The 113,048-nt window shown below is 60.5% G+C and carries 106 protein-coding genes and 1 pseudogene (2 of these 107 only partly in view); 68 read left to right on the top strand and 39 right to left on the bottom strand.

Annotation, left to right across the window (positions count from 1 at the left end; translation table 11 throughout):
• Together TM1040_RS07645 and hrpB are read right to left on the bottom strand one after the other, a co-directional pair.
• Positions 1-423: the 5' portion of an NUDIX hydrolase gene (locus TM1040_RS07645; RefSeq protein WP_011538013.1), read on the bottom strand. Its footprint begins 45 nt before the window's first position; the window shows 423 of its 468 coding nt (coding positions 1-423); it begins with the start codon at positions 421-423; its stop codon lies off the left edge, out of view.
• 179 nt (positions 424-602) lie between these two features.
• Complete coding sequence (hrpB, locus tag TM1040_RS07650; RefSeq protein WP_011538014.1) at positions 603-3,128, bottom strand: ATP-dependent helicase HrpB; 2,526 nt, start codon at positions 3,126-3,128, stop codon at positions 603-605.
• Between the two features lie 246 nt (positions 3,129-3,374).
• On the opposite strand from hrpB, the gene meaB reads away from it, so the two are divergent.
• The 4 genes from meaB to TM1040_RS07670 all read left to right on the top strand — a co-directional run bounded on the left by meaB (position 3,375) and on the right by TM1040_RS07670 (position 6,042).
• Entirely contained in the window at positions 3,375-4,376 is a 1,002-nt protein-coding gene (meaB, locus tag TM1040_RS07655; protein WP_011538015.1) for a methylmalonyl Co-A mutase-associated GTPase MeaB, read from the top strand.
• Positions 4,377-4,677: 301 nt separating this feature from the next.
• Complete coding sequence (gene rpmB / locus TM1040_RS07660; protein ID WP_011538016.1) at positions 4,678-4,968, top strand: 50S ribosomal protein L28; 291 nt, start codon at positions 4,678-4,680, stop codon at positions 4,966-4,968.
• 170 nt (positions 4,969-5,138) lie between these two features.
• Positions 5,139-5,474, top strand: a complete 336-nt coding sequence (locus TM1040_RS07665) for a hypothetical protein (RefSeq protein WP_254658859.1) — start codon at positions 5,139-5,141, stop codon at positions 5,472-5,474.
• Between the two features lie 76 nt (positions 5,475-5,550).
• Positions 5,551-6,042 carry a copper chaperone PCu(A)C gene (locus TM1040_RS07670; protein ID WP_011538018.1) on the top strand — a complete coding sequence of 164 codons (492 nt, stop codon included), beginning with the start codon at positions 5,551-5,553 and terminating at the stop codon, positions 6,040-6,042.
• Positions 6,043-6,100: 58 nt separating this feature from the next.
• Here TM1040_RS07670 and TM1040_RS07675 read toward each other — a convergent pair whose 3' ends face one another.
• Positions 6,101-6,799: an NAD-dependent deacylase gene (locus TM1040_RS07675; protein ID WP_011538019.1), complete on the bottom strand. Its 699-nt coding sequence runs from the start codon at positions 6,797-6,799 to the stop codon at positions 6,101-6,103.
• Positions 6,800-6,913: 114 nt separating this feature from the next.
• On the opposite strand from TM1040_RS07675, the gene TM1040_RS07680 reads away from it, so the two are divergent.
• The gene (locus TM1040_RS07680) at positions 6,914-7,363 is read left to right on the top strand and encodes a low molecular weight protein-tyrosine-phosphatase (protein ID WP_011538020.1); all 450 of its coding nucleotides are present in this window, start codon (positions 6,914-6,916) and stop codon (positions 7,361-7,363) included.
• A gap of 107 nt (positions 7,364-7,470) precedes the next feature.
• Here the strand turns inward: TM1040_RS07680 and TM1040_RS07685 are convergent, their stop codons facing one another.
• Together TM1040_RS07685 and TM1040_RS07690 are read right to left on the bottom strand one after the other, a co-directional pair.
• On the bottom strand, positions 7,471-8,436 hold the full coding sequence (locus TM1040_RS07685; protein WP_011538021.1) for a LysR family transcriptional regulator: 966 nt from the start codon (positions 8,434-8,436) through the stop codon (positions 7,471-7,473).
• A 266-nt stretch (positions 8,437-8,702) separates the two neighbouring features.
• The gene (locus TM1040_RS07690) at positions 8,703-9,014 is read right to left on the bottom strand and encodes a hypothetical protein (protein WP_011538022.1); all 312 of its coding nucleotides are present in this window, start codon (positions 9,012-9,014) and stop codon (positions 8,703-8,705) included.
• A 210-nt stretch (positions 9,015-9,224) separates the two neighbouring features.
• Here TM1040_RS07690 and lepA point away from each other — a divergent pair, with 210 nt between their 5' ends.
• Both lepA and murD read left to right on the top strand, forming a co-directional pair.
• Positions 9,225-11,024 carry a translation elongation factor 4 gene (gene lepA, locus TM1040_RS07695; protein ID WP_011538023.1) on the top strand — a complete coding sequence of 600 codons (1,800 nt, stop codon included), beginning with the start codon at positions 9,225-9,227 and terminating at the stop codon, positions 11,022-11,024.
• Between the two features lie 142 nt (positions 11,025-11,166).
• The gene (gene murD, locus TM1040_RS07700) at positions 11,167-12,570 is read left to right on the top strand and encodes a UDP-N-acetylmuramoyl-L-alanine--D-glutamate ligase (RefSeq protein ID WP_011538024.1); all 1,404 of its coding nucleotides are present in this window, start codon (positions 11,167-11,169) and stop codon (positions 12,568-12,570) included.
• Between the two features lie 5 nt (positions 12,571-12,575).
• Here murD and TM1040_RS07705 read toward each other — a convergent pair whose 3' ends face one another.
• Positions 12,576-13,751: an NAD(P)/FAD-dependent oxidoreductase gene (locus TM1040_RS07705; RefSeq protein WP_044027029.1), complete on the bottom strand. Its 1,176-nt coding sequence runs from the start codon at positions 13,749-13,751 to the stop codon at positions 12,576-12,578.
• 223 nt (positions 13,752-13,974) lie between these two features.
• Here TM1040_RS07705 and ftsW point away from each other — a divergent pair, with 223 nt between their 5' ends.
• From ftsW to TM1040_RS07770, 13 genes are all read left to right on the top strand, one after another.
• Positions 13,975-15,144 carry a putative lipid II flippase FtsW gene (ftsW, locus tag TM1040_RS07710; protein WP_011538026.1) on the top strand — a complete coding sequence of 390 codons (1,170 nt, stop codon included), beginning with the start codon at positions 13,975-13,977 and terminating at the stop codon, positions 15,142-15,144.
• Positions 15,145-15,190: 46 nt separating this feature from the next.
• Complete coding sequence (locus TM1040_RS07715) at positions 15,191-16,288, top strand: UDP-N-acetylglucosamine--N-acetylmuramyl-(pentapeptide) pyrophosphoryl-undecaprenol N-acetylglucosamine transferase (protein ID WP_011538027.1); 1,098 nt, start codon at positions 15,191-15,193, stop codon at positions 16,286-16,288.
• Positions 16,285-17,694, top strand: coding sequence for a UDP-N-acetylmuramate--L-alanine ligase (gene murC / locus TM1040_RS07720; RefSeq protein WP_011538028.1), 1,410 nt, complete (start codon positions 16,285-16,287; stop codon positions 17,692-17,694). Before TM1040_RS07715 ends, murC begins: the two co-directional genes overlap by 4 nt.
• A 166-nt stretch (positions 17,695-17,860) precedes the next feature.
• On the top strand, positions 17,861-18,100 hold the full coding sequence (locus TM1040_RS07725; RefSeq protein ID WP_044026678.1) for a DUF2484 family protein: 240 nt from the start codon (positions 17,861-17,863) through the stop codon (positions 18,098-18,100).
• Between the two features lie 141 nt (positions 18,101-18,241).
• Positions 18,242-19,168: a UDP-N-acetylmuramate dehydrogenase gene (gene murB / locus TM1040_RS07730; protein WP_011538030.1), complete on the top strand. Its 927-nt coding sequence runs from the start codon at positions 18,242-18,244 to the stop codon at positions 19,166-19,168.
• 358 nt (positions 19,169-19,526) lie between these two features.
• Positions 19,527-20,411: a D-alanine--D-alanine ligase gene (locus TM1040_RS07735; protein ID WP_049763232.1), complete on the top strand. Its 885-nt coding sequence runs from the start codon at positions 19,527-19,529 to the stop codon at positions 20,409-20,411.
• Positions 20,399-21,298, top strand: a complete 900-nt coding sequence (locus TM1040_RS07740) for a cell division protein FtsQ/DivIB (protein ID WP_011538032.1) — start codon at positions 20,399-20,401, stop codon at positions 21,296-21,298. The genes TM1040_RS07735 and TM1040_RS07740 overlap by 13 nt, the downstream gene beginning before the upstream one ends.
• Position 21,299: 1 nt before the next feature.
• Positions 21,300-22,634 carry a cell division protein FtsA gene (ftsA, locus tag TM1040_RS07745; protein ID WP_044026679.1) on the top strand — a complete coding sequence of 445 codons (1,335 nt, stop codon included), beginning with the start codon at positions 21,300-21,302 and terminating at the stop codon, positions 22,632-22,634.
• A gap of 424 nt (positions 22,635-23,058) precedes the next feature.
• Positions 23,059-24,732: a cell division protein FtsZ gene (gene ftsZ, locus TM1040_RS07750; protein WP_011538034.1), complete on the top strand. Its 1,674-nt coding sequence runs from the start codon at positions 23,059-23,061 to the stop codon at positions 24,730-24,732.
• Positions 24,733-24,930: 198 nt separating this feature from the next.
• A complete protein-coding gene (gene lpxC / locus TM1040_RS07755) occupies positions 24,931-25,878 on the top strand; it encodes a UDP-3-O-acyl-N-acetylglucosamine deacetylase (RefSeq protein WP_011538035.1) in 948 nt (315 codons plus the stop codon).
• Between the two features lie 345 nt (positions 25,879-26,223).
• Positions 26,224-27,075 (top strand): outer membrane protein assembly factor BamD, encoded by an 852-nt coding sequence (locus TM1040_RS07760; protein WP_011538036.1) that lies wholly within the window; start codon positions 26,224-26,226, stop codon positions 27,073-27,075.
• 76 nt (positions 27,076-27,151) lie between these two features.
• Positions 27,152-28,801 carry a DNA repair protein RecN gene (recN, locus tag TM1040_RS07765; RefSeq protein ID WP_011538037.1) on the top strand — a complete coding sequence of 550 codons (1,650 nt, stop codon included), beginning with the start codon at positions 27,152-27,154 and terminating at the stop codon, positions 28,799-28,801.
• An 86-nt stretch (positions 28,802-28,887) separates the two neighbouring features.
• The gene (locus TM1040_RS07770; protein ID WP_011538038.1) at positions 28,888-30,582 is read left to right on the top strand and encodes a chloride channel protein; all 1,695 of its coding nucleotides are present in this window, start codon (positions 28,888-28,890) and stop codon (positions 30,580-30,582) included.
• Positions 30,583-30,700: 118 nt separating this feature from the next.
• Here the strand turns inward: TM1040_RS07770 and TM1040_RS07775 are convergent, their stop codons facing one another.
• Entirely contained in the window at positions 30,701-31,393 is a 693-nt protein-coding gene (locus TM1040_RS07775) for an EI24 domain-containing protein (protein ID WP_011538039.1), read from the bottom strand.
• The gene (locus TM1040_RS07780) at positions 31,390-31,968 is read right to left on the bottom strand and encodes a nitroreductase family protein (protein WP_011538040.1); all 579 of its coding nucleotides are present in this window, start codon (positions 31,966-31,968) and stop codon (positions 31,390-31,392) included. The genes TM1040_RS07775 and TM1040_RS07780 overlap by 4 nt, the downstream gene beginning before the upstream one ends.
• 267 nt (positions 31,969-32,235) lie before the next feature.
• Here TM1040_RS07780 and TM1040_RS07785 point away from each other — a divergent pair, with 267 nt between their 5' ends.
• Complete coding sequence (locus TM1040_RS07785) at positions 32,236-32,514, top strand: DUF167 domain-containing protein (RefSeq protein ID WP_011538041.1); 279 nt, start codon at positions 32,236-32,238, stop codon at positions 32,512-32,514.
• 107 nt (positions 32,515-32,621) lie between these two features.
• On the opposite strand, the gene TM1040_RS07790 is transcribed toward TM1040_RS07785, so the two are convergent.
• On the bottom strand, positions 32,622-32,864 hold the full coding sequence (locus TM1040_RS07790) for a hypothetical protein (protein ID WP_011538042.1): 243 nt from the start codon (positions 32,862-32,864) through the stop codon (positions 32,622-32,624).
• Between the two features lie 128 nt (positions 32,865-32,992).
• Between TM1040_RS07790 and TM1040_RS07795 the strand changes: the two genes are divergently transcribed.
• From TM1040_RS07795 to TM1040_RS07805, 3 genes are all read left to right on the top strand, one after another.
• Positions 32,993-33,652: a M48 family metalloprotease gene (locus tag TM1040_RS07795; protein WP_011538043.1), complete on the top strand. Its 660-nt coding sequence runs from the start codon at positions 32,993-32,995 to the stop codon at positions 33,650-33,652.
• Positions 33,653-33,662: 10 nt separating this feature from the next.
• Entirely contained in the window at positions 33,663-34,043 is a 381-nt protein-coding gene (locus TM1040_RS07800) for a YigZ family protein (protein ID WP_011538044.1), read from the top strand.
• A 95-nt stretch (positions 34,044-34,138) separates the two neighbouring features.
• Entirely contained in the window at positions 34,139-34,414 is a 276-nt protein-coding gene (locus TM1040_RS07805) for a DUF6455 family protein (protein ID WP_011538045.1), read from the top strand.
• A 75-nt stretch (positions 34,415-34,489) separates the two neighbouring features.
• Here TM1040_RS07805 and gatB read toward each other — a convergent pair whose 3' ends face one another.
• The gene (gene gatB, locus TM1040_RS07810; protein ID WP_011538046.1) at positions 34,490-35,998 is read right to left on the bottom strand and encodes an Asp-tRNA(Asn)/Glu-tRNA(Gln) amidotransferase subunit GatB; all 1,509 of its coding nucleotides are present in this window, start codon (positions 35,996-35,998) and stop codon (positions 34,490-34,492) included.
• Positions 35,999-36,157: 159 nt separating this feature from the next.
• Positions 36,158-36,892: a substrate-binding periplasmic protein gene (locus TM1040_RS07815; RefSeq protein WP_011538047.1), complete on the bottom strand. Its 735-nt coding sequence runs from the start codon at positions 36,890-36,892 to the stop codon at positions 36,158-36,160.
• A gap of 254 nt (positions 36,893-37,146) precedes the next feature.
• Between TM1040_RS07815 and TM1040_RS07820 the strand changes: the two genes are divergently transcribed.
• Complete coding sequence (locus TM1040_RS07820) at positions 37,147-39,507, top strand: Tex family protein (RefSeq protein ID WP_044027032.1); 2,361 nt, start codon at positions 37,147-37,149, stop codon at positions 39,505-39,507.
• Positions 39,508-39,629: 122 nt separating this feature from the next.
• Here the strand turns inward: TM1040_RS07820 and TM1040_RS07825 are convergent, their stop codons facing one another.
• The 3 genes from TM1040_RS07825 to pepN all read right to left on the bottom strand — a co-directional run bounded on the left by TM1040_RS07825 (position 39,630) and on the right by pepN (position 44,171).
• Positions 39,630-40,976, bottom strand: coding sequence for a hypothetical protein (locus TM1040_RS07825; protein WP_011538049.1), 1,347 nt, complete (start codon positions 40,974-40,976; stop codon positions 39,630-39,632).
• 185 nt (positions 40,977-41,161) lie between these two features.
• Positions 41,162-41,617: a hypothetical protein gene (locus tag TM1040_RS07830; protein WP_011538050.1), complete on the bottom strand. Its 456-nt coding sequence runs from the start codon at positions 41,615-41,617 to the stop codon at positions 41,162-41,164.
• Complete coding sequence (gene pepN, locus TM1040_RS07835; protein ID WP_011538051.1) at positions 41,607-44,171, bottom strand: aminopeptidase N; 2,565 nt, start codon at positions 44,169-44,171, stop codon at positions 41,607-41,609. Before pepN ends, TM1040_RS07830 begins: the two co-directional genes overlap by 11 nt.
• Before the next feature lie 121 nt (positions 44,172-44,292).
• Here pepN and TM1040_RS07840 point away from each other — a divergent pair, with 121 nt between their 5' ends.
• On the top strand, positions 44,293-44,499 hold the full coding sequence (locus TM1040_RS07840) for a hypothetical protein (RefSeq protein WP_044026681.1): 207 nt from the start codon (positions 44,293-44,295) through the stop codon (positions 44,497-44,499).
• A gap of 103 nt (positions 44,500-44,602) precedes the next feature.
• Here TM1040_RS07840 and TM1040_RS07845 read toward each other — a convergent pair whose 3' ends face one another.
• A complete protein-coding gene (locus TM1040_RS07845; RefSeq protein WP_011538052.1) occupies positions 44,603-46,036 on the bottom strand; it encodes an NAD(P)(+) transhydrogenase (Re/Si-specific) subunit beta in 1,434 nt (477 codons plus the stop codon).
• 13 nt (positions 46,037-46,049) lie between these two features.
• Positions 46,050-47,624 carry a Re/Si-specific NAD(P)(+) transhydrogenase subunit alpha gene (locus TM1040_RS07850; RefSeq protein ID WP_011538053.1) on the bottom strand — a complete coding sequence of 525 codons (1,575 nt, stop codon included), beginning with the start codon at positions 47,622-47,624 and terminating at the stop codon, positions 46,050-46,052.
• Between the two features lie 37 nt (positions 47,625-47,661).
• On the opposite strand from TM1040_RS07850, the gene TM1040_RS07855 reads away from it, so the two are divergent.
• Positions 47,662-47,946: a hypothetical protein gene (locus tag TM1040_RS07855; RefSeq protein WP_166485530.1), complete on the top strand. Its 285-nt coding sequence runs from the start codon at positions 47,662-47,664 to the stop codon at positions 47,944-47,946.
• Between the two features lie 15 nt (positions 47,947-47,961).
• Here TM1040_RS07855 and TM1040_RS07860 read toward each other — a convergent pair whose 3' ends face one another.
• On the bottom strand, positions 47,962-48,753 hold the full coding sequence (locus tag TM1040_RS07860) for a gamma-glutamyl-gamma-aminobutyrate hydrolase family protein (RefSeq protein ID WP_011538055.1): 792 nt from the start codon (positions 48,751-48,753) through the stop codon (positions 47,962-47,964).
• A 143-nt stretch (positions 48,754-48,896) separates the two neighbouring features.
• Positions 48,897-51,026, bottom strand: coding sequence for a malate synthase G (locus TM1040_RS07865; RefSeq protein WP_011538056.1), 2,130 nt, complete (start codon positions 51,024-51,026; stop codon positions 48,897-48,899).
• A gap of 319 nt (positions 51,027-51,345) precedes the next feature.
• Here TM1040_RS07865 and TM1040_RS07870 point away from each other — a divergent pair, with 319 nt between their 5' ends.
• Positions 51,346-52,626 (top strand): DUF3422 family protein, encoded by a 1,281-nt coding sequence (locus TM1040_RS07870; protein WP_011538057.1) that lies wholly within the window; start codon positions 51,346-51,348, stop codon positions 52,624-52,626.
• Between the two features lie 89 nt (positions 52,627-52,715).
• On the opposite strand, the gene TM1040_RS07875 is transcribed toward TM1040_RS07870, so the two are convergent.
• From TM1040_RS07875 to TM1040_RS07885, 3 genes are all read right to left on the bottom strand, one after another.
• A complete protein-coding gene (locus tag TM1040_RS07875) occupies positions 52,716-53,708 on the bottom strand; it encodes an ABC transporter permease (protein WP_011538058.1) in 993 nt (330 codons plus the stop codon).
• Positions 53,701-54,708: an ABC transporter permease gene (locus tag TM1040_RS07880; protein ID WP_011538059.1), complete on the bottom strand. Its 1,008-nt coding sequence runs from the start codon at positions 54,706-54,708 to the stop codon at positions 53,701-53,703. The genes TM1040_RS07875 and TM1040_RS07880 overlap by 8 nt, the downstream gene beginning before the upstream one ends.
• 196 nt (positions 54,709-54,904) lie before the next feature.
• Positions 54,905-56,602: a peptide ABC transporter substrate-binding protein gene (locus tag TM1040_RS07885; protein WP_011538060.1), complete on the bottom strand. Its 1,698-nt coding sequence runs from the start codon at positions 56,600-56,602 to the stop codon at positions 54,905-54,907.
• Positions 56,603-56,962: 360 nt separating this feature from the next.
• Here TM1040_RS07885 and TM1040_RS07890 point away from each other — a divergent pair, with 360 nt between their 5' ends.
• The 4 genes from TM1040_RS07890 (at position 56,963) to TM1040_RS07905 (ending at position 62,572) form a co-directional block, all read left to right on the top strand.
• A complete protein-coding gene (locus tag TM1040_RS07890) occupies positions 56,963-58,783 on the top strand; it encodes an ABC transporter ATP-binding protein (protein ID WP_011538061.1) in 1,821 nt (606 codons plus the stop codon).
• A gap of 3 nt (positions 58,784-58,786) precedes the next feature.
• Positions 58,787-59,953, top strand: coding sequence for an acetylornithine deacetylase (gene argE, locus TM1040_RS07895; protein WP_011538062.1), 1,167 nt, complete (start codon positions 58,787-58,789; stop codon positions 59,951-59,953).
• 202 nt (positions 59,954-60,155) lie between these two features.
• Positions 60,156-61,328 (top strand): M20 aminoacylase family protein, encoded by a 1,173-nt coding sequence (locus TM1040_RS07900; protein WP_011538063.1) that lies wholly within the window; start codon positions 60,156-60,158, stop codon positions 61,326-61,328.
• Between the two features lie 80 nt (positions 61,329-61,408).
• Positions 61,409-62,572, top strand: a complete 1,164-nt coding sequence (locus TM1040_RS07905; RefSeq protein ID WP_011538064.1) for a M20 aminoacylase family protein — start codon at positions 61,409-61,411, stop codon at positions 62,570-62,572.
• 107 nt (positions 62,573-62,679) lie between these two features.
• Here TM1040_RS07905 and TM1040_RS07910 read toward each other — a convergent pair whose 3' ends face one another.
• The 5 genes from TM1040_RS07910 to moaA form a co-directional block, all read right to left on the bottom strand.
• Positions 62,680-63,063: a hypothetical protein gene (locus tag TM1040_RS07910; protein WP_011538065.1), complete on the bottom strand. Its 384-nt coding sequence runs from the start codon at positions 63,061-63,063 to the stop codon at positions 62,680-62,682.
• 284 nt (positions 63,064-63,347) lie between these two features.
• A complete protein-coding gene (locus TM1040_RS07915; RefSeq protein ID WP_011538066.1) occupies positions 63,348-63,740 on the bottom strand; it encodes a hypothetical protein in 393 nt (130 codons plus the stop codon).
• A gap of 253 nt (positions 63,741-63,993) precedes the next feature.
• Positions 63,994-65,067 (bottom strand): glycosyltransferase family 4 protein, encoded by a 1,074-nt coding sequence (locus TM1040_RS07920; protein ID WP_011538067.1) that lies wholly within the window; start codon positions 65,065-65,067, stop codon positions 63,994-63,996.
• A 10-nt stretch (positions 65,068-65,077) separates the two neighbouring features.
• Complete coding sequence (locus TM1040_RS07925) at positions 65,078-66,382, bottom strand: 3-deoxy-D-manno-octulosonic acid transferase (RefSeq protein WP_011538068.1); 1,305 nt, start codon at positions 66,380-66,382, stop codon at positions 65,078-65,080.
• An 11-nt stretch (positions 66,383-66,393) separates the two neighbouring features.
• Positions 66,394-67,401: a GTP 3',8-cyclase MoaA gene (moaA, locus tag TM1040_RS07930; protein WP_011538069.1), complete on the bottom strand. Its 1,008-nt coding sequence runs from the start codon at positions 67,399-67,401 to the stop codon at positions 66,394-66,396.
• A gap of 104 nt (positions 67,402-67,505) precedes the next feature.
• Between moaA and TM1040_RS07935 the strand changes: the two genes are divergently transcribed.
• Positions 67,506-68,096 carry a hypothetical protein gene (locus tag TM1040_RS07935; protein ID WP_044026684.1) on the top strand — a complete coding sequence of 197 codons (591 nt, stop codon included), beginning with the start codon at positions 67,506-67,508 and terminating at the stop codon, positions 68,094-68,096.
• 26 nt (positions 68,097-68,122) lie between these two features.
• Here the strand turns inward: TM1040_RS07935 and TM1040_RS07940 are convergent, their stop codons facing one another.
• The 3 genes from TM1040_RS07940 to glmU are packed head-to-tail and all read right to left on the bottom strand — an operon-like array spanning position 68,123 to position 71,959.
• Positions 68,123-68,800 (bottom strand): DNA alkylation repair protein, encoded by a 678-nt coding sequence (locus tag TM1040_RS07940; protein ID WP_011538071.1) that lies wholly within the window; start codon positions 68,798-68,800, stop codon positions 68,123-68,125.
• Positions 68,797-70,605: a glutamine--fructose-6-phosphate transaminase (isomerizing) gene (gene glmS, locus TM1040_RS07945; RefSeq protein WP_011538072.1), complete on the bottom strand. Its 1,809-nt coding sequence runs from the start codon at positions 70,603-70,605 to the stop codon at positions 68,797-68,799. Before glmS ends, TM1040_RS07940 begins: the two co-directional genes overlap by 4 nt.
• Positions 70,606-70,609: 4 nt before the next feature.
• Positions 70,610-71,959, bottom strand: a complete 1,350-nt coding sequence (gene glmU / locus TM1040_RS07950) for a bifunctional UDP-N-acetylglucosamine diphosphorylase/glucosamine-1-phosphate N-acetyltransferase GlmU (RefSeq protein WP_011538073.1) — start codon at positions 71,957-71,959, stop codon at positions 70,610-70,612.
• Between the two features lie 135 nt (positions 71,960-72,094).
• On the opposite strand from glmU, the gene TM1040_RS07955 reads away from it, so the two are divergent.
• A complete protein-coding gene (locus TM1040_RS07955; protein WP_011538074.1) occupies positions 72,095-72,772 on the top strand; it encodes an HAD-IA family hydrolase in 678 nt (225 codons plus the stop codon).
• Positions 72,773-72,815: 43 nt separating this feature from the next.
• Here the strand turns inward: TM1040_RS07955 and TM1040_RS07960 are convergent, their stop codons facing one another.
• A complete protein-coding gene (locus TM1040_RS07960; protein WP_011538075.1) occupies positions 72,816-73,274 on the bottom strand; it encodes a hypothetical protein in 459 nt (152 codons plus the stop codon).
• 141 nt (positions 73,275-73,415) lie between these two features.
• Here TM1040_RS07960 and TM1040_RS07965 point away from each other — a divergent pair, with 141 nt between their 5' ends.
• The 3 genes from TM1040_RS07965 to TM1040_RS07975 all read left to right on the top strand — a co-directional run bounded on the left by TM1040_RS07965 (position 73,416) and on the right by TM1040_RS07975 (position 76,309).
• On the top strand, positions 73,416-74,621 hold the full coding sequence (locus TM1040_RS07965; protein ID WP_044026685.1) for a DegT/DnrJ/EryC1/StrS family aminotransferase: 1,206 nt from the start codon (positions 73,416-73,418) through the stop codon (positions 74,619-74,621).
• A gap of 166 nt (positions 74,622-74,787) precedes the next feature.
• Entirely contained in the window at positions 74,788-75,951 is a 1,164-nt protein-coding gene (locus TM1040_RS07970; RefSeq protein ID WP_011538077.1) for an isovaleryl-CoA dehydrogenase, read from the top strand.
• Positions 75,952-75,958: 7 nt separating this feature from the next.
• Positions 75,959-76,309 carry a hypothetical protein gene (locus TM1040_RS07975; protein ID WP_011538078.1) on the top strand — a complete coding sequence of 117 codons (351 nt, stop codon included), beginning with the start codon at positions 75,959-75,961 and terminating at the stop codon, positions 76,307-76,309.
• A gap of 128 nt (positions 76,310-76,437) precedes the next feature.
• Here the strand turns inward: TM1040_RS07975 and TM1040_RS07980 are convergent, their stop codons facing one another.
• Positions 76,438-77,040, bottom strand: coding sequence for an OmpW/AlkL family protein (locus TM1040_RS07980; RefSeq protein ID WP_011538079.1), 603 nt, complete (start codon positions 77,038-77,040; stop codon positions 76,438-76,440).
• Between the two features lie 148 nt (positions 77,041-77,188).
• Here TM1040_RS07980 and TM1040_RS07985 point away from each other — a divergent pair, with 148 nt between their 5' ends.
• The 29 genes from TM1040_RS07985 to TM1040_RS08120 all read left to right on the top strand — a co-directional run bounded on the left by TM1040_RS07985 (position 77,189) and on the right by TM1040_RS08120 (position 105,456).
• The gene (locus TM1040_RS07985; RefSeq protein ID WP_044027033.1) at positions 77,189-78,715 is read left to right on the top strand and encodes an AMP-binding protein; all 1,527 of its coding nucleotides are present in this window, start codon (positions 77,189-77,191) and stop codon (positions 78,713-78,715) included.
• 400 nt (positions 78,716-79,115) lie between these two features.
• Positions 79,116-80,720 carry a carboxyl transferase domain-containing protein gene (locus TM1040_RS07990; RefSeq protein WP_011538082.1) on the top strand — a complete coding sequence of 535 codons (1,605 nt, stop codon included), beginning with the start codon at positions 79,116-79,118 and terminating at the stop codon, positions 80,718-80,720.
• An 80-nt stretch (positions 80,721-80,800) separates the two neighbouring features.
• Complete coding sequence (locus TM1040_RS07995; protein WP_011538083.1) at positions 80,801-82,738, top strand: acetyl-CoA carboxylase biotin carboxylase subunit; 1,938 nt, start codon at positions 80,801-80,803, stop codon at positions 82,736-82,738.
• A gap of 32 nt (positions 82,739-82,770) precedes the next feature.
• Positions 82,771-83,637, top strand: a complete 867-nt coding sequence (locus TM1040_RS08000; RefSeq protein WP_011538084.1) for a hydroxymethylglutaryl-CoA lyase — start codon at positions 82,771-82,773, stop codon at positions 83,635-83,637.
• Between the two features lie 29 nt (positions 83,638-83,666).
• Entirely contained in the window at positions 83,667-84,452 is a 786-nt protein-coding gene (locus TM1040_RS08005) for a crotonase/enoyl-CoA hydratase family protein (RefSeq protein ID WP_011538085.1), read from the top strand.
• A 241-nt stretch (positions 84,453-84,693) separates the two neighbouring features.
• Positions 84,694-85,059: an NADH-quinone oxidoreductase subunit A gene (locus tag TM1040_RS08010; RefSeq protein WP_011538086.1), complete on the top strand. Its 366-nt coding sequence runs from the start codon at positions 84,694-84,696 to the stop codon at positions 85,057-85,059.
• Positions 85,050-85,583 carry a NuoB/complex I 20 kDa subunit family protein gene (locus tag TM1040_RS08015; protein ID WP_044026686.1) on the top strand — a complete coding sequence of 178 codons (534 nt, stop codon included), beginning with the start codon at positions 85,050-85,052 and terminating at the stop codon, positions 85,581-85,583. Before TM1040_RS08010 ends, TM1040_RS08015 begins: the two co-directional genes overlap by 10 nt.
• A gap of 15 nt (positions 85,584-85,598) precedes the next feature.
• Positions 85,599-86,204 (top strand): NADH-quinone oxidoreductase subunit C, encoded by a 606-nt coding sequence (locus tag TM1040_RS08020; RefSeq protein WP_011538088.1) that lies wholly within the window; start codon positions 85,599-85,601, stop codon positions 86,202-86,204.
• Positions 86,201-86,350, top strand: a complete 150-nt coding sequence (locus TM1040_RS20235) for a hypothetical protein (protein ID WP_166485531.1) — start codon at positions 86,201-86,203, stop codon at positions 86,348-86,350. The genes TM1040_RS08020 and TM1040_RS20235 overlap by 4 nt, the downstream gene beginning before the upstream one ends.
• 2 nt (positions 86,351-86,352) lie before the next feature.
• Positions 86,353-87,564 (top strand): NADH-quinone oxidoreductase subunit D, encoded by a 1,212-nt coding sequence (locus TM1040_RS08025; protein ID WP_011538089.1) that lies wholly within the window; start codon positions 86,353-86,355, stop codon positions 87,562-87,564.
• Positions 87,561-88,055 carry a hypothetical protein gene (locus TM1040_RS20495; RefSeq protein WP_011538090.1) on the top strand — a complete coding sequence of 165 codons (495 nt, stop codon included), beginning with the start codon at positions 87,561-87,563 and terminating at the stop codon, positions 88,053-88,055. The genes TM1040_RS08025 and TM1040_RS20495 overlap by 4 nt, the downstream gene beginning before the upstream one ends.
• Positions 88,055-89,251: an NADH-quinone oxidoreductase subunit E gene (locus TM1040_RS08035; RefSeq protein WP_011538091.1), complete on the top strand. Its 1,197-nt coding sequence runs from the start codon at positions 88,055-88,057 to the stop codon at positions 89,249-89,251. The genes TM1040_RS20495 and TM1040_RS08035 overlap by 1 nt, the downstream gene beginning before the upstream one ends.
• Positions 89,252-89,309: 58 nt before the next feature.
• Complete coding sequence (locus TM1040_RS08040; protein WP_011538092.1) at positions 89,310-89,540, top strand: DUF5337 domain-containing protein; 231 nt, start codon at positions 89,310-89,312, stop codon at positions 89,538-89,540.
• A 6-nt stretch (positions 89,541-89,546) separates the two neighbouring features.
• Positions 89,547-90,845, top strand: coding sequence for an NADH-quinone oxidoreductase subunit NuoF (gene nuoF / locus TM1040_RS08045; protein ID WP_011538093.1), 1,299 nt, complete (start codon positions 89,547-89,549; stop codon positions 90,843-90,845).
• A gap of 8 nt (positions 90,846-90,853) precedes the next feature.
• The gene (locus TM1040_RS08050) at positions 90,854-91,213 is read left to right on the top strand and encodes a hypothetical protein (RefSeq protein WP_011538094.1); all 360 of its coding nucleotides are present in this window, start codon (positions 90,854-90,856) and stop codon (positions 91,211-91,213) included.
• Positions 91,214-91,311: 98 nt separating this feature from the next.
• Positions 91,312-91,776 carry a DUF5333 domain-containing protein gene (locus TM1040_RS08055; RefSeq protein ID WP_011538095.1) on the top strand — a complete coding sequence of 155 codons (465 nt, stop codon included), beginning with the start codon at positions 91,312-91,314 and terminating at the stop codon, positions 91,774-91,776.
• Between the two features lie 3 nt (positions 91,777-91,779).
• A complete protein-coding gene (gene nuoG / locus TM1040_RS08060) occupies positions 91,780-93,762 on the top strand; it encodes an NADH-quinone oxidoreductase subunit NuoG (RefSeq protein ID WP_011538096.1) in 1,983 nt (660 codons plus the stop codon).
• Positions 93,759-94,151 (top strand): hypothetical protein, encoded by a 393-nt coding sequence (locus TM1040_RS08065; RefSeq protein ID WP_011538097.1) that lies wholly within the window; start codon positions 93,759-93,761, stop codon positions 94,149-94,151. The genes nuoG and TM1040_RS08065 overlap by 4 nt, the downstream gene beginning before the upstream one ends.
• 6 nt (positions 94,152-94,157) lie before the next feature.
• A complete protein-coding gene (gene nuoH / locus TM1040_RS08070) occupies positions 94,158-95,195 on the top strand; it encodes an NADH-quinone oxidoreductase subunit NuoH (RefSeq protein WP_011538098.1) in 1,038 nt (345 codons plus the stop codon).
• A 1-nt stretch (position 95,196) separates the two neighbouring features.
• Positions 95,197-95,691, top strand: coding sequence for an NADH-quinone oxidoreductase subunit NuoI (nuoI, locus tag TM1040_RS08075; protein ID WP_011538099.1), 495 nt, complete (start codon positions 95,197-95,199; stop codon positions 95,689-95,691).
• A complete protein-coding gene (locus tag TM1040_RS08080; protein WP_005624621.1) occupies positions 95,688-96,098 on the top strand; it encodes a carboxymuconolactone decarboxylase family protein in 411 nt (136 codons plus the stop codon). Before nuoI ends, TM1040_RS08080 begins: the two co-directional genes overlap by 4 nt.
• A complete protein-coding gene (locus tag TM1040_RS08085; protein WP_011538101.1) occupies positions 96,095-96,697 on the top strand; it encodes an NADH-quinone oxidoreductase subunit J in 603 nt (200 codons plus the stop codon). Before TM1040_RS08080 ends, TM1040_RS08085 begins: the two co-directional genes overlap by 4 nt.
• A 14-nt stretch (positions 96,698-96,711) precedes the next feature.
• Entirely contained in the window at positions 96,712-97,017 is a 306-nt protein-coding gene (nuoK, locus tag TM1040_RS08090) for an NADH-quinone oxidoreductase subunit NuoK (protein WP_011538102.1), read from the top strand.
• 5 nt (positions 97,018-97,022) lie between these two features.
• The gene (gene nuoL / locus TM1040_RS08095; RefSeq protein ID WP_011538103.1) at positions 97,023-99,143 is read left to right on the top strand and encodes an NADH-quinone oxidoreductase subunit L; all 2,121 of its coding nucleotides are present in this window, start codon (positions 97,023-97,025) and stop codon (positions 99,141-99,143) included.
• Positions 99,143-100,708, top strand: coding sequence for an NADH-quinone oxidoreductase subunit M (locus tag TM1040_RS08100; RefSeq protein WP_011538104.1), 1,566 nt, complete (start codon positions 99,143-99,145; stop codon positions 100,706-100,708). The genes nuoL and TM1040_RS08100 overlap by 1 nt, the downstream gene beginning before the upstream one ends.
• Positions 100,709-100,720: 12 nt before the next feature.
• Positions 100,721-102,157 carry an NADH-quinone oxidoreductase subunit NuoN gene (nuoN, locus tag TM1040_RS08105; RefSeq protein ID WP_011538105.1) on the top strand — a complete coding sequence of 479 codons (1,437 nt, stop codon included), beginning with the start codon at positions 100,721-100,723 and terminating at the stop codon, positions 102,155-102,157.
• A gap of 88 nt (positions 102,158-102,245) precedes the next feature.
• Positions 102,246-102,995 (top strand): biotin--[acetyl-CoA-carboxylase] ligase, encoded by a 750-nt coding sequence (locus tag TM1040_RS08110; protein ID WP_011538106.1) that lies wholly within the window; start codon positions 102,246-102,248, stop codon positions 102,993-102,995.
• Positions 102,996-103,009: 14 nt separating this feature from the next.
• On the top strand, positions 103,010-103,792 hold the full coding sequence (locus tag TM1040_RS08115) for a type III pantothenate kinase (RefSeq protein ID WP_011538107.1): 783 nt from the start codon (positions 103,010-103,012) through the stop codon (positions 103,790-103,792).
• Positions 103,789-105,456, top strand: a complete 1,668-nt coding sequence (locus TM1040_RS08120; protein WP_011538108.1) for a ribonuclease J — start codon at positions 103,789-103,791, stop codon at positions 105,454-105,456. Before TM1040_RS08115 ends, TM1040_RS08120 begins: the two co-directional genes overlap by 4 nt.
• A gap of 273 nt (positions 105,457-105,729) precedes the next feature.
• On the opposite strand, the gene tpiA is transcribed toward TM1040_RS08120, so the two are convergent.
• The 6 genes from tpiA to rimK form a co-directional block, all read right to left on the bottom strand.
• Positions 105,730-106,470, bottom strand: coding sequence for a triose-phosphate isomerase (gene tpiA, locus TM1040_RS08125; protein WP_011538109.1), 741 nt, complete (start codon positions 106,468-106,470; stop codon positions 105,730-105,732).
• Positions 106,471-106,617: 147 nt separating this feature from the next.
• Positions 106,618-106,971, bottom strand: coding sequence for a HesB/IscA family protein (locus tag TM1040_RS08130; protein ID WP_011538110.1), 354 nt, complete (start codon positions 106,969-106,971; stop codon positions 106,618-106,620).
• Between the two features lie 120 nt (positions 106,972-107,091).
• Entirely contained in the window at positions 107,092-107,454 is a 363-nt protein-coding gene (locus TM1040_RS08135; RefSeq protein ID WP_011538111.1) for an SUF system Fe-S cluster assembly protein, read from the bottom strand.
• 175 nt (positions 107,455-107,629) lie between these two features.
• The gene (locus TM1040_RS08140) at positions 107,630-107,902 is read right to left on the bottom strand and encodes a hypothetical protein (protein ID WP_011538112.1); all 273 of its coding nucleotides are present in this window, start codon (positions 107,900-107,902) and stop codon (positions 107,630-107,632) included.
• Positions 107,902-108,789, bottom strand: coding sequence for an SPFH domain-containing protein (locus TM1040_RS08145; protein WP_011538113.1), 888 nt, complete (start codon positions 108,787-108,789; stop codon positions 107,902-107,904). Before TM1040_RS08145 ends, TM1040_RS08140 begins: the two co-directional genes overlap by 1 nt.
• Before the next feature lie 90 nt (positions 108,790-108,879).
• Entirely contained in the window at positions 108,880-110,295 is a 1,416-nt protein-coding gene (gene rimK, locus TM1040_RS08150) for a 30S ribosomal protein S6--L-glutamate ligase (protein ID WP_011538114.1), read from the bottom strand.
• A 70-nt stretch (positions 110,296-110,365) separates the two neighbouring features.
• On the opposite strand from rimK, the gene tgt reads away from it, so the two are divergent.
• Positions 110,366-111,496: a tRNA guanosine(34) transglycosylase Tgt gene (tgt, locus tag TM1040_RS08155; protein WP_011538115.1), complete on the top strand. Its 1,131-nt coding sequence runs from the start codon at positions 110,366-110,368 to the stop codon at positions 111,494-111,496.
• Positions 111,497-111,754: 258 nt separating this feature from the next.
• On the opposite strand, the gene TM1040_RS20240 is transcribed toward tgt, so the two are convergent.
• Together TM1040_RS20240 and TM1040_RS08160 are read right to left on the bottom strand one after the other, a co-directional pair.
• On the bottom strand, positions 111,755-111,916 hold the full coding sequence (locus tag TM1040_RS20240) for a hypothetical protein (RefSeq protein WP_166485532.1): 162 nt from the start codon (positions 111,914-111,916) through the stop codon (positions 111,755-111,757).
• A 107-nt stretch (positions 111,917-112,023) separates the two neighbouring features.
• On the bottom strand, positions 112,024-112,533 hold the full coding sequence (locus tag TM1040_RS08160; protein ID WP_011538117.1) for a hypothetical protein: 510 nt from the start codon (positions 112,531-112,533) through the stop codon (positions 112,024-112,026).
• Between the two features lie 325 nt (positions 112,534-112,858).
• Here TM1040_RS08160 and TM1040_RS08165 point away from each other — a divergent pair.
• A pseudogene (locus TM1040_RS08165) lies at positions 112,859-113,048 on the top strand (alkene reductase) (it continues 806 nt past the right edge of the window).

The following is a 113,048-nucleotide window of genomic DNA, read 5'->3' on the forward strand; positions in this document are numbered from 1 at the left end:
GCGCACCATCTCTGCGGCGTCCTTGGGGCTGACCCATTTTCGGGTACGTTCATGGGCTTCGGGGAAGTCGTCTCGCAACTCCTGCACTTCGATCGCGTAGACCAGTGTCTCCAGAGGCTCCAGTGCTCCGTTGTTCAGGCGCTTGTCATATTCAAAGCGCCCGACAGGAGTTTCCTCAAAACGGCCACAGCGCACGCCAGCTTCTTCCCAGGCTTCCTGAGCGGCACTCTCGGCGCTGGATTTGCCCTCCATTGGCCAGCCTTTTGGTACCACCCAGCGACCGGTGTCCCGGCTGGTGATCAACAGGACTTCGCACCCCGACTTGTCACGGCGATAGCATAGCGCTGCCACTTGCAATCTGCGCGGGCGCGACAACATGGGCTGAAAGGTCTGGGACCAGATTTTATGCAGTAACTGTTGCATCGAGTGCTCGAAGCCTTTTTCGGCCAATTCTTATACTCTTTGGAGGATTGAGCAACGGGGTATAGTCCCGTTCGCCCTTGTGCACAACGTCTTTGCGCTCAAGTTTCGCAACCGTTGCTCTTATATCAATTCCCGCTAGCGCTGGGCCCCGGCGTTTATGATGGCTTATCGGTGTTGGCCTATTTGCGCGGTCGCGCCCGCAAGGTTGCCTCCGCCTTTGTGGGGTCTTCGGGCCAGGGGTGTTTGGGGTATTGTGCCCGCATGTCCTTGCGGACATCGGCATATGATCCTGCCCAGAACCCCGGCAGATCGCGAGTGATCTGGATCGGGCGACGGGCGGGCGACAAGAGCGTGACCTTCAGCGCGACGCCTGCAACCGTGGGATGGCGGGTCACGCCGAACACTTCCTGCAGGCGTACCGCGATCCCGGGGATCTCGCCGTCGTAGTCGATCGGGATCTTGCGTCCCAGTGGTGTCACAAAACTGCCGGGCACATCGCGGTCGAGCATTTGGGTTTGGTCCCACGTCAGGACAGCACGTAGGGCGGGGAGGGCGTCAAAGCTCTTCCAGTCCGCGTCGCTACGCATCCCTGAGATCATGGGCAAGAGCCAGTCCTCAAGCTTGGCCATCAAGCCCTCCTCGGAGAAATCCGGCAAGTCGCGTCCCTCAGCGCGCAGCAGCTCCACGCGCGTTGCAAGACGCGCCGCTGCAGGCGAGAGTCGCAGGCCCAGGTCACGCACCCCATCAAGCATGGCGTGGGCCACGGCGTCAGGCGGGACATCTTTCCAGATCCGGTCGTCCAGCACCAGAGCGCCAAAGCGCTCTTGTTTGCGCGCGACCACGCGCCGGTCCCGTTTGGACCAGCTGCAGACCTCTTGCCACGCGATCTGATCGCCAAATAGCCCACGGATTTCGGCGAGGGTGATCTGTGCAGCCTGACGGATCTTGGCCTCGCGCGGGTTGCCATCGGTGTCGGTAACCACGAGGTAGGAGGCCCCCGCCAGCGGGTCAGCGTTGTCCAGCACAGCCCCCTTGCCCCCGGAGAGCACAAAACGTGCATCATCGCCCTTCCGGCGCTGGGCCACCCGGTCGGGATAGGCGAGCGCAGCCATTGCGGCAGGCGAGAGAGGCTCGCCGGACGGGGCAGCGGGGAACAGCGGAGCGGCGGGTCCGTCCACGGGATTGGGGGCAGCGGTGCCGTGCCCGCCGCGATGGCGCTTGAGACGCTTTGCCTCGGCAGTGATGGCCTGGTGCGCGGGGGCTTTTACCTCATAGGGGCGGCGGTCGCGAAAACGGCGCAGATCCTGCAAGGCCTCCAGGCGCAGCGCCAGATCCACCGGTGCCCCCCGCAACGGGTCGCGGTCGGCCAGCAATGCGGCCAGCGTTGCGCTCTCGGGGCCTGCGATGGTGAACATATGCGCGAGGCGGGGATGCAAGGGCAGACGCGCCAGCGCGCGACCATGCTCTGTAATCCGCATCTTGGTATCGAGGGCGCCGAGCATCTGCAGAAGCAGCTGCGCCTCGGCAAAGCTGCCCGCAGGCGGTGGCGTGAGCAACGGCAAATCCTGCGGCTCCGCCCCCCACAGCGCCAGTTCCAGCGCGAGACTGGTGAGATCCGCCGCCTCGATTTCGGCCGGGGGGTAGGCGGCGAGTGCGCCTTCTTCACCCTGTGCCCAGAGACGATAGCAGACGCCCGCGCTCACGCGACCTGCGCGCCCCTGGCGTTGAGTGGCCTCGGCGCGGGTGACGCGCTCTGTCACAAGTCGCGACATTCCCGCGCCGGGATCAAACCGGGCGCGCCGGGCCTGCCCCATATCGACCACCACGCGGATATCCTCGATGGTGAGCGAGGTTTCAGCAATGGATGTTGCAAGCACAACCTTACGCCCCTCGGTGGCGGGGGCAATCGCAGCGCGTTGCTCGGCAAAGGGCAGCGCCCCAAAGAGCGGGCGAACCTGGCATGCGGCGGGCAGGCGGCGCTCAAGCGCGCTCGCGGCGCGGCGGATTTCGCCTTCGCCGGGCAAAAACACCAAAAGACCGCCGCTGCCCGCGCGATCATCCTTGTCGCGGGTCTCGGCCTCGGCTTGCACGACAAGATCCACCAAGGCATCGATCCGACGCGCCTTTGCGGGGAGCGGAGCAGGGAGCCAGCGGGTTTCCACCGGATAACTGCGCCCCTCCGAGGTCACAATCGGTGCGTTCATCAATGCCGCAACCGGGGCAGCGTCGAGCGTCGCGGACATCGCCAGCAGCAGCAGATCGTCGCGCAGGGCGCTTGCCACTTCAAGGCAGAAGGCCAGCCCGAGATCGCCGTTCAGAGAACGCTCGTGAAACTCGTCAAAGATCACGGCTCCCACGCCCGGCAGGTCCGGATCCGACTGCAGCATCCGGGTCAGAATGCCCTCGGTGACGACCTCGATCCGGGTGGATCTGGAAACCTTGGCCTCGCCGCGCACCCTGTAGCCAACGGTATGGCCTGCGGGTTCACCAAGTGTGGAGGCCATACGTTCCGCTGCCGTACGAGCGGCGAGGCGGCGCGGCTCGAGCATGAGGATGCGCCCTTCCGTCAGCTTCGCATCTAGGATCGCGAGCGGAACCTTGGTTGTCTTACCTGCACCGGGGGGGGCCTCCAACACGGCTCGCCCCCGTGCCCGCAGGGCCGAAATCAATTGAGGAAGCGCGTCGTCGATGGGAAGCCGTGTCATGGCGGCGCTTATCGCCAATCATGGCTGCAAGGTCCAGTGGCGCACGCAGCCTTGCACGTTCGAAGTCACCCCATATGCGACGCGTTGGAGCGGCCCGCACATTCAAAGTGATACTGTCTTTTGCTCTGACGCGATGAGGACACTGTCCAGAGCCCTTGTGGGAAGCAGTCAGAGTTTATCCGCCCTCCACTGGACAAGCCCGCCCTGACTACGCCATCAATGCGCGGCACAGGTAAAGGGCGCGCCATGGACATCACAGAGCTGAGCAAGAAAATCCTGCAGGCTGACCGAAGGGCGCTGGCCCGGGCGATCACACTGGTCGAAAGCGCACGCGCCGATCATCGCGCACAGGCAGATGCGCTGTTGTCCGAGCTCGCCAAAAGCGACCGTCAGGCATTGCGGATCGGGCTCTCCGGGACACCAGGCGTGGGAAAATCCACCTTCATCGAAGCCTTTGGCATGATGTTGATCGAGCAGGGGCTCAGGGTCGCCGTTCTGGCGGTTGATCCAAGTTCGGCGCGTTCTGGTGGTTCGATCCTTGGCGACAAGACTCGCATGGAGCGGCTGAGCCGGGAGCGCGCGGCCTTCATTCGCCCCAGCCCCAGCCAAAGCCATCTCGGTGGGGTAGCCCGGCGCACCCGCGATGCTGTTGCGCTCTGCGAGGCGGCAGGGTTTGATGTTGTGCTGATCGAAACCGTCGGTGTTGGTCAGTCGGAGACCGTCGTCTCGGAGTTGTCGGACCTGTTCTTGCTCCTGCTTGCGCCTGCGGGCGGGGACGAGCTGCAAGGGGTCAAGCGCGGCATCATGGAGATCGCGGACATGATCCTCATCAACAAGGCCGATGGCGATCTGAAGGCGACCGCAACCCGAACCTGTGCCGACTATGCCGGGGCCTTGCGGCTTTTGCGCAAACGTCCGCAAGATCCCGAGGGCTTTCCCAAGGCGCTCACGGTTTCTGCCATAGAGGCGGCGGGGCTCGATCAGGCCTGGGAAGAAATTCAGGCGCTTGCCGGGTGGCGACGAGAGAACGGCTTTTGGGACAAGAACCGTTCACAACAGGCGCAATACTGGTTCGCAGAGGAAGTCCGGCAGGCCCTCCTGTCACGGTTGCAGACTTCCTGGGCCAAGTCCCGCATGGCAGACCTTTCGGCGCAGGTCGCGGGTGGGGCGCAAACACCACAGGATGCGGCGCGCGATATGCTCTTGGGGCTGGGCGTGGGTGATGTGGATCCTTCCGGCGCGCCCTGAAGGAGCGACTCAGGGGCGTAAGCGGCGAAAACCCGGAGGACCAGAAGCCAGGCCCAGGCTTGTAAGCTGCGGCTAAAACTGTAAAAGCGCGCCAGCGCCAGTGGGGATCACGCGGGAATGTCGTCTGCTCTGCCATAAAAGCGTCGCATATGGCTTGACCATCTTCGCGATTCCTCCTAAACGCATCCAACCAGTTTTCGGGCGCAGCCAATGGCAGCGCCCTTGTAATTTGGCGACTGATTCCAAACGGCCGGGCAGGCCATAAACGGGTCGGGACGCCGCAGATACGAAGGATAACACCATGTCGCGCCGTTGCGAACTGACCGGAAAAGGCCCGATGACTGGCAACAATGTCAGCCACGCCAACAACAAAACCAAGCGTCGTTTCTTGCCGAACCTGAACGACGTCACCCTGCAGTCCGAGACTCTCGGTCGCGGCGTGAAGCTGCGCATCTCCGCAGCAGCCCTGCGTTCGGTTGACCACCGCGGTGGTCTGGACGCCTTCCTGGCCAAAGCCAAGGACGAAGAGCTCTCCGCCGCAGCGCTGAAGGTCAAAAAAGAAATCGCAAAAGCACAAGCTGCTGAGGCCTAAGCGCCCGCGATTTTTGATCCTGCCCAGATATTCTGGAAAGACCACCGTGCTTCGCGCCGGTGGTCTTTTTGCATGCTGTAGGGGCGCAGGCTGCGACTCTTTGCCTGAGCTGTGCCGGCGGTCTTGCGATCCCGGCTCGGTCCTGAGATATCCATGACAAGATGAAGGTCATGAGACGGTATATCGCCCTGCTTCTGGCAGCGGCCTTGCTGCTGACCGGCCATAGCGCCGCTGCCAGCCGCTTTGACCGTGATGCGACGGGGCAGGTGATCCTTTGCACGGGCAGTGGGCCTGTGACCGTCTATGTGGATGCAAACGGCACTCCAACGGGCGCGCCGCATATCTGCCCGGACTGCATCACGCATCTTCTTGATCTGGCGGAATATGCCCCACATCTGCGGGCGCCTTATGCACCTGTGCGGCTGGTCCACCGGGTGCTTTCGCGCGCGCAATCCACCGTCGCACCTCTCGAAGAGGTTCGCGCGCGCGCGCCGCCCTTGGTCTGACGTCTGCTCTGTTTATAGCCAGACCGGTCGCCTGACAGCGCCCGGAACACTCAGATCTCATATCAAGGAAAAACTAATGTCCTACAAATCCCTCGGCCGGTCTGCGGCCTTTGGTGTGTTCGCAAGCGTTGCATTCGCCACTTCGGCTTCGGCACAGATGCTTGTGCAGGATGCCTATGCGCGATCCTCCAACAAAATGGCGGGCGCGGCCTTTATGGAAATCACCAACCAAGGCGCATCAGAGGATCGCCTGATCGACGCACGCTCTGATGTGGCCAAGCGTGTGCAACTGCACACACACCAGGAAGACGCCAATGGCGTGATGAAGATGATGCATGTCGAAGAAGGGTTTGCGATTCCCGCCGGAGAGACTCATCTGCTACGGCGTGGTGGCGATCACGTCATGTTTATGGGGCTCACACGGGAACTCAAGGACGGCGAGACTGTCGATGTGATCCTTGTGTTTGAAAACGCAGGAGAAGTGTCGGTGCAGATCCCTGTCGACATGGATCGCGCACCCAAGGGCGGCCACGGAAATCACAGCGGGCACGGTGATCACTCGAACTGATCTTGGCAGAGACACCCGAGATGTCAGACAAGGCTCCGGTTATGACCGGAGCCTTTTTTTACGCAGCGTCCCGCAGGAGGTCCTCTACCCAGATCGGAACAACGTCGGAGGCCTTGCCAAAGCGATGCTGTGCAAAATCTGCACTCACTTCCGAGGGTTCGAGGTTGAGTTCGAGCGTCTGCGCGCCGTATGTGGCCGCCTCTTGGACAAACGCCGCTGCCGGATAGACCTGACCCGAGGTGCCAATGGCAACAAAGAGATCGGCCTCTGCGAGATGGCTTGCGATTTGCTCCATATGATAGGGAACCTCGCCAAACCAGACCACATCCGGCCGAGCCGTGTTTGCGTCACAGGCAGGACACCGGGTTTCGGGCGTCATCTGGAGCGGGGCGGGCCAACGGTGCGCACAGGCGGCACAGAGCGCGCCTGAGAGCGCGCCATGCATGTGCAGCACACCGCGAGAGCCTGCTTTCTCATGAAGGCCATCGACGTTCTGCGTTATGATGATCACGTCACCAGTCCACCGTTCTTCAAGACGTGCCAGCGCGTCATGGGCCGCGTTGGGTAGGGCTTCTGCCGCGTGCTGGCGCCGTGCGGAATAAAACCTGTGCACAAGTTCCGGATCGCGAGCAAATCCTTCGGGCGTTGCAACATCCTCGATCCGATGCTGCGACCACAGGCCTCCTTTATCGCGAAACGTGCCAAGCCCGCTTTCTGCTGAAATTCCTGCGCCGGTGAGGATCACGATTTTTTTCATCTCAGTATCTTTGCCCTCTGGTTTCAAATTGGTTCCAGCATTGATGACCTGCGCTCTGGTGCCTATCAAAACTATATATATTATTTTGAAGTGCCAAAAACAAAAGGGGGCTTCGTGGAAAGCGTATTGTTTGTTTGTCTTGGGAATATTTGTCGATCTCCTGCCGCGGAGGCGATATTTCGTGAAAGCTGTCCCAATATCCAATGCGATAGCGCGGGGACAGCTGGCTACCATGTCGGCAGTCCTCCCTATCCAGAGATGGCAAAGGCCGCCCGCGCGCGAGGAATTGACATGAGCGACTTGCGGGCACGGCAATTCTGCGCGGAGGATTTCCGGAACTTTGATTTGATCGTTGTAATGGATCAGGACAATCAGGAAAACGTCGAGTCCCTGCGCCCCGCGGGAGACCGGACACCGGTAGTTTTATTTGCACCGATGGCGGCGGGCTTTGATGTCGAGGCGGTACCGGATCCCTATTACACGCGGGACTTTGATGGATGCCTTGATCTGTTGGAGAGCGCAGCACAAGGATTGAAGCGCTATGTCACTCAGGCCGGGGTGTGAACGGGGATCCCGGGCACGGGTATTGACGGCATAAAAGCCAAACTGGGCGCCATGTCGTATGCGGGAAATCGCAGTCTGGGCGCGGGTGACGCGCCCAGGCGCGAGGATCACTCTTCGATGACGCGCAGTTGTCCGGCAAGCCAAGGCAGGCGGTTGATGGCTGGGGTGATCATCTGGCTCTGGGTCAGTCGACGCACCGTGCCTGCCACCTCAAGCGGGACAGTGTCCGGCCAATCGGACTGTGCAAAGAGTGAAATGCGACGCGAGAACCCGGCAAATGGGAGCGCGTATGCGTCGATGTCCTCATGGAAGCGCACGGCCCGCATGTAGCCCAGCGGAGTCGTAATGGCCCAACCGATCCGGCGTGCCACCATGGCCATCAGCGCAAGATGTGAGCCGATCTCGAAACGGTCGTCAAATTCCATCTTGTTGCGGCTGAGATGCGACTCGATCTGCTGCGAGATCAGCTGATCCCGCGCGTAGCGCAGCAGCGGCAGGTGATTGAGCTGGTTCCCGACATCGTCGGGATCGGTTATGCAGCCCCGCGGGGCCACCAGGATAAAGGGCTCTTCCACCAGCGGATATTCGGTCACACCTGTGCGAAGTTCGCCGGTTGATGCCGCAACGCCGATGTGCAGATCCTTTTCAGCCATGGCTCTATGGATGTCATGGCTGGAGGCTGTGACCATCTTGAAACGGCACTGCGTGAGACTGTCCGCCAGAATGGTCGCAAGGCGCGGTGTCAGGTCATTGTCAAAATCGTCAATCAACCCAATCGACAGCGCCGGCAAATGTGACAGATCCATCACGGTGAGTTCGCTTTGGGCGAGGCGCAGCTCGCTCAGGATCGCTTGGGTGCGCGACAGAAAGCTGCGTCCGGCAGAGGTCAGCACCATTGGGCGCCGTCCATGATCGACCAGATCCGATCCAAGCGCCTTTTCGAGATTTCGAAGTTGCTGACTCACGGCGGGCTGGCTGAGTCCGGTAATATCTGCAGCCTGCGCGACAGAACCCGATTTGGCCAAAGCTTCAAAAACTTCAAGCCCTCTGAGCGTGACGCCTTTCATAAGCATAGGTTAGCTCCCAAAAGTCCTATTAATTTCAAACTCCGTCACGCGATGCTTCTGCCGGGGGAGCGTCTGAACACTGAACAGCACAGGATTTCCCTGCGTATGAAACGATCTGCAATGTTTCTATTTTTATTTTATTAGTTTGAAAAGAGAAAAGTTCTCAAATTGTATCCGAGGCGGTGAGTTTTGCCTTTTTGAAAGAAAAAATGGTTAATTGCAGCGCGGATTAACCATTTTTTAACAGAGTTTCTGAGGTGGGGTCGGCGCGTTTATCCGCAGATGCGTTCGGCGTCCGTACCAAAGAGTTTGTAACGTTCCCACAGGCGGGCATCGCTGCGCCGGTCGGATTGGCGCACTTCCTGAGCGCGGTGGGGGTCTGCAAACCACTTGGCGACGGTGCGCTGCTCGGATTTGGTGAGCCGACGTTCTGCGACTTTCTGGATGCAGCGGCAGATCGTGGGCTCTGCGGCCTGGCGGTCGGAGTTGCGACAGGCGCGTTCGATCGTGCCGGCCTGCGCCGAGGGCGCAAAAACAAGCGTTGTGGACAGGCAGAGGCAGGCGGCGAGGGTCAGGCGGTACACGATGATCTTTCTCCGGTTGGCACGGTGAAACTCTCTAAAAATTTGACCAACTATTCCACATCTGAACAGGGCGTTTCAATGGGCTTGCAGCGGCCTTTGGTCTCTGGAATGCGCCAGCGCGGCGACCGGTCGCATCTTCGCGCCAATCCGGTGGGCAGTTGCGCATGATCCACCTTGACCAAAGGCGAAATCCCAATCATATGCGCATGCATGACAGAGCTCTCGAAAATCCGCAATTTTTCCATCGTCGCCCATATCGACCATGGTAAGTCCACGCTTGCAGACCGCCTCATCCAGTCGACGGGGACGGTGCAGGATCGTGACATGAAAGAGCAGTTGCTCGACGCCATGGACATCGAGCGTGAACGGGGCATCACCATCAAGGCGAACACCGTCCGCATCGACTACGAAGCCGATGACGGGGAACGCTATGTGCTGAACCTGATCGACACCCCCGGCCACGTCGACTTTGCCTATGAGGTGTCGCGGTCCATGCGCGCGGTTGAGGGCTCTTTGCTCGTTGTCGACTCCACCCAAGGGGTCGAGGCGCAGACCTTGGCGAATGTCTACCAGGCGATTGATGCGGACCACGAGATCGTTCCGGTTCTGAACAAGATCGACTTGCCGGCGGCCGATTGTGACCGTGTGGCAGAGCAGATCGAGGACGTGATCGGCATCGATGCAACCGATGCGATCCGAGTCTCGGCCAAAACCGGCATCGGCATCAAGGACACGCTTGAGGCCATCGTGAAACGTCTGCCCGCCCCGACAGGAGAGCGCAACGCGCCTCTGAAGGCGATGCTGGTGGACAGCTGGTACGACGCTTATCTGGGCGTGATCGTTCTGGTGCGCATCATGGACGGGGTCCTGAAGAAGGGCGACCAGATCAAGATGATGCAGACCAACGCGCGGTACGGTGTGGACCGGATCGGTGTATTCCGCCCTGCGATGCAGGTGGTGGACGAGCTTGGGCCGGGCGAGATCGGCTTTATCACTGCTTCGATCAAACAGGTGCGTGACACCAAGGTGGGCGATACCATCACCCACGACAAGAAAGGCGCAGAGACCGCATTGCCGGGCTTTAAGCCCTCTGTGCCCGTGGTGTTCTGTGGCCTGTTCCCGGTGGACAGCTCGGAATTCGAGGACCTGCGCGACGCGATTGAAAAGCTGGCGCTCAATGATGCGTCCTTCTCCTACGAGATGGAAACCTCCGCCGCGCTTGGGTTTGGTTTCCGTTGCGGCTTCCTTGGGCTTTTGCACCTTGAGGTAATCCGGGACCGGATCGAGCGAGAGTATAATATCGAGCTGATCACCACGGCACCGTCGGTTGTCTATCATATCTTCATGAAAGACGGGGAGATGCTTGAACTGCATAACCCGGCTGACATGCCCGACCTGTCCAAGGTGGATCATCTCGAAGAGCCGCGCATCAAGGCGACCATCCTGGTGCCGGATGAGTATCTCGGTGACGTGCTCAAGCTGTGTCAGGACCGCCGCGGCATTCAGCAGGACCTGTCCTATGCGGGCTCGCGGGCCATGGTGGTCTACGACCTGCCGCTCAACGAGGTGGTGTTTGACTTCTATGATCGTCTGAAATCGGTCACGAAAGGCTATGCGTCCTTTGATTACCAGATGATCGGCTATCGCGCGGACAATCTCGTAAAGATGTCGGTGCTGGTGAATGACGAACCTGTGGATGCGCTCTCGACCATGGTTCATCGCGACCGTGCCGAGCAGCGGGGCCGCGCCATGTGTGAAAAGCTCAAGGACCTGATCCCGCGCCACATGTTCAAGATTCCGATCCAGGCCGCGATTGGTGGCAAGGTGATCGCGCGCGAGACGCTCTCGGCCCTGCGCAAGGATGTGACCGCAAAATGTTACGGCGGCGACGCCACCCGAAAACGCAAGCTCCTTGAAAAGCAAAAAGCCGGTAAGAAGAAGATGCGCCAGTTCGGCCGGGTTGAAATCCCGCAAGAGGCGTTTATCTCCGCGCTCAAGATGGACGACTGAACAAAAGGCCTCCCCTCGCGGGAGGTCTTTTTGATTGAGAGAGGGGGCTGGAAACAGCGGTCATCGCGCCAGCCCTGCTTGCATTTCGGTCCGACGCAGGTGCAATGTCGCGCCGACTTAGATTTCCAGAACGAGGTGAAGCATGATCCCGGTCAAAGGTGTCGCAGGGCAAAACGTGGCTGTGCTGGGGCTTGGGCGCTCGGGGCTCTCTGCGGCGCGGGCCTTGCGCGAAGGCGGGGCAGAGGCGATCTGTTGGGACGATAACCCCGCTGCACGCGCCACTGCCGAGGCAGAGGGCTTCACCTGTCGTGAATTGACCAAGCAGGGCGCATTCGATGGCATCTCCGCCCTCATCGTGTCGCCCGGGATTGCGCATCTTTACCCGAAACCCAATCCGGTTATCCGGGCTGCCCTGGTGGCGGGTGTGCCGGTGGATAATGACATTGGCCTGTTCTTCCGCTCTGTTGCGACCTCGGAGTGGGACGAGTTTGACACCGCGCCGAAGGTGATTGCCGTAACGGGCTCAAACGGCAAATCGACGACGGTTGCCTTGCTGCACCACATTCTTGAACATGTCGGGCGCAACAGTCAGATGGCGGGCAATATCGGGCGCGGGGTGCTGGACATCGACCCACCCGTGGACGGTGGTGTCGTGGTGCTGGAGCTCTCCTCCTATCAAACCGATCTGGCGCGCGCGCTCACACCGGATGTCGCGGTCTTCACCAATCTGACGCCGGATCATCTGGACCGTCACGCTGGAATGGGGGGGTATTTTGCGGCCAAGCGGCGCCTTTTTGCAGAGGGTGGCCCGGATCGCGCGGTCATCGGAGTTGATGAGGACGAGGGGCTTTTCCTTGCAGGGCAACTGAGCGAAGGCGAGAGCGATGATCGCGTGATCCGCATCTCAGCGCGCCAGAAGCTCTCGGGCGGGGCAGGGTGGACCGTCTTTGCTCGCAAGGGGTTCTTGTCGGAGTATCGCAAGGGGCGGCAGGCCGGCTCGATTGATCTTCGCGACATTCCCGGTCTGCCCGGAGCGCATAACCATCAGAACGCCTGCGCGGCCTACGCTGCAGCCCGTACGCTTGGGCTGGCGCCGCGGGTGATCGAGGCGGCGATGCGGACCTATCCGGGGCTGCCGCACCGCAGCCAGCGCATCGCGGAGGCGGATGGGGTATCTTATGTCAATGACAGCAAGGCCACCAACGTCGACAGCGCCGCCAAGGCGCTGAGCGCGTTCAAAAATATCCGCTGGATCTGCGGCGGCTTGGAAAAGGAAGGCGGGCTTGAGGCGCTGAAAGGTGCCACGGATGATGTGCTCAAGGCCTATGTGATCGGCCGCGAGGCGGCGCAATTTGCCATGCAGCTCGATGTGGAGGCCGAGGTCTGCACCACCATGGCGCAAGCTGTCTCGCGTGCCATGGCCGAGGCCGGCCCGGGGGAGACAGTGCTTCTGGCCCCTGCGGCGGCGAGCTTTGATCAATACGACAGTTTTGAAAAACGCGGTGAGGATTTTATCGCTGAGGTCACGGCGCGCCTGAACGGCTAGACGTCTCAGCCCCGAATGGCGGTGCCTGCGGCGTGGCCCGACGCCCAGGCCCACTGGAAGTTATAGCCGCCGAGCCAGCCGGTCACGTCCACCGCTTCGCCGATTACATAGAGGCCGGGCTGCGCCTTGGCCTCCATCGAGCGCGACGACAGTGCATCGGTGTCGATCCCGCCCAGCGTCACTTCGGCGGTGCGATAGCCCTCGGTGCCGGTGGGCTTCAGTCGCCAACTGTGCAGCCGCGCGCAGAGGGCTTCGAGCGCTGCATCGGACTGATCGGCCAAACGCCCCCTGAGGCTGCCGTCCTGCGCCAGCTCCTCCACCAACCGTGCAGGCAGGTGGCGCGCCAGTTCGGTTGTCAGATCCTTGCGCCCGCTTTCCTGACGTTGCGCGCGCAGGGCCGAAAAAAGATCCAGTTCCGGCAGCAGGTGGACCAAGATGTCCTCTCCTTCGCGCCAATAGCTCGAGATCTGCAGAACCGCCGGTCCAGAGAGGCCCCGATGGGTGAAGAGCAGCGCCTCGTCAAAACTGGCCGCAGTATTGGAGAGCCGTGCGGGCACCGAGACCCCGGCCAAAGGTTTGAAACGCCCCTCGCCAAAGGTGAGGGGAACAAGCCCGGGGCGGGTCTCAAGGACGGGCAGCCCAAACTGCCCCGCGATGTCATAGGCAAGACCCGTCGCGCCCATCTTGGGGATCGATTTGCCACCGGTTGCCAGCACGAGGTTCTGAGCCGTGATCGTCACGGGCTTGCCCTCGCGCTCGAGGCGGACGGTGTATCCGTCACGGCCATGCACCACATCCGCGACCGAGGTCTGCAACCACAGGTCAGCCCCGGCGTCGCGCAATTCTTTGACCAGCATCGCGACGATCTGGCGTGCGGAGTCATCGCAAAAGAGCTGGCCAAGCGTTTTTTCATGCCACGCGATGCCATGACGGCCCACGAGGTCAATGAAATCCCATTGCGTGTAGCGGGCCAGCGCAGATTTACAGAAATGCGGGTTCTGCGAGATGTAATTCTCGGGTGCGGCATACATATTGGTAAAATTGCAGCGCCCGCCGCCGGAGATGCGGATCTTCTCTCCGGGGGACTTGGCGTGGTCCACCACGAGGCAATCGCCCCCTGCATGGGCTGCACACATCATGCCAGCCGCGCCGGCGCCGAGAATCAAGGTTTTTATCCGCATGGGGCGCATCGACCACGAAAGCGCGCACCGCGCAAGGCGCAGCAACAGATGCCATTCGGACCGATGCGCCTCGCAATTGGGGCATTTTCCCGCCCAGCAAGGCCGGAAGATGCTGGCCTGATCGTGTCAATCACGGTACACTTTGACTAATAAGTTCCAAAACCGGGACACATTGAGGCAAAACAGGCCCCTCATTTTGGGGTCCAACAAAGGCAGTGAACCCATGACTGAGATGGTCTATGGCGCGCTTCCCGCGCAAGAGGGGGAGCCGATCCTCCCGAAATGGTGGCGGACACTGGACAAGTGGACGATGACTTTCATCGTTACCCTGTTTGTGATCGGCTTGCTTTTGGGGCTTGCGGCTTCGGTCCCGCTGGCGGCGCGCAACGGGTTTGACAACTTCCACTATGTGCAGCGACAGGCCTTCTTTGGGAGCACGGCGCTGGTGGCGATGGTGCTCACGTCTATGATGTCACCCACCTTGGTGCGCAGGTTGGCGGTCATCGGGTTTATCTTTGCCTTTGTGGCGCTTGCCTTCCTGCCGATCTTTGGCACGGACTTCGGCAAAGGCGCAGTGCGCTGGTACAGTCTGGGCTTTGCCTCGGTACAGCCGTCGGAATTCCTGAAGCCCGGTTTTGTGGTGCTGGCCGCATGGATGATTGCCGCCAGCCAACAGATCTATGGGCCGCCGGGCACGCTGTTGTCCTTTGGTCTCTGCATGGCGGTGGTGATGCTTTTGGTGATGCAGCCCGACTTTGGTCAGGCCTGCCTCATTCTCTTTGGTTGGGGGGTCATGTATTTTGTCGCGGGCGCGCCGATGCTGTTGCTTGTGGGGATGGCCGGGGTTGTCATTATCGGCGGCGTCATCGCCTATTCCAACTCAGAGCACTTCGCCCGCCGCATCGATGGCTTCCTGAGCCCTGATCTCGACCCCACCACGCAGCTTGGCTATGCGACCAATGCGATCCGCGAGGGCGGATTGTTTGGTGTCGGCGTCGGCGAGGGGCAGGTGAAATGGTCGCTGCCGGATGCGCATACCGATTTCATCATTGCTGTAGCTGCCGAGGAATACGGGCTGGTGCTCGTCTCCATCATCATCTTCCTCTATGCGATGATCGTTGTGCGCTCGCTGTTCCGCCTGATGCGCGAGCGGGACACATTCATCCGCCTTGCCGGTGCGGGGCTTGCCTGCACTTTTGGGGTTCAGGCGATGATCAACATGGGCGTTGCGGTGCGTCTTCTGCCTGCGAAAGGCATGACTTTGCCGTTCGTGAGCTACGGTGGCTCCTCCCTCATTGCAGGCGGCATCGCGATGGGTATGCTCCTGGCCTTCACACGGACCCGACCTCAGGGCGAAATCGCGGACGCATTGCGCGGACGCGGGCGCGGCTGAGCATGGTGGTCCGGTCAACGGACAAGAAGACGAAGGCAGGCACGAGATGACACAGAAACTGCTCCTGATGGCGGCAGGCGGCACCGGGGGGCATATGTTCCCCGCGCAGGCCTTGGCCGAGGCGATGCTGCGCAAGGGCTGGCGGGTGAAGCTCTCGACGGACCCGCGCGGTGCACGCTACACGGGCGGCTTTCCTCATATGACCGAGATCACGGAGGTCTCCTCGGCGACATTTGCGCGAGGCGGGCTGCTGGCAAAGGCCATGGTCGCGCCGCGGATCGCCGCCGGCGTTGCGTCTATGGCGATGCAGATGCGCCGCGACCGGCCCGATGTGGTGATCGGCTTTGGCGGCTATCCGTCCATTCCGGCACTCGGGGCAGCGACGCTTCTGGGACTGCCGCGCATGATCCACGAGCAAAACGGCGTGCTTGGCAAAGTGAACCAGAAATTTGCAACCCGCGTGGCCGAAGTGGCCTGCGGCGTCTGGCCCACGGACTTACCCGCAGGTGCCGAGGGTATTCATGTCGGCAATCCGGTGCGGGCCGCCGTTCTGGAGCGCCAGGGCGCGCCCTATATCCCGCCCGGCGATTATCCGATGTCGCTTCTGGTGATGGGCGGCAGCCAGGGCGCGCGTATCCTGTCGGATGTGGTTCCCGGAGCCATCGCGGCGCTGCCCGAGACCTTGCGCCGCCATCTGCGCGTCAGCCATCAGGCCCGCGAAGAGGATATGGCACGGGTTGCGCAGTTTTATGCCGACGCAGGAATTGATGCCGAGGTCCAGACCTTCTTTGCCGATGTGCCGTCGCGGATCTCCGAGGCGCAGCTGGTGATCTCGCGCTCCGGGGCGTCCTCGATTGCGGATATTTCGGTGATCGGCCGTCCGTCGATCCTGATCCCGCTGGCCACGGCCGCAGGCGACCATCAAACCGCGAATACCCGAGGGCTGGTTGAGGCCGGAGGCGCGATCCGTATTCCCGAGAGCGCCCTTGACACCACCTCGCTTGCAGAGCAAATCGCCGCAGTCCTGACCAATGCCGAAGGGGCCACGCAGATGGCCCATGCCGCTTTGAGCACAGGCATTCCAGATGCCACGGAACGTCTTGTGGCGCGTGTTGAACATTTGTCCGAGGAAGCTGCCCCATGACCCCTGCCACCAAACTGCCCGGCGACGTCGGCCCGATCCATTTTGTCGGTATTGGCGGCATCGGGATGTCTGGCATCGCCGAGGTGCTTTTGAACCTTGGCTATGTGGTGCAGGGCTCGGATCTCAAGTCCTCCAGGATCACCCAGCGGCTCGAACGCCTTGGCGCAACGATTTTTGAAGGCCAGCGCGCCGAGAACCTCGAAGATGCCGAGGTCGTGGTGATCTCGTCCGCGATCAAACCCGGCAACGCCGAACTCGACGAAGCCCGCTTGCGTGGCTTGCCGGTGGTGCGCCGCGCTGAAATGCTGGCCGAGCTCATGCGGCTCAAGTCCAATATTGCCATTGGCGGCACCCACGGCAAAACCACCACCACCACCATGATGGCAGAGCTGATGGTGGCGGGTGGCTTTGATCCGACCGTTGTGAACGGAGGCATCATTCATGCCTATGGGTCGAACGCGCGGATGGGGCAGGGCGAATGGATGGTGGTGGAGGCCGACGAGAGTGACGGCACCTTCAACCGTCTGCCTGCCACGATCGCGGTTGTGACCAATATCGACCCCGAGCACATGGAGCATTGGGGCGACTTTGATCGCCTGCGCGACGGATTTTATGAATTTGTCTCCAACCTTCCGTTCTATGGTCTCGCGGTATGCTGTACCGACCACGCCGAAGTACAGGCGCTTGTTGGCCGGATCACCGATCGCCGCGTTGTCACCTACGGGTTCAACGCGCAGGCTGACGTGCGCGCGGTGAACCTCACCTACAAAGGAGGCGTGGCGCATTTCGACATCCTGCTGCAGGCTGAGGGTCAAAAAATCGAAGGCTGTACGCTGCCGATGCCTGGGGATCACAATGTCTCCAACGCGCTCTCTGCGGTGGCCGTCTGTCGTCACCTCGGCATGAAGCGCGAAGAGATCCGCACAGCCCTTGCCGCCTTTGGTGGGGTCAATCGTCGCTTTACCAAAGTGGGCGAAGTGGATGGTGTCACCATCATTGATGATTACGGCCATCACCCGGTGGAAATTGCCGCCGTCCTCAAAGCTGCGCGACAAGCCATCGGCACCGAGGGCGAGGGGCGCGTGATCGCCGTCCACCAGCCGCACCGCTATTCGAGGCTCTCCAACCTCTTTGACGATTTCTGCGCCTGTTTCAATGACGCCGATGTCGTGGCCATAGCCGAGGTGTTTGCCGCCGGCGAAGATCCCATCGAAGGTGCGAGCCGCGACGATCTGGTGGCAGGGTTGATCCGGCATGGTCATCGCCATGCCCGCGCGATCCTCAACGAAGATGACCTGCTGCGCCTCGTGCGTGAACAGACGCGCCCCGGTGACATGGTGGTGTGCCTTGGTGCAGGGACGATTTCGGCATGGGCAAACGGATTGCCCGAGAGGCTTCGGGGGTGAACCCGGGCGCCCTCCTGCCCCGGATGGCACAGGGTGGCGAGGCTGTCTGCGGTCCGCGCCCGTGCCGTATGGTCCGACATTGCGCCGACCAGACGGTAAGCGAAGCGCCGCGCTGCGGCGCCCAGTGCTGGAATTACGGCGGTGGCAACGGGTGGAGGGCCATTTGATGAATATCTCCCTGATCCTTGCGTGCATTTGGATCTTGGTCGCCAATGTGCTGGCGCTCATACCCTCGCGCGACAATCACTGGACACGCGCTTATGTACTGATCGCGATCGGCATACCGCTGTTGGGCTATGTGACATATGAAAACGGCCCCTGGTGGGGGCTGGCGATGCTGGTGGCCGGTATGTCGATCCTACGCTGGCCCGTGATTTACCTGTTGCGCTGGATGCGACGCGGCTAGGCGAGTGATGCTCGATCTCAGCGCGCTTGCCGCGCGGGCCTGCACGGGAATGTCGTTCTGAAGGCGCCCGAGATCGGACAGAGGGGTTTTCCTCGCAATGGGCATGGCCTAAACCCTCGGGGAAACCACAAGCGAGCCATCATGACCGACCTTCCTGCTGTGCGCGGGCGCCTGACGCCGAACCGAGACCTTTCCGATCTGACTTGGCTGCGTGTCGGAGGTCCAGCGGATTACCTGTTCCAGCCAGCCGATCTGGAGGATCTGCAAGAATTCCTGCGGAATCTACCGGCAGATATGGACGTCTTTCCCATGGGCGTTGGCTCCAATCTGATTGTGCGTGATGGCGGGTTGCGTTCGGTGGTGATCCGTCTTGGGCGCGGCTTCAACGGGATCGAGGTCGACGGCGACACGGTGACTGCGGGCGCGGCGGCGCTTGATGCACATGTGGCACGAAAATCGGCCGAGGCAGGAGTGGACCTGACGTTTCTGCGCACGATCCCCGGCAGTATTGGCGGCGCCGTGCGAATGAACGCGGGGTGCTATGGTTCGTATGTGGCGGATGTCTTTATGTCCGCGCAGGTGGTGCTGCGGGACGGCAGCCTTGCGACGCTTTCGGCAGAGGATCTGCAGTTCAAGTACCGCCAGACCGAGCTGGCGCCCGGCGCAGTTCTCGTGTCCGCAACGCTGCGAGGCCCCAAGGGGGACCCGGATGCCCTGGCGGCGCGCATGGAGGACCAGCTGCGCAAACGCGACGAGACCCAGCCGACAAAGGAACGCTCTGCGGGGTCCACCTTCCGCAACCCGGCGGGGTTCTCGTCCACTGGCAAGGCGGATGATGTCATGGATCTCAAGGCCTGGAAGGTGATTGACAACGCAGGCTTGCGCGGTGCCACCCTTGGAGGGGCGCAGATGAGTGAAAAACATTCCAACTTCATGATTAACGCCGGTGGCGCAACCGCCGCCGATCTGGAAGGATTGGGCGAAAATGTGCGAAAAAAGGTTTACGCGGACTCAGGCATTTGGCTAGAATGGGAAATCATGCGTGTGGGCGATCCTAAGCGGTCGTGACCCTCGAAAACTCAAGTCAATTCATGAATTTGGGCCGATCAGCGGAATGTCTGATCCGGCTCGGTGGAGCGATCTGAGCAGGGGCATGGTCGTTTGGCTGCTCAACTGGCAGGTCACTTTGGTTAATGAAGCGGTAACGCTTTTGTCATAACTTGGACCACGTCAACGCCAGCATCTCGGTGCGCGCAGACAGGACACTACTGCAAAGGGGAGCAGGCCCCCGATGCTAAGACAGACAAATTGCTGTGCGGGAGCCGGAAAACCGACCCCGTTATAATGATAAAATGGGCGAAAATGCCCGGGTACAATTGAGGCAGTGATCGTGGGTGGAGCGAGCGGAACACTCCCGAAGGTTGCGATGTTGATGGGTGGCCCCTCGGCCGAGCGCGAGGTGTCTTTGTCGACGGGGCGCGAATGCGCCCGCGCACTCAGAGGACAGGGCTACGAGGTGGTCGAGGTCGATGCAGGCCCCGACCTTGTAGCGCAACTCAATGACATCAAACCGGATGTGGCTTTCAACGCTCTGCATGGGCGTTGGGGAGAAGACGGGTGTGTGCAGGGGCTTCTTGAGTGGCTGCGCATCCCCTACACCCATTCCGGCGTGCTGGCCTCTGCACTGGCGATGGACAAGGAGCGCTCCAAGGCGGCCTATCGTACCGCAGGCCTGCCGGTGGTCGACAGTGTGATCGCCGCCAAAGCAGACGTGATGGCCCGCCATGTGATCGCGCCGCCCTATGTGGTGAAGCCTAATAATGAGGGTTCGTCGGTTGGCATTTACATCGTTCACGAGGCCACCAACAGCCCGCCGCAGCTCTCTGAAGAGATGCCTGCACAGGTGATGGTCGAGGCCTATGCGCCTGGTCGCGAGATGACAGTGACCGTGATGGGGGATCGCGCGCTCTGTGTGACCGACATCCTCACCGATGGCTGGTACGACTATGAGGCCAAATATGCCACGGGTGGCTCGCGCCATGTATTGCCTGCCGAGATCCCGGACGAAATCGCCGATCTATGCCATGATTACGCCCTGCGCGCCCATCAGGTGCTTGGGTGTCGCGGGATTTCGCGTACGGATTTTCGCTGGGATGAGGCGCGCGGCGCTGATGGGCTGGTGCTGCTTGAAACCAACACGCAACCGGGGATGACGCCGACCTCGTTATCGCCTGAACAGGCCGAGCATGTTGGTCTCACATTCGGGCAACTGTGCGCCTGGTTGGTGGAGGACGCGTCATGCGAGCGCTGACCTCTCGTTTGTCCCGCAGCCGCGCAGGTGAAAGCAAAGCTGACCCAGCGCCTTCACGATTGAAATACCGGATCCAGCGCTGGATGTTGACGCCGGGCATTCGAACCGGTTTGCGGGTGGGGCTTCCGCTCGGGGTTCTTTTTATCGCTGCCGGGAGTTATCTGGCCAGCGAGACCCGCCGCGATCATCTGATGGCTCTTTATAATGAGGCCCGCGCCTCCTTTGAGACCCGTCCGGAATTCATGGTCAACGTCATGGCAATCGACGGCGCGGGCGAAAGTGTGGCGACCGATATTCGCGAGGTGACCTCGCTGGATCTTCCGGTCAGTTCCTTTGATCTTGATCTGGCGGCCATTCGCGATCTGATCGTGGGGCTTGATCCTGTGAAAACCGCATCGGTGCGGATCCGGCCCGGAGGGATCCTGCAGGTTGATGTGGAAGAGCGCGAACCAGCAATTGTCTGGCGCAGCCGCGATGGGCTGGCGCTGCTGGATGAGACCGGTGCATTTGTGGCCGAGCTTGGCCAGCGCAGCCTGCATCCGGATCTGCCGCTGATCGCTGGGCGGGGGGCGGATGAACGCGCTCCCGAGGCACTGCGCCTTTTTGCGGCCGCGCGCCCGCTAGGCAGTCGTTTGCGCGGCATCGTGCGTATCGGCGAGCGCCGCTGGGACGTGGTTCTGGACCGTGGCCAGCGTATTCAGCTGCCTGTAAAGCGCCCTGTCGCGGCGCTTGAGCGGGTAATCGCGGTCAGCGAAGTCAAAGATCTGTTGGAACGGGATGTCGCAGTCGTGGATCTGCGCCTGCCCACGCGTCTAACCGTTAGAATGAACGCGCCAGCCGTAGAGGACTGGTGGCGCATCCGTCAATTGAATGAGAGCTCCTATTGATATGACAGACCTGTATCAATCCCAACGTGCGATGCGGCAAATGCGCCGCCAGGCGATGCAACGCGGTGTGGTGGCCATTCTGGATGTGGGCAGTTCCAAGATATCCTGCTTGGTACTGAGGTTTGATGGCGTCACGCGCCTGAGCGAAGACAATTCGATCGGGTCTCTTGCGGGGCAGTCGGGTTTTCGCGTGATTGGCGCGGCGACGACCCGTTCGCGCGGGGTGCAGTTTGGCGAAGTCTGCGCCATGCAGGAAACCGAGCGCGCCATTCGCACCGCCGTGCAGGCGGCGCAAAAGATGGCTGAAGTCCGGGTTGACCATGTGATCGCTTGTTTCGCCGGCGCACTGCCGCGGTCTTATGGGCTTGATGCCACGGTGGAACTCGAAGGGCAGGAAGTCACCGAGAATGAGATCGCACGTGTGCTGGCGGCCTGCGAAGTGCCGGAATACGGCGCCGGGCGCGAGGTTTTGCACGCGCAACCTGTGAACTTCGCGCTCGACAACCGATCTGGTCTTGAAGACCCGCGCGGCCAGATGGGGCAGGCGCTCTCTGTTGATATGCATATGCTCACGGTCGAAGCTGCCGCCATCCAGAACCTGGTGCGCTGTGTGCAGCGCTGCGATCTGGAACTGGCGGGGATTGCCTCTTCGGCCTATGTCTCGGGGATCTCAGCCCTTGTGGAAGATGAGCAAGAACTCGGCGCGGCCTGCATCGACATGGGGGGCGGCACCACTTCGGTGTCGATCTTCATGAAGAAACACATGATCTATGCCGATGCGGTGCGCATGGGGGGGGATCACGTTACCAGTGATATTTCCATGGGGCTCGGCGTGCCCACAGCAACTGCCGAGCGGATCAAGACCATGTCTGGCGGCGTACATGCGACTGGTGCGGATGATCGCGACATGATCGACATCGGCGGCGAGACAGGCGATTGGGAGCGGGATCGCCGCACCGTTAGCCGGGCGGAGCTCATTGGGATCATGCGTCCCCGCGTCGAGGAAATCCTGGAAGAAGTGCGCGTCCGTCTCGATGCCGCCGGATTCGACCATCTGCCGAGCCAGCAAATCGTGCTGACCGGCGGCTCCAGCCAGATCCTCGGGCTTGATGGTCTTGCAAGCCGCATACTCGGCCAGCAAGTGCGCCTTGGGCGACCGATGCGTGTGCATGGTCTGCCGCAGGCTGTGACCGGGCCGGGCTTTGCCTCTGCCGTCGGCATGTGTCTGTTTGCAGCGCATCCGCAGGACGAGTGGTGGGATTTCGACGCGCCGGTGGACCGGATGGCTGGCGGCTCGATGCGCCGCGTCGTGCGTTGGTTTAAGGACAACTGGTGATCTGCGCGGCGCTCGGCAAACCTTTGCCGATTGCCGCGGGCCTCCACAAAGTTATGCACAGGTTTCCCACAGCTTCTCCACAATGGCCGTGACAGGCCTCCGAGGATCAGTTATATCTACCCTAAACACGCTGAAAATCAGCGACGTGCGAGGCCGAGCAGAGGATCTCCGCAATCTGAATTCAAGGCTCCGAACCGCCCGCAGTCCGCGCGCGGGGTGATGTCCTGTTGTGTTTCAGGTTGCCGCGTTACACCATATCTCGCCAGAAGGGCGATATTCGGCAAGTTCCCACGCCTTTTGACCCATATTTTGTGGGCGAATGCGCTTTTGGGGATGACGAGACTCACGCGTCGCGGTAGGATTAAGGCAGAAGAGTGACAATCGACGCCCTTGCGGGAGGGCTAAAAACACAGGCGGAAAAAGCATGACCCTGAACCTTTCGATGCCCGGACAAGAAGAGCTGAGCCCCAAGATCACCGTCTTTGGGGTTGGTGGTGCGGGCGGGAACGCCGTCAACAACATGATCGCCAAGCAGCTCGAGGGTGTGGATTTTGTTGTTGCCAACACCGACGCACAGGCGTTGCAGCAAAACGCAGCCAAAAACCGGGTGCAGCTCGGCGTCAAGGTGACCGAAGGCCTTGGCGCAGGTGCACGCCCCTCGGTCGGCTCTGCTGCCGCTGAGGAAAGCATTGAGCAGATCGTTGACCATCTCGCGGGCGCGCACATGTGCTTTATCACCGCTGGCATGGGCGGGGGCACCGGAACCGGCGCCGCCCCGATCATCGCGCAGGCCGCGCGTGAGCTTGGTGTGCTGACCGTCGGGGTTGTCACTAAGCCGTTCCAGTTCGAAGGCGCCAAGCGGATGCGCCAGGCCGAAGAGGGCGTCGAGAGCCTTCAGAAGGTTGTTGATACGCTTATCATCATTCCGAACCAGAACCTGTTCCGTCTGGCCAATGAGAAGACCACCTTCACCGAAGCCTTCTCTATGGCGGACGATGTGCTTTATCAGGGTGTCAAAGGCGTGACCGACCTGATGGTGCGTCCGGGCCTCATCAACCTCGACTTTGCGGATGTACGTGCCGTGATGGACGAGATGGGCAAAGCGATGATGGGCACTGGTGAGGCCGAGGGCGAAGATCGCGCCATCCAGGCCGCCGAAAAAGCCATCGCCAACCCGCTGCTGGACGAAATCAGTCTCAAGGGCGCCAAGGGCGTGCTCATCAACATCACCGGTGCGCATGATCTGACCCTGTTTGAACTGGACGAAGCGGCCAACCGCATTCGCGAAGAAGTTGATCCCAACGCCAACATCATCGTGGGCTCCACGCTCGACACCGAGATGGAAGGCAAGATGCGCGTCTCCGTGGTTGCAACCGGGATTGATGCGTCTGAGGATGCCAATGAGGTGCCGGTCCCGCGTCGCCCGATGTCCGCGCCGCTGACCAAAACCGTGAGCGTCGAAGAAAATCGTCAGGCGCCGCTTGAACTCACTGAGCAGGTAGACGCTCCGACGCCCGTCGCCGCGCAAGCCGGTGCAGGCCAGGAACCTTCGTTGTTTTCCGAGTTTGACGCTGATGAAGGCGCTGCAAGCGACGATGTGATCGAGGACACCAACGAAGCTGCAGATGCCAATGATGGCCTGCCGCCCCCGGCGTACCAGCCGCAGGCACAGCAGCCCGCACCTCAGCCGCAACCGCAGCCTGCACAACCGGCTGTGACCCAGGCCGAAGTCTTTGTGGCACCGCGCGCCCCGGCTCCGGGCACCCCGTCGCAGGATGCCATCGTGCGCCTGCGTGAGGCGGCACAGCGCCACCAGGCCTCGCAGCAACCGCAGCGCCCGGCACAGCAACCCGCCGCAGCGGCGCCGCAGCAAGAGCGTCGCAGCGCAGAAGCGCAGGAGCAGCGCCGTTTCGGCCTGAACTCGCTGATCAACCGGATGACTGGCCACCCGCAAGAGACGTCGCAAAACCGTCCTCAAGCGGCGCAACGGGTCCAGCCCAGCATGCAGAGCGCACAGCCGCAGCAGGCTGAGCAGCCCCATGACGAGGATCAAGAGCGCATCGAAATCCCGGCATTCCTGCGCCGTCAAGCCAACTGATCGGTCATAAATCACACCCAAAGAGACCGCCGAGAGGCGGTCTTTTTTTGTTTTGTTTCAAATGAGTAGAGTGGCTTCGGCGGGGTTTTGCCAAGTTGTAATATTCATGTTTCATTCGGTTACAAAGATTGAATTGAGGCTCGCGGCAGGAGCGCTTAGGTGTACCGGCGAGACGGTCCCTCAGGGCCGAAGCTATCCATGAGGCACATTGTGCAGAATACGCTCAAAGCAGCAGTCACCTTTGAAGGCACCGGCCTGCATTCTGGCAAACCGGCCAAGATGGTTGTGCATCCGGCTCCGGCTGGTCACGGCATCACCTTCGTGCGTGTGGACATTGCTCTGGGCAATACCCTCATTCCGGCACGCTGGGATATGGTGGAGCGCACCGCGCTCTGCACCCGCCTCGTAAACGGGGCCGGGGTATCCGTGTCGACGGTCGAGCACATCATGGCAGCGCTTGCAGGCTGTGGTGTTCACAATGCACGTGTGGAGATCGACGGGCCCGAAGTTCCGATCATGGACGGCTCCTCGGCAGAGTTTGTGCGTGAGATCATGGCCACGGGTATTCAGCGCCTTGGCGTCCCCGTGCGCGCCTGGAAAGTGCTGAAGCCGGTTATGGTTGAAACCGAAGATGCGCGCGCGACATTGCTGCCCTGCGATCGACTAAAAATCTCCTTTGATATCGACTTTGCGGAAGAAGGTATTGGCCATCAGAGCCGTGAGCTGGATCTGCGCAACGGTACCTTCGCGCGCGAACTTTGCGACAGCCGCACCTTCTGCCGCCGCGCAGATGTCGAGACGATGCAGGCCAACGGTCTTGCGCTTGGTGGTGTGCCGGGCGAAAACGCGGTCGTGTTTGATGGCCCCACCGTGCATGCAGGGTCCGGCCTTCGCCATCCTGATGAGCCTGTGCGTCACAAGATGCTGGATGCGCTTGGTGATCTTGCATTGGCGGGCGCGCCGATCTTTGGTCACTATGTTGGTGAACGGGCAGGGCACTCGCTCACCAATACGCTTCTTCGTGCGCTTTTTGACACCCCTGGCGCAGTGCGCGAAGTCACCTGCGACCCGATCATGACCGCGCGCCTGCCTGGTCAGGGGCTCGTCTGGTCCGAAATCCCCGCGCAGGTGCGCCGCGTCGCCTGATCCGCGCGGGCCTCATTTAGCGCGCCGCGAAACGGTCGAGTGCTCTTGGAAACGGTCGATGACATCGGCCGTTTTTTGCATTTCCGCTGCATCCTGAGCCGTCCCGTTGCAGGGCATCTGCCAGAAGTTTGGGGTACCTGAACAGGTATGCAGACTTGACCCTCGGCCGCTTTCTCTGCCAATTGAACATCAACAGTGCGAAAGGCGTTTTGCACATCATATGAATGTGCTAGACCGTGGCGACGCTGTCGCCCACACGAGGGGTCGAACGGCCTCGCCCGCGCCAAGACGCAGGCGAAAGACGCGGTCGCAAGGCTGTAAACGAGACGGTGAAGTGAGGCAGGAATGATCGGCATCAGGGCAGCAGCCAAAGGGATCGGAGTGGTCGCGCTGATGGCGACCCTTGCCGCATGCGGCGGCGCGGATGGGGATGCGCAGCGGTCGTCTTTGGATCTTGAAGGGTTCTCGCCCGCCCAGATTTACGAGCGCGGCGAATTCGAACTGGCCCGCAGTCGTGAAAAAGATGCGGCCTATTTCTTTTCCGAGGTCGAGCGGCTCTATCCCTATTCCGAATGGGCCAAGCAGTCCCTGATCATGCAGGCCTTCACCTACCATCAGGCCGAAGACTACGAGAACAGCCGTTCCGCCGCGCAGCGCTATATTGACTTTTATCCGACAGATGCTGATGCCGCCTATGCGCAGTATCTTCTCGCCCTGAGCTACTATGACCAGATTGACGAAGTCGGGCGTGATCAGGGGCTGACCTTCCAGGCTCTGCAAGCGCTGCGGACCGTAATCGAGGTCTATCCCGAGAGCGAATATGCCAGCTCTGCCATCCTCAAGTTTGATCTCGCCTTTGACCACCTTGCGGGCAAAGAAATGGAAATCGGTCGCTATTATCTGAAACGCCAGCACTATTCGGCAGCGATCAACCGCTTCCGTGTGGTGGTGGAAGATTTCCAGACAACGTCCCACACGGCAGAGGCGCTCTATCGCCTGATCGAGGCGTATCTGTCGCTTGGTCTCACGGATGAGGCGCAGTCTGCTGGCGCGATCCTCGGTCATAACTTCCAGTCGACTGATTGGTACGAGGATGGCTATCGGTTGCTGACCGCTCAGGGGTTGAAGCTCAAGGATCGCGGCAACAACTGGCTTGCCAAGATCTATCGTCAGTCGATCAAGGGCCAATGGCTCTGACGCACAACAGGACAGCGCATTTGACTCCGGGCGGCGGACTGCGCCGCGCGGATGGCGCTCAACACGGGGCATCTAGATGCTGCGCGCGCTTGATATTCGCGACCTTCTGATCATCGACCATCTGGAGCTGTCGTTCCAGCCGGGTCTGAACGTGCTGACCGGGGAAACCGGCGCCGGTAAATCCATCCTTCTTGACTCTCTGGGCTTTGTGCTGGGCTGGCGCGGGCGGGCCGCTCTGGTGCGGCAAGGGGCGGATCAGGGCGAGGTCGTGGCCGAGTTCGATCTGCCGGAAGGGCACGCGGCGCGTGCGGTACTCGAGGAAGCAGGGCTGCCGGTCTCTGACACATTGCTGCTGCGACGCGTGAACACGTCAGATGGGCGCAAGACCGCCTGGGTGAATGATCGACGCTGCTCTGGCGAAGTTCTGCGGGCGCTCTCGGACACATTGCTGGAGCTGCATGGTCAGCACGACGATCGAGGTCTGCTGAACCCGCGTGGCCACCGGGCGATGCTGGATGACTTTGCCAATGTTCAGGCGCAGCTTGATGAGGTGCGCGCTGCCTGGGGGGCCGCGGCCCGCGCCCGCAAGCAAGTGGAAGAGACCCGCGCCGCTCTGGAGAGCGTGCGTGCAGAAGAAGAGTTCCTGCGCCATTCTGTGTCGGAGCTCGACAAACTCAGCCCCGAACCCGGCGAAGACGAAAGCCTCGACACCCGCCGGCGCCAGATGCAGGCCGCCGAGCGCATCCGCGGCGATATTGCCCGCGCGCACGGTCTGCTATCGGAAGGCGCCGAAGGCGCGATGGGCGAGGCGCAGCGCTGGCTTGAGGCGGTTTCCGGAGACGCAGGCGAGGCGCTTGATGCCCCGCTGGCCGCACTGAGCCGCGCGATGATCGAACTTGGCGAAGCGCAGGATGGCGTCGAGCGCTTTCTGGAAGGATTAGATTTCAATCCCGGCGATTTGGAAGACTGCGAGGAGCGCCTCTTTGCCATTCGCGCATTGGCGCGCAAACATGATGTGCAGCCGGATGATCTGGCCGATCACGCGGATGTCCTGCGCGAGAAACTGCAGGCGCTGGATGCTGGGGATCAGAACCTCGCGGACCAGGAAGATGCCCTTCGCGCAGCGGAGGCGACGTATGCGGCGGCTGCCGAACGCCTATCGGCCAAACGGCGGGACAGTGCCGCAACGCTTGACGCAGCCGTGATGGCAGAACTGGCGCCGCTCAAGATGGAGCGCGCAGTGTTTGAAACCAAGATCACGGAGGCCGAGCCCGGCCCGGATGGCGTGGATGAGGTCGCGTTCACTGTTGCCACCAACCCAGGCGCGCCTGCGGGTCCGCTGAACAAGATCGCTTCGGGTGGCGAGCTGAGCCGCTTTCTCTTGGCGCTCAAGGTCTGTTTGCGGGGCGAGGATGCCGCAAAGACGCTGATCTTTGACGAAATCGACCGTGGTGTTGGGGGCGCAACCGCCGATGCGGTCGGGCGCAGACTGAAGGCGCTTGCCGATGGCAGTCAGGTATTGGTCGTCACACATTCTCCTCAGGTTGCTGCGCAAGGAGCCCACCATTGGCGGGTCCAGAAATCCGTGACCGAGGGCGTGACGCTGTCGCAGGTGGTGCCCCTGAATGAGGGCGAGCGCGTCGATGAGATCGCGCGCATGGTCTCTGGTGACAAGATCACACCAGAAGCCCGCGCCGCCGCCAAAGCGCTTCTGGCAGACGTCTAAGGGTATCGGACGCTCGCAAAATTATTGTTAACTACCATGGGGTAGGTGTGGCACTGATAGGTCAGTGAACAGATCGGAGAACCTGGATGGCGCGACGGGAAAGTAGTCCCCTGTCTGAATATCTCGCCAATACCAAGGCGCGCTTGCGGGATGCCCGTCGTGTATTGGTTCACCGTGGACCAAGTCAGCTGCAATTCTGGTTGATTGCTCTGGTCATTGGGGTGCTCGCTGGCTTTGCCGCTTTGTTCTTTCGCAAAGGCATTACCGCGCTACAAGGGGCCGTCTACGGCGCCGAGGATGTGGACTACCTGCATAGTTTCGCCGCAACGCTGCCGTGGTACGTGCTGTTGCTGGTGCCGGTATTCGGCGGGTTGATCGTCGGGATCATTCTGCACCGCTTTACGCCAGACGGGCGGGTACGATCCGTCGCCGATGTGATCGAAGGCGCGGCCCTCAGAGATGGGCGCGTCGAGATCCGCGAGGGGTTGGCCTCGGCCTGCGCGTCCTTTTTGACCCTCTCGACCGGGGGCTCTTCCGGGCGCGAGGGGCCGGTGGTCCATATCGCAGGCATGATCTCTACCTGGGTGAGCGACCGCATCCGTGCCGATGGCATCACTGGGCGGGACCTCCTGGGTTGCGCGGTTGCGGCAGCGGTTTCTGCCAGTTTTAACGCCCCGATTGCCGGCGCTCTTTTTGCCATGGAAGTGGTGCTCAGGCATTTTTCCGTAAACACCTTCGCGCCCATCGTGGTGGCCTCGGTGGCAGGCACTGTCATCAATCGGCTTGAGTATGGGGATGTCACGGAATTTGTGCTCACGACGCCCGGTGCGTTGCAATTCTACGTCGAGTTGCCAGCGTTCCTGATGCTTGGTCTGATCTGTGGCGTCGTCGCGGTTGTGCTGATGCATTCAATCTTTTTGGCGGATCGGGTGGGGACGGCTGTGCAATCGGCGCTTGGCATGCCGCGCTGGTTGCGCCCGACCGTAGCTGGGTTTTTGCTTGGTCTGGTCGCAATCTGGTATCCGCATATCATTGGTGTTGGATACGAGACGACCGTGCTCGCCCTGTCTGGGAGCCTGCTGCTCAGCCAGGCTATCCTGTTCACGATTGTCAAAGTGGCTGCAGTCTCCATCACCATGGGCGGGCGCATGGGGGGCGGGGTGTTTTCCCCCTCGTTGATGGTTGGGGCGCTGACCGGGCTTGCCTTTGGCCTCATTGCGACGAATTTCCTGCCGGATGTCTCGGGTACGCATACGCTCTATGCTTTTGCGGGGATGGGCGCTGTCGCCGCTGCGGTGCTGGGTGCGCCCATTTCGACCACGCTCATTGTGTTTGAACTGACAGGCGACTGGCAGATCGGCCTTGCGGTGATGGTATCGGTGTCGATGTCCACGGCGTTGGCCTCGCGGATGGTGGACCGCTCGTTCTTCCTGACCCAGCTTGAAAAACGCGACCTGCATTGCGCGGCGGGTCCGCAGGCCTACCTCTTGGGCACTCTGCGGGTGGGCAAGGTCATGCGGCCCTTGGCGGATAGTGATCCCGAGAGCGCACAGGCGCTGATCGATGAAGGCATCGCCATCAGCCCCACCTCCACGCTGGAGGCGGCGCTGCCGATTTTTGACCGGGCAGGGGTGGAGTATATCCCGGTGGTCACTGAAGAAGAGTTCTCAGAAGAGACCGGAGAGCCACTGATGACCCTGATCGGCGTGCTCCATCATGTAGACTCGCTCAAGGCATACAACAGCGCGCTCGTGGCCATTGCGGCCGAAGAACACCGGTAGTCTCGCATTTCGGATCTCGCACGGCTGCGCTGCCTGATGGGCGCTCCGTTTGTCCCGGGATTATTCGTGCCGCATTCCTGATGGGGGCGGGGGCGCAAATGCTCCCCTGCGCCAAAGCTCAGCGCCAGCGCCAGAGCGCGTGGAAGATATGCGTGAAGGTTGCCGCGCCAAGTATCGGGATCAGCAAGTTCACCAGTGGGATCGACAAGGGCATCGCCATCAGCACGCCCGCCGCCCAGATCGTCGCCCCATGGCGACGGCGCAGGCGCTTGGCCTCGATCAAGCCGACCCGACGGGCGGCCGCGAGGGTGAAATACTCCCGCCCAAGCAAGAACCCATTGAGCCCCCAGAAGATAAAGGGCGCGGCAGGGGGGAACATCACATAAAGCACCAAGGCCAGCACGTTGGCGGTGATCAGCACGCCGAGGAAATTCACCGTGTCTTTTACGCCCTCCCAGACCGACAGCCCCGGCACCGGAGGCAGGCCTGGATAGTGTTTGGCTTCGACGGCGGCGGCGACCTCATCAAGAAACATGGATGTGATCGCCGAAGCTACCGGTACCATCAGAAACACCGACAACAGCATCATGAAGAAGAAGGAGCCCACCGACAGCAGGTCGTTGAGCCACGTAACCTGACCAATCAGCGGCAGCGAGGTCTCAGGTCCCACAAACATCTGGATCAGGACCAAAAGCCCGACATATGCCGCGACCAGCAGAGCAAAGGTGAGCCCCACCCCAAGCAGGAGGACCCGCTGAAACCGCGGATCCCCAATCTGGCCAAGGGCTTTGCCAAAGGCGGTGAAAATCATGTCTCGACCCATGTGGTAAGCGCCGTCACATCGGGGCGCGGACGTTCCGGCGGCGCGGCGCCTTCGGCGGCAATATGGATGAGACCGGCGATACGCTCGTTCTCGGCCAGATCAAAGGCGGCTTCACAAAAGCCCCGGTCATGGCTCATCCAGCCAGAGAGCCAGTTTGCGCCCCAACCCGCAGCTAGCGCGGCATTCAACAGGGCAAGGCAGACCGCACCTGCGGAATAGGTCATCTCGATCGGCGGGATCTTTGGGCTCTCTTTCTGGATCTCGACGACGACCACAGCCAGTTGGCCCAAATCGAACTGGCTGCGCGCCTTGGCGATGTCCTCTGGCGACTTGCCAAGCCGCAGGCCGGCCTCGGCGGTCAGGTCGCCGAGCCGCTGCATGGCAGCTTTCTCGACCACGATGAACCGCCAGGGTTCCATCTTGCCATGGTCGGGCGTACGCGCGGCGGCGGTCAAGAGCGGCATCAGCTCTGCACGGGTCGGGGCGGGAGCCTGAAGCGTCTTGGCCGGGCGGGACCGGCGGGTTTGCAGAAAATCGAGAGCGGCATCATTGCGTTGCGGCATATGTAAAACCTTTTTACATCTTGTCCTGCCCTATGTCGGGCAGCTTGAGGCGGGTTTCAAGGGGAAAGCGGCCTGGCGGGACGGTCTCGCGACGCGGAGCGCGGCAAAGCTGGGCGCAGCTTGGGCAAAGGTGTAAGCAGGCATCAAAGCCGAGTCCATGGTCGCTCTTGCACAGAGGATCCCGCGTCAGAGCGCATATGGACGATCGGGTGACGGATCAGGCCGCGCACGCGGCGTTGGCGCCGGGAGATTAGGACGGGTGGAGGCATGGCAAAACCAAAGGCACGAGATTTGGCGGATCTTCGGGACCTTGCGCAACCCGGGGCGCAGATCGCTGTACGAGTGACGCCCAAGGCGGCGCAGAACGCGGTGCTGCGCAAGCGGGATGAGATCAAGGTGCTGGTCACAACGGTCCCGGAAGGGGGCAAGGCAAATGCTGATGTGGTCGCACTTCTGTCCCGCGCACTCGGGGTCTCACCGTCGCGGCTGACACTCCTGCGTGGTGCGACAAGTCGCGACAAGGTCTTTCTTGTCACCGCCCCTTGAGTTGTTCCGGCTAGGCACCGGGATAGGTCCTGTCGCGATCACCGGGAGAGGTGCGGGTTTGCCGCATCATGGCGCTGAGGCGCTCTGCAGCGCGCCTCACCCCTTCCTCAGCGCGATTTGTCCAGAACCAGGCGATAGACCCCCTCGGGAAGGTCGAGCGCAGCGGCGAGATCTTGTAGCTGCTCTGGCGAGAGCGTGATGCGATGAGTTGAATGGGTGCGCGGATCAAACTGCTCGATCGTGACACATTCGGCAAACGCATTGATGATCACATCCTCGGTCAGATGGGGTTTTCCCTCATCGACCAGGGTGATCACCGTGGAATCAAATTCATGCTCGATTGTAAACATAAGCAAAGCTTGCCACCTGCATCCGCGCGCTGGCAAGGCGCGATTGTCGTCGCGCCTCTGGACGGTGCCTCTAGCCGTTTGCACATGTTGTGAAATCTGCGTTAGCCTGACCCCCATACAGGAGTCCCATGCGCCGTTTTTTGATTCTTTTTGTGCTGTTGGTCGCCGGCTGTACCGGCGTTGACCCCAACAACCCGCAATACCGTGCGTTTGTTGCGGTTGCAGAGGATGTGGAACCCGTTGGCGAGGCGCAGTGCCGCAGCAAGGACCCCGAGCGCAACTGCGATTTTCAGATCCAGCTGGATCTCAATCCCTCCGCCCCCGCAAACGCCTTTCAGACGGTCGATCGCAGTGGACGACCTGTGGTGATCTTCACGCGCAGCATGCTCGATAGTTTTCGCAATCCTGACGAGATGGCGTTTGTGATGGGGCACGAGATGGCGCATCACATTCTCGAGCATCTCGACCAGCAGCGGATCAATGCGGTCAAAGGTGCGGTCTTTCTGGGCGAGTTGGTATCGCTCGAGGGAGGCACGCCCGAACAGGTCGCCAACGCGCAATATGTCGGCGCCGTGGTTGGCTCGCGCAGCTATTCCAAAGCGTTCGAGTTGGAGGCGGATGCGCTTGGAACGCTCATCACCTATCAGGCGGGGTATCGCCCCAGCGTCGGGGTGAAGTTCTTCGAAGAGATCCCGGACCCGGGAGATGTATTCCTTGGCACCCATCCGGCCAATCCCGACCGCATCCGTATCGTGCAAAGAACGATCCGCAAATACGGTTTGAACTGAGGTTCCCCCGATGACAAAAAAGACAGAGGCCGCCGAGAAGGCGCTTACAAAGCTTGGTGTGGTGCTCACGGACCGAGGGTCAAAATATGCTGTAAGCGGTGCCCCTGTGCAAAGCCGGGAGGAGGTGGATGCGGTGCTGTCCACGCTCAAGGAAGACCGCAGCTATGCCAAGGCAACGCACAATACCTGGGCTGCCATGCTTCCGAGCGGTGGGCTCAAGGCCGATGATGGGGAAAGCGGAGCAGGCATGGTGATCCTGCGGATGATGGAGCGCGAGGCCCTCAGCAATCATGTGATTATCGTCACGCGCTGGTATGGCGGCAAGAAACTGGGCGGCGACCGCTTCCGACGGGTGCAGGACGCGGTGCGTGCCTATCTCGACGCTGGCTGAGTGCGGGGCCAAAACCTCTATTTGACCTGCATCAAGGCGCGCGCCTTCCAGATCTCATATGACGCTATGGGACCTTATGAGGAGGAACGCGCATCATGATCGATCCTGACAAGCTCAAAACCCACGCCGCCCTCTTTGACAGAATGGGCAAGGCGGTTGGGCTCGACCTTGAAGAAGAGGCCATCAGCGGCTCGCTTCAGTTTGAAGAAATTGCCGAAGCGGTTCTGCGCTGCACCCGTTGTGCGTGCCTCAAAACCTGCTCGCGCTACCTTGGGACCCTGACCCAAGAGATAGACCGCACCCCGGACTATTGCCGCAACTCCGACCTGCTTGCCTATCTCAAGGAAGAACGGGGCTTGGCGGCAGAATAAGCATCACCGTCCGTCTCTGACGTGAAAAAGGCGACCTTGCGGTCGCCTCTTTTGTCTTACGTTCTGGCTGGACGCTTAGCCAAGCTTCTTGGCTACAAGCTGGTTCACCGCCTTCGGGTTGGCCTTGCCGCCGGTGGCTTTCATCACCTGACCGACGAACCAGCCCGCAAGCTTCGGGTTTTCCTTGGCCTTTTCAACCTGTGCGGGGTTGGCGGCGATGATCTCGTCCAGAGCCGCCTCAATCGCACCGGTGTCTGTGACCTGCTTCATGCCACGTTCTTCGACGATCTGGGCCGGGTCTCCGCCTTCGGTATAAACGATCTCAAACAGATCCTTGGCGATCTTGCCGGAGATGGCGTCAGAAGCGATCAGATCAATCACACCACCCAGTTGCGCCGGGGAGACGGGGCTGTCAGTGATGTCTTTGTCGTCCTTCTTCAGGCGGCCAAAGAGTTCGTTGATGACCCAGTTCGCCGCCAGCTTGCCGCTGCGACCTTTTGCAACGGCGTCAAAATAATGCGCACTCTCCAGATCCGCCGTCAGCACGGACGCATCATAGTCTGTAAGGCCGAAATCTTTGATAAAACGGGCTTTCTTTTCGTCCGGCAGTTCGGGGAGCTTCGACTTGATGTCGTCTACCCAAGCCTGCTCGATCTCGAGCGGCAGAAGGTCCGGGTCGGGGAAGTAGCGATAGTCATGCGCCTCTTCCTTGGAACGCATCGAACGCGTCTCGCCCTTGTCTGGATCGTAAAGGCGGGTTTCCTGCTCGACTTCGCCACCGGCTTCTACAATGGCGATCTGGCGACGTGCTTCGACCTCGATGGCCTGCTGGATAAAGCGCATGGAGTTCATGTTCTTGATCTCGCAGCGGGTGCCGAGATGCGAGAAATCCTGCGTTTCCTGATACTTCTCGTAGGCGCCGGGGCGGCAGATGGAGACGTTCACATCCGCGCGCAGGTTGCCGTTCTGCATGTTGCCGTCACAGGTGCCAAGGTAACGCATGATCTGGCGCAGCTTGGCGATATAGGCGGCCGCTTCCTCGGGGCCACGGATGTCCGGGCGCGAGACGATTTCCATCAGGCAGACGCCGGTCCGGTTCAGGTCCACAAAGGACATGGAGGGGTCCATATCGTGGATGGATTTGCCCGCGTCCTGCTCCATGTGGATGCGCTCGATACGCACCATGCGCGCCGTGCCATCGCCAAGCTCTACCAGCACTTCGCCTTCGCCCACGATGGGGTGATAGAGCTGGGAGATCTGATAGCCCTGCGGCAGGTCGGGGTAAAAATAGTTCTTGCGGTCAAAGGCAGACCAGAGGTTGATATCCGCCTTGAGGCCAAGACCCGTGCGGACCGCCTGTTCGACGCAGTATTCGTTGATGACGGGCAGCATGCCGGGCATGGCCGCATCCACAAATGCCACGTTGGAGTTGGGCTCCGCCCCAAACTGGGTGGAAGCGCCCGAAAACAGCTTGGCATTGGAGCTGACCTGGGCATGCACCTCCATACCGATGACCAGTTCCCAGTCATGCTTGGCGCCCGCGATTACCTTGGGCTTTGGGAGTTCATATGTCAGGTCGAGCATGGTTTTCCGCCGTATCCGAATGTCCTTGTTTGCCAAGCGTTCTAGGCGCGCAGAGGCCGAGGAGCAAGGGGCAATGGCGGCGAGCGGTGTTCTTGCCCTTCGAAACGCGGGACTGGCGCCCCATACGGGACGCCAGTCAGGCAAGGTTTGTCGCCAAGATCAGTTCAGATAGGCGCTGACGATGGCCTCGTAGCTGCCATCAGCTTTCATATCTTCAAAGGCCTGCGCAAGTTTGGCGGCGACTTCGGGATCGAATTCGGCGTTTGAAGCCAGCCAAAGGCGCAGACTGCCCACCGGTGTGCCGATCACGATGGTGCTCGGGTCGAGCCCCTCTGACTTCACGGCGTGCAGGACGCGCTGACTCAGTGTGAACCAGGCATCCACGCGCCCGCCGGTCAAGAGACGTGCAGCCGTCGCGGTATCGGGGGTGGACTGCACATTGCCGAACTCCAGCTTTGCGAGCCGTTTTTCTCGTGGCGCCCCCCCAAGTGTGGCAATTCGAGAGAGCTGGCGCGCGTCCTCAAGAGAGTTCACCGCCTCGGTGGTGGTCGCGAATACTTCGTCAGCCACAATAAACTCTGCGATCCACTTGTAGACGGTTTCACGCGACTCGGTGCGCGCGGCGGTAAAAAGCAGGGCGTTCGGCGTTTTCTGCGCCATCGATTGCGCGCGCTTCCAAGGAAGATATTCGATCTCGATTGTCACGCCCGAGCGTTTCGACATCTCTTCCAAAATCTCGTGAGAGATTCCCGGCATCTCGAGGTCCGGTGCGATCGTGTAGGGCGGTAGGGCTGCGGTGTACGCTTTGATCGCCTCTGCCCGCGCGCTGTCCATGCCCGCCATTAAAAACGAGACACTCAGAGCGATGGCCCACTTTGTTGATCTTAAGATCATGAAACAGAAACCTCATATTCATTGCCGAGACGCCAATTCGGATCTCTGCAAGCAAATGATTGACCCAGCGTCACTTTGAGTAAGCGGGTTTCAGATTAAGAATATGCAAATTGTGGGCTGGTTTTCGACGCAGCTTGCCCGCAACGTTTCCTGATCTCGGCTTGGCCTTGATGTTCCGGACCGCTAAGACGGTACTCCGGCCTCAGTGGTTGCGCATCATCGTGGCCGACGCCAAAGCAAAGGAGCAGCAGGTTTTGGATACGACCCTTCGAATTGCGCGGAAGATTTCCGAAGAAATCGGATCATCGGTACAGCAGGTGAACGCAGCCGTGGGGCTCTTGGACGAGGGGGCGACTGTACCTTTTGTCGCGCGCTACCGCAAAGAGGTGACCGGGGGCCTTGATGACACGCAATTGCGGACCTTGTCGGAGCGGCTGGAATACTTGCGCGAGCTGGAAAAGCGACGGGCCGCGATCCTGGAGACGATTACGCAGCAAGACAAGTTGACCGATGATCTGGCGGCATCGATTGCCAAGGCGGAGACCAAGGCGCAGCTCGAAGACATCTATCTCCCCTTCAAACCCAAGCGTCGCACCAAGGCGATGATCGCGCGCGAAAACGGGCTTGAGCCTCTTCTGGAGGCTATTCTCGCGGATCGCTCTGCTGATCCCGAGGTTTTGGCCGCGAACTACCTCTCCGGGGAAGTGGCAGACACAAAGACCGCTTTGAACGGTGCACGTGATATTCTCACCGAGCGTCTCACCGAGAATGCCGAGCTTTTGGGGCGGCTACGTAATTTCATGCAGTCTGAAGCCATTTTGCGATCCAAAGTGGTCGAAGGACAGGAGCAGGCGGGTGCCAAATTCTCGGATTACTTCGATCATTCCGAGGCTTGGAAAACCACCCCGTCGCATCGGGCTCTGGCGATGCTGCGCGGCTCCAACGAGGGCGTGCTGACGCTCGATATTGCCCCACCGGGCGAAGAGGGGGTCACGCGAGCCGAAGAAATGGTCGCCGCTGTTCTGGAGGTGCGAAGCTCGGCTCCGGGCGACAAGTGGCTGCGCAAAGCGGCTGGTTGGACCTGGCGGGTCAAACTGTCGCTGTCGATGATGCTGGAGCTGATGGGCGATCTGCGCAGCCGGGCGCAGGACGAAGCTATTTCGGTTTTTGCGCGCAATCTCAAGGATTTGCTCTTCGCTGCCCCAGCCGGTGCGCGGCCGACCCTCGGGCTGGACCCGGGCATTCGCACCGGCGTCAAGGCCGCAGTGGTTGATGCGACCGGGAAATTGGTGGCCACAGAGACCCTCTATCCGTTCCAGCCGAAAAACGATCTGCGTGGTGCGCAGGTCTCCATTCTGAAGCTCATCGCCGAGCACGGGGTTGAGCTGATCGCGATCGGCAATGGTACGGCCAGCCGCGAGACCGAGCGCATGGTCGCCGAAGTTCTGAAAAACCTGCCCGCCAAGGTCAAAGCGCCGACCAAGGTGGTGGTTTCTGAGGCGGGCGCCTCGGTCTATTCCGCCTCCGAACTGGCTGCGCGTGAATTCCCGGATCTTGACGTCAGCTTGCGTGGTGCGGTTTCGATTGCGCGGCGCCTTCAGGATCCGCTAGCGGAACTGGTCAAGATTGAGCCCAAGAGCATTGGGGTCGGACAATATCAGCATGACGTGGACCAGCATAAGCTTTCCAAGTCACTCGAAGCCGTGATCGAAGATGTGGTGAACGCGGTTGGTGTTGATCTCAACATGGCGTCCGCACCGCTTTTGGCACATGTCTCGGGTCTTGGTCCCGGCCTTGCCGAAGCCATCGTGGCGCATCGCGACCTCAACGGCGCTTTCAAGACCCGCAAAGAACTCTTGAAGGTTGCGCGTCTTGGCCCCAAGGCGTTTGAGCAATGTGCAGGTTTCCTGCGTATCCAAGGCGGCAAAGAGCCTCTGGACGCCTCTGCGGTCCACCCCGAAAGCTATGATGTCGCGCGCAAGATCGTGAGCGCCTGCGGCCGCGATATTCGCGAGATCATGGGGGACGCCACGGCGCTGAAATCCCTCCGGGCTGAGCAATTCGTCTCTGGTGAGGTCGGCCTGCCCACCGTACATGACATCTTTGCGGAGCTGGAAAAACCGGGGCGTGATCCACGTCCCTCTTTCGTCACCGCAAGCTTTACCGATGGCGTGGAGGAGATCACTGATCTCAAACCCGGTATGGTTCTTGAGGGCACAGTGACCAATGTTGCGGCCTTCGGGGCCTTCGTGGACATTGGTGTGCACCAAGACGGTCTTGTGCATGTGAGCCAGCTGGCCGACAAATTCGTCAAGGACCCGCATGAGATTGTGAAAACCGGTCAGGTGGTCAAGGTCACGGTGGTCGAGGTGGACGTGCCGCGCAAACGCATCGGCCTGACCATGAAAAAGGACGGTGGCGCATCTGCGCGAGAGGATCGCGCAGGCCGTGGGCCCTCCCAGAATGCAGCGCGCGGTGGTGCCAAAGGGCGCAATTCCTCCTCACCCAAACGCCACGGCTCTGCCGCGCCCAGAGGCAAATCCGCCTCGGATAACGGCGCAACGGGCAATGGCGCATTGGGGGCCGCCTTGATGGATGCCTTCAAGAAGAAATAGCCCTCGACTGACACGCACCGGCGCCCCTTCTTCTAACGGAAAATATCCCGGGGGAGGGGGCCGGAAGGGACCACCGCGGGCAGAGCCCCCCTTTTGATCGTGAGCGGTTTATCGTACGTCGCTTACCCGGCGGTCAGTTCAGGTCCATCCGCGGTAAAGACGACCCGGTATCCGGCTTCGATATCGTCGCGAAAGGACTCTGCGATTGCGCGCAGCGCGTCCATCCGGCCACGCTCGGCAAACTGTCGCAACGACCTGACCTGGGCGTCATTGTCAAAACCTGCCGCCGCATGCGCCCAGACCATCGGGTGCAATTCGCGCAGATGCTCACGGATGAGCCAATGCGCGGCCTGAGCGATCTGTTGGCGCACCGCTGCGGCGTCGGCTGCGGTCTCGGGCTGAGGCTTCAGCGCGATGCTGCAATAGGCCGACAGGAGATTGATCCGCTCCTGATTGGCAGCGCGGGCCACGATGTCCGCCACCCCATCGAGGAAATAGGGCACATCGACCTCGAGACAGGCCGCATCGGATTGCGCCACCGCATCAAAATAGACCCAAGCATAGCCGGCGGCGCCCCACTGCGCTTGAACCAGTGCTGCAACGCGCCGCGCTTCGAGTTCAAGCGCGCGCAGCCCCTCTGCGCCTTGCTCTGCCAAATGGGTGCCCAATGCGCGCAGGTGGCGCGGGTTGCCGGGATCGAGCCGGATCAGGTCAAAGTAGTCATCTGCGATTTGTCTGCATCCGGCCGAAGCCTCCACACTGTAAAGGGCGCAGCGTGCGGCGGCCACGAAGGGCCGTGCGCGGGCGTCATTCGGGATTTGAGACAATAGCGTTTTGGCGCGCGCGTGATGGGCCTCGGCGCGGGCGTGCAAGGTGTCACGCTGGCGATGTGACTTGCGTTTGGAGATCCGTCGAAACGCCCAGGCAATATCCAGATGAGCAAGCGCGACAACCGTCGTCATCACCGGGGTGCGCGCGCATTCAAGGCGGGTGCGTTCCAGCGCCATGATCCCATCGAGTGTCACCCGCTCGGTGAGACTAAGACCCTCACTCAACGCATGCTCCACCGCATTGATAATATCTGCGCGCGCCCCGTAGGCGATCAGATCCGCAATGGGGGTCCCCCCGGGCGTCGCGCGCCGCGCCGTATCAGCGGCGAGGATCTCGGCCTCGATCCTTTCCCAATCTTCCTGCCGGGCGAGGAACTGCCCTTCGGCAATCGCGCGGTCACAGGCTTCGTCCTCGGCGTTGGTTTCCGGCGTTGGAATGGTCAGCACATCCTCAAGACTGAGCGGTTCTGATGACAGCGTTTCCGGCGCGCCACGGGTCTTTTTCAGCGCCTCGGGCCAGCTGCGCAGGGCTCTGGGCAGGATTTCCCCCGCGCGCGTGATCGGCAGCGGCATGCGCGCAGACAAGAGGCGCATGAGGTGTTTCAAACCGTCTTTTGCCGGAGGCGCAGAGAATGGCATCAGGTGGTTCCCGTTGTAGCAGTCTTTTCGTGGGAGCCACTGTCGGAAAGATTTGGGGCGCAAACATGGCAGCCGCGCGGTGTTCACCGGATCAATTTCGGCACCGCGACAGCAGATGGCGGCAAAAGCGCGGCATTATGTTTGCAGGGCAAAAAATGCCGGCAAGAAGCGCGGATTGGAACCGCTCAGAGAACAGTAAAATGCTGTATTTTTAAGGCAACTTGCCGCTGTTGAAGTGCGGCTTCCAGGACTGACGCCTTGGGGGTGACTTCGGGAGGGATCTGATGATGGGTGCCCGGGCGTGTATGGATCGTGGCCCGCACCGAAAAATCGCTCCGCGTGACCATCCGGATATGATCGATCTCGGCCAGTGAGATGTCACCAGAGCTGCGCAGGCTGCGCCAGCTCAAATGAGTGTCGGTGATCCGGAGCCAGGCTGCATGGGGGCGCCACAGCTCCCAGAGCGAGGGCAGCAAAGGCAACGCAAGGAGCGCCAGCACCCAGCCCCGTGCGTCGAACACGACCCAGATCAGACCGACAGCCGCGGCCCAGGCCGCGACCAAAACAATCGACCTAAGAGAGCGCGCGTCTCTTTGAAACAGGAACACGTCCTGCGGCTGGGCCTCCGGGTCAGGCGTCAAGGATACGGCTCACCATCTCGTTGGTATCCCGGCTCAGCCCCTCGGTTGCCTTGATCCGCTTGAGTTCTGCTCTGATCTTGTCCTGACGTCCGGCATCATAGCGCTTCCATGTTTGGAAGGCGCTGCACATACGCGCGGTGGTCTGCGGGTTCAGCGGGTCCAGCGCGATCAACTGATCGGCGAGCAAGCGATATCCGCTGCCGTCGGCCTTGTGGAACCCGGCATGGTTCATTGCCAACGCCCCCATCACAGCCCGAAAACGGTTGGGGTTCTTGATCGTGAACAGCGGATGTTCGGTCAGGCTCTGGGCGATGGCAGGTGCGCGTTCGGGGCGGGCCGTGGCCACCTGAAGCCCGAACCACTTGTCCATTACCAGACGATCATCTTGCCACTGCTCAAAGAAGGCCTGTGATTGCGCGTCACCCTTCTCGGCCTTGAGCAGGCAAGCCAGCGCCGAGTTCTGCACGGTCATATTGTTGGCGGTCTCAAATTGCTTGGTCGCGGCCTCGCCCCCATCAATCCGGGTCAACAGTCCAAGGATACGCCCGTTGAGCGCCCTCAGTCCGGCGCCCTTGGCATCCGGCACATAGGCGCCATCGACCAAAGTGGCTGCAAACAGGCGTGGGAGGCTGTCGGACAGGCTCTGTGCCAATGTCTGCGCAAAGGTCTCTGCCGCGTCGTGGATTGCGTCCGGGTCGGGTGTTACGCCCTGATCTGCCAGTGCCTGTGCAATCTCGCTCTCGGTGGGAGGTGCCAGAACCAGGGCGCGAAAGGCCGGATCAAGGTGATCGTCGCGCACCAGGGACTGCAGCGCCTCAAGATAGTTCGAGTCTGGGCTGGCACCGTCGGTTACCATCGCGATGCGAGAGGCTTTGGCAAGCTCACGGCCCGCTTCCCAACGGGTAAAGGGGTCGGTGTCATGTGCCAGCAAGAAAGCGCGTTCTTTGGCAGAGCTTTCGCGGGTCAGGATCACCGGAGCAGAGAAATCGCGCAAGATCGACGGGATCGGTCGCGTCTTGAAGCCTTCAAAGGAAAAGCTCTGCTCTGCCTCTGTCATTTCGAGCACGGTGGTTGGCAGCACTTCGTCGCCAGTGGGGCTGAGCAGCCCCACCGCAATCGGGATCACCTTTGGATCCTTGTGGTCCTGTCCAGGTGTGGGGGGAGTCATCTGCCGGAAGGTGAGCGTGTAGGTGCCATCCTCAAAGCTCTCTTCGACCGAGAGGCGCGGCGTGCCGGCCTGGCTGTACCAATTCTTGAATTGTGCCAGATCTCGTCCCGTGGAGTCCTCGAACACCTTGATCCAGTCCTCGATGGTGCAGGCCTGCCCATCGTGACGATCAAAATAGAGATCGAGCGCCTTGTAATAGGCCTCATCACCGACCAGACGTTTGAGCATGCCGATCACCTCGGCACCCTTCTCATAGACCGTTGCGGTGTAAAAATTGTTGATCTCTTGGAAGGCTTCGGGGCGGACAGGGTGGGCGAGCGGACCGTTGTCCTCGGGGAACTGGCGCGCGCGCAACTCGATCACGTCTTCGATCCGTTTCACCGGAGCAGAGCGCATGTCGGCGGTGAACTGCGCATCGCGATAGACTGTCAGACCTTCCTTGAGGCACAGCTGGAACCAGTCCCGGCAGGTGATCCGGTTGCCGGTCCAGTTGTGAAAATACTCATGGGCGATGATCGCCTCGATCCGTTCGAAATTGGCATCTGTCGAGGTTTCAGGGCTGGCCAGAACGCAGGAGGAGTTGAAAATGTTCAATCCTTTGTTCTCCATTGCGCCCATGTTGAAGTCATCGACTGCAACGATGTTGAACACGTCGAGATCGTACTCACGCCCATAGACCTCTTCGTCCCAGGTCATCGACTTCTTGAGCGCCTCCATCCCAAAGGCGCATTTGCCCTCGTCACCGGGCCGCACCCAGATATTGAGTTCCACATCCTTGCCCGAGCGCGTGGTGAAACGATCGGGATGGTTGACCAGATCGCCCGCCACCAATGCAAAGAGATAGGCTGGTTTGGGCCAGGGATCGTGCCATTCGGCAAAGCCCTCACCGCTTTCGCCAGGGTTGCCGTTGGACAGCATCACCTTTTCGTCGCCCTCGATACGGACATTGAAGGTGCTCATGACATCGGGGCGGTCGGGATAATAGGTGATCTTGCGGAACCCTTCGGCCTCGCATTGGGTGCAATACATGCCATTCGACATATAAAGCCCCTCGAGCGCGGTATTGGCCTTTGGGTTGATCTCGACCTCTGCTTCCCATGTGAAGGGCGTGTCCGGCACCTCGCAGCTGAGGCCCGTGTCGGTGACATTGGGCGCGACCTCTTCCCCATCAATCTGTGCTGAAATCAGCTTAAGCTTCTCGCCATGCAGAAAGAACACCCGATCTGAGACATCAGGGTTGGGTGCAAAACGGATCTTGGACAGCACCCGTGTTGCCTCGGGCGAGAGACGAAATACCAGCTCGACGCGCTCCACCACATAGCCAAACGGGGTGTAGTCCTTCAGGTAGAAGGTCTCTGGCTGCGTGCTTGGGGCGGCGTCTTTCATGGGTACATCCTTCGCGATTTTTGGGAACACGCGGCGGGGGGCGTGCGTTGCTACCACAAGACCTATGCAACCGAGGGCAGGGGGGCAAGCGCCCTTCGCCCTCATTTGAAAGGAGAAGCTCATGGCCGATGCCGACACACCGATGACCACTCAGCGCGAGGTTCGTCAGCGCAAACGTGGGCTCTACTGGATCATTGCGGTTCTCGCAGCGGTCCTGTTTGGGCTTGCGATCTTTGGGCTGGGAGAAGATCTCACCGGGATTGAGGGCGTTGGGGCCGAGACAAGCGCCCCCAGTAGCGTGGTGGTGGAGGGGGAAATCGGCGGTTGATTGCCCCAGCCGTTTCTTGAGTCATCGCAAAAGATGCCGTGCATTCAAAAAGAAAGGGCGCCCTGATTGGGGCGCCCTTCTTGGTATTTGGGGTCTCTCTCGATCAGTCGATGAGATTTAGCAGCGTTGCGAGAGACTGTTTTGCGTCGCCGTAGAACATGCGGGTGTTTTCCTTAAAGAACAGCGGGTTCTCGATTCCGGAATAACCCGTGCCCTGACCGCGCTTGGAGACAAAGACCTGCTTCGCTTTCCAGCACTCCAGAACCGGCATGCCAGCGATGGGCGAGTTGGGGTCTTCCTGGGCGGCCGGGTTCACGATGTCGTTAGAGCCAATAACGATGGCCACATCCGTCTCCGGGAAATCATCGTTGATCTCATCCATCTCCAACACGATGTCGTAGGGCACCTTGGCCTCGGCCAGAAGCACGTTCATGTGTCCGGGCAAGCGGCCCGCCACCGGGTGGATCGCAAAGCGCACGTTCTTGCCCTTGGCGCGCAGACGGCGGGTGAGCTCGGCCACATTGGACTGCGCCTGCGCCACCGCCATGCCGTAGCCGGGGATGATGACGATGCTGTCGGCGTCTTCCAGGGCCGTGGCCACGCCATCGGCGTCGATCGCCACCTGTTCGCCCTCAACTTCCATTGCGGGACCAGCGCTGCCGCCAAAACCGCCAAGGATCACCGAGACAAACGAGCGGTTCATCGCCTTGCACATGATGTAGCTCAGGATCGCGCCAGAAGAGCCCACCAGAGCGCCGACCACGATCAACAGATCATTGCCGAGGCTGAAGCCAATCGCCGCAGCGGCCCAGCCGGAGTAGCTGTTGAGCATGGACACCACCACCGGCATGTCCGCACCACCAATGCCCATGATCAGGTGATAGCCGATGAACAAGGCCGCCAGCGTCATCAGCACCAGCGGCAGCATGCCACCTGCACCGAGGTACCAGAACAGGCACAGAAGCGAGATGCCCGCTGCGCCGATGTTCAGCATATGCCCACCGGGCAGCTTGGTCGCCGCCGAGGACACTTTGCCGGAGAGTTTGCCATAGGCAATCACCGAGCCCGTAAAGGTCACCGCCCCGATAAAGACGCCAAGGAAAACCTCGACCCGCAGGATGTTGATCTCCACGCTGTCTTTCTTGGCGAGGAGCGCGGCAAAGCCTTCGAGCGATTTGCGCGCGCCTTCGTCCATCGCGAGCACCCGGCCCAGTTCGATATGAGCGTTGAAGCCCACCAAAACCGCGGCCAGACCCACCAGCGCATGCATGCCTGCCACCAGTTCCGGCATCTGGGTCATCTCGACCTTCGAGGCCAGCATGTAGCCGATCACACCGCCTGCGCCGATCAGCACCAGAGACAGGAACCACAGGCCAGAGCCCGGCCCGATGAGGGTTGCAAAGACCGCCAGCGCCATGCCGACAATCCCGTACCAGACTGCACGTTTGGCGCTTTCCTGGCCCGAGAGTCCGCCCAGCGAAAGGATAAAGAGAACCGCTGCGACCACATAGGCCGCCGTCGTGAATCCAAAGTCCATGATCTCTCCTCCTTTAGGATTTCTGGAACATGGCGAGCATGCGCCGTGTCACGAGGAAGCCGCCAAAGATGTTGATCCCGGCCATAAAGACACTGAGAGCGGCCAGGAAAATCACCAACCAGGAACCAGAGCCGATCTGCATCAGGGCGCCGAGAATGATGATCGAGGAGATCGCATTTGTGACCGCCATCAGCGGCGTGTGTAGGGAGTGCGAGACGTTCCAGATCACCTGGAAGCCCACAAAGACCGAGAGCACAAAGACGATGAAATGCTGCATGAAGCTTGCAGGGGCCACCAGCCCCACCGCCAGGAGCAACGCAGCGCCGACCGCAAGCAATGTGACCTGATTTTTGGTCTGTTGTTTGAAGGCGGCGACTTCTGCGGCGCGTTTTTCCTCGGCCGTCAGCTCCTTGGGGGCTTCGGGCTTCTTTTGCGCCGCAATGGCCTGCACCTTGGGCGGCGGCGGTGGGAAGGTGATCTCGCCTGCGTGGGTCACAGTGGCCCCGCGGATCACGTCATCCTCCATGTCATGCACCACCTGACCGTCCTTTTCCGGGGTGAGATCGGTCATCATGTGACGGATGTTGGTGGCATAGAGGCTGGAGGACTGGCTCGCCATGCGGCTTGGGAAGTCGGTGTAGCCGATGATGGTCACGCCGTTATCGGTGACGACTTTCTCGTCCTTCACGGTGCCTTCGACGTTGCCGCCGCGCTCGGCCGCAAGGTCCACAATCACTGAACCGCGCTTCATCGCCGCGACCATATCCGCCAGCCAGAGCTTCGGCGCCTCGCGGTTGGGGATCAGCGCGGTGGTGATCACGATGTCCATTTCGGGCGCCAGTTCGCGGAATTTGGCCAGCTGGGCCTCTCGGAACTCGGGGCTCGAAACAGACGCGTAACCGCCTGTGGCCGCGCCATCCTGCTGTTCTTCCTCAAAGTCGAGGTAGACAAACTCGGCACCCATCGACTCGACCTGTTCGGCCACTTCGGGGCGCACGTCAAACGCATAGGTCACCGCGCCTAGCGAGGTGGAGGTGCCGATTGCCGCGAGGCCCGCAACTCCTGCGCCCACGACCAGCACCTTGGCCGGGGGCACCTTGCCCGCAGCGGTGATCTGGCCGGTGAAGAACCGGTCAAAGTTGTTGCCCGCCTCGATCACCGCGCGGTAGCCCGCGATATTGGCCATGGAGCTCAGTGCGTCCATCTTTTGCGCGCGGCTGATGCGCGGCACCATTTCCATAGCGATCACGGTCGCGCCCTTGGATTTCGCGAGCTCGAGGCCCTCTTCATTGCCGCCCGGGTTGAAGAAGGAAATCAGGGTCTTGGATTTGTTGAGCCGCTTCAGCTCGGTCTCGGAGGGCGCGCGCACCTTAGCGATGATATCGGCGGCCTTCCACAGCCCGGCGGCGGTCTTGATGACCTCAACACCGGCTTCGGCGTAGGCCGCATCGGTAAAGCCCGCAGCTTCCCCGGCGCCTGCCTCAATGCAGCACTCAAACCCCAGCTTCTGAAGATCTTTTGCCGAGGCTGGCGTCATCGCAACGCGCGACTCGCCCTCGGCTATTTCTTTTGGTGTGCCTATTTTCAACAGTCATCCCCCTGTCTGCACCGATGGTTGCGAATGCTTGCGCACGTTTCGCAAACACATTAAATACACAGCGCAACAAAATTGCGCAAGCAATTTGCTGCGTTGCGGCAAGAAACTGAAATTTCGCCCACAAATGCCCGAAATCGAGCCAAGGGGCGGTCTTCGTTTCACCGCTGGCACACAGCAGCAGATGTTGCAGGAAATGAAAAGCACTGGATGTGAGATTTGGCTCTTTTGCGACATTTCAACCGCCGATACCGCCAAGATTCCGGATAAGATCGACAAACTGACCGTTGTCGCGGGCGATTTGGCAGCAAAATGACGCAAAAGTCGTGGGTTAGGCCGACAGCGACAGGGCAGCGGGGCGCCGGTCTTCTGACCAGCTGTGGACCGCGCGGCCAAAGGCCTCAAAGAGGGGGCGCGACACCGGATCCTCGCCTGCACGATACTCGGGGTGCCATTGCACGGCGAGTGAAAATCCAGCCGCGTCCTTGACATAGAGGGCTTCGGGTGTGCCGTCTTCGGCTTCGCCTTCCACAACGATGCGGGCACCAGGTGTTTTGATCCCCTGTCCATGCAGCGTGTTGGTCATCACCTCCGCGGCGCCCAGAAGCTGATGGAATATGCCACCTTCGCGCAGCTTGACCGGATGGCGCAGCGCGAATTTCTCTTCGATGGTGCCATCGGGGGGCATGCGGTGGTTCATACGTCCGGGTAGGTCGCGAATTTCAGGGTAGAGCGTGCCGCCCATGGCGACGTTCACCTCTTGAAAGCCTCGGCAGATCCCAAAAAACGGCTGGCCGCGTTTCACACATTCCCGCACCAGCGGCAGGGTGATGGCATCGCGCGCGCGGTCAAAATCTCCATGAGCCTCGGTGGGGTCTTCGCCATATTCCTGCGGGTGCACGTTCGGGCGGCCGCCGGTCAACAAGAAACCATCAAAGCTCTCGAGCAGTTCCTCGACAGAAACAAATCGCGGGTCGGTCGGGATCAACAGAGGCAGGCACCCCGCCACATTGGCGACAGCATCCGAGTTCATGGTGCCCCCGGCATGTGTCGGGTACTGGTCATTCATGAGGTAGGAATTGCCGATGATGCCGACTTTGGGGCGCACGTTTGATCTCCACATCGTTTGGTTCAGGGTCTGTTGCCCTATCACCTTAATGTGGCTTGTCTTTTGCGCAAGCCCGAGGCGAGGCGCATTGGCCTGTTCACCTATGCACAGACCTCATGTCTCAGCCCCTTCGGGCTGAGACATTGTATCAAGGGCTGTTAGCCCTGAGCCTTCAGTTCCAGACGGCGGGCATGCAGCACCGGCTCCGTATAGCCGGAGGGCTGAATGCGGCCCTTGAACACCAGATCGCAGGCGGCCTGAAAGGCGATGCCGTCGAACCCGGGAGCCATCGGGCGATAAGAAGGATCGGCAGCGTTTTGGCCATCCACAACGGCGGCCATTTTCTGCATCGCGGCCATAACTTGCTGTTCGGAGACAACGCCATGATGCAGCCAGTTCGCCAAGGCCTGACTAGAGATCCGGCAGGTCGCCCGGTCTTCCATCAGCCCCACATCATTGATGTCTGGCACTTTGGAGCAGCCCACACCCTGATCTACCCAGCGCACCACATATCCGAGAATGCCTTGAGCGTTGTTCTCGATTTCACGCGTAATGGCCTCGTCCGAGAGGTTCTGGCCTGCCATTACCGGGATCGTGAGCAGATCATCCAATGTGCCCCGCGCGCCCTCAGCCTTGAGCTCGTTCTGGCGGCTCAGGACATCCACCTTGTGATAATGGGTGGCATGCAGGGTCGCAGCGGTCGGCGAGGGCACCCAGGCGCAGGTTGCGCCGGATTTCGGGTGGCCGATCTTTGCGTCCAGCATCTCGCCCATACGGTCAGGCATCGCCCACATGCCCTTGCCAATCTGGGCACGCCCCTGCAGACCACAGGCCAGACCGATATCGACGTTGCGATCCTCATAAGAGGCAATCCACGCGGTCGATTTCATCTCGCCCTTGGGCAGCATTGCGCCTGCTTCCATCGAGGTGTGGATCTCATCGCCGGTGCGATCGAGGAACCCGGTGTTGATGAAGGCCACCCGCGATTTTGCGGCACGGATGCATTCCTTGAGGTTGGCCGAGGTGCGGCGTTCCTCGTCCATGATGCCGATCTTGACCGTGTTGCGCGGCAGGCCCAGTGCGTCTTCAACGTGATCAAATATCTTTACCGCAAAGGCGACCTCTTCGGGACCGTGCATCTTAGGTTTCACCACATAGACCGACCCATGCAGCGAGTTGCCGCCTTCGGATTTTAGGTCATGCATGGCCACCATGACAGTGATCATCGCATCCATCAGGCCTTCGCCCGCCTCGCGGCCCGCACTGTCCAGGATGGCCGGGTTTGTCATCAGGTGGCCGACATTGCGCACCAACAGGAGAGAACGCCCCTTGAGCTTCGACGCCTCGCCGGTGGGGGTGGTGTAGGACAGGTCGTCGTTCAATACGCGGGTAAAGGTCTTGCCGCCCTTGCTGACCTCTTCACTAAGGTCGCGCTTCATCAGGCCTAGCCAGTTGGCATAGGCGCTAACCTTGTCTTCGGCATCCACACAGGCGACCGAATCCTCGCAGTCCATGATGGTCGAGAGCGCCGATTCAAGCGTGATGTCGTTGATGTTGGCGGCATCGCCTTTGCCGATGTTGCCGCTTGCGTCGATCTCGAGGATCGCGTGCAGGCCGTTGTTTTTCAGCAGGATGCGGCGCGGACTGGTCGCGTCGCCAGCGTAGCCTGCAAACTGGGTTGCGTCCTTGAGTGCGGGCGCGAGGGCGCCATCCTGCACCTGAAGCGCTGCCACATCGGACCAGGAGCCCGCCGTAAGCGGGAAGGTCTCATCGAGGAATTGACGTCCCCATGCGATCACCCGTGCGCCACGCTCCGCATCGTAACCCGAACCGCTCGGAAGATCGCCCATGGCATCGGTGCCATAGAGCGCATCATAAAGACTGCCCCAGCGGGCGTTCGCTGCATTGAGCGCAAAGCGGGCGTTGGTGATCGGAACCACCAGCTGCGGCCCAGGTACATGCGCGATCTCGGGGTCAACATTCTGGGTTTCCACCTCAAAATCCGGTCCCTCCGGCACCAAATAGCCAATCTCGGTCAAAAAGTCCTTGTAGGCTGCGGCATCATGCGGCTGGCCACGGTGTTCCAGATGCCAGGCGTCGATCTGTCCCTGAATCTCCGCACGTTTGGCAAGAAGGGCGCGGTTTTCATCGCCCATACCCTCGACCAGCCCCGCAAGCCCGGCCCAGAACGCCTCCTTGCTGACGCCGGTGCCCGGCAGCGCCTGGTCCTCTACAAAAGCCACCAGTTCGGAGGCGACCTGAAGTCCATTGCGTTCAATCCGGCTCATTGTTCTCTCCTTCTGATGGTGCACGATTGCATGCGATTAGATAGGCGATAAGTTTCCGATCGGCAACAAATCGTGCTCTCTGGAAATGCAAACGCATCTGTTTGTTTTTCAAGAAAGTGCTGTAGATTTTCGCAACGCTGAGCAGGAGAACTGCGCATTGATGCGGGGCGAGGTCGCAGATTGCCGCTTGGAACAATGGCCCAGGGCAAATCTGGGTTTGTATACCGTTGCATCCCGCTAACGCATTGATTGGGAAGTAAAACTTTACACAAGGGGGGCGTTTTCGCTACGGTCTGGAAACTCTTGTAGGAAGGTTCCTATGGCCGCGATAGAAGATCACCCCCTGCGCTATCAGCTCGCCAACGAGCTGCACGCGCGCCCGTTTCCCACCATTTCCGTGCCCGGCACGGTGGCCTATCTTGCGGTGAAACAACCCAGCGAGGCGGTGCATCGCGACCGCATGGCGGATCTGCAGCATCTGAAGGATCTGCTGGACCGTCACGGCGCAGCTCATCCGCAACCAGGTGCCACCCATCACACGGCCCAGCTCGGACGTTACACGTTGAAATGGGAGCAACACACGGAGTTTGTTTCTTATACGCTTTATGGTGATGGGGTGAGTGATCGCGCCTTTGATCCGCAGGATTTTGATCTGTTTCCATCGGATTGGCTGGCCAAGGCACCGGGACAGCGGATCACTTCAGCTTTGATTCGCGTGGTTGCGCGTCCTGATGCGGAGCAGATCAAAGCGCGGGTGCGGGACTGGTTTGTCCCTGAAAGCCTCGCGATGGCGTCGGTGCTGGATGACAATGCGGTGGTGGCAGGGGACTTTCGTATCGACCCTGCCGGGCATGTCCGCTTTGCCCTGTTCGTGAACGAGGAAACCGGCCCGCAGCGGGTCGGTCGTGTGGTGCAGCGGCTTTGCGAGATCGAGACCTATCGGGCGATGTCCATGCTGGGGTTTTCGCGGGCCCGTGGCCTGACGCCGACCATCAGTGCCATGGATGTCTCGCTCTCGGAGATGATGCGGGAAATGACCCGTGGCGAAGTGCCCGCCGAGCAGACCTTGAGCCAGCTCCTGACCATCTCCGCAGAACTGGAGGCCATGGCGGCGCAATCGGCCTTTCGTTTTGGGGCGACCGGTGCCTATGCGGCGCTCGTCAATCAACGGATTTCGCTGTTGCGCGAAGAGCGTTTTGTCGGCTTTCAGACAATGACGGAGTTCATGCTGCGCCGGTTCGAACCCGCCATGCGCACGGTGGAGTCGACAGAGAAACGTCTCGAGGTGCTGGCTGACCGGGCCCGGCGTGCCGGGGAGCTGTTGCGCACTAGGGTGGATGTCGAGCGCTCCGCGCAGAACTCGGCCCTGCTGGAGAGTATGGACCGCCGCGCGGATCTGCAACTGCGGCTGCAGCACACGGTTGAGGGGCTCTCGGTGGTGGCGATCAGCTACTATGCCGTTTCGCTGGCGGGCTATGCGCTCTATCCTCTGGGCACTATGCTCGGTCTTAGCAAGGGGATCCTGACGGCGATCCTGACGCCTTTGGTGATTGGCGCTGTGTTTCTGGCGGTCCGGCGCATTCGAAATAGCCTGCACTGACCGGGCGCGAGGGCCGTAAGCCGAGCAAGTAGTCCAGAAACGCAAAAGGCCGCCTCACCGGGCGGCCTTTCTTTTGGGTGTAGGGTGCTTCAGCGGCCCCGGATACGCGGGTCCAGCGCGTCGCGCAGACCGTCACCCAGATAGTTTACCGACAGAACCGTCAGCGAGATCAGGATGCCGGGCCAAAGCACGCGCTCGGGGAAGAGGGTCATCCGGTCCACGGCATCATTCAGCAGGCGGCCCCAGGTCGGGAAGTCCGGCGGGAAGCCAAAGCCGAGGAAGGACAGCGCCGATTCGGTGATGATCGCGGTGGCGATCCCCAAGGTGGCCGACACCATGATGGGCGAGAGCACGTTCGGCAGGATGTGACGCGAGATGATATTGCCGGGCTTGGTCCCGATGGAACGGGCCGCCAGCACGAACTCGCGTTCCTTGATCGCCAGCACGTCGCCGCGCACGATCCGTGCGGTCGGCATCCAGGAGGTGATCCCGATCAGACAGACGATCAGTACAAAGATGCCGCCTTCTGGGCCGATGGTTTTCGACAGGCTCTCGCGAAACAACACCGCTGCGACGAGGATCATCGGCAAGAGGGGCAGGGCGAGAAACAGATCAGTCATCCGCATCAGGAGGCCGTCGAGCTTTTTGAAGTAGCCCGCCAGCACCCCGATCAGGCTGCCGAGGATCAGCGCGAGGATCATCGCCGCCATGCCCACGGCAAGCGACACACGACCGCCAAACATCAGACGCGCCAACGTGTCACGGCCAAGGTTGTCGGTCCCGAGCGGATAGGCCCAGTCCATCTTGGCCGAGGGGTCCCACAGCGCGTGATAGATCGGACGCATGTCCCGCAACGTGATGAAGTCACGGCCCGTGGGTACGAACTTGGCATCATTCCAGTAGATGAACGGGCCAACCACCACGCCCAGCACGATGAACAGGAACAGGCAGCCCCCGAACAATGCGCCTCGGTGCGATTTGAACTGAACCCAGATCTCGCGCCACTGGCTGCGGGCGGGTGTGGCGAGTTCGTCCTGCACGCTGGAGTGCTGCAGGGTCTTTTCTTTTGCAGCGTCAGTCATAGCGGATCCTCGGGTCGAGAATGCCGTAGAGCACATCGGCGATCAGGTTGAACAGCACGATGAGCACGGCAAAGATGAAGGTAAGCGTCTGCACCATAGGCAGGTCGTTGGCCTGGATGGCGCCGATCAGCAACTGGCCAATCCCGTTCACCTTGAACACCTGTTCGGTGATGATGGCGCCGCCAAAGATCGACGGAATGCCCAGGGCGATCACGGTGACAACCGGGATCATGGAATTGCGCAGCACATGCACCATGACAACCGTATACTCGCCCAGGCCCTTGGCGCGCGCGGTGCGCACGTAGTCCTGGTTAAGGTTGTCGAGCATGGAGGCGCGCATGAACCGGCTGAGCTGTGCGGTGATCTGAAGTGCCAGTACCATCACCGGCATCACCATCTGCTGGAGCTGCTTCACGAAGGTTTCCCAGCTGTTGACCTCGAGCGTGGTGTCATAGATCGACGGGAACCAGCCAAGCTGAACCGAGAAGATCACGATGACCAGAACACCAGAGAAGAACGGCGGCACCGAGAAGCCCACCATGGAGACGAATGTCCCCATCTGGTCGAACCAGCTGTACTGGCGGTAGGCAGAGTAGATGCCGATGGGCAGGGCGATCAGGATGGCCACGATATAGGCGGTGCCCACAACCCAGAGGGTCTGCGGCAAGCGCTGCACCACGATGTCCATCACCGGAGACCGGGTCTGCCAGGAGATGACACGCAGATCGCCTGCGGAAAAGGATGTGCCAAAGATATGGTCGATCAGAACCTGAGGTTCGATCCAGAAGAACTGCACCAGCCATTTCCAGAACCGGATATGGACGGGCTCGCCAAGGCCGAGGGCCAGGCGCATCTTCTCTTTCACTTCGGGGGGGACGGTCAGGGGAACCTGTGCCATGGGATCGCCGGGGGCGAGTTCCAGCAGCAGGAAGATCACGAGACTGATGAACAGCAGTGTCGGCACTGCTATGATCAGCCGTCGGATGGTAAAAGTCAGCATCAGCCGGGCGCCTTTGCAAATGGGTTGTCGACAGGTCCGCGTTTGCCTTGCCCTTGTCGGGCGGGTGTCGCGTGATGGCGGGTCTCTTAAGCCAAGTCCAGCGTAACAACAATGCTGAACCTCTCAGAGTTGGGTAACGCGAATACCAGTGGGCCCCGGCGGTGAAGCCGGGGCCCTCTAGAGTGCGGACGGACGCTTATTCGGAGCGGTACCAGTCAGCTGCGTTCCACAGCTCGCTGTCCCACACGTTCAGGTCGACACCACCAAGGGTGTTGGAGTGTGCGGACAGACGGCCACGGTGGACCAGCGGGATCATCCCACCACGCTCAAAGATGATGGTGTTGAGCTGCTGACCGATCTCGATCCGTTTTGCCATGTCTGCGGTTTGCGAAAGCTCTGCGTGCAGCGCGTCGAACTCTTCGTCACAGAAGCGGGAGATGTTCTCACCCTGCCACTGGGAGGCCGGAGTCGGGGCTTTGTCGCACAGACCGTTGCCGAAGTAGGACTGCGGGTCAGTGCCGTTGAAGGTGTTGGCGTACATTTCAACGTCTGCGTAGAACTTCTGGAAGGTGTCCGGGGAGCCCGGGTCGCCGCCGAAGAACACGGAGGAGTTGATGTTACGCAGTTCGGTTTCGATGCCGATCTCGCTCCACCACTGTTTGATCAGCGCCTGGAAGTCCTGACGGACGGCGTTGGTCGAGGTCTGGTACAGGATCTTCAGCGGAACACCGTCTTTTTCGCGGATGCCGTCACCATCGGTGTCAACGATACCTGCTGCGTCGAGCATGGCGTTTGCACCGGCGATGTCCTGAGTCTCACAGCCTTCGGGGCTGATCGCAAAGGCTTCGGGGGCCGGAACCCAGGAGCAGGACACGCGACCTGCTTTGCCATAGCCGATTTCCACCAGAAGCGGACGGTCGATTGCCATGGACATGGCTTTGTAAACCGCCGGATCGGACAGGAACGGGTGCGGACGGATCACCGAACGCTCTTCCGGGGAGAGATCCGCGGAGGGGTTGGTGTTGTTGAGCATGATGCGCTCGAGGAGCGGACCAAAGCCTGCAACCGCTTGGCCTTTGCCGCCTGCTTCCATCTGCGCGATGACATCGGGGGCCAGCTGGAGGTTCCATGCGTAGTCGAATTCGCCGGTTTCCATCACGGCGCGACCGGCTGCGGTTGCATCGCCGCCACCTTTGAACAGAACCTTCGCGAACGCGGGCTTGGCCGGGTCACGGTAGTTCGGGTTCGCGGAGAGGGTGATCACGTCGTTCGGCTTGAACTCGTCGACCACAAACGGGCCGGTGCCGATCGGGTTGAAGTTGGCTTCGGTACACTCAGGTGCTTTGGCACCAAGGCACTCAGCGAACTGTGCTGCCTGAATGATCGGGCTTTCACCGCCGACGAAGGGGCCATAGGGGAAGGGGGTCGCTTTATCGAAGGTCACCACCACGGTGGAGTCGTCGGGGGTCTCGACAGAGGTAACGCCTTCGAACTTGGTGACCTGTGCGCAGCCGCCCTCGGGGTGGGTGCAGTACTCATATGTGAACTTCACGTCCGCAGACGTAAGGTCGGAACCATCGGACCACTTGATGCCCGGCTTCAGTTTCCAGGTGATCTGGGTCAGGTCTTCGCTCACGCCGCCGTTTTCAACGGTGGGGACTTCTTCGACCAGCCACGGAACCATCTCGCCGGAGGAGTTGTAGCGCGCCAGAGGCTCGATCACGAGCGAGGCCGCTTCAACGTCCTTGGTGCCGCCGGACAGGAACGGGTTCATGATGGACGGAGCCTGCCAATAAATAATGTTGACCTGGCCGTCCGAGCCACGCTCGGCAAAAGCCGCAGGGGCGACAGCGGCAGTTGCCACAGCACCCAGCAGAAGGGATTTCAATGTCATTACACTCTCCTTGTCGGAACCGACATAGTGTTATTGTTGTTTAGGACTGCACGTTTTTTGATCTGTGCAGCCCGCGATCGCCTGAAGACGATCTGGGTCTTGCGTCCACCTCGGACATCTGGATGTCAGGAAATCTCGCAGAAAATCTGCGTTAAGTCAGACCCGGTTGAGCCGGACCTGTTTTCATAACCCCCTGTCGCCTTTGGCGTTCACTGAGGGTATCGAACACAGAGTTTTGACGAAATGCAAGACCTGCCCGACAGGAAAACGTCACTGGGGTTTGACGGTCAGCGCTGCATCGGCTTAGATCGCGCCCCAACAGGCACCGCCAAGGTGCGTCAATACAGACAGGATACGCGGATGCTGGACCAGCCCATTGCACAGATCAAAGGCCTTCGGGTCGAATTCGAAACCAAGGACGGCCCTGTGGTCGGGGTTGAGAATGTTTCGTTTGACGTGACTGCTGGTGAAACTTTGTGCATCGTTGGGGAGTCCGGATCGGGCAAATCTGTCTCGTCCCTGTCTTTGATGCGCCTCGTGGAATACGGTGGCGGCACCATCGCGGGCGGAGAATTGATGTTCAATCCCGGCGATGGCGAGGCGATCGACCTTGCTCAGGCCGAGACCGATTTGATGAAGCAGATTCGCGGAAATCAGATCGGAATGATTTTCCAGGAACCGATGACCGCGCTCAATCCGGTCTTCACAGTGGGCCGCCAGCTCACGGAAGGCCTGCGAATCCACAAGGGGATGGACAAAAAACAGGCAGAGGCCCGGGCCATCGAGATTCTGCGCGAGGTCCGCATTCCCGAGGCCGAGCGCCGCATGAAGCAATATCCGCACGAACTGTCTGGCGGGATGCGCCAGCGGGTAGTGATCGCGATGGCGATGGCGTGCGAGCCGCGTCTGCTCATCGCGGATGAACCCACAACCGCGCTCGATGTGACCATTCAGGCCGAGATCCTCGCCCTGATGGACCGCTTGAAGCGTGAAACCGGCACTGCGGTCATGTTTATCACGCACGACATGGCTGTCGTGGCGCAGATGGCCGACCGGGTGGTTGTCATGTTCCGCGGCAACAAGGTCGAAGAGGGCACCGTCCACGAGATTTTCGAGAACCCGCAGCATGACTATACCAAGGCATTGCTGGCGGCGGTTCCCAAGCTTGGCGAGATGCGTGGCAAGGATTACCCCGAACCCATGAAGCTCATGGGCGTCGAGCAGGCCGAGATCAAGCCGATCACCGGCACCGATGAGGTGCTGCTGAACGTCGAAAACCTCGTCACCCGTTTCCCTGTCAAAGGTGGGCTTCTGCGCCGCACCGTGGCGCAGGTCCACGCGGTTGAGGATGTGTCCTTCAAGGTCTTCAAGGGTCAGACCCTGAGCCTCGTGGGCGAATCGGGCTGCGGGAAATCAACCTGTGGCCGGTCGATCCTGAGACTGGTGGAACCGACTTCGGGCAAGGTAGAGTTTGAGGGGCGCGATGTGATCGGCCTCAACCAGAAAGAACTGCACAAGGCGCGCCTTGATATGCAGATGATTTTCCAGGACCCCTTTGCCTCACTCAATCCGCAGATGCAGCTGATGGATCAGGTCGCGGAGCCGATGAAGAACTACAATATCGCCTCCGGGTCCGAAATTCAGGACCGGGTCGCATCGCTCTTTGATCGGGTCCACCTGCCGCGCAGCTTCATGCGCCGCTTCCCGCACGAGATGTCCGGTGGTCAGCGCCAGCGGATCGCGATTGCCCGTGCGCTCGCGCTCAACCCGAAACTGATCGTTGCGGATGAGGCCGTCTCCGCGCTCGATGTGTCAGTGCAGGCGCAGGTCTTGAACCTGATGATGGAACTGCAGGCCGATCTGGGCCTCTCCTTCCTGTTCATCAGTCACGATATGGCCGTGGTCGAACGGGTGAGCCATCAGGTCGGCGTGATGTATCTGGGGCGTCTGGTCGAAATTGGCCCGCGTGCGCGTGTGTTTGAGAACCCGGCGCACCCCTATACGCAGGCGCTGATGAAGGCGGTTCCGATTGCCGACCCCAACCAGCGCAAGAGCGAAAAGGATCTGAACTTCAAACCGATCCCATCGCCGATCCACGACATGAACTATCAGGCAGAGCCCTCGCAATACATGGAAGTGGAGCCGGGGCACTTTGTGCTGACCACCGATTCTGGCTATTGATCCATGATCCAACGGCTTTCACCGCTGGAGATCATGATACGTCTGGTCTCCTTTCCGACCGTGAGCAGCGAAACCAATCTGCCGCTCATTGAGTGGACGTCGGAGTATCTGAGCGCGCATGGGATCGAGCATCATGTCTGGATCGATCCCGAACAGCCCGAAAAAGCCGGGCTCTATGCTCATGTTGGCCCGAAGGTCGAAGGCGGAGTCGTGCTGTCGGGGCACACCGATGTTGTGCCCGTCGAGGGACAGGACTGGAGCTCTGACCCATTTGAGGTGGTGGAGCGGGACGGCAAGTATTTTGGCCGTGGCTGCGCGGATATGAAGGGGTTTGACGCGCTGGCGCTCTGGGCGCTGGTCGAGGGGAACTACACCGATCTGCAGCGCCCGCTTCAGTTGGCCTTCACCTTTGACGAGGAAATTGGCTGCACCGGCGCGCCGCCCCTGATCGAGGAAATGCAGAAATATCTGCCCAAGGCCGAGGCGGTCATCGTGGGCGAGCCGTCGATGCTCAAGGCGGTGACGGGTCACAAGGGCGCCTTTGCGATGGCGACTCATGTGCGCGGCTTTGAGGTTCACAGCTCGCTGATGCATGAAGGTGTGAGCGCCGTGATGGAGGCGGCGCGCATTGTCGACTGGGCCAACCATCGCAACGCCGAAAACCGCGCAAGGCCCCAGACCGAGGTCGCGGCCATGTTCACGCCGCCCTGGACCACGGTGCATGTGGGCAAAATATCGGGTGGGACCGCGCATAACATCACGGCAGGGGACTGTAATTTCTGGATGGATTTCCGGGTCGTCCCGGGTGAGAGCCTTGCCGATTGGCAGGCGGCATATGAGGCGGAAATCGCCCGCATCGAGGCCGAGATGCAGAGGGTGCGCCCAGAAGCAGGGATCACGCTTGAAAAAGTCTTTAGCGTGCCGGGGCTCGCGCCGGAGACCGATGGTGCCGCAGAAACATTGGTGCGTGCGCTCACCGGTGACAACGCCCGCCATGTGGTGAGCTATGGCACCGAGGCCGGTCACTATCAGGTTGCGGGCTACTCCGCAGTGGTCTGCGGCCCCGGTGACATCGCACAAGCGCATCAGGCGGATGAGTTTATCACCGTTGCGCAATTTGAGGCCGGTACAAAGTTCATGCAAGATCTGCTTTCGCGTCTCTCTGCATAGGGCTCCCTGATACCGCGCATGTCCCGCAGGCCTCGATCCGCGTGGCGCATGCCGCGCGCTTTCGATTGTCGTGCGCTACCGTTCGCCCGTTGCGCAGGCATGTGCATGGGGCATGGCACCTGTTGGTTCACTTGTGCAACAGCCCTTGCGTTCCGGCCCCCCATGCGGCACTCATTTCGCTAACACGTTAAGGAGAGAGCTCATGCCCGTTCGGAATCGCTTTGCCGAGATGCTGCCCGAAATCACCGCTTGGCGTCATGATTTTCACGAACATCCCGAGTTGATGTATGACGTGCATCGCACCGCCGGACTGGTTCAGGAGCGCCTCAATGCCTTTGGCTGTGACGAGGTAGTGCCGGGTATCGGCAAGACCGGTGTTGTCGGCGTCATCAAGGGCAAGAGCACCGCATCGGGCAAGGTGATCGCCCTGCGTGCCGACATGGATGCACTGCCGATCCACGAGGAAACAGGCCTAGATTATGCGTCCAAGACGCCTGGCAAAATGCATGCCTGTGGTCATGACGGCCACACCGCGATCCTCTTGGGCGCTGCAAAATACCTCTCCGAGACGCGCAACTTTGATGGCACGGTGGTTCTGCTGTTCCAGCCCGCAGAGGAAGGTGGGGCCGGAGGCAAGGCGATGGTCGACGATGGGGTGATGGATCGTTGGGGCGTCCAGGAGGTTTACGGGTTGCACAATATGCCCGGCCTGCCAATGGGCCATATCGCGACCCGTGTTGGCGGGCTCTTGGCCTCTTCGGACGAGTTCGAGATCGAAGTGACCGGCAAGGGCGGCCACGCCGCGGCACCGCATGACGCGATCGACACCACGCTAGTGGCCTCGCAGATCGTGGTCTCGCTTCACTCTATCGTGTCGCGCAACATCGATCCCATTCATCGCGTGGTGCTGACCGTCGGCACATTTGAGACCGACAGCACGGCGTCGAATGTGATCGCCCATCGCGCCAAGCTCAAAGGCACGGTACGCACGCTCGACTCCGAAAACCGCGCCTTGGCAGAAGAGCGCGTGCGTCGCGTGGCCGAAGATACCGCCTCGGCTTTCGGGGCGAATGCCACGGTCAAATGGACCCCAGGTTATCCGGTCACGGAAAACACCGCCCAAGAGGTTGAATATGCGGTGGAGGCCGCCAGAGCAGTTGCCGAGAAAGTCGACCCTGATGCGGCGCCCATCATGCCGTCGGAGGATTTCGCCTACATGCTTGAAGCGCGCCCCGGCGCCTATATCTTCTTGGGCAATGGCGACACGGCCATGTGTCATCACCCGGCCTATCAGTTCGACGACTGCGCCATCCCGCTTGGGTGCAGCTGGTTTGTCGAGCTTTGTGAACGCCGCATGCCCGCCAGCTCATCATAAGGGCGCTGCGTTGCAGCCCCTGTGCACCCGGCCGCTCCCCGTGCCGGGTGTGACCATCCGAAAGACAAGGAGAAAGACCTATGCCCGTCAAGAACCGCTTTGCTGAGTTGCTGCCCGAAATTACTGCGTGGCGACGTGACCTGCACGAAAACCCCGAAATCCTGTTCGAAACCCATCGCACCAGCGCGCTGGTGGAGGAGAAACTCAAGGCGTTCGGCTGCGACGAAGTGGTCACGGGCATTGGCCGCACCGGCGTTGTGGGCGTCATCAAGGGTAAATCCTCCGCATCAGGCAAGGTCATCGGTCTGCGGGCCGATATGGACGCGCTGCCGATCCATGAAGAAACCGGGCTGGAGTATGCCTCCAAGACCGCAAACGCCATGCACGCCTGTGGTCATGACGGTCATACCGCCATGCTTTTGGGCGCGGCGAAATATCTCTCCGAGACGCGGAACTTCGACGGCACCGTTGTGGTGATCTTTCAGCCTGCCGAAGAAGGCGGCGGCGGCGGCAAGGAAATGTGCGATGATGGCATGATGGAGCGCTGGGGCATCCAGGAAGTCTATGGCATGCACAATTGGCCGGGTCGCCCGGTTGGAAGCTTTGCAATCCGTTCGGGTGCCTTCTTTGCGGCGACCGATCAGTTCGACATCACCTTTACCGGCAAAGGCGGCCATGCCGCTAAGCCGCAGGAAACCATCGATTCGACCGTGATGGCATCGCAGGCGGTGCTTGCCCTGCAAACCATCGCTGCCCGCAACGCCGATCCCGTGCATCAGATCGTGGTCTCTGTGACCTCTTTTGAGACCTCCTCCAAGGCGTTCAACGTGATTCCTGAGCGCGTTCAGATCAAAGGCACCGTGCGCACCATGGCGCCCGAGATGCGGGATCTTGCTGAAAAACGTATCAAGGAAATCTGCGCGGGCATCGCAGCGACCTTTGGCGGTGAAGCCGATGTGACTTACCACCGTGGCTATCCGGTGATGGTGAACCATGACGAGCAGACCGAGTTTGCCGCCAAAGTGGCGCGTGACATTTCCGGGCAGTGCGATGAGGCGCCGCTGGTGATGGGGGGCGAAGACTTTGCCTTCATGCTCGAAGAGCGTCCCGGTGCCTATATTCTCGTCGGCAATGGGGACACCGCCGCCGTGCATCACCCCAAGTATAACTTCACCGATGATGCGATTCCCGCAGGCTGCAGCTGGTGGGCGGAGATCGTCGAGCAGCGCATGCCCGCAGCCTGATCCGTATCATCAAAGTGAAGAAGGGGGCCACTTCGGCCCCCTTTTTTGTGCAACCGCTTGGGCTTTTGTCTCACCTTCCCAGCTGCACTCTCGTAAGGATCAGCAGACTATTTTTTGTAGCTCTGGCCAATGATCACGCAGCGATCAAATCCACTTGGGAGCGTCGCCTGACACTGGTTCAATGCCGCAATATCTGCGGCCTTCTGATCGCTAAAGCCGAAGGACTGACCGATCGGAAGAACATTCGAGGAGGAGCCGCAGTCTACGTCGACCCCGACCGGGTAGGCCGGCACAGCATAGGATCCGTGGCCATCAATCTTTGCAGCCCAATTCACCATGGCCTGTTTGGAGCTGTCGCATACACGTGCATCAAGTCGCAACAAGCGCAGATCCTTGTCCACCAAGGGATTGGCCGATTGGGCGAAGGCCGGAGCAGAGATCGCAAGAGCAGATCCAAGGGCGATGACGGTAAGTGTAACTTTCTTCAACATTTTAAAAACCTCCTCCATCATGCTGGGCATGACGACTGATACAAAGTTGCGGCAACGATACGCGCCGCGCACTTAGATTACTCTCAAATCCGGAAAATGTTCCGAAAATTTTATGATATTCGGTTTTTGTGATGCGGGCTTTTTCTGCTTTGTGTATGAATATCAGATAGATATCCTAAAGCCTTCACGGCGATTTTGCGCCGAATGCTTGGCAGGGGATTGCACAAGGGCGCGCGAATCCCCACCCCCTGGTCACATTGGGATCACCTTCGGCACCAAAGCGGCTAACGAGAAGTCCGATCGAAGCTCTGGCCAATCACCACGCATCTGTCAAACCCACTTGGAAGCCGTGCGGTGCAGGCTGCCATCGCAGCAGCGTCTGCCTCTGCTTGCGTGTCATAACCCCAGGAATATCCAATCGGCAGAACCGAGTCTGAGCCGTCGCATTTCACCTGCTGGCCTGCCGGATAGCGGGGCACAGCATAGGATCCAACGCCTTCTATCCTGCGCGCCCAGCCGATCATATCCTGCCGGGATGTTTCGCAAATACCCTTGGAAATGCGCAGGACCCGGGGCGTCTCTGACGACACCTTTCCGGGGTTTCCTGCATGGGTGGGGGTGGAGAAGCCAAAGACGGTTGCGATCATGGCAGCAGTAAGCGCAAAGGGTTTGTACATATTTACCTCCTAACGACATGAAGAATTCGAATTCTTCAAAAGTGCGAATCCATCGGTGGCTCGAGGGACTTATCGCGTAGGTAAGTATTTCAAATATCATCCGCCAATTTTCGGGGAAAAATCGAAAATATATGTCAATTATTGAAATCTATGGTGTGGGGGCGGATCCCATCAACATAGTTGAGCGCGTGGGACGCATTTGCATATTTCAATATGGTGAATGTTTGCGCTTGCGCAGGAGCGACCGCAGGGGTTAGGCGCCCGCGCCGTTTTGGCCGAGCAGCTTGCGATAGATCGCGATGATGGCAGCTGCCTCGCCTTCGAGGCGGAAAGTCCCGGCCACATGCTCACGTGCCGCTGTGGCCATCTCATTCAACCGGTCTCGATCCGAGAGCAGAGCAATGACATCAGCCGTGATCTTGTCGACATCCTCTATGTCGCAGAGCGTGCCGGTCTCGCCCGGAATGACCAACTCTTCAAAAGCCCCGACGCGGGTGGCAACTGCGGGCACGCCGCAGGACATTGCCTCAAGCGGTGTGAGCCCAAAGCCTTCCCAGCGTTGTGGTGCAACATAGAGATCAAGCGCCTGGAAATGGCGCGGCACATCTTCGACAGCCACCTCATCGCGGAACAGGATGCGATCCGAGAGGCTCGCCGCAGCCACCTCATCCTTGAGGCCCTGCAGGAACTCTGCGTTGTCCGCTGTCGCCCGCCCCATCATCAGGCCACGCACCTCTGGATTGGCGCGGCAGGCAGCGATCATCGCTTTGACAAAAAGATCATTGCCTTTTTGCGGGCGGATACGCCCAAAACAACCGACCAGCAGCCCATCCTCGGGAAGATCAAGCGCGCGTCGCAAGGCGGCGCGATCCGCGACCGGTTGGAACAGGTCGCAGTCGATACCGTGACGGATGACGGTTGCATTGCGTTCCAGATAACTTGCAGACCTCGAAGAGGTGGCAATCACCGCGTCCATGCGCCGGATCAGCCAGCGGGTAAACCCCGTGTGTCGGCGTTGCGCAGCCGAGGTGAACAGGAGTTTCAGCCGCTTCCCCAAAAGGTATTTGAGCAAAAGCCCAGCCACCATTTCATTGTTGCGTCGGGCGTGCCAGACCCGCGCCCCGGATGGCCCCTTGCGCGCCATGGTCCAGAGCGCGCCGGGTTTGACCTGTGGCACCTCGGCGGGCAAGTCCGGTGCAGCGGCGCAGATGGCGATCTCGCGTGCCTGGATGGGCACGAGCCGGATCACGGTAGAAGTCACACCAGAATAGCGTTTCTTAAAGTTCGGCGCGATCACGTCGATCTGGTTGAGGTCGATCTGGCTCATCAGGCGCCCTTTATGTGGGGGACGGCAGCAAGTCGAGCAGCGCCGTCACAGTGTCATCCATCTGGTCGGATTGGCGGGCCAGAAAATCGCGTGCCCGCGCGCGGGCCGTGTCTAGGGTATGCGGCGCGTCGAGCCAAGTCCTGACCGCGTCGGCAAGCGAGCTGGCATCCTGAACTTCATGGGCCGCGCCTAGCTCGATCAGCTCCGCAAAGGATTCGGCAAAATTATAGGCCCCGGACCCAGTCAGCACCGCGCCTCCCGCTTGCATCACCTCAAAGGGGTTGTGCCCTCCGATTTCGCGGAGAGAACCGCCAAGGAAGACCCGTGGGCACAGGCTGTACCAGATGCCCACTTCGCCCAATGTGTCCGCAAGATACACCTGTGTCGAGGTGCGGGGCAGGGCGTCCCGACTGCGCCGAATGGAAGTGAGGCCTGCCTCGGCAATCATCGCTTCGATTTGATCGCCCCGGTGTGGGTGGCGTGGCGCGAGCAAGAGCAGCAGATCCGGATGATCCGCCAAGAGCGCTCTATGCGCCTCTAACACGACTTCCTCCTCGCCCTCATGGGTGGAGGAAGCGACCCAGACCGGTCGCGCACCGATTGCGTCCCGGACGTCCTCCAGGATGGCCTGATCCACTGGCAGGGGCTCCGAGAGCGCCTTAAGGTTGCTGCCAGCGCGCAAACGTGTGGGGTCTGCACCAATGGCCTTGAGGTTGATCGCCGTCTGGCTGTTCTGGGTGAGCATCAGCGCAAGCTGATCCAGTAGAAACCGCGCGGTGGCGTGCCGTTTCTTCCAGCTGGCGACCGATTTGGGCGAAAGACGCGCATTGAGCAGCACCAATGGGACGCCCGCATCGCGCGCGCGCACCAGCATTTGCGGCCAAAGCTCGCTTTCGACAAAGACCCCGAGGTCCGGCTGCCAATGGTTCAGAAATCGCGTCACCGCGGCTCTGGTGTCCAGAGGCGGAAACTGGTGGCGGGTGCGGGGAGGCAGGCGTTTTGCGACCAGATCGGCAGATGTGGGTGTGCCCGAGGTGATCAGGAATTCCAGATCCGGCGCCATGGTGCCCAGACGTTTGATCAGCGTGAGGACCGACAGGCTCTCGCCGACAGAGGCGGCATGAAACCAGATCAGTCGGCCCTTGGGGCGCTGCAGGGTCGCGTGCCCGAGGCGTTCACGAACCCGTTCTTCCGGAAGCCCATGCGCACGCAGCTTGCCTGCAACTTTGGACCACATCAGCGGCGCCAAGAGCGTGCTGGCACCGCGATAGAGGTGATAGAGCAGGGTCGGGGCGACCTGCGATGGATCGGTCATCGTCTGGAGCCTTACCCGCCGGTGTGGCTCATGTGGCGCGGCATCTGGCCGTCGACGGTCTGGCGGGAGTAGTCAAAATCATGCCCTTTGGGCTTGAGGTTGATGGCCGCGCGAATGGCTTCTTCGAGGGGCGCCTCGGTGTCGGGATGATCGCGCAGCGGCGCGCGCAGATCAGCCATGTCCTCTTGGCCAAGGCACATATAAAGCTCCCCTGTGCAGGTGAGGCGCACGCGGTTGCAGCTTTCGCAGAAATTATGGCTAAGGGGCGTGATAAAACCGATCTTTTGGCCGGTTTCCTCAAGCCGCACATAGCGCGCAGGCCCGCCTGTGCGTTCCGCCAGGTCGGTGACCTGATAACCGCTCTCGTAGGCTTTGCGCACGTCTTTGAGGGACCAGTATTGGCCCAGACGGCTCTCGTTTCCGATGTCGCCCATCGGCATGACTTCGATCCAGGTGAGGTCGATGCCGCGATCTGCGCACCACTGGGTCATGGAGAACAGCTCGTCCTCGTTAAAGCCCTTGAGCGCAACCGCGTTGATTTTGATTTTGAGGCCCGCGGCCTGCGCCGCATCGATCCCGCGCAGCACTTGCGGCAGGCGGCCCCAGCGGGTGACGTCTGCGAATTTCTTCTCGTCGAGCGTGTCCAGTGACACATTCACCCGCCGCACCCCGGCGTCATAGAGCGCCTGTGCATGTTTTTCGAGTTGCGAGCCATTGGTGGTCAGCGTCAGCTCCTTAAGGGCGCCGCTGTCCAGATGCCGCGTCATCGAGCGGAAAAACGTCATGATGTCACGGCGCACCAGAGGCTCTCCTCCGGTGATACGCAGTTTTTCAACGCCCAGTCGCACGAAGGTGGAACACATGCGATCGAGCTCCTCGAGCGTCAAAAGCTCCTTCTTCGGCAGGAAGGTCATGTTCTCGGACATGCAATAAACGCAGCGAAAATCGCAACGGTCCGTAACCGAGACCCGAAGATAGGTGATCGCGCGCGCGAAGGGATCAATCAAAGGTGCTGTCATAAAACTATAGGTAAGGCGGGAAATCGCTCAGGACAATAGGAGCTTATGCAGCAAATCCAGCTTTGTGGCTGGCATCCCCCATGAGGTCGGGCTAGGGTCTCGCCATGACAAGACGTGCATTCAAATATCTGACCCTTGCCGCGCTGGCTGCCGGTGGTGTTTCCGCGTGCAACGCTCTGGGCGGTGTGCATCTGAGTTCTCAGGTTTTGCAGGGCTCTGGCTCCGGCGTTCGGATCGAACCGGCGCGGCCGGTTTCGCCCGATGCACCGCCAGAGGTCGAGACGCAGGAGTTGACGACTTCGGGCGGGACATGGACCTCTCCGTCGGATCGTCAGGAGGTCACAACAGCGGCGCTTGATACGCAGCCCGTTCGGGAGGTCGCGCCGCAACCTGTTGCGCCGACGCAAAGCAGCACGCCTGCACCGGTTGTGGCTTCGGAACAGTCCTTTGTCGGGCAGAAAACCACCGTTGCAGGTCTGGGCGATCCCGGGCGTGACGGGCTTTGGATGGAAACGCCACTGGTGTCCTCGCGGCGCAACGCGCGCCTGACTGCGCCGAATGGTAAATCCGTAGTGGTGACGCTGGAACCAATTTCTGGCTCTGCGGGCCAGGGCAGCCGCCTTTCAATTGATGGTATGCGCGCGCTGGGCTTGCCGCTCACTGAGCTTGTTGAATTGCGGGTGGGCCCGGTCTAGCACCGCGCCGCCCGGCTCGTGATTTGTTATTTCAGGTATTTCGCGGCTTCTTTGCGGGCAAAGGCTTTCATGCTTTCGCCATGCTCGGCCAAGAAAGCCTTGCTTCGTTCGGCGTCATGTTTTGAAAGATCCCGCAGCCACCAGCCAATCGCTTTTTGGATAAACCAGTCGCGATCTGGCACATATCCTGCAGCCCATCCCAGAATGCGCTCGCGCGCGGCGAGCTGTTCGGGTTTGGGGTTGGCAAACTTGGCCCAGGGCAGGGTGGACATAAGCGCCGCACGGCGGGTCCACATGTGCTCAGAGGTTGTCCAGTCTTCCACAGTGTCGAGCCGCGCTGGATCAGCCACGAGACGTTTTGAGATGGCCGAGGCGGCATGATCCGCGATCGCCCAGCTGTCAAAGTCGGGCACCCAGCTTTGCAACAGATCCCAGGCGGCCGCATCCGGCTTGATCCGGGCCTGCGTCAGCAATTTGGCTGCCAAAATCCGCGCCTCGAAGATGTCGCTGGCCCAAAGCTCTGCCGCAAGATCGACGCGCGCGTTCAGATCAAGCGCGGCGCGCCAGTCGCGCGACAGCGTGTTCAGCACTTCATTGCCGACGCCCAGAACCTCACGGCTCTGTTTGTGGTAGGCTATCATCTGCTCTGCGCGTCCGGGCTCAATCTCGGCACGAAGCGCCTCCAGTGCGTCGTCGAGCGTCATTCGACGGTCACGGATTTGGCCAGGTTGCGCGGCTGGTCCACATCGGTGCCTTTGGCAATGGCGGTGAAATAGGCGATCTGCTGTGCCGGGATCGCATAGAGGATCGGGGCCAGTGCGTCGGGTACCTGCGGCATGGTAATGACCTCAGCGGTGCCCTCGGAGGCCTCGCGCGCGCCTTCGGCGTCGGTCACAAGAATAACCCGACCACCGCGCGCCATCACCTCCTGCATATTGGAGATGGTTTTTTCAAAGAGCGCATCGCGCGGTGCCATGACAATCACTGGCACGCTGTCATCAATGAGCGCGATGGGCCCGTGTTTCAGCTCGCCCGAGGCATAACCTTCGGCGTGGATATAGCTCAGCTCCTTGAGTTTGAGCGCCCCCTCAAGAGCCAGCGGGTAGAGGGCGCCGCGCCCGAGGAAAATGATGTCGCGTGCGCCGGCCAGATCGCGTGAGGCAGCAGCGATCTGCGCCTCAGAGGCCAGCGACTGATGGATCAGGCCGGGCAGGGCACGCAAGTCAGCGGGCATGCCTGCGGGCAGCTTCTGTCCGCGATCCTGTGCTGCCTTGAGCGCGAGCATCAAAAGCACCGTCAACTGACAGGTAAAGGCTTTGGTCGATGCTACGGAGATTTCCGGGCCGGCGTGGATGGGCAGCACCACATCGCTTTCACGCGCGATTGAGCTTTCGGGCACATTCACCAACCCGGCGATCACATCGGCCTTCCCTCGCATGTAGCGCAGCGCTGCCAGAGTGTCCGCGGTTTCGCCCGACTGGCTGACAAAGAGCGCCAGCGTGCCGGGGCCGACGGGGGGCTCGCGGTAGCGAAATTCCGAGGCCACATCGACCTCAACGGGCAGGCGAGCGATCGTTTCCAGCCAGTATTTCGCCACCAGACACGCGTAGTAGGCAGTGCCGCAGGCCACGAGCGAAAGCCGCTCGATCTTTTTGAAATCCAGCCCTTCGGGCAGCTCAATCGCGCAGCTGTCGTCCAGATAAGCCTTCAGCGCCTTGTCAACGGCGACGGGCTGTTCGGCGATTTCCTTGGCCATGAAATGCTTGTGGCCATCTTTTTCGACGCGGGTGTTCTCCAGTTTGATCTGGCGTTTTTCGCGGTTGGCGATGTTGCCCTTGGCGTCCCAGATTTCATGGCTGTTGCGCGTCAGGACCACAAAATCCCCTTCTTCGAGGTAGGTGATCTGATCCGTCAGCGGCGCCAGCGCAATCGCGTCGGAACCGACATACATTTCGCCCTCGCCATGGCCTACGGCCAGGGGCGATCCCTTGCGGGCGGCAATCAGAAGGTCCTCTTCGCCATCAAACAAGAACGCCAGCGCAAAGGCCCCTTCAAGCCGTGCCACGGTCTTGCGTGCCGCCTCTGCGGCAGAGGTGCCGTCGCGCATGTAGAATTCGCACAAGAGCGCCACGGTTTCTGTGTCGGTTTCGGTCACAAAGCGGATGCCATGAGCCGCCAGTTCGTCGCGCAATTCCTTGAAGTTCTCGATGATCCCGTTGTGAACCACTGCGACGCAGCCCGCCTGATGCGGATGCGCGTTAGAGACCGTCGGCGCGCCGTGGGTGGCCCAGCGGGTGTGCCCAATGCCGGATTTGCCGGGCAGCGGATCATGCACCAAAGTATCCGAAAGGTTCACCAGCTTGCCCACCGCGCGGCGCCGGTCCAGATGCCCGCCGTTCACCGTGGCAATGCCTGCACTGTCATATCCGCGATATTCCAGCCGTTTCAGCGCTTCGACCAAAATGGGCGAGACTTCATGGTTGCCCAGAACTCCGATAATTCCACACATGTGATTACCCTTTGGCCTTTGCGGCTTTCTTGGCGCGCAGCATATCCATCAGCTTGCGTGCGCGGCCTGGTTTGTTCGTCTGCTGGACGCGCGCAATCGCCAGATCTCCATCAGCGACATCCTTGGTGATGACAGCACCTGTTGCCGTCATCGCCTCATCGCCAACGGTCACCGGGGCGACCAAACACGTGTTTGATCCGATAAAGGCGCGCGCGCCGATTTCGGTGCGATGCTTCATGACGCCATCGTAGTTGCAGGTGATTGTGCCCGCTCCGATATTCGTCGCCTCACCCACAGAGGCATCGCCAATATAGGTCAGGTGGTTCACCTTGGCGCCTGCGGCGATCTCAGCGTTCTTGATTTCAACGAAGTTGCCCACATGGGTGTCCTCGGCCAGCTCCGCGCCGGGGCGCAGGCGGGCGTAGGGGCCGACCTTGGCGCCACGCGACACATGGCAGCCCTCAAGGTGCGAAAACGCCCGGATCAAAGCGCCGCTCTCAACGGTGACACCGGGACCAAAGACCACATTGGGTTCAATCACCGTGTCACGACCAATGATGGTGTCAAAGGCCAGATGGACGGTCTCAGGAGCCGTCAGCGTGACGCCGATGTCCAACAACTCAGCCCGCGCATGCGCCTGAAACACCGCCTCCGCGGCCGCGAGGTCCGCGCGGGAATTGATGCCGAGCGTTTCCGCTTCGGGGCAGGACACGGCCGTGACGCTCAGCCCCTCGGCCCGCGCGAGTTCGACAAGATCGGTCAGGTAGTATTCGCCAGAGGCATTGTCGTTGCCCACTTGATCAAGCAGGCCAAACATCACCTCGGCGTTGCACGCCATGAGGCCCGAGTTGCAGAATGTAATCGCGCGCTCGGCGTCGCTTGCGTCCTTGAACTCGACGATTTTCTCAAGGCTTTCGCCCTGCATGATCAACCGGCCGTAGCGCGCAGGATCGGCGGCTTCAAAGCCGAGGATCACTAGATCGGCGCGGCTGCGCGCTTCGATCATGCGTTCCAGCGTCTCGGCCGACACAAAAGGCGTATCGCCATAGAGCACCACGACATCGCCGCGAAATCCCTCGAGTGCCGCGCGCGCTTGAAGTACCGCGTGGCCGGTGCCGAGCTGCTCTTCCTGCAGCACCACTGTCGCTTCAGGGGCGATCTCTGCGGTGGCCGCGCGCACCATCTCGGCCTCGTGGCCTGCCACAACCACCGTGCGCTCGGGGTCAAGCGCCCCCCCGGCGCGCATCGCATGTTCCAGCATCGGCGCATGTGCGATCTGATGCAGGACTTTGGGCAAATCGGAGTTCATCCTGGTGCCTTTGCCTGCGGCGAGGATGACGAGGGCAGTGCTCATGGGGTGTTTTCCCTTTGAGTTTTTGTTGCCCCCGTTCTATCCGCTAACAGAGGATGCGCAAGATGCGCTGCCATAAACTTCAGTTGCGACTTGCAACATCGGGCGGCGAAATGGCGCCGAAACGGGGGATCTTTCATGCGCACAGTGATCTTTGACCTTGATGGCACCTTGGCCGATACATCTGTCGATCTGCTGGCGGCGGCCAATCATTGCTTTGGGGTCATGGGGCTCGGCGAAATGCTCACCCATCCCGAGGACGCAAAGATCGCGTTGCGCGGCGGGAAGCGCATGCTTGCCGAGGGGCTGACGCGCGCAGGTCAGTACCGCGAGGCCACGGTCGAGGAATACTACCCTGTGCTTCTCGACGCCTATCGCGACAGCATCGACACCCACACGGTGATGTATCCCGGCGCGATGGCGGCGGTGGAGGCCCTGAAAGGGGCTGGTTACGGCGTCGGGATCTGCACCAACAAACCCGAGGCGCTGGCAGAGGATCTGATGCAGCGCCTTGGCGTGCGTGATGCATTTGCCTCGCTTGTGGGGGCTGACACATTACCGGTGCGCAAACCTGATCCAAAGCCCTTGTTCGAAGCCGCGCGCCGCGCCGGCGGCACACCTGAGATGTGCGTTCTGATCGGGGACAGTGACACCGACCGCAATACCTCGCGAAACGCCGGGGTGCCGTCGGTGCTGGTGACTTTTGGCCCGGCGGGGGACGAAATGGCCGCGTTGGAACCCGAGGCGCTGCTGCATGATTATGCCGATCTGCCAGCTGTCGTGGCGGGGCTGATCGGGGTCAACGACGCCCGCTGACCCTGACGGCATCGCACCCCTCTGATGCGTCAGGGGGGGATAGTCAGGGGGTCATGATAGATGCGCGTTCAAACGCAGCTTCTGCAGTGGTCAGGTCATCATAGACCAGACGCACCTTGATGGTTTGCACGGACCCCAACTCAAAACTGCGATAGGGGTCGCCGTCGCCGCTCTTGATGGCGCCGGGAGAGCCCTCGTCGGCGTGGCATTCGGGCATGTCCCAGACCTCGTAGTCGCCCTCGTTGATGGCAAGCTCCATCTGTGCAAGCCCGCAGCGCCAAGCCCAGAGATGGGTCACATAGACCAGATCCTGCCCGTTGAATTCCCGCACCGCGACCCAGTTGGACTGAGTGGCGTTCAGGATCGGTTTGACTTCGGTGGCGGTGAGGAACTTTCCGGTCGCAACCTGCGGCTCTGCGGTCAGGCCCGAGGTGTCCTGAGCATCGGCAGCGCCGCTGTAGATCGCGACAGCGAGTGCAATGGAGGGGATGAGGGAGTTCATGTCAGTGGCCCTTTCGCAGGTTCGGATCACAATCTTGGTCAGGTTACCCTGTGGCTTGATCCGAGGGAACCGCAAACCTGCGGCAAGCTGGCACCCTCTGCGCTCTTGACCTTGCGCGGGCCGCGGATCATGACTTTGCCCATGACAGAGCGTTTTACCGGCAATTTCACCCAGCAAGACCCCATCCCCGAGGAGGCCATCGCTGCCGCCGTCGAGGTAATGCGCCACGGGCGCATCCATCGCTACAACCTCGCCGGAGAGGAACAGGGCGAAACCGCGTTGCTGGAACAGGAATTTGCGCAGCTGATGGGGGCAAAATACTGCCTTGCGGTCGCGTCCGGGGGCTATGCGCTTGCCACTGCGCTGCGCGCCGTTGGGGTGGGGCATGGGGACAAAGTGCTCACTAACGCGTTCACATTGGCGCCGGTGCCGGGGGCGATTGCATCGGTCGGCGCAGAGCCGGTGTATGTTGATGTGACCGAGGATCTGACCATCGATCTCGACGACCTCAAGGCCAAGGCGGGCGAGGCAAAGGTCTTGATGCTCAGTCATATGCGCGGCCACCTTTGCGATATGGATCACCTGATGGAAATCTGCACCGCCGCTGGTGTAACCGTCATCGAGGATTGCGCGCATACGATGGGGGCCAGCTGGAATGGCACACCATCCGGGCGCCATGGCCTGATCGGGTGCTATTCCTGCCAGACCTACAAACATGTGAACTCTGGCGAAGGCGGGCTTTTGATCACCGACGATGCAGACGTCGCGGCTCGGGCCATTATGCTCTCTGGGTCCTACATGCTCTATTCGCGCCATCTGGCGGCACCTGAGCCTGAAGTGTTCGAGCGGGTGAAATACGAGACGCCCAATATCTCGGGTCGCATGGACAACCTGCGCGCCGCGATCCTGCGGCCGCAACTGCGCGACCTTGATGCGCAGGTGGCACGCTGGAACGATCGCTACCGCACGCTTGAGGCCGGGGTGAGGGACACACCGGGCCTACGTGTTGTGGAGCGTCCGGAGGCCGAAATCTATGTAGGCTCGTCCTTTCAGTTCCTGCTTCTGGATTGGGCGCCGGAGGCGGTCCAAGACGTGCTCTCGCGCTGTGCAGCACGCGGCGTGGAGCTCAAATGGTTTGGCGGGGCTGAGCCTGTCGCCTTTACCTCGCGCTATGATAGTTGGCGCTATGCGCCCGCGCAGAGCCTGCCAAAAAGCGACCGCATCCTTGCAGGCATCCTCGATATGCGCGTGCCGTTGACCTTTAGTCTTGAGGATTGCGCGCTCATTGCCCGCATCATTCGCGCAGAGGTCAGCGCCGTCTGGCAGGCGCAGGGGCAGCAGGTCTAACCGACGCAGACTCTTAAAACCGGCGATTGTTTCCAGCCCTGCATCGCGTGAGGGCCAAAAGGCCTGCGCGCTGCTCTGTGCAACATCAGCGTTGACCGCTTCGCAGCTCTGTGTCATTTATTGAACAAGTGTTCATTAAATATCGTGACTCGGGAGGAGACGCGCAATGTTCAACGCAAGCATGACATTCGATCTAGGCGAGGACGTAAACGCCCTGCGCGACATGGTGCACCGCTGGGCGCAGGAGCGCGTCAAACCGATGGCGCAGGAGATCGACCAGAAAAACGAATTCCCCGCCGAGCTCTGGAAAGAGATGGGCGAGCTGGGTCTTCTGGGCATCACCGTGGATGAGGAGTTTGGCGGCGCGGGCATGTCCTATCTGGCGCATACCGTCGCGGTCGAGGAAATCGCGCGGGCCTCGGCCTCCGTATCGCTGTCTTACGGCGCGCATTCCAACCTTTGCGTCAACCAGATCAAGCTCAACGGCAATGCCGAGCAAAAAGCCAAATACCTGCCGCGCCTCATTTCTGGCGAACATGTGGGCGCGCTGGCAATGTCCGAGGCTGGCGCGGGTTCCGACGTGGTTTCGATGTCGCTGCGCGCCGAAAAGCGCAACGACCGCTTTGTTCTGAACGGCAACAAATACTGGATCACCAATGGTCCTGACGCGGACACGCTGGTGGTCTATGCCAAGACTGATCCAGGGGCGGGCTCCAAAGGCATCACCGCCTTCCTGATCGAGAAGGAATTCAAGGGCTTTTCCACCTCCAAGCATTTCGACAAGCTTGGCATGCGTGGCTCAAACACCGCGGAGCTGGTCTTTGAGGATGTGGAAGTTCCGTTTGAAAACGTGCTTGGCGAAGAGGGCAAGGGCGTACGCGTCCTGATGTCCGGTCTGGATTACGAACGCGTGGTGCTTGCGGGGATCGGCACCGGCATCATGGCCTCCTGCATGGATGAGATGATGCCCTATATGGCCGAACGCAAACAATTTGGCCAACCCATCGGGAACTTCCAGCTGATGCAGGGCAAGATCGCGGATATGTACACTGCGATGAACACCGCACGCGCCTACGTCTATGAGGTCGCCAAGGCTTGCGACAAGGGCACCGTGACCCGTCAGGATGCGGCGGCCTGCTGTCTCTACGCCTCTGAGGTGGCGATGACGCAGGCGCATCAGGCGGTACAGGCCTTTGGCGGGGCGGGTTATCTGAGCGACAATCCGGTCGGTCGGATCTTCCGCGATGCCAAGCTGATGGAGATCGGAGCGGGCACGTCAGAAATTCGACGCATGCTGATCGGGCGCGAGTTGATGGGCCATATGAGCTAAGGCGCAGATGCGGGTCGCCTATTGGTTCCCGGTTGCAATGCTGGCGCTTGTGCTGGCGGTTGTCGGGTTCCGTTACGGGCTGATCCGGCAGGGGATCACCGAAACCGATGTGATTACGCTCTATGCGCAGAAATACCTCGGGGATCACGCAGACTCTGGGGCTTTGGGATCGGCGCAGATCAGCGATTGCGCAGCGCGTCCGGCAGAGCGCGGGCATCTTTGGACCTGGCTCGTGGTGACATGCCGCCCGGAGGGTCATACGGATGCTGGGAGCTTTCGCTACCGGATAAACTGGCTGGGCGGGCTGATTGAGTACATTGCGCCAGGAGAAGGCGCGCCACGCGCGCCACAGACCTGACCGCGCAACTGGCGCGGTGGCAAGGCAAGCGCCGCGCAAGGACGGTGGAACAAAAAAGCGCCACCATGAAGGTGGCGCAACTGGGATGGAAATGCTGCGCGGAAAATGCGCGCGGCTTGGACAAAGGATCAGAAGCGGTGCACGTAAGAGACACCCACAGTGACCGGATCAATCTCCGCCTTGCCAATGGGTGCACCGTTGAGCCGTGCGTCGGTGTCGATGTCCATGTAGCGCACGTTCAGACGCAACGCGCCGCGCTCCGAGGTCTGCCAGTCAGCCCCCACCGTTGCGGCAAAGCCAAAGCTGTTGTCGAGGTCGAGCGTGCCAAGCGACGACTCTTCCGAGAAGAAGGTGGTGTAGTTCACGCCGACACCAACAAAGGGGGTCACCTTGCCCTTGGTGGGGATATGATAGACCAGCGACAGGGTCGGCGGCAGTTGTTTGGTGGAGCCGATGTTGCTGCCTCCAAGCGCGATGTCGTGCTCAAACGGCGAGGCCGCCAAGAGTTCAATGCCGAGGTTGTCGCGGATGAAATACTCCGCCGTGAGCGACAGCTGGGTGTTGTCGTCAATCGTGGCCGCAGCGCCGGCAAGCGTGCCATTGTCGGACTTCGGGTTCACGTTGATGATACCGACACCAAAGGTCCAGTCGCCCTGAGATTGGGCCATGGCGGGGGCAGCAAAGCTTGCGGCGGCAACGCCCAGTGCGAGGGCGGAAACCAGAGTTTTCATGGGGAGAATCCCTTCTTTCATCAGTATGGCGCGACATTGCCAGCGATGAGGTGCGCGCGCTCTGATCTAGATCAAATGAGACCCTCCTTTCCCTTTGGAAAGATTGGAAAAATTGCATACCACCTATGCGCAGAACGCAGGGTTAAACATGACTGAGAAACGCATCATTCCCGGGCTTACCGCCACAGGCGGGTGGGACATCCCCGAGCGGCTCAATATGGCGGCGCAGGCGATGGATCACCCGGCCGATAAACTCGCGATCATTGACCTCACCTCCGGGACCCGCCGTGATGTGTTTCATCGGGAATTGGCCGTAATGGTCGATGGTCTGGCGCGCACATTGCTGCAACGTGTCGCCCCCGGTGATCGCGTCGGAGTGCTCTTGTCGCAATCACCTTGGTGTGTGGCGGCGCATCTGGCGATCTGGAAAATTGGCGCAGTCTCGGTGCCGCTATTTAAACTGTTTCAGCACGACGCCCTTGCCAACCGCGTCGAGGATGCAGGTGCGAAGTATGTGCTGACCGATCGGGAGGGCGCGGCGCAGCTTGGCGATTTGGCCGAGCCGCTGATTACGGCAGAGATCGGCGTCGAGGGCGATCCGGTGCCCTTCGCCGACACTGGATCCGAGGACCCGGCGGTCATTATCTATACCTCCGGTACCACGGGCAAACCCAAGGGAGTCTTGCACGGGCACCGGATGCTGACAGGGCATCTGCCGGGCGTGTCGATCAGTCACGACCATCTTGGCCAGCCCGGTGATTGTCTCTGGACGCCTGCGGATTGGGCGTGGATCGGCGGGCTCTTTGATGTCGCAATGCCGGGCCTTGCGCTGGGTGTGCCGGTCGTCGCCGCGCGGCTTGATAAGTTTACGCCTGAAACCTGCGCCGAGGTGATGCGCTTGGGCGAGGTGCGCAACGTCTTCTTTCCGCCTACCGCCCTGCGCATGCTAAAAGCAGCGGGGCAGGGGCTCGACGGTTTGCGTTCCGTGGCCTCCGGCGGAGAGCCCCTGGGCGCGGAGATGCTCGCCTGGGGCCAGCGTCACCTGGGCGTCACCATCAACGAATTCTACGGCCAGACCGAATGCAACATGACGGTGTCCTCTTGCTGCGCGGACTTCCCCGTGCGCCCTGGCTGCATCGGGAAACCGGTGCCGGGGCATGTGGTCGAGGTGATCGACGCAGACGGCCAGCCCACCCGTGAGGAAGGCGATGTGGCGGTGCGCCGTGGTTCCGGGTCGATGATGCTGGAATATTGGAACCGCCCCGACGCCACCGCCGAGAAGTTTCACGGCGACTGGCTGGTGACCGGGGATCGCGGCATCTGGGAGGCGGGCTATCTGCGCTTCGTGGGGCGTGAGGATGACGTGATCACCTCTGCCGGTTACCGCATCGGCCCCTCCGAGATCGAGGATTGTCTGATGACTCACCCGGCCGTTGCCACCGTCGGTGTGGTCGGCAAGCCCGACGCCCTGCGCACTGAGATCGTCAAGGCCTATGTGGTGCTGAAACCGGACCACGCCCCAAGCGAAAAAGAGCTGCAGGATTACGTCAAAGAGCGCCTTGCCAGCTATTCCTATCCCCGCGAGATCGCCTTTCTCGACGCTTTGCCGATGACGGTTACGGGCAAGGTGATCCGTAAAGAACTCAAGGCGCGGGCTGCGGGGGAGGGGAAGTGATGAAGGCAAGGAGCCGCAGTTTGAGTGACCAGCATGTCGCTTGGGCGTCGCGCCTGTTTTTTCATACCTGTCCAACATGTGGCGGAGCGGTGCCGCTTTCGCATCTCACGGGGCGCGGTTGGCCGCAGATTGCCGAGTGTCGAGGCTGTGGAAAGCACTGGCGAGTCGCGCTCAGTTCTCGAGCATACCTTTGGCGGTTTGTATCGCGCGCAATACCACTGGTATTTTTCTCTCTGTTTGTGACAAGCGCCGCGCTCCACTTCGCCTTTCCTGAACTGTCGTATCTGGCGCAAAACGGTCAGACCAAGCTGCGTTTCGTGGCTTTCCCATTCCTGGTTTTCTCCGCTTTGGCGTCCGTACTATTTTTTTCACGTCGTCTCCCTTTGGAAGAGGAACCGAAATGAAACTTCAATCCAAGGCAATGCCCTCCTCTGAAGGGTTCAAGGCAAACAAAGCTGCCCATCTCTCCGCTCTGGCCGAGATCAGCGAGGCCGCCGAGGCTGCACGCTTGGGCGGGGGCGAGAAATCCCGCGCCCGACATGAAAGTCGCGGCAAGATGCTGCCGCGCCGCCGGGTGGCGAACCTGCTTGATCCCGGCTCGCCCTTTTTGGAGGTTGGTGCGACGGCGGCCCATGGCATGTATGGTGGCGCAGCCCCGGCGGCAGGCGTGATTGCTGGTATCGGGCGTGTCCACGGTCAGGAGGTCATGGTGGTCTGCAACGACGCCACCGTGAAGGGTGGCACCTACTTCCCGATGACGGTGAAAAAACATCTGCGCGCTCAAGAGATTGCCGAGGAAAACAACCTTCCTTGCGTCTATCTGGTGGACAGTGGCGGCGCCAACCTGCCGCAGCAGGATGAGGTCTTTCCCGACCGCGACCACTTTGGCCGCATCTTTTACAATCAGGCGCGGATGTCGGCCAAGGGCATTCCGCAGATCGCCGTGGTCATGGGCTCCTGTACCGCAGGTGGTGCTTATGTGCCGGCAATGTCCGACGTCACCATCATCGTTAAGGAACAGGGCACCATCTTCCTTGCAGGCCCGCCGCTGGTGAAGGCCGCCACCGGCGAGGTCGTCTCGGCCGAGGATCTGGGCGGCGGGGATGTGCACACGCGGCTTTCGGGCGTGGCGGATTACCTCGCTGAGGATGACGCCCATGCGCTGGCCCTCGCGCGGCGCGCGGTCAGCCATCTCAATCGCACCAAACCCCAGGGCGTGAACTGGCAGAGCCCGGAAGAGCCCGCCTACGATCCCGAGGAGATCCTTGGCGTGGTGCCGGGCGATCTGCGCACGCCCTATGACATCCGCGAGGTGATCGCGCGTCTCGTTGATGGTTCGCGCTTTGATGAGTTCAAACCCCGCTTTGGCGAAACGCTGGTCACCGGCTTTGCCCACCTCAAGGGCTGCCCCATCGGCATCATCGCCAACAACGGCGTGCTCTTTTCAGAAGCCGCACAAAAGGGCGCGCATTTCGTGGAACTCTGTAGCCAGCGCAAGATCCCGCTGGTCTTCCTGCAAAACATCACCGGTTTCATGGTGGGCCGCAAATACGAAAACGAAGGCATCGCCCGCCATGGGGCCAAGATGGTAACGGCGGTGGCCTCCACCAATGTGCCCAAGATCACCATGCTGGTGGGCGGCTCCTTTGGTGCGGGCAACTACGGCATGGCAGGGCGGGCCTATTCACCCCGGTTCCTCTGGACATGGCCCAACTCGCGCATCTCCGTGATGGGCGGCGAGCAGGCGGCGGGCGTTCTGGCCACGGTCAAACGCGATGCGATCGAGCGCCAGGGCGGCACATGGTCCGCCGAAGAAGAGGCGCAGTTCAAACAGCCCACCATCGATATGTTCGCCGAACAAAGCCACCCGCTCTACGCCTCGGCACGGCTCTGGGATGACGGCATTATCGACCCACGCAAAAGCCGCGATGTGCTGTCGCTGTCGCTTAGCGCTGCCCTCAACGCCCCCATCGAGGACACACGCTTTGGCGTGTTCCGCATGTAACCTCTTCTAACCTCAAATATCCCGGGGGTCCGGGGGCAGAGCCCCCGGCCGCGACGGTCCCTCAAAAGGAGCACCGCAAGATGTTCAACAAGATCCTGATTGCCAACCGCGGCGAAATTGCATGCCGGGTGATGGAAACCGCCCGTCGTCTGGGTGTACGCACCGTCGCCGTCTACTCCGATGCTGACCGAGACGCCAAACATGTGGCCCTTGCGGATGAGGCTGTCCATGTCGGTCATGGACCTGCCCCGGCGGATAGCTACCTGCTGCAGGACGAGATCCTCGCCGCCGCCAAAGCCACCGGCGCGCAAGGCATACACCCTGGCTATGGGTTTCTGTCGGAGAATCCCGATTTTGTGGAAAAGGTCGAGGCAGCCGGTCTCGCCTTCATCGGCCCCTCTGCCAGTGCGATCCGCAAGATGGGTCTCAAGGACGCCGCCAAGGCACTGATGGAAGAGGCGGGCGTTCCGGTGGTTCCCGGCTATCACGGCGACACGCAGGATGCGGGCTTCCTCGCCAAACAGGCGGACAGCATCGGCTATCCGGTCCTGATCAAGGCGGTTGCAGGCGGCGGTGGCAAGGGCATGCGGCTGGTCGAGGACCCCAAGGATTTCAACGATGCGCTCGCCTCGGCGCAGGGCGAAGCCACCACGTCCTTTGGCAATCCGGCGGTGCTGATTGAAAAATACATCCAGAAGCCGCGCCATATCGAGGTACAGGTCTTTGGGGACGGCACATCGGCGGTGCATCTGTTTGAACGCGACTGTTCGCTGCAACGTCGCCACCAAAAGGTGATCGAAGAAGCCCCGGCCCCGGGCATGACCGACGAGATGCGCGCCGCCATGGGACAGGCCGCCGTGCGTGCCGCCGAGGCGATCGGCTATGCGGGCGCGGGCACGGTGGAGTTCATTGTGGACGGCTCGGAAGGGCTGCGTGCGGACGGGTTCTGGTTCATGGAGATGAACACCCGTTTGCAGGTGGAACACCCGGTTACCGAGCTCATCACTGGCGTCGATCTGGTGGAGTGGCAGCTGCGCGTCGCCTCTGGCGAAGGGCTGCCCATGCAACAGGACGACCTTTCCATTACCGGCCACGCCTTTGAGGCGCGGCTCTATGCCGAGGATGTGCCCAAGGGCTTTTTGCCCGCCACCGGCACGCTCTCGCATCTGGCCTTTCCCGAAGGGGTGCGCGCCGACAGCGGTGTGCGGGCAGGGGACACCATCAGCCCTTGGTATGATCCGATGATCTCCAAGGTGATCGTGCATGGCCCCTCGCGCGCGGCAGCGCTGCGTCAGCTGGATGACGCGCTCGCGCGGACCGAGGTTGCCGGAACCGTAACAAACCTTGCCTTCCTCGGTGCGCTCACCCGGCATGCAGGCTTTGCTGCGGGCGACGTGGACACGGGCCTGATCGCGCGCGATCTCGACAGTCTTGCTGCCGCGCCGGAGATGAGGGCCGAACACAAGATCGCGGCTGCGATGGTGGCGCTTGATGTGATCGATCCCAAACCCGAAATGGGCTTCACGCTTTGGGCGGACCTACACCGTTCCGTTACGCTTGAAGCGCAGGGCGAGAGTTTCGAAGCCTCGGTCGAGTTGAGCGGCCCGGATCGTCAGGACTGGATCCTTGATGGAGATATGTTTGCCGTCAATCGCATGGGGTCGGGCTGGGTTATCAGCGGCATGGCCTTGCCACCCTATGCAAAAAGTGGCGACGCCATCACGATTTTTGACGGCTATGGGCTGAGCTTCAAGGTCGTTGACCCGCTGGACCGTGCCGCAGGCGCTGCCGGGGATGGCAACCTCATTGAGGCCCCGATGCCGGGCTTGGTCAAGGCGGTCTTTGCCGAGGCGGGCGCCGCAGTCAAAGAAGGCGACCGGCTCGCCATCCTTGAGGCCATGAAAATGGAGCACTCTTTGCTAGCCGCCCGTGACGGCGTGGTTGCAGAAGTTCTTGCGCAAGCGGGCGATCAGGTGGAGGCTGGTGCAGCGCTGGTGCGGCTCGAGGAAGAGGCCTGAGCCGCGCGCATGAACCGGGAGGAGTAAAACCCATGAAAGACCGCGTCGAGATCTTTGAGGTGGGCCCACGCGACGGGCTGCAGAACGAAAAGCGTGACATTCCTGTCGCCGACAAGGTGGCCCTGGTGGATTGTCTCAGTCGTGCAGGCTTTTCCCGGATCGAGGTGGCGAGTTTTGTCTCCCCCAAATGGGTGCCGCAGATGGCGGGCAGCGCAGAGGTTCTGGCCGGGATCACCAAGGCCAAAGGCGTGCGCTATGCGGCGCTCACCCCGAATATGCGCGGCTATGAGGATGCGCTGGCCGCGCGCGCTGATGAAATCGCCATCTTTGCCTCTGCCTCCGAGGGCTTTTCACAAGCCAATATCAATGCATCGATTGCTGAGAGTATCGAGCGCTTTACACCCATTCTGGAGGCCGCGCGTCATATCGATCTGCCGGTGCGGGGTTATGTCTCCTGCGTGACCGACTGCCCCTATGATGGCGCTGTCGCACCCGACAAAGTCGCCGAGGTCGCGGATCGGCTGTTCTCGATGGGCTGCTATGAGATTTCGCTTGGCGATACTGTGGGAAAGGCCACACCCGACAAGATCGCCAAGATGTTGATCGCGGTCAAAGATGCGGTGCCAGTCACCCGCCTCGCAGGTCACTATCACGACACCGCAGGCCGTGCGATTGCCAATATAGATGCGTCGCTTGCGCTGGGCGTGCGGGTGTTTGACGCTGCCGTTGGCGGGCTTGGTGGCTGCCCCTATGCGCCGGGCGCGGCAGGGAATGTGGCCACAGAGGTGGTCCACGAACATTTGACGCGGCTGGGGTATGACACGGGCCTTGATGGCACCGTACTGCAAGAGGCCGCCGCCATGGCGCGGCACTTGCGCCCCGAGCCCACCGACGCCTGAGCTATCAAGACACGAAGGACCCTTTGGCCATGTATGACACGCTTTTGCTGACCCGTGATGATCGCGGTGTGGCGACCCTTACGCTCAACCGTCCCGAAAAGCACAACGCCATGTCGGGCCTGATGCTGCAGGAACTGCAGGATGCGGCGCGCGCGTTGGCGGCGGACCGCAGCGTGCGGGTTGTTGTACTCACGGGGGCGGGCAAGAGCTTTTGCGCCGGGGGCGATCTGGGCTGGATGCAGGCGCAGATGGAGGCTGATGCCGAAACGCGCGGGCGCGAGGCCCGCGTGCTGGCCGAGATGCTGAACCTTCTCAACACCTTGCCGCAGCCGCTCATTGGGCGGCTGCAGGGCAATGCCTTCGGGGGCGGGGTCGGAATGGCCTCGGTCTGTGATGTGGCCATCGGTGTCGACAGTCTCAAGATGGGGCTCACCGAGACCAAACTGGGACTGATCCCCGCCACCATCGGCCCCTATGTGATCGCCCGCATGGGCGAGGCGCGGGCACGTCGCGTATTCATGTCGGCGCGACTTTTTGATGCAGCCGAGGCGGTCGATCTGGGGCTCCTGAGCCGCGCGGTACCCGCCGACTCACTTGATGCTGCGGTGGAAGCAGAGGTAACTCCTTACCTCGACTGCGCGCCGGGGGCGGTGGCGGATGCCAAGGCGCTGGCGCGCGCGCTTGGGCCGCGTATCGATAAATCCACAATCGATTTTACAATTTCCGCCCTTGTAACCCGCTGGGAAAGCGCCGAGGCGGTCGAAGGCATCAACGCGTTTTTTGATAAACGCCGCCCCTCCTGGCGTGACAAATAAGGGGAATTCCCCTCTGCGAGCGCAGCACGTTTGCGCTCGTTTTTGATGCACACAATCCTTAGCGAAACCATAAGGATGGTGTGGCCTGTTGCAGCACTGCGAAACTGGCCAATAAAGCGATCCGCATTAACTCCCCCTTGGTTGACGGTCTCTAGGGACAAGAGTAGTAACGGCGCAAGTCAACACGCCAATTGACGGTGCACGAGCAGCGAATTGCCGTGTGCGCGGAAAGGAGCCACTCGTGGAAGAGATGTTGCGGGAATACCTGCCCATTCTGGTGTTTTTGGCCGTCGCCATCGGCCTTGGTCTCGTACTTATTCTTGCTGCCGTCGTTGTTGCGGTGCGCAATCCCGACCCTGAAAAAGTCAGCGCGTATGAATGCGGTTTCAACGCATTCGACGATGCCCGCATGAAATTCGACGTGCGCTTTTATCTGGTGTCGATCCTGTTCATCATCTTTGACCTGGAAATTGCTTTCCTGTTCCCTTGGGCCGTGGGGTTCAAGGACATCAGTGATGCGGGCTTCTGGTCGATGATGGTCTTCCTTGGGGTCCTGACCATCGGCTTTGCGTATGAGTGGAAGAAGGGGGCTCTGGAATGGGAGTGATGGCTGGCGCGAACACCGCAGGTGTCGACAAGGAAATGGTGACACAGGCCTTGAATGCAGAGCTGCAGGACAAGGGGTTCTTGCTGACCTCTGCCGAGGACATCATCAATTGGGCGCGCACCGGTTCGCTGCACTGGATGACCTTTGGTCTTGCTTGCTGCGCGGTGGAAATGATGCACACCTCCATGCCGCGTTACGATGCCGAGCGTTTCGGGATCGCACCGCGTGCCTCCCCGCGTCAGTCGGACGTGATGATTGTTGCAGGTACGCTCACCAACAAAATGGCTCCGGCGTTGCGCAAGGTCTACGACCAGATGCCCGAGCCGCGCTACGTGATCTCGATGGGGTCCTGCGCCAATGGCGGTGGCTATTACCACTACAGCTATTCCGTGGTGCGCGGCTGTGACCGGATCGTGCCAGTGGACATCTATGTGCCTGGCTGCCCGCCCACCGCAGAGGCGCTCCTTTATGGGCTGATGCAGCTGCAGCGCAAGATCCGCCGCACTGGCACCCTTGTGCGCTAAGGGCAGGAGATTCAGATGATCGAAGCATTGCAAGACCTTGGCCACCAGATTGAAGCCAAGCGCCCCGAGTGCGTATTGTCCTGGGATATTGCCCATGGCGAACTGAACATCGACGTAAAGCCCGCCAACATCGCGGGCCTCGTTGAATTCCTGCGCGTCGACAGCGCCTGCCGGTTCTCCACGCTGGTGGACATTACCGCAGTGGACTATCCCGAGCGCACCAAGCGTTTTGACGTGGTGTATCACCTCCTTTCGATGTACCAGAACCAGCGCATCCGTCTGCGCGCAGCCGTGCGCGAAGAGGACATGGTGCCCTCCATCGTGGATGTGCACCCCTCCGCCAACTGGTTCGAGCGCGAAGTCTTTGACATGTTCGGCATCCTGTTCACGGGGCACCCGGACCTGCGCCGCCTGCTGACGGACTATGGCTTCCGCGGCCACCCGCTGCGCAAGGATTTCCCGACCACCGGTTACACCGAAGTGCGCTATGACGAGGCGCAAAAGCGCGTGGTCTACGAGCCGGTGAAGCTGGTTCAGGAATACCGCCAGTTTGACTTCATGAGCCCTTGGGAAGGTGCGGAATATATCCTGCCGGGTGACGAGAAAGAGATCGCGAAATGATGAACCCTGATTTGTTTCTATTAGTGGGAGTTCTTCAGGTTCTGCTGGTGCTTTCGGCTATCGGTGGTCTGGGCTGGCTTTGGGTGAAACTGGTTCGCTTAGTAGGGTTTTCTGCTTGTCGAATTATTGCGAAAGGTGGGAAGTAGTGATGGACGGCTCCAAATTCGACGACGCCCAGACGGGCGAACAGAAAATCCGTAACTTCAACATCAACTTCGGCCCGCAGCACCCTGCGGCGCACGGCGTGCTGCGTCTGGTGCTGGAACTGGATGGCGAGATCGTGGAACGCTGCGACCCGCACATCGGTCTTCTGCACCGTGGCACCGAAAAGCTGATGGAAAGCCGCACCTACCTGCAGAACCTGCCGTATTTCGACCGCCTCGACTATGTGGCGCCGATGAACCAGGAGCACGCTTGGTGTCTGGCAATCGAAAAGCTGACTGGCGTGGAGGTCCCCCGCCGTGCGCAGCTGATCCGAGTGCTCTATTCTGAGATCGGCCGTATCCTCAATCACCTCTTGAACATCACCACTCAGGCGATGGACGTGGGCGCGCTGACGCCGCCGCTCTGGGGCTTTGAGGAACGCGAGAAGCTGATGATCTTCTACGAGCGGGCCTGTGGTGCACGCTTGCACGCGGCCTACTTCCGCCCTGGTGGCGTGCATCAGGATCTGCCGGACGAGCTGCTGGATGATATCGACCTCTGGGCGATGGAATTTCCGAAGGTCATGGACGACATCGACGGCCTCTTGACCGAGAACCGGATCTTCAAGCAGCGCAACTGCGACATTGGCGTAGTCACCGAGGATGACATCCAGAAGTATGGCTTCTCCGGTGTGATGGTGCGCGGGTCTGGCCTGGCTTGGGATTTGCGCCGCGCGCAGCCCTATGAATGCTACGACGAGTTCGATTTCCAGATCCCGGTCGGCAAGAACGGCGACTGCTACGATCGCTATCTGGTGCGGATGGAAGAGATGCGTCAGTCGCTCTCGATCATCCGTCAGGCTATCGCAAAATTGCGCGAGGCCACCGGTGACGTTCTGGCCCGTGGCAAGCTCACCCCGCCTAAGCGCGGCGATATGAAGACCTCGATGGAGAGCCTGATCCACCACTTCAAGCTCTACACCGAAGGCTTCCATGTTCCCGAGGGCGAGGTCTATGCCGCTGTCGAGGCGCCCAAAGGCGAATTTGGCGTCTATCTCGTGGCGGATGGCAGCAACAAGCCCTACCGCGCCAAGCTGCGCGCACCGGGGTTCTTGCATCTTCAAGCGATGGATTACGTCGCCAAGGGCCACCAGCTTGCGGATGTCGCTGCAATTATTGGAACCATGGACATCGTGTTTGGAGAGATTGACCGATGACACTACGCGCATTTATCGCAGGGGCCTCCCTGTGTCTGATCGGACAAACCGCACTGGCAGAAAAATCGCTGGCGGATCTCGTTGCTGAATCCGTTGGATATGTGCAGGTGCGCGATGGCGTCATCCTGATCGAAGATGATTACGACGAATACATCTGCCGCATGACCGCGAGCGATGCCGCATTCGATGCAAAAGCTGCAGGCCAGGAGATCCCCGCTGGGGCGCTCAGCTCGACCTGTATCCTGCTTGAGGAATTCGACAAGTCCGGCACACCCGCGTTTGCAGAGAAATCGCTGGCGGATCTCGTGGCCGAGTCCGTTGGCTACGCGCATGTGCGCGATGGTGTCGTCATGATCGAAGACGACTATGACGAATATGTTTGCCGTATGAATGCGAGCGATGCCGCATTCGATGCCAAGGCCGCAGGTCAGGAGATCCCCGCAGGATCGCTTACCTCGACTTGCATTCTGCTTGAGGAGTTCGACAAGTAATGCTGCGTCGTCTTCATCACGAACAGCCTGACAGCTTTGCGTTCACCCCGGCCAATCAGGCCTGGGCCGAAGCTCAGATGACCAAATACCCCGAAGGCCGTCAGGCCTCGGCGGTCATTCCGATTCTGTGGCGCGCTCAGGAGCAAGAGGGCTGGATTTCCAAACCCGCGATCGAATATGTGGCCGATATGCTCGGCATGGCCTACATCCGCGTGCTGGAAGTGGCCTCTTTCTATTTCATGTTCCAGCTGCAGCCCACGGGTTCGGTTGCGCATATCCAGATCTGTGGCACCACGTCCTGCATGATCTGTGGTGCCGAGGATCTGGTCGCGATCTGCAAGGACAAGATCTCTGCCAAGCCGCATACGCTGTCCGAGGACGGCAAGTTCTCTTGGGAAGAGGTAGAATGCCTTGGCTCCTGCGCCAATGCGCCGATGGCGCAGATCGGCAAGGATTATTACGAGGATCTGACCGCGGCATCTTTTACCAAGCTGCTCGATGATCTGGCGGCGGGTAAACCCGTCGTACCCGGCCCGCAAAACGGTCGCTACGCTGCAGAGCCAAAGGCGGGCCTGACCTCGCTCACCGAATATGAAGCAGGCAAGCCGCAGTATAATGCCTCGGCGGAGCTTGCGACCGAAATCGGTGACGGTGTGAAGCGTATTCAGGGCGATGAAGTTCCGCTCCTGACCCCATGGGTCGGCAAGGATGGCGTGGTTGCAGGGCGTGCCGCTGCAGATCCGACGCCGCCCGCGCCAGAGCGTCCGCAACCCGCGGCCAAGCAGGCTGAGACCGCCAAGAAGAAGGCTCCGGCCAAGCCTGCGGTCAAGAAATCGGATGCGGCAACGCCTGCACAGCCCGAAGCCGCCGCCGCAAAGGTGACGGAACCCAAGGCGGACTTGGAAGAACAAGCACCCGAGACGCTGACAGCGGCGCGCGAGGGCGGGGCGGACGATCTCAAGCTCCTCAAAGGTGTGGGGCCAAAGCTCGAACAGACGCTCAATGAGCTGGGCTTTTTCCACTTTGACCAGATTGCCAAATGGACCGAGGCCGAGGTGGCCTGGGTGGATGCGCGCCTGAAGTTCAAAGGCCGCATCGAGCGCGACGGCTGGATCGAGCAAGCCAAGCAACTGGCAGCCGGTGAAGAAACCGAGTTTGCCAAATCGGCCAAGAAAGACGGCCGCTACAAAGACTAAACTCTCCGCTGCGTGCGGCCTCAATGGCCTACGCCGTGGTCAAGGATGACTGGACCGGATGACGCAGGACGAACAGGATAAGGCCATCGCTGCCAAAGGGCGGCACATCTCGCTGGTGATTGCCGGTACGATGGTGGCTTGGTTGCTCCTGTCCCTGCTCGTGGGTCCCGCGATTGGCCTGCCGGGCCGATATGCGCTGCTGTTCGATTTTGCGGCTCTGGCCGCGATGATCTACGCGGGCGTCAACATCATTCAACTCTGGCGTATGCGTCAGAACAGTCAAAGGTAGGCACACATGCTGAAGGATCAGGACCGGATCTTTACCAACCTTTACGGGATGCACGAACGCACGTTGGCGGGCGCACAAAAGCGCGGCCACTGGGACGGTACGGCGGGCCTCATTGAAAAAGGGCGCGACTGGATCATCCAGACCATGAAGGATTCCGGCCTGCGCGGGCGTGGCGGTGCGGGCTTCCCCACCGGCCTCAAATGGTCCTTCATGCCCAAGGAAAGCGACGGGCGTCCCGCCTATCTGGTCATCAATGCTGATGAGTCCGAGCCCGGCACCTGCAAAGACCGCGAAATCATGCGTCACGATCCGCATACGCTGATCGAGGGCGCGCTGATCGCTTCCTTCGCGATGAACGCGCACACCTGCTACATCTATCTGCGCGGCGAATATATCCGCGAGCGCGAGGCGCTGCAGGCCGCCATCGACGAATGCTACGACAAGGGTCTTCTGGGCAAGAACGCTGCAGGCTCGGGCTGGGATTTCGATCTTTTCCTGCACCACGGGGCAGGGGCTTATATCTGCGGCGAGGAAACCGCCCTGATCGAGAGCCTTGAGGGCAAAAAAGGCATGCCGCGCATGAAGCCGCCATTCCCGGCAGGCGCGGGGCTTTATGGCTGCCCGACCACGGTGAACAATGTCGAATCCATCGCCGTGGTGCCCACCATCCTGCGGCGCGGTGCGGAGTGGTTTGCCGGCTTTGGCCGTCAGAACAACGCGGGCACCAAGCTTTTTGCGATCTCCGGTCACGTCAACAACCCCTGCGTTGTTGAAGAGGCCATGTCGATCAGCTTTGAAGAGCTGATTGAAAAACACTGCGGTGGCATTCGCGGCGGCTGGGACAATCTTCTGGCGGTGATCCCAGGCGGCTCTTCAGTGCCCTGTGTGCGCGGCGAGAAGATGCGCGATGCGATCATGGATTTTGATTACCTGCGCGGCGAGTTGGGCTCTGGCCTTGGCACTGCGGCGGTGATCGTGATGGACAAGCAGACCGATATCGTCAAAGCGATCTGGCGCCTCTCGAAGTTCTACAAGCACGAAAGCTGCGGCCAGTGCACGCCCTGCCGTGAAGGCACCGGCTGGATGATGCGCGTGATGGATCGTCTGGTGCGCGGTGAGGCGGAGCTTGAAGAGATCGACATGCTCTGGGATGTCACCAAGCAGGTCGAAGGCCACACCATCTGTGCACTGGGCGATGCGGCCGCATGGCCCATTCAGGGTCTCATTCGCAACTTCCGTGAAGAGATCGAAGATCGCATCAAGGCGCAGAAATCTGGCCGTATGGGCGCGATGGCAGCGGAATAATCTGAAAGATGATGATGAACTCCCGTTTTCCTTTGTCACTGATGCTCGTGGCCTCGCTGGGGCTGGTGGCTTGTGGCCAATCGCGCGACGACAAGCGTATGCGCTTTGACGGTATCGTGTTCCGCACCAGCGCCAAGCCGATCGACAAGAAGGAAACGCTGCTCAACTTTCGTGTTGAGGTGCGTGACGCGTTGCAATCCCAGCGTGGTGCGCTGGCGGCTGCGACGCATGAGGCCACGCGCTACTGCATTCAGAACTACGGCACTTCGCGGTTTGACTGGACCAACATCACCCCTGACTCTGAGGGCAGCTATCAGATCCAGCTCGACAATCGCGATGCCATCTTCACGGGACGTTGCAAACCGTGACGCGGATCTCGGCATATCATGGCCGGTTTGGCACAGCGCTATTGAATAACAGCGCGCTGCACTCCCGTGGTTCCATTGGAACCACGAAGGAGTCTGTCATGTCCAAAACATATGATCTGTCCACTGCTGATACTTTCTCTGCGCCGCACGTGCTGATGATGACTGCGCTGGCGGCGCTCTCTGCCTTTATGTTGGCTTTGGGGGCCAGTGCGGGCGAGGCCAAGCCCTCTCTGCGCGATGTGCAAGAGATCGAAGACCCGCTTTTTGCCGTGGCGGTCGCGAGCGAAGTCGCAGAGCGCTGCGAACGCATTGCGCCGCGCACGCTCAAGGGTCTCAATCAGCTCTATCAGATCCGTGCGCGGGCCAATGCACTTGGTTACAGCGACACGGAAATCAAATCTTACATCAAGTCGGACCAGGAAAAATCTCGTATGCGGGCCAAGGGCGAGCGGCTCTTGCGTCAGAACGGGGTGAAACTGGACCAACCGGAAACATTCTGTGCTTACGGGCTTGCAGAAATTGAGAAAAACAGCGCGATCGGCGTGTTACTGAGGGCGAAATAGACCATGTCTGACCTCCGCAAGATCAACATTGACGGAACCGAGATCGAAGTCGACGGGGCGATGACCCTGATCCAGGCTTGCGAGCAGGCCGGGATCGAGATCCCGCGTTTTTGCTATCACGAACGTCTGTCGATTGCCGGCAACTGCCGTATGTGCCTCGTCGAGGTGGTGGGCGGCCCGCCGAAACCGGCAGCGTCCTGTGCGATGCAGGTCCGCGATCTGCGCCCGGGACCAGAGGGGCAGGCCCCGCAGGTGAAGACCAATTCACCGATGGTCAAAAAGGCGCGTGAAGGGGTGATGGAGTTTCTCCTGATCAACCACCCGCTCGACTGCCCGATCTGCGATCAGGGCGGCGAATGCGACCTGCAAGATCAGGCGATGGCTTACGGCGTTGATTTCTCGCGCTTCCGCGAACCCAAACGCGCGGTGGACGATCTGAACCTCGGCCCGCTTGTGGGCACCGCGATGACCCGCTGCATTTCCTGCACCCGTTGCGTGCGCTTCACCACCGAGGTCGCAGGCATTTCGCAGATGGGTCAGACCGGGCGCGGCGAGGATGCGGAGATCACCTCCTACCTCAATGAGACGCTGGATTCGAACCTGCAGGGCAACATCATCGATCTTTGTCCCGTGGGCGCGCTGACCTCGAAACCTTATGCGTTTACCGCGCGTCCGTGGGAACTCACCAAGACCGAGACCATCGACGTGATGGACGCGCTCGGATCAAACATCCGCGTGGACACTAAGGGCCGCGAAGTGATGCGTATTCTGCCGCGCAACCATGATGGCGTGAACGAAGAGTGGATCTCTGACAAGACCCGTTTTGTCTGGGATGGTCTGCGCCGTCAGCGGCTTGACCGCCCCTATGTGCGCGTCGATGGCAAGCTGAAGCCTGCCACTTGGCCCGAGGCGCTGGAGGCTGTCGCCACCGCGATGAAAGGCAAAAAAGTTGCCGGTTTGATTGGCGATCTGGTTCCGGTCGAGGCAGCTTATGCGCTCAAAGGCCTGATCGAGAGCCTCGAGGGCAAGGTGGACTGCCGCACGGATAATGCGCGCCTGCCCATTGGCAACCGCGCAGGCTATGTGGGCACCGCTACGATCGAGGACATCGATACTGCCAGGGACATCATCCTGATTGGCACCAACCCTCGCGACGAGGCGCCGGTGCTGAACGCGCGCATCCGCAAGGCGTGGCTCAAGGGGGCCAATGTCAAACTCGTCGGTCCTGCCGCTGATTTGACCTATGACTATGAACATCTCGGCACTGATCGCGCGGCGCTTGATGCGCTCTCTGCGATTGAGGACGCGATTGTCATCGTGGGGCAGGGTGCCCTGCGCGAAGCCGACGGTCTGGCGGTTCTCGCCAAGGCGCAGTCTCTGGGTAAGCTGCTGGTCCTGCACACCGCCGCCGCTCGTGTGGGCGCGATGGACATTGGGGCCGTCACCGAGGGTGGCATGGCAGCAGCCATCGACGGAGCAGAGGTGATTTATAACCTCGGTGCCGACGAGGTGGAAATCGACGCGGGTGCTTTCGTGATCTATCAAGGTTCGCACGGCGACCGCGGCGCGCATCGCGCTGACGTGATCCTGCCGGGGGCAGCCTACACCGAAGAAAACGGTCTCTTTGTGAACACCGAAGGCCGTACACAGCTCTCGATGCGGGCTGGATTTGCACCGGGGGAGGCGAAAGAAAACTGGGCCATCCTGCGGGCGCTTTCCGCAGAGCTCGATGCCAAACTGCCCTATGACAGCCTCGCGCAACTGCGAAAGGCGCTGATCAAGGACGTGCCGCATCTGGCCAAGGTGGATCAGGTGGTCGCCAATGAAGGCGAGGCTCTGCCAGCTGAAAAACTCGGTAAGGCGGATTTCCTTCCTGCGGTGAACGACTTTTACCTGACCAACCCGATTGCACGCGCATCGCAGCTGATGGCGGAGCTCTCCGCTCAGGCCAAGGCGCGCCGCGAAACGGCGCTGGCGGCAGAGTGATCCGCACGGCGCTCATATCGCTTTTGGGGCTCAACCTCATCGCCTGCACGGATGTCACGGGTGATGAGGTAAGCCGTGCCGCGCCCGACTATCTGGGCGTGAATACCAGTCTCCTCGATGGGGATCTGGTCCAGTTCCATGTGACCATGGACCGGGTTGGGGCGCTTGAGGATCTTAATGACTATGCCGACTGCGCAGCAGCACAATATGCGCTGATCCGCGGCTATGGCTTCGCGCGTCATGTGCGCACAAAAACGAAACAAGAGGCTGGTATTTGGGAGGCCGATGCGGTCTACACCATCTCGCCCGCCTTACCGCGCGGTTTGCGCACCCTCGACGCAGAAGTCGTGGTGCAGGACTGCAAGGCAAACGGAATACCTACGGTGTGAGGACCCATGGCTGAATTCTTTAACACCCCAGGCGGCATTGCTGTCATCATCCTGGCGCAGACCCTGGCGGTTGTCGCCTTTGTGATGATCTCGCTTCTGTTCCTTGTCTACGGCGACCGCAAGATCTGGGCCGCCGTCCAGATGCGGCGCGGCCCCAACGTGGTTGGGGTTTACGGTCTGTTGCAGACCGTCGCGGATGCGCTCAAATATGTTGTGAAAGAGGTGGTCATCCCGGCCGGCTCTGACCGGACAGTCTTCATTCTGGCACCGCTCACCTCCTTTGTGCTGGCGATGATCGCCTGGGCGGTGATCCCGTTCAACGACACTTGGGTGCTCTCGGACATCAACGTCGCCATCCTGTATGTATTCGCGGTCTCCTCGCTTGAGGTTTACGGCGTCATCATGGGCGGCTGGGCTTCGAACTCCAAGTATCCGTTCCTCGGCTCCTTGCGGTCGGCGGCGCAGATGATTTCCTACGAGGTCTCCATCGGCCTCATCATCATCGGTGTGATCCTCTCGACCGGGTCCATGAACTTTGGCGATATCGTGCGCGCGCAGGACGGGGATGCTGGCCTCTTCAACTGGTACTGGCTGCCGCATTTCCCGATGGTGTTCCTGTTCTTCATCTCCTGCCTTGCGGAAACCAACCGCCCGCCGTTTGACCTTCCCGAAGCGGAGTCGGAACTGGTGGCAGGCTACCAGGTGGAATACTCCTCAACGCCGTTCCTGTTGTTCATGGCCGGTGAATACATTGCCATCTTCCTGATGTGCGCGCTCACCTCGCTTCTGTTTTTCGGCGGCTGGCTCTCGCCGGTACCGTTCCTGCCGGACAGCCCGCTGTGGATGGTCGCAAAGATGGCGTTCTTCTTCTTCCTCTTTGCCATGGTCAAAGCCATCACCCCGCGCTACCGCTACGATCAGTTGATGCGTCTGGGCTGGAAAGTCTTCCTGCCGTTCTCGCTGATCTGGGTGGTGTTCGTGGCCTTTGCCGCACGTTTCGAATGGTTCTGGGGTGCGTTTGCACGCTGGAGCACAGGAGGCTGATATGACCCAGATCGACTACACCCGCGCTGCCAAATACTTCCTGCTGCAAGACGTGTGGCAGGGGTTCAAGCTGGGGCTGAAGTATTTCTTCGCCCCCAAGGCAACGATCAACTACCCGCATGAAAAAGGTCCGCTCAGCCCGCGTTTCCGCGGCGAGCACGCGTTGCGTCGCTATCCCAACGGCGAAGAGCGCTGCATTGCCTGCAAACTCTGCGAAGCGGTATGTCCGGCACAGGCCATCACTATCGATGCCGAACCGCGTGAAGACGGCAGCCGCCGCACCACGCGCTATGACATCGACATGACCAAATGCATCTACTGCGGGTTCTGCCAGGAGGCTTGCCCGGTGGACGCCATTGTCGAGGGGCCGAATTTTGAATTCGCCACCGAGACCCGCGAGGAGCTGTTCTACGACAAGGACAAGCTGTTGGCGAATGGCGAGCGCTGGGAAGCCGAGATTGCCCGCAATCTTGAGCTGGACGCGCCCTACAGATGAGCGAGACGCCGAAAAACCCTTTCGAGGCCATGATGGCCCAGGCGCAGGAGATGGCGAAGGCCCTCAATCCTGCGCTAGAGAGTTTCTCTCCCAAGGGGTTTGAGGCGCTCTGGCCCACCATGCCCAAAGAGGTCATGGAGATGATGTTCGGCAACACCGTCAACAAAGACGGGCTTGATGCCAAAACCCGCCTGCTGCTGACGCTGGCGGGATTGACCATGCAGGGCGCGCAGGCCGATACGGCCGTGCGTCAGACCGTGCGCCACGCTCTTGCGGCGGGCGCAAAGAAACAAGAGATCGTTGAAACGATCGGACAGATGTCGGTCTTTGCCGGCATTCCGGCCATGACCCGCGCAATGGATTTGGCGCAGGAGGTCATGGACGACAAAGGGGACGATGAGACATGAGCGTTTTTGCCTTTTACCTCTTCGCCATCAGCGCCATCACCGGCGGGCTGTTCACAGTGATCAGCCGCCAGCCGGTGCACTCGGTGCTGTGGCTCATTTTGGCATTTCTTTCTTCTGCCGGGTTGTTCGTGCTTTTGGGGGCGGAGTTCGTCGCCATGTTGCTCGTCATCGTTTATGTGGGCGCGGTCGCGGTGCTGTTCCTCTTTGTGGTGATGATGCTCGACGTGGACTTTGCCGAGCTCAAGGCCGAGATGGCCCGCTACACGCCGCTGGCCCTGTTGATCGGGCTGGTGATCCTGATGCAGTTCGTGATCGCCTATGGGTCCTGGGAGAGCGCGCATAGCGTTGCCGAGAACCTGAGCCAGCCGATCCCAACGGACCGTCACAACACCGAGGCGCTTGGCCTCATTCTTTATGACCAATATTTCCTTCTGTTCCAGCTGGCGGGTCTGATCCTTCTGGTGGCCATGATCGGTGCCATCGTTCTGACCCTGCGCCACCGCCAGGATGTGAAGCGTCAGGACGTGCTCGCCCAGATGTATCGCGATCCGGCCAAGGCAATGGAGCTCAAGGACATCAAACCGGGCCAAGGGCTTTGAAGGGGCTTTGATCAATGATCGGAATTGAACATTATCTGACCGTCGCGGCGACCTTGTTCGTCATCGGCATCTTCGGGCTTTTTCTGAACCGCAAGAACGTGATCATCCTGTTGATGAGTATCGAACTCATGCTGCTTGCGGTGAACATCAACCTTGTCGCCTTCTCCTCGTTTCTCGGGGATCTGGTCGGGCAGGTGTTCACGCTGTTCGTGCTGACTGTTGCCGCTGCTGAGGCCGCGATTGGTCTGGCGATCCTCGTCTGCTTCTTCCGCAACCGCGGCACCATCGCTGTCGAAGACATCAACGTGATGAAGGGCTAATCCAGATGGAAACCATTCTCCTCTTTGCCCCTCTGGTGGGGGCTGTGATCTGCGGCTTTGGCCATAAGATCATCGGTGAAAAAGCCGCCATGTGGACTGCCACGGGCCTCTTGTTCCTGACGGCGCTCTTGTCGTGGATCGTCTTCATCAGCTTTGATGGCGAAACCCGCATCATCGAGATCTTCCGCTGGATCGAGAGCGGTAGCCTCTCGACCTCTTGGTCGATCCGCCTGGACCGGCTGACCGCGATCATGCTGATCGTGATCACCACCGTGTCGGCGCTCGTGCATCTCTATTCCTTTGGTTACATGGATCACGACCCGCAGTGGAAAGAGGGCGAGAGCTACAAGCCACGTTTCTTTGCGTATCTGTCGTTCTTTACCTTCGCCATGCTGATGCTGGTCACATCTGACAACCTCGTGCAGATGTTCTTCGGCTGGGAAGGCGTGGGCGTCGCATCTTACCTGCTGATTGGTTTCTACTACCGCAAGCCCTCTGCCGGCGCGGCGGCGATGAAAGCATTCATCGTCAACCGTGTGGGCGACTTTGGCTTCTCGCTGGGGATCTTTGCGCTGTTCTTCCTCACCGACAGCATCAACCTCGGCACCATCTTTGCGGCAACGCCGGATCTGGCCGAGATGACCGTGTCCTTCCTCTGGACAGAGTGGAATGCGGCCAATCTGATTGCCTTCCTGCTGTTTGTTGGCGCGATGGGCAAATCGGCGCAGCTGATCCTGCACACCTGGCTGCCGGACGCGATGGAGGGCCCGACACCGGTTTCGGCACTTATTCACGCGGCAACCATGGTGACGGCGGGCGTGTTCCTTGTGTGCCGCATGTCGCCACTGATGGAAGTGGCTCCCGAAGCGACTGCCTTTATCACCGTGCTCGGTGCGACCACCGCCTTCTTTGCTGCAACCGTGGGTCTGGTTCAGACCGACATCAAGCGCGTGATTGCCTATTCGACCTGTTCGCAGCTTGGGTACATGTTTGTCGCCGCAGGTGTGGGCATGTACTCGGCCGCGATGTTCCACCTGTTCACACACGCCTTCTTTAAGGCGATGCTGTTCCTTGGCGCGGGTTCCGTGATCCACGCCATGCATCACGAGCAGGACATGATGAACTATGGTGGCCTGCGCAAAAAGATCCCCTATACCTTCTGGGCGATGATGATCGGCACGCTCGCCATCACCGGCGTTGGTGTCCCGGTCTGGATCATGAAGCTGGGCGAAATTCCGATCGGCTTTGCGGGCTTCCATTCCAAGGATGCCATCGTCGAGAGCGCCTATGCCGCCGGGTCGGCCTATGGGTTCTGGATGCTGGTGATCGCCGCCCTGTTCACAAGCTTCTATAGCTGGCGCCTAATGTTCCTGACGTTTTATGGGAAGCCGCGCGGAGACAAGCATACCCACGAGCATGCACACGAGAGCCCGATGGTCATGCTGATCCCGCTAGGCGTCTTGGCGCTGGGGGCGATCTTTGCCGGGATGCTGTGGTACAAATCCTTCTTCGGCCACACCGACCAGGTCGCGAAATTCTACGGCGTGCCTTATGCAGAGGCCTCTGCAGAGGCGCATGGCGATGACCACGCGTCCGACGACCACGGCGCTGACGCATCCCATGGCGGCGGTGATAAAGAGGCAGAGCATCACTATGTCTTTGCTGGCGAGCCGGGCGAGGGTGCGCTGTACATGGCGCCCGACAATACGCTTTTGGATGACGCGCATAAGGTTCCGTATTGGGTGAAAACCTCGCCCTTCATGGCGATGCTTGTCGGGTTCCTCGTGGCCTATTGGTTCTACATCGTGAACCCGGAGCTGCCCAAGCGCCTGTCGCAGCAGCAGCGCCCGCTCTACCTGTTCCTCAAGAACAAGTGGTATTTTGACGAGCTTTACAACGTGGTCTTTGTCAAACCCGCTCTGGCACTTGGCCGCTTCTTCTGGAAGAAGGGCGACGGAAAGACCATTGATGGCTTCCTCAACGGCGTGGCGATGGGGATTGTGCCCTTCTTCACTCGTCTCGCTGGCCGGGCCCAGTCCGGTTACATCTTCACTTATGCCTTCTGGATGGTGCTCGGGATCGCAGCCCTTGTCACCTGGATGTCGATCGGCGGAGGATCGCACTGATGGACAATATTCTCTCCATCGTAACCTTCATTCCCGCACTGGCGGCCGCCGTGATGGCGCTGTTGATGCGCGGAGACGACGAGGCCGCACAGCGCAACGCGAAATATGTTGCGCTGATGGCCACCTCGATCACCTTTATCGTCTCGCTGTTCATCTATTTTCAGTTCGATCCCTCCGACACGGGCTTTCAGTTCGTTGAGGAACGGGACTGGATCTTCGGGCTGAAGTACAAGATGGGCGTCGACGGCATCTCTGTTCTGTTCGTGATGCTGACGACATTTGTGATGCCGCTGACGATCCTCGCCAGCTGGTCCGTGACCAACCGCGTCAAGGAATACATGATCGCCTTCCTGGTGCTTGAGACGCTGATGCTCGGCGTGTTCATGGCGCTCGACATGGTGCTCTTTTACCTGTTCTTCGAGGCTGGCCTCATCCCGATGTTCCTCATCATCGGCATCTGGGGCGGCAAGGACCGCATCTACGCGTCGTTCAAATTCTTCCTCTACACCTTCTTTGGCTCGGTGCTGATGCTGGTGGCGATGGTGGCAATGTATTTTGATGCGGGCACCACCGACATTGTGAAACTGTTGTCGCACGAGTTCTCCTATGAGGGTTTCAATGTGCTCGGGATTCACGTGCTGGGCGGCATGCAGACGCTGCTGTTCCTCGCCTTCTTTGCCTCTTTTGCGGTGAAGATGCCGATGTGGCCGGTTCACACCTGGTTGCCGGATGCGCACGTTCAGGCGCCGACGGCGGGCTCCGTGGTGCTGGCGGCAATCCTGCTGAAGATGGGGGGCTACGGCTTCCTGCGTTTCAGCCTGCCGATGTTCCCCGTGGGCTCAGAGGTGATGACCGATGTGATCCTGTGGATGTCGGCGATTGCGATTGTCTACACTTCGCTTGTGGCGATGGTGCAGGAAGACATGAAAAAGCTGATCGCGTATTCCTCGGTCGCCCATATGGGCTTTGTGACCATGGGGATCTTTGCGGCGAACCAGCAGGGTGTGGATGGTGCGATTTTCCAGATGCTCAGCCACGGCTTCATCTCGGCGGCGCTCTTCCTATGCGTGGGCGTGATCTATGATCGCATGCACACCCGCGACATCGACGCTTACGGTGGCCTCGTGATCCGCATGCCGGCCTATGCGCTTGTGTTCATGTTCTTCACCATGGGCAACGTCGGTCTGCCCGGCACCTCCGGCTTTGTCGGCGAATTCCTGACCTTGATGGGCGCCTTCCAGGAGAACACCTGGGTTGCGTTTGTGGCCACCACCGGTGTGATCTTTTCGGCGTGTTACGCGCTCTGGCTCTATCGTCGGGTGGTTTTTGGCGACCTGATCAAAGAGAGCCTGAAGGCGATCAAGGACATGAACGCCCGCGAGAAATGGATCTTTGCGCCGCTCATCGTCATGACGCTCCTTTTGGGTGTCTATCCTTCTGTTGTCACTGACGTGATCGGTCCCTCGACCGAAGCGCTGGTGCAATCCGTCAACACGGCCGTTGCCGACGCGGGGCCCCTCTGGGATGCCGCCGAGGTCGATGTCGCCGCCACCAATTCCCACTAAGGAGCTGATGAGATGCAAGCTGATCTCTCCGTGATCCTGCCCGAGATCATCCTCGCCGTCTTCTCGATGGCGGCGCTGCTCGGAGCTGTCTACACCGTCAAGGACAAGCTGGCGCCGATGCTCGTGTGGGTAACCGCCGCGCTGATGGTGGTGCTGGGTATCTGGATCGGAACCTCCGGTTCTGGCGCTACCGAGGCGTTCGACGGCATGATCGTCAACGATGCCTTTGCGCGCTTTGCCAAGGTCGCGATCCTCTTTTCTGCCGCCGCTGTCATGGTGATGGGGCAGGACTACATGTCCAAACGCGGCATGCTGCGGTTCGAATATCCGATCCTGATCGCGCTTTCTGTCATTGGTATGATGGTGATGGTCTCTGCCGGCGATCTGATGGCGCTTTATATGGGGCTGGAGCTGCAATCGCTGGCGCTTTATGTGGTGGCTGCGCTGCGTCGCGACAGCGTCAAATCCACCGAGGCGGGCCTCAAGTATTTCGTGCTTGGCGCGCTGTCTTCTGGTCTGCTGCTCTATGGCGCGTCGCTGGTCTACGGTTTTGCTGGCACCACAAAATTTGCCGGTATCATCGAGGTTGCCCAACATGGAGAAGTCTCCATTGGCCTCTTGTTCGGCATCGTCTTCCTGATCTCGGGCATGGCGTTCAAAGTCTCTGCGGTTCCGTTTCACATGTGGACCCCGGATGTCTACGAGGGCGCGCCGACGCCGATCACAGCGTTCTTTGCCTCCGCGCCCAAAGTCGCCGCCATGGGGCTCTTTGCCCGCGTGCTGCACGACGCCTTTGGCCATGCGATCGAGGACTGGAGCCAGGTTGTCGCACTCTTGTCGGTGCTGTCGATGTTCCTTGGCGCAGTTGCGGCGATTGGGCAGACCGACCTCAAGCGTCTGATGGCCTATTCGTCGATTGCACATATGGGCTATGCGCTCATCGGTCTGGCCGCAGGCACCGCGCTGGGTGTGCAGGCGCTACTCATCTACATGTCGATTTATGTGGCGATGAACATCGGTACCTTTGCGTTCATCATGATGCTGCACCGCGACGGCAAGCCGGTCACCGACATTCGCGCCTTGAACCAATACGCCAAACGCGAACCTGGTCGTGCGCTTGGGATGCTGGTGCTGTTGTTCTCGCTCGCGGGCGTGCCGCCGATGCTTGGCTTCTTTGGCAAGTTCTTCGTGCTGCGCGCAGCAGTCGAGGCCGATATGGCCTGGCTTGCAATTGCGGGTGTGATCGCCTCGGTCATTGGGGCCTACTACTACCTGCGGATCGTCTTCTTCATGTACTTCGGTGCCGAAGGGGACGATGTGGAGACTTCGCGCTCGCCTGTCTTGCTCGCCTTCTTCACGGTTGGGGCGGCTTTGATGCTGGTCGGTGTTGTAACCACCTTTGGTGTCGAGGGGGCCGCGGCCTCGGCGGCGGCCATGCTGGTCAACTGATGCGCTGCATCACGTTTTTGCACAAAGGCCCGGTCCAACGCGACCGGGCCTTTTGCCTTTTGCGAAACTGGGTGCTAAAGGGGCGCGCATGACAGATTGGCCAATCGGATACGGGCGCCGGGTGCTGGCCGAAGTTGACAGCACCTTGGATGAAGCGGCCCGCCTCGCGCCCGCACTGAGCGGGCCAGAGTGGATCCTTGCCCTGCGCCAGACCAAGGGGCGTGGGCGGCGGGGCCGTGCCTGGACCGACCCTAAGGGGAACTTTGCAGGCACGCTGGTCTATCGCCCGGAAGGCGCACCCGACCAGATCGCGCTACGCAGTTTTGTGGCGGCTCTGGCGCTCTATGACGCCGTAGAGACCGTGACCGGCCGCACCACTGGGCTTGCGCTCAAATGGCCCAATGACGTGCTGCTCAATGGCGGCAAGCTTGCGGGCATCCTCCTTGAGAGCTCAGGTGTGAAATCCGGTGTGGATCACCTCGCCATCGGGATCGGGGTCAATCTCGCCGAGACGCCGATGAAGGAATGGCTGGAACCCGGTGCGGTCTGGCCCGTGTCGCTACAATCCGAGACCGGCGTGCGCGTCGACCCGGAGACGTTTCTGTCGGCGCTTGCTCTTGCATTTGCCCGCTATGAGGACCAGTTCACCACATATGGGTTCGGACCGATCAGGGAGCTGTGGCTTTCGCGCGCGGCCAAGCTGGGCGAGGTCATCACCGCCCGCACCGCGCGCGAGGAAACCTCGGGCACATTTGAAACCATCGACGACGCGGGCAACCTCGTTCTCAAGACCGCAAAGGGGATCGTCACCATCCCCGCAGCGGACATCTTTTTCTGACGGAGGCGGGGTATATGCTTCTCGCGGTTGATTGCGGCAATACTAACACGGTTTTTGCGCTCTGGGATGGCGATCAGATGATCGGCCACTGGCGCACGTCGACCGAATGGCAGCGCACGGCGGATCAGTATTATGTCTGGCTCTCCACCTTGATGAACCTGCAGGGCATCAAGGCTCAGATCACGGATATGATTATCTCGTCGACCGTGCCGCGTGTCGTGTTCAACCTGCGCGTTCTGTCGGACCGCTACTTCAACACCCGCCCGCTGGTGGTGGGTAAACCCGAATGCGCGCTTCCGGTGGATGTGCGCGTCGACGAAGGTACCACCGTCGGCCCGGACCGGCTGGTCAATACGGTGGCGGGGTATGAAAAATATGGCGGTGATCTGATCGTCGTCGATTTTGGAACCGCAACTACATTCGATGTGGTGGCCGCCGACGGCGCCTATGTGGGCGGAGTCATCGCGCCGGGGGTGAACCTCAGCCTGGAGGCGTTGCACCATGCCGCCGCCGCGCTGCCACACGTCGACATTTCGAAACCACAGAATGTCATCGGCACCAACACGGTGGCCTGCATGCAGTCTGGCGTCTTCTGGGGCTATGTCGGCCTCGTGCGCGAGATCTGCGATCGCATCAAGGCCGAATCCGGTGTGCCGATGAAAGTCATATCAACCGGCGGGCTGGCGCCGCTCTTCCAGCAGACAGCAGATCTATTTGACGCATATGAGGATGACCTGACCATGCAAGGTCTGAGGCGCATCCACGAGCATAACAAGGATATCGGTAATCACGCATGAGCAGTGAAAGACTAATCTATTTGCCCCTCGGCGGGGCAGGCGAAATCGGCATGAACGCCTACGTCTACGGCTATGGTGCGCCGGGCAAGGAACGGCTGATCCTGGTGGATCTGGGCGTGGCCTTTCCCGACATGGACACCACCCCCGGCGTGGACCTGATCATGCCCGACATCAGCTGGCTGGCGGAACGCGCCGATCAGCTGGAGGGGATTTTCATCACCCACGCCCACGAGGACCACATCGGTGCAGTGGCGCATCTCTATAGCCGCCTCAATGTGCCGGTCTATGCGCGCGCCTTCACCGCCAATATCGCCCGTCGCAAGATGGAAGAGCAGGGTCATGACCCCGACTCCGTGGTGACGATCTCGCCCTGGCCCGAAGTCACAAAGCTCGGCCCCTTCACCATCGGCGCGGTGCCGATCTCGCACTCGATCCCGGAGTCGGGGGGTCTGGTGATCGACAGCCCCGCAGGCCGGGTGATCCATACCGGCGATTTCAAACTGGACGCCAACCCCATCGTGGGTGAGGCCTTTGATCCCGACCTCTGGGCCGAGATTTCCAAAGATGGCGTGCAGGCACTGGTGTGCGATTCCACCAATGTGTTCTCGCCGCATGCGGGCCGCTCCGAAAGTGAGCTCGGCGACAATATTACCAAGCTGATCGCAGAGGCCTCTGGCATGGTGGCGGCAACGACCTTTGCCTCCAACGTGGCGCGCGTCAAAACGCTGGCGCAGGCTGGCGAACGGGCTGGGCGCTCGATTGTGCTTTTGGGGCGGGCCATGCGTCGCATGATCGAAGCCTCGATCGAGACAGGTGTTCTGAGCGATTTTCCAAAGGTGATCCAGCCCGAGGAAGCGGCAGATATTCCGCGTGAAAACCTCATGCTGATCACCACCGGATCGCAGGGCGAACGTCGCGCCGCGACTGCGCAGCTGGCCCGTGGCAAGTATCGCGGCATGGAGCTCAAGGAGGGCGATCTGTTCCTGTTCTCCTCCAAGACCATTCCCGGCAATGAAAAAGGTGTGATCTGGATCATCAACCAGTTTTCCGAGAAGGGCGTCGATGTGGTGGATGACAGCTCTGGTCTCTATCATGTTTCTGGTCACGCCAACCGTCCTGACCTTGAGCAGATGCATGACATCGTGAAGCCCAAGATCCTGATCCCGATGCACGGCGAGCACCGCCACCTGCGCCAGCACGCGCGCCTCGGCGAAGAAAAGGGGATCGCCTCCGCCATTGCGGTCAATGGGATGATGATGGATCTCACCGGCGACGCACCCAAGGTGGCCGACTACATCGACACTGGCCGCACCTATCTGGATGGTTCGGTCAAGATCGGTGCCATGGACGGCATCGTGCGCGACCGTATTCGTATGGCGCTCAATGGTCATGTGGTGATCACGGCCATTCTTGATGAAGAGGATGAACCGCTGGGCGAACCCTGGGTGGACCTCAAGGGCCTCGCCGAGACCGGTCAGTCCAATGCCGCGCTCGCCGAGATCATGGAAGAGGATCTGAACCAATTCCTGATGCGCGCGGGCAAGAAGACCCTCAAGGATGACGACAAGCTGGAGCAGGAACTGAAGCGCATTGCGCGTCAGACGTCGCAATCCGAGATCGGCAAGAAACCTGAGGTGACCGTGATCGTCAGCCGGATGCGCTGATCGTGGGGGAGGGGGCGCTGCCCCCTCGTGCCCCTTCGGGTCACTTCACCCCTGAGATATTTTTGAGAAGATGAAGGGCGAGGCGCTTTATGCCTCCAAGTCACCCAAACTGGGTGGGAGGCGTGTTGCACTCGATGCTGCTATTTATGCAGGGCGCGCGTGATGGGATGTACGAGGTCTGGTCAGAGGCCCACGTATTTGATCGATAGGTGGGGCGCGACCGCAAACAAGGCCTGCGCGACCTCGTTTGCGACGGACTCATTTTATGGGGGATCAGCTTGCGGCGAGGGCCGCAATGATGGGGCCGAAGTCCGCAGCCTTTAGGCTGGCGCCACCCACAAGCGCGCCATCGACGTTGGAAACCCCAAAGATCTCGGCTGCATTGCCTGGTTTCACGGAACCACCATAGAGCAGTGGCAGGTCCTTGCCCGCTGCACCAAAGCGCGCCACCAGATCTGCACGCAGAGCGTCATGCACCTCAGCGATCTGATCGAGCGTGGGAACCTTGCCTGTGCCGATGGCCCAGACGGGTTCATAGGCGACAACTGTGTTCTCCGCCGTGACACCATCGGGCAGGGAGCCCGCGAGCTGCGCGCCAACCACCTCTAGGGTGGTGCCAGCCTCGCGCTCCTCGAGCGTTTCACCGATGCAAACCACGGCCACAAGGCCCGCAGCCTGAGCGGCCTCGGTCTTGGCGCGCACATCCGCGTCTCCTTCGCCGTGATCGGCGCGGCGTTCCGAGTGGCCAATGATCACATAGGTTGCCCCCGCATCCCGAAGCATGTCAGCGCTCAGATCGCCAGTATGTGCGCCAGACGTCTTTGCGTGGCAATCCTGCCCGCCAATTGCGATGTCACCGGCACGGTCGGCCGCGCGCGAGATGAGCGTTGCGGGCGGGCAGATCAGCACATCGACGCCCTCCGGCAGATCACCCTGTGCAAGGTTTTCAAGTTCGGCGAGGTGCTCGCCGGTGCCGTTCATTTTCCAGTTGCCTGCCGCGAGTTTGCGCGCCATGTCGCCCCCCAAATCCTGTTCTGATCAAGTGTCTCCACAGGTGGTAGCACCGGGGCGCGAGGCGAGCAATCACCGCCACACGCGACATTAAAAAAGGGCGGCGCAAAGCCACCCTATTTTGGGGTCTCGTCAGAATAAGGGGCAGTATTATTCGCCGACCTTGAAACTGATCGACTCGCCGCAGCCACAGGCTTCGGCCACATTGGGGTTGTTGAACTTAAAACTCGACTCAAGAAGCGTCGTCTCATAGTCGATTTCGGTGCCAAAGAGGAACATCTGGGCCATCGGGGCGATCAGCACCCGCGCGCCGTCCTGCTCCACCACCTCATCGTTCGGATCGGCGACGTCGACATATTCCATCGTGTACTCCATGCCCGCACAGCCGCCTTTCTTGACGCCGATCCGCAGACCGGCATGGCCTGCGTTCTCCATGAGTTTGGAGATCTGCGCGGCGGCTCGGGGGGTCATGGTAACAGCTTGCTTGCCGGGAATGGCGAACATGGGGGTGCTCCGTTGTGTGTTGCCCTGTAACCTAGGTGGTGTGGCGTAGCCCATCAAGGGGCACGGATGTCAGGGAAAGGCGACAGTCTCAGATCACGATCCTGCGAGCGCAGGTCATGGTTACATGAACCCGAGTTCCAGTCGGGCTTCATCCGACATCATGTCCATGCCCCAGGGCGGTTCCCAGGTGAGTTCCACATCGACGCTTTTGACACCGGGCACGGGCGAGACCGCATCGACGATCCAGCCGGGCATATCGCCTGCCACCGGACAGCCAGGGGCGGTCAGGGTCATGATGATTTTGACGTCGTTTTCATCAGAAATTTCAACAGTGTAGATCAGCCCAAGATCATAGATGTTGACCGGGATCTCTGGGTCAAAAACAGTACGGCAGGCATCAACCACTGGCTCATAGAGCGCGTGGGACACGGAGGAGGGCGCAATCAGCGGAGTGCCTTCAAGCGGTTCGGAAGCGTCAGTCATTCAAGCCTCGGTCAGTTATCTGAGGTTTTATATAGGGAAACCTGCAGGCAGGGTCCAGAGATCGCGGTCGATTCACGCGCGTGCAGTGGTTTTGAAGGGGGGGGCGGAGTGCGTTGCCGAAAATCGGCAAGAGGGCAGGGCGCGCCGGCAGCAATGCTCCGCCGCGCCCGTTGGGTTAGTCGTTGATGTCGGTGTCGAAGGTCTTCACTTGCCCGTTCGGGAGCGAGAAGATGCGTCTGAGCCCCAGCCATGCCACCAGTGACAACACCGCAAAGACCAGCAAAAGCACCGGCAAGGTCAGGCTGAGCGGTGTGAGCAGGATCACCGCAACCGCTGCCGCCCCGATGGCAAACCCGAGAAAGATGAAACCGGGCAGGAGGATCTCGACGATTGCGAGACCGAGGGCGATCACGCCCCAGACCCACCACAGCGACCAAACAGCGTCCATCACTTTGCCTTTAGCATCTTGAAGGCGTCACCGAATGCCTCGATGGCCTGAGCAGGCACGATGATGGTCTGTTTGCCATCGCCATTGCCCAGCGCATTGAGCGCCTCAACCTGCTTGAGAGCGACCTGATACTGGGCCGCCGAAAGACCGTTGTCGGCAATCGCCTGCGCGACCACCTGGGTTGCGAAGGCCTCGGCCTCGGCTTCGATGCGGCGTGCCTTGGCGGTTTGCTCTGCAGCATAAAGCTCAGCATCTGCCGCCAACTCGACTGCGCGTTTCTTGCCCTCGGCCTCGGTGACCTGGGCGCGGCGGGCGCGTTCGGCATTGAGTTGCTGCAGCATCGCATCGCGGGTAGCCTGATCAAGGTTCACGTCGAGGATTTCGGCGCGGGTCACTTCGATGCCCCAGTCGTCCACGGCACTTTCAACGCTGCGCTTGATTTCACCGATCAGCTGCGAGCGGTTGGATTGCACCTCATCGAGATCCATCTTGCCGATCTCGGCGCGTACGATGCCTGCAACAGTGGTGGAGATGGCGCCATCCACGTCGCGAATGCGATATACCGTCTTTTCAGGCTCAAGAATGCGGTAAAAGACCGAGGTGTCGATCTCCACAAGCACGTTGTCGCGGGTGATCGCATCCTGGCTGGCGTTGGGCAACTGGCGCTCCAGAATGGAGACCTTGTGGCGCACAACATCCAGAAATGGAACGATAAAGTTGATGCCGGGGCCGAGTACGGATTTGAGGCGACCAAAGCGCTCAACCACATATTTTTCCGATTGCGGCACGATGCGTACGCCTTTGAGGATCACCAGGATCACAAAGAGCGCCGCCACGATATAGAGAAGCCCACCGGAAAGGGCGTTGATGATGTCTTGTTCTGTCATAGGAAAATTCCGCGACTAAAAAGGATGCGCGCAGGGTTTCCCCTCAACGTCGGAGCGTCAAGGGGAAAGGGCGCAGGGATGTAGCATGGCCTATTCGGCGGCGTCGCCCAGCGCCTTGCGCGTGCGCAGCGGGGTGGGACGGACATTGGCTTCGATCTCGTCGTGAATCAGGGCGGCAATGTCTTTCTTTGACGTCTTCTCGATGCCCTCAAGACCGGGCGAAGAATTGACCTCCAGCACCTTGGGGCCGGTCTCTGAGCGCAAGAGATCAACGCCTGCAACACCAAGGCCAAAGCAGCGTGCGGCGCGGATGGCCGTGGCGCGTTCCTCTTTGGTGATACGCACTGAAACCGCGCTCCCGCCCAGATGCAGGTTGGAGCGGAAGTCGCCCTCCGCGCCGGAGCGTTTCATCGCCGCCACCACTTTGGAGCCAACTACAAAGCAACGAATATCGACGCCTGCGGCCTCTTTGACAAATTGCTGCACGAGGAAGTTGGCCTTGAGACCGCGAAAAGCCGTGATCACGGATTCAGCGGCCTTCTTGGTTTCGGCCAGCACCACGCCTTTGCCCTGGGTGCTTTCCAGCAGTTTCACGATCAAAGGCGCGCCGCCAACAATGTCGATCAGGGCATTTGTATCCTTGGGAGAGGCAGCAAAAGCGGTGGCGGGCATGCCGATCTTGTGGCGGGCCAGCATCTGATGGGCATGCAGCTTGTCTCGGCTCGCAGTAATGCCGTCGCTGCCGTTGACGCAATAGGTCCCAAGCGTCTCGAACTGGCGCAGCAGAGCGGTGCCATATTGAGTGACCGAGGCGCCGATACGGGGGATCACCGCGTCATAGCGCGGCAGGCGTTTGCCATCATAGTGGATCTCTGGCGCCAGAGCGTTGATCGACATGTAGCACCGCGTCGTGTCGATCACCTCAACCGAATGGCCGCGCCGCTCGCCTTCCTCGACCAGGCGGCGGGTGGAGTAGTTGTCTTCGCGGCTCAGAACTGCAATGCGCAGCGCGCGGTTGGGGGCCTTCTTTCGGATCGCGGGCGTGGCATAGACCGAATAGTCAAGTTCGGGCTGGCAGTAGCGTTCCGACGGCACCACAGAGATATTCTCCGTGAGCGCCTGACGGCCCAGTAGCATATGCAGCGCCATGCCGCGCCGATCCGTCAGCGTGACTTCCACCGGCCAGACCTGACCGCCGATTTCCAGGTTGGTCTCGATGACATAGCGCATCTCGCGATCGCCATTGGATGATGTTACTTCGCGGCGGTCTTTGATGGCAGCGGAACACGGGATCAGCAGGTCATCGCGCCCCGGGATCGGATGCACGGTGAAGCGGACCTTGGGGGCCTTCGCAGGGCCGAAGGTCTCGATGTCGGTGGCGTGAAGGGCCGAGGTCCGAGCGCCGGTATCGACCTTTGCACGCAGGGCGGGCAGGCCGAGTTCGGGCAATCTGACCCATTCCTCCCAGCCTAGACGTAGGTTCTGGTTCGGGTCATCTGTGGACATGAGGACGCCTCCTTGGCATTAGGGGTGAATCACCGCACACGCGGTGCAGAGTTTGATGCAGGAACATGAGATGGCAGAGCTTTTCAACTTTGAAATGACAGCAACGGACGGCAAAGCACGCACGGGTGTAATCCATACACCACGCGGCGAGATCCGTACCCCTGCTTTCATGCCGGTAGGCACTGCTGCGACCGTCAAGGCGATGATGCCCGAAAGCGTGCGCGCAACCGGAGCGGACATTCTGTTGGGCAATACCTATCACCTGATGCTGCGCCCGACTGCCGAACGGATCGACCGTCTGGGGGGCTTGCACAAATTCATGAACTGGGACCGCCCGATCCTCACCGACTCCGGCGGGTTTCAGGTGATGTCGCTCGCGGGTCTGCGCAAGCTCACCGAAAAAGGCGTGACGTTCAAATCTCATATCGATGGGTCGCGCCACGAGCTGACGCCGGAACGCTCGATGGAGATTCAACGACTGCTGGGCTCTGACATTGTGATGTGTTTCGACGAATGCCCCGCGCTGCCTGCCGACCGGGATCGCATCGCCGAGAGCATGCGTCTGTCGATGCGCTGGGCGGAACGCTCGCGCGAGGCCTTTGGCGACCGGCCGGGACATGCGCTCTTTGGCATTCAGCAGGGTGGGCTGGAACAGGATTTCCGCGAGGAAAGCGCAGAAGCCCTCACCAAGATTGGCTTTGATGGCTACGCGGTGGGTGGTCTTGCGGTGGGCGAGGGGCAAGAGGCCATGTTTGGCTGTCTGGATTACGCGCCCGACATGCTGCCGGTTGATAAGCCGCGCTATCTGATGGGCGTCGGCAAGCCCGATGATATCGTGGGCGCGGTGTCCCGTGGTATCGACATGATGGACTGCGTGTTGCCGTCGCGCTCTGGTCGCACGGGGCAGGCGTTCACTCGGCATGGTGTGGTCAATATCAAGAATGCGCGCCATCAGGACGACCCGCGCCCGCTGGATGAGAATTGCAGCTGTCCGGCATGCAGCAATTATTCGCGCGCCTATCTGCACCACGTGTTCCGGTCGAACGAGATGATCTCCGGCATGCTTTTGACATGGCACAACCTGCATTACTTCCAAGACATCATGGCTGGCATGCGGGAGTCAATTGCAGCGGGCACATTTGAGGCGTGGCAGAAGACGTTCCACGAGACGCGCGCCCAAGGCGATATCGAGCCGCTCTGAGCCTGATCCTCGTCGGGGCCAGAAGCTGACACATTCTGTTTCATATATCGCATCACCACCCGCAAAAGAGGTCCGGGTGGTGATGCGTGTATTAGCTCTGTCGGAAATCTTGAGCTGCGAACATTACCTGAAAACGACGCCAATCGTTTTGGGATAGGCGCGTTCTTGTGGCTCCGTGATTTTGTCAAAACGAACCACACGTTTCACCACTTGCTGTCGCGCGCTGATAACCGCAGTACATTGTACTGTAATGGTCTCCTATGTGCCGGGTGTCACAGCAAAGGCGAGTTTGGCCGGGGTCTTCACCTTGTGATGTTGCCGCGCGCCCTGCCGCACCTCACAAGAGGCTCCGGCAATTTCAGTGACGGCGCTGTCGGCAACAAAAACGGTGCGTGGGGCTACGGCTTCTTTACGTTCCATCGCAGCGCTCTGAATACCAATTGTCTTTGCGTCTTCCGGCAAGGGCAGCGGGGCGATGCATGCGCTTGGCCCCAAACTCGCTGCGATCAGCCAAACTGCTGGCCGTATCACTTTTTTACCGGCTGCAGGTTCACCTCGATCCGGCCCGGGTAGCGGAACTTGTCATTGGTGGCGTCGCGAGAAGACTTGATCACACCTTTCACCGATGCAAATGCAAGAGCGACTGCCAAACCACCACCAGAAGATTGCGTACTGTTGATTTTTTCAACGGTCGCGTTGATGGCAGAAATTTGCTGGTTCACATCAGCACCGTTCAGACGGCAGGTCACGGATGCATCCTCAGTTTTGCCTAAATAATTGGGCAGCGAGACCCGCGCGGGGCGCACGGTTCCGGCACTATAGCCGATACCGTTGATCGTGCAGGGCACACCCTTGGCTTCGACGGTTGTTCCATCCGATTGCGTCAACGTGCGAATTTCCACAATGGCGTACTCGCAGACATTTTGTTGTGCGATGCGGCTGGAAAAACGCACGCTCTCCGGCGAGGTGTCCAGCGGCTCATGTTGCATACAGGCAGACAGTGTGCACATCAGTGCCACGAGAGAAATTCTCTTCATATCCAAAACCTGTAGTTATCTGAATTTTTTAGTGCCTCTCGCAGAAGGTGAGTGGTTCTACTGAAACATGAACAGGTTGAACAATATTGCGTGATGGAATTCTAGGTGGCGTGTGCCTGCGTAGCTACGCCCCCCTCGCATCGATTGAAACATGACCTGGCAGCCCCGAAGTTCCCCTGCATGACCGCGGGTCGAAGGGGCGATTTCGCAGGTTTTTCGGGGATTGAACATTCTCGTTGCTGGAGGGGTGAGAGGCGCAGGGAATGCTCTGTTCAAGTGGAGCAATACGCCTGATGCAGTATACCTTGAGCGACGGATACTCCCCGTGAGCCAGAAACTGTTCGCCGAACCAACCGCCGGTGCCCTTGAGTTGACAACTCGCTTGGTGATTGCACCGCTGAAGCACGATCGTGCCGGTGACACCACCGCAGAGGTGCTTGAGCGTTACGCCGAATACTACGCCCAACGCGCCAGCGCCGGTCTGATCATCACCGAAGGCAGCCAGATCAGCGCTG

The sequence above is a fragment of the Ruegeria sp. TM1040 genome (assembly GCF_000014065.1).
In the GTDB taxonomy this organism is placed as follows: domain Bacteria; phylum Pseudomonadota; class Alphaproteobacteria; order Rhodobacterales; family Rhodobacteraceae; genus Epibacterium.

What these genes read in the sequence shown, in the direction of transcription:
- hrpB (WP_011538014.1), bottom strand. Translation starts at nt 3,128, where the DNA reads ATGACACGGCTTCCCATCGACGACGCGCTTCCTCAATTGATTTCGGCC.
- meaB (WP_011538015.1), top strand. Translation starts at nt 3,375, where the DNA reads ATGGACATCACAGAGCTGAGCAAGAAAATCCTGCAGGCTGACCGAAGG.
- rpmB (WP_011538016.1), top strand. Translation starts at nt 4,678, where the DNA reads ATGTCGCGCCGTTGCGAACTGACCGGAAAAGGCCCGATGACTGGCAAC.
- TM1040_RS07665 (WP_254658859.1), top strand. Translation starts at nt 5,139, where the DNA reads ATGAGACGGTATATCGCCCTGCTTCTGGCAGCGGCCTTGCTGCTGACC.
- TM1040_RS07670 (WP_011538018.1), top strand. Translation starts at nt 5,551, where the DNA reads ATGTCCTACAAATCCCTCGGCCGGTCTGCGGCCTTTGGTGTGTTCGCA.
- TM1040_RS07675 (WP_011538019.1), bottom strand. Translation starts at nt 6,799, where the DNA reads ATGAAAAAAATCGTGATCCTCACCGGCGCAGGAATTTCAGCAGAAAGC.
- TM1040_RS07685 (WP_011538021.1), bottom strand. Translation starts at nt 8,436, where the DNA reads ATGCTTATGAAAGGCGTCACGCTCAGAGGGCTTGAAGTTTTTGAAGCT.
- lepA (WP_011538023.1), top strand. Translation starts at nt 9,225, where the DNA reads ATGACAGAGCTCTCGAAAATCCGCAATTTTTCCATCGTCGCCCATATC.
- murD (WP_011538024.1), top strand. Translation starts at nt 11,167, where the DNA reads ATGATCCCGGTCAAAGGTGTCGCAGGGCAAAACGTGGCTGTGCTGGGG.
- TM1040_RS07705 (WP_044027029.1), bottom strand. Translation starts at nt 13,751, where the DNA reads ATGCGGATAAAAACCTTGATTCTCGGCGCCGGCGCGGCTGGCATGATG.
- ftsW (WP_011538026.1), top strand. Translation starts at nt 13,975, where the DNA reads ATGACTGAGATGGTCTATGGCGCGCTTCCCGCGCAAGAGGGGGAGCCG.
- TM1040_RS07715 (WP_011538027.1), top strand. Translation starts at nt 15,191, where the DNA reads ATGACACAGAAACTGCTCCTGATGGCGGCAGGCGGCACCGGGGGGCAT.
- murC (WP_011538028.1), top strand. Translation starts at nt 16,285, where the DNA reads ATGACCCCTGCCACCAAACTGCCCGGCGACGTCGGCCCGATCCATTTT.
- TM1040_RS07725 (WP_044026678.1), top strand. Translation starts at nt 17,861, where the DNA reads ATGAATATCTCCCTGATCCTTGCGTGCATTTGGATCTTGGTCGCCAAT.
- murB (WP_011538030.1), top strand. Translation starts at nt 18,242, where the DNA reads ATGACCGACCTTCCTGCTGTGCGCGGGCGCCTGACGCCGAACCGAGAC.
- TM1040_RS07735 (WP_049763232.1), top strand. Translation starts at nt 19,527, where the DNA reads ATGTTGATGGGTGGCCCCTCGGCCGAGCGCGAGGTGTCTTTGTCGACG.
- TM1040_RS07740 (WP_011538032.1), top strand. Translation starts at nt 20,399, where the DNA reads ATGCGAGCGCTGACCTCTCGTTTGTCCCGCAGCCGCGCAGGTGAAAGC.
- ftsA (WP_044026679.1), top strand. Translation starts at nt 21,300, where the DNA reads ATGACAGACCTGTATCAATCCCAACGTGCGATGCGGCAAATGCGCCGC.
- ftsZ (WP_011538034.1), top strand. Translation starts at nt 23,059, where the DNA reads ATGACCCTGAACCTTTCGATGCCCGGACAAGAAGAGCTGAGCCCCAAG.
- lpxC (WP_011538035.1), top strand. Translation starts at nt 24,931, where the DNA reads ATGAGGCACATTGTGCAGAATACGCTCAAAGCAGCAGTCACCTTTGAA.
- TM1040_RS07760 (WP_011538036.1), top strand. Translation starts at nt 26,224, where the DNA reads ATGATCGGCATCAGGGCAGCAGCCAAAGGGATCGGAGTGGTCGCGCTG.
- recN (WP_011538037.1), top strand. Translation starts at nt 27,152, where the DNA reads ATGCTGCGCGCGCTTGATATTCGCGACCTTCTGATCATCGACCATCTG.
- TM1040_RS07770 (WP_011538038.1), top strand. Translation starts at nt 28,888, where the DNA reads ATGGCGCGACGGGAAAGTAGTCCCCTGTCTGAATATCTCGCCAATACC.
- TM1040_RS07775 (WP_011538039.1), bottom strand. Translation starts at nt 31,393, where the DNA reads ATGATTTTCACCGCCTTTGGCAAAGCCCTTGGCCAGATTGGGGATCCG.
- TM1040_RS07780 (WP_011538040.1), bottom strand. Translation starts at nt 31,968, where the DNA reads ATGCCGCAACGCAATGATGCCGCTCTCGATTTTCTGCAAACCCGCCGG.
- TM1040_RS07785 (WP_011538041.1), top strand. Translation starts at nt 32,236, where the DNA reads ATGGCAAAACCAAAGGCACGAGATTTGGCGGATCTTCGGGACCTTGCG.
- TM1040_RS07790 (WP_011538042.1), bottom strand. Translation starts at nt 32,864, where the DNA reads ATGTTTACAATCGAGCATGAATTTGATTCCACGGTGATCACCCTGGTC.
- TM1040_RS07795 (WP_011538043.1), top strand. Translation starts at nt 32,993, where the DNA reads ATGCGCCGTTTTTTGATTCTTTTTGTGCTGTTGGTCGCCGGCTGTACC.
- TM1040_RS07800 (WP_011538044.1), top strand. Translation starts at nt 33,663, where the DNA reads ATGACAAAAAAGACAGAGGCCGCCGAGAAGGCGCTTACAAAGCTTGGT.
- TM1040_RS07805 (WP_011538045.1), top strand. Translation starts at nt 34,139, where the DNA reads ATGATCGATCCTGACAAGCTCAAAACCCACGCCGCCCTCTTTGACAGA.
- gatB (WP_011538046.1), bottom strand. Translation starts at nt 35,998, where the DNA reads ATGCTCGACCTGACATATGAACTCCCAAAGCCCAAGGTAATCGCGGGC.
- TM1040_RS07815 (WP_011538047.1), bottom strand. Translation starts at nt 36,892, where the DNA reads ATGATCTTAAGATCAACAAAGTGGGCCATCGCTCTGAGTGTCTCGTTT.
- TM1040_RS07825 (WP_011538049.1), bottom strand. Translation starts at nt 40,976, where the DNA reads ATGCCATTCTCTGCGCCTCCGGCAAAAGACGGTTTGAAACACCTCATG.
- pepN (WP_011538051.1), bottom strand. Translation starts at nt 44,171, where the DNA reads ATGAAAGACGCCGCCCCAAGCACGCAGCCAGAGACCTTCTACCTGAAG.
- TM1040_RS07840 (WP_044026681.1), top strand. Translation starts at nt 44,293, where the DNA reads ATGGCCGATGCCGACACACCGATGACCACTCAGCGCGAGGTTCGTCAG.
- TM1040_RS07845 (WP_011538052.1), bottom strand. Translation starts at nt 46,036, where the DNA reads ATGGACTTTGGATTCACGACGGCGGCCTATGTGGTCGCAGCGGTTCTC.
- TM1040_RS07860 (WP_011538055.1), bottom strand. Translation starts at nt 48,753, where the DNA reads ATGTGGAGATCAAACGTGCGCCCCAAAGTCGGCATCATCGGCAATTCC.
- TM1040_RS07865 (WP_011538056.1), bottom strand. Translation starts at nt 51,026, where the DNA reads ATGAGCCGGATTGAACGCAATGGACTTCAGGTCGCCTCCGAACTGGTG.
- TM1040_RS07870 (WP_011538057.1), top strand. Translation starts at nt 51,346, where the DNA reads ATGGCCGCGATAGAAGATCACCCCCTGCGCTATCAGCTCGCCAACGAG.
- TM1040_RS07875 (WP_011538058.1), bottom strand. Translation starts at nt 53,708, where the DNA reads ATGACTGACGCTGCAAAAGAAAAGACCCTGCAGCACTCCAGCGTGCAG.
- TM1040_RS07880 (WP_011538059.1), bottom strand. Translation starts at nt 54,708, where the DNA reads ATGCTGACTTTTACCATCCGACGGCTGATCATAGCAGTGCCGACACTG.
- TM1040_RS07885 (WP_011538060.1), bottom strand. Translation starts at nt 56,602, where the DNA reads ATGACATTGAAATCCCTTCTGCTGGGTGCTGTGGCAACTGCCGCTGTC.
- TM1040_RS07890 (WP_011538061.1), top strand. Translation starts at nt 56,963, where the DNA reads ATGCTGGACCAGCCCATTGCACAGATCAAAGGCCTTCGGGTCGAATTC.
- argE (WP_011538062.1), top strand. Translation starts at nt 58,787, where the DNA reads ATGATCCAACGGCTTTCACCGCTGGAGATCATGATACGTCTGGTCTCC.
- TM1040_RS07900 (WP_011538063.1), top strand. Translation starts at nt 60,156, where the DNA reads ATGCCCGTTCGGAATCGCTTTGCCGAGATGCTGCCCGAAATCACCGCT.
- TM1040_RS07905 (WP_011538064.1), top strand. Translation starts at nt 61,409, where the DNA reads ATGCCCGTCAAGAACCGCTTTGCTGAGTTGCTGCCCGAAATTACTGCG.
- TM1040_RS07910 (WP_011538065.1), bottom strand. Translation starts at nt 63,063, where the DNA reads ATGTTGAAGAAAGTTACACTTACCGTCATCGCCCTTGGATCTGCTCTT.
- TM1040_RS07915 (WP_011538066.1), bottom strand. Translation starts at nt 63,740, where the DNA reads ATGTACAAACCCTTTGCGCTTACTGCTGCCATGATCGCAACCGTCTTT.
- TM1040_RS07920 (WP_011538067.1), bottom strand. Translation starts at nt 65,067, where the DNA reads ATGAGCCAGATCGACCTCAACCAGATCGACGTGATCGCGCCGAACTTT.
- TM1040_RS07925 (WP_011538068.1), bottom strand. Translation starts at nt 66,382, where the DNA reads ATGACCGATCCATCGCAGGTCGCCCCGACCCTGCTCTATCACCTCTAT.
- moaA (WP_011538069.1), bottom strand. Translation starts at nt 67,401, where the DNA reads ATGACAGCACCTTTGATTGATCCCTTCGCGCGCGCGATCACCTATCTT.
- TM1040_RS07935 (WP_044026684.1), top strand. Translation starts at nt 67,506, where the DNA reads ATGACAAGACGTGCATTCAAATATCTGACCCTTGCCGCGCTGGCTGCC.
- TM1040_RS07940 (WP_011538071.1), bottom strand. Translation starts at nt 68,800, where the DNA reads ATGACGCTCGACGACGCACTGGAGGCGCTTCGTGCCGAGATTGAGCCC.
- glmS (WP_011538072.1), bottom strand. Translation starts at nt 70,605, where the DNA reads ATGTGTGGAATTATCGGAGTTCTGGGCAACCATGAAGTCTCGCCCATT.
- glmU (WP_011538073.1), bottom strand. Translation starts at nt 71,959, where the DNA reads ATGAGCACTGCCCTCGTCATCCTCGCCGCAGGCAAAGGCACCAGGATG.
- TM1040_RS07955 (WP_011538074.1), top strand. Translation starts at nt 72,095, where the DNA reads ATGCGCACAGTGATCTTTGACCTTGATGGCACCTTGGCCGATACATCT.
- TM1040_RS07960 (WP_011538075.1), bottom strand. Translation starts at nt 73,274, where the DNA reads ATGAACTCCCTCATCCCCTCCATTGCACTCGCTGTCGCGATCTACAGC.
- TM1040_RS07965 (WP_044026685.1), top strand. Translation starts at nt 73,416, where the DNA reads ATGACAGAGCGTTTTACCGGCAATTTCACCCAGCAAGACCCCATCCCC.
- TM1040_RS07970 (WP_011538077.1), top strand. Translation starts at nt 74,788, where the DNA reads ATGTTCAACGCAAGCATGACATTCGATCTAGGCGAGGACGTAAACGCC.
- TM1040_RS07975 (WP_011538078.1), top strand. Translation starts at nt 75,959, where the DNA reads ATGCGGGTCGCCTATTGGTTCCCGGTTGCAATGCTGGCGCTTGTGCTG.
- TM1040_RS07980 (WP_011538079.1), bottom strand. Translation starts at nt 77,040, where the DNA reads ATGAAAACTCTGGTTTCCGCCCTCGCACTGGGCGTTGCCGCCGCAAGC.
- TM1040_RS07985 (WP_044027033.1), top strand. Translation starts at nt 77,189, where the DNA reads ATGACTGAGAAACGCATCATTCCCGGGCTTACCGCCACAGGCGGGTGG.
- TM1040_RS07990 (WP_011538082.1), top strand. Translation starts at nt 79,116, where the DNA reads ATGAAACTTCAATCCAAGGCAATGCCCTCCTCTGAAGGGTTCAAGGCA.
- TM1040_RS07995 (WP_011538083.1), top strand. Translation starts at nt 80,801, where the DNA reads ATGTTCAACAAGATCCTGATTGCCAACCGCGGCGAAATTGCATGCCGG.
- TM1040_RS08000 (WP_011538084.1), top strand. Translation starts at nt 82,771, where the DNA reads ATGAAAGACCGCGTCGAGATCTTTGAGGTGGGCCCACGCGACGGGCTG.
- TM1040_RS08005 (WP_011538085.1), top strand. Translation starts at nt 83,667, where the DNA reads ATGTATGACACGCTTTTGCTGACCCGTGATGATCGCGGTGTGGCGACC.
- TM1040_RS08015 (WP_044026686.1), top strand. Translation starts at nt 85,050, where the DNA reads ATGGGAGTGATGGCTGGCGCGAACACCGCAGGTGTCGACAAGGAAATG.
- TM1040_RS08020 (WP_011538088.1), top strand. Translation starts at nt 85,599, where the DNA reads ATGATCGAAGCATTGCAAGACCTTGGCCACCAGATTGAAGCCAAGCGC.
- TM1040_RS20235 (WP_166485531.1), top strand. Translation starts at nt 86,201, where the DNA reads ATGATGAACCCTGATTTGTTTCTATTAGTGGGAGTTCTTCAGGTTCTG.
- TM1040_RS08025 (WP_011538089.1), top strand. Translation starts at nt 86,353, where the DNA reads ATGGACGGCTCCAAATTCGACGACGCCCAGACGGGCGAACAGAAAATC.
- TM1040_RS20495 (WP_011538090.1), top strand. Translation starts at nt 87,561, where the DNA reads ATGACACTACGCGCATTTATCGCAGGGGCCTCCCTGTGTCTGATCGGA.
- TM1040_RS08035 (WP_011538091.1), top strand. Translation starts at nt 88,055, where the DNA reads ATGCTGCGTCGTCTTCATCACGAACAGCCTGACAGCTTTGCGTTCACC.
- TM1040_RS08040 (WP_011538092.1), top strand. Translation starts at nt 89,310, where the DNA reads ATGACGCAGGACGAACAGGATAAGGCCATCGCTGCCAAAGGGCGGCAC.
- nuoF (WP_011538093.1), top strand. Translation starts at nt 89,547, where the DNA reads ATGCTGAAGGATCAGGACCGGATCTTTACCAACCTTTACGGGATGCAC.
- TM1040_RS08050 (WP_011538094.1), top strand. Translation starts at nt 90,854, where the DNA reads ATGATGATGAACTCCCGTTTTCCTTTGTCACTGATGCTCGTGGCCTCG.
- TM1040_RS08055 (WP_011538095.1), top strand. Translation starts at nt 91,312, where the DNA reads ATGTCCAAAACATATGATCTGTCCACTGCTGATACTTTCTCTGCGCCG.
- nuoG (WP_011538096.1), top strand. Translation starts at nt 91,780, where the DNA reads ATGTCTGACCTCCGCAAGATCAACATTGACGGAACCGAGATCGAAGTC.
- nuoH (WP_011538098.1), top strand. Translation starts at nt 94,158, where the DNA reads ATGGCTGAATTCTTTAACACCCCAGGCGGCATTGCTGTCATCATCCTG.
- nuoI (WP_011538099.1), top strand. Translation starts at nt 95,197, where the DNA reads ATGACCCAGATCGACTACACCCGCGCTGCCAAATACTTCCTGCTGCAA.
- TM1040_RS08080 (WP_005624621.1), top strand. Translation starts at nt 95,688, where the DNA reads ATGAGCGAGACGCCGAAAAACCCTTTCGAGGCCATGATGGCCCAGGCG.
- TM1040_RS08085 (WP_011538101.1), top strand. Translation starts at nt 96,095, where the DNA reads ATGAGCGTTTTTGCCTTTTACCTCTTCGCCATCAGCGCCATCACCGGC.
- nuoK (WP_011538102.1), top strand. Translation starts at nt 96,712, where the DNA reads ATGATCGGAATTGAACATTATCTGACCGTCGCGGCGACCTTGTTCGTC.
- nuoL (WP_011538103.1), top strand. Translation starts at nt 97,023, where the DNA reads ATGGAAACCATTCTCCTCTTTGCCCCTCTGGTGGGGGCTGTGATCTGC.
- TM1040_RS08100 (WP_011538104.1), top strand. Translation starts at nt 99,143, where the DNA reads ATGGACAATATTCTCTCCATCGTAACCTTCATTCCCGCACTGGCGGCC.
- nuoN (WP_011538105.1), top strand. Translation starts at nt 100,721, where the DNA reads ATGCAAGCTGATCTCTCCGTGATCCTGCCCGAGATCATCCTCGCCGTC.
- TM1040_RS08110 (WP_011538106.1), top strand. Translation starts at nt 102,246, where the DNA reads ATGACAGATTGGCCAATCGGATACGGGCGCCGGGTGCTGGCCGAAGTT.
- TM1040_RS08115 (WP_011538107.1), top strand. Translation starts at nt 103,010, where the DNA reads ATGCTTCTCGCGGTTGATTGCGGCAATACTAACACGGTTTTTGCGCTC.
- TM1040_RS08120 (WP_011538108.1), top strand. Translation starts at nt 103,789, where the DNA reads ATGAGCAGTGAAAGACTAATCTATTTGCCCCTCGGCGGGGCAGGCGAA.
- tpiA (WP_011538109.1), bottom strand. Translation starts at nt 106,470, where the DNA reads ATGGCGCGCAAACTCGCGGCAGGCAACTGGAAAATGAACGGCACCGGC.
- TM1040_RS08130 (WP_011538110.1), bottom strand. Translation starts at nt 106,971, where the DNA reads ATGTTCGCCATTCCCGGCAAGCAAGCTGTTACCATGACCCCCCGAGCC.
- TM1040_RS08135 (WP_011538111.1), bottom strand. Translation starts at nt 107,454, where the DNA reads ATGACTGACGCTTCCGAACCGCTTGAAGGCACTCCGCTGATTGCGCCC.
- TM1040_RS08140 (WP_011538112.1), bottom strand. Translation starts at nt 107,902, where the DNA reads ATGGACGCTGTTTGGTCGCTGTGGTGGGTCTGGGGCGTGATCGCCCTC.
- TM1040_RS08145 (WP_011538113.1), bottom strand. Translation starts at nt 108,789, where the DNA reads ATGACAGAACAAGACATCATCAACGCCCTTTCCGGTGGGCTTCTCTAT.
- rimK (WP_011538114.1), bottom strand. Translation starts at nt 110,295, where the DNA reads ATGTCCACAGATGACCCGAACCAGAACCTACGTCTAGGCTGGGAGGAA.
- tgt (WP_011538115.1), top strand. Translation starts at nt 110,366, where the DNA reads ATGGCAGAGCTTTTCAACTTTGAAATGACAGCAACGGACGGCAAAGCA.
- TM1040_RS20240 (WP_166485532.1), bottom strand. Translation starts at nt 111,916, where the DNA reads ATGGAACGTAAAGAAGCCGTAGCCCCACGCACCGTTTTTGTTGCCGAC.
- TM1040_RS08160 (WP_011538117.1), bottom strand. Translation starts at nt 112,533, where the DNA reads ATGAAGAGAATTTCTCTCGTGGCACTGATGTGCACACTGTCTGCCTGT.